This window comes from Halorubrum lipolyticum DSM 21995, from assembly GCF_000337375.1.
Taxonomy (GTDB): domain Archaea; phylum Halobacteriota; class Halobacteria; order Halobacteriales; family Haloferacaceae; genus Halorubrum; species Halorubrum lipolyticum.
Genome location: NZ_AOJG01000009.1, coordinates 1 through 115,343 on the forward strand (window position 1 = coordinate 1; position 115,343 = coordinate 115,343).

The 115,343-nt window shown below is 63.7% G+C and carries 96 protein-coding genes and 4 pseudogenes (1 of these 100 running past the window's edge); 51 read left to right on the plus strand and 49 right to left on the minus strand.

The genetic code is table 11. The features are described 5' to 3' along the window. On the plus strand, positions 1-862 hold an 862-nt coding region (locus tag C469_RS03205; protein WP_008003832.1), incomplete at its 5' end, for a transcriptional regulator TbsP domain-containing protein. Between the two features lie 17 nt (positions 863-879). Here the strand turns inward: C469_RS03205 and C469_RS03210 are convergent. Further along, positions 880-2,400 (minus strand): aldehyde dehydrogenase family protein, encoded by a 1,521-nt coding sequence (locus C469_RS03210; protein WP_008003833.1) that lies wholly within the window; start codon positions 2,398-2,400, stop codon positions 880-882. 89 nt (positions 2,401-2,489) lie between these two features. Between C469_RS03210 and C469_RS03215 the strand changes: the two genes are divergently transcribed. Next, positions 2,490-3,227: a helix-turn-helix domain-containing protein gene (locus tag C469_RS03215; RefSeq protein ID WP_008003834.1), complete on the plus strand. Its 738-nt coding sequence runs from the start codon at positions 2,490-2,492 to the stop codon at positions 3,225-3,227. Between the two features lie 422 nt (positions 3,228-3,649). Here C469_RS03215 and C469_RS03220 read toward each other — a convergent pair whose 3' ends face one another. Then, a complete protein-coding gene (locus C469_RS03220) occupies positions 3,650-4,522 on the minus strand; it encodes a proline dehydrogenase family protein (protein ID WP_008003835.1) in 873 nt (290 codons plus the stop codon). Between the two features lie 182 nt (positions 4,523-4,704). Here C469_RS03220 and C469_RS03225 point away from each other — a divergent pair, with 182 nt between their 5' ends. From C469_RS03225 to C469_RS03250, 6 genes are read left to right on the plus strand one after another with little or no spacing between them, the layout of a single operon-like run. Further along, positions 4,705-6,033 carry an ABC transporter substrate-binding protein gene (locus tag C469_RS03225; RefSeq protein WP_049910980.1) on the plus strand — a complete coding sequence of 443 codons (1,329 nt, stop codon included), beginning with the start codon at positions 4,705-4,707 and terminating at the stop codon, positions 6,031-6,033. Between the two features lie 9 nt (positions 6,034-6,042). Further along, positions 6,043-7,002 (plus strand): branched-chain amino acid ABC transporter permease, encoded by a 960-nt coding sequence (locus tag C469_RS03230; protein ID WP_008003837.1) that lies wholly within the window; start codon positions 6,043-6,045, stop codon positions 7,000-7,002. After that, complete coding sequence (locus tag C469_RS03235; RefSeq protein WP_008003838.1) at positions 6,999-8,180, plus strand: branched-chain amino acid ABC transporter permease; 1,182 nt, start codon at positions 6,999-7,001, stop codon at positions 8,178-8,180. The genes C469_RS03230 and C469_RS03235 overlap by 4 nt, the downstream gene beginning before the upstream one ends. Next, positions 8,173-8,961 (plus strand): ABC transporter ATP-binding protein, encoded by a 789-nt coding sequence (locus C469_RS03240; protein WP_008003840.1) that lies wholly within the window; start codon positions 8,173-8,175, stop codon positions 8,959-8,961. The genes C469_RS03235 and C469_RS03240 overlap by 8 nt, the downstream gene beginning before the upstream one ends. Continuing rightward, positions 8,958-9,707: an ABC transporter ATP-binding protein gene (locus C469_RS03245; protein ID WP_008003841.1), complete on the plus strand. Its 750-nt coding sequence runs from the start codon at positions 8,958-8,960 to the stop codon at positions 9,705-9,707. The genes C469_RS03240 and C469_RS03245 overlap by 4 nt, the downstream gene beginning before the upstream one ends. A gap of 34 nt (positions 9,708-9,741) precedes the next feature. Further along, complete coding sequence (locus C469_RS03250; protein ID WP_008003844.1) at positions 9,742-10,677, plus strand: DMT family transporter; 936 nt, start codon at positions 9,742-9,744, stop codon at positions 10,675-10,677. 31 nt (positions 10,678-10,708) lie between these two features. Here the strand turns inward: C469_RS03250 and C469_RS03255 are convergent, their stop codons facing one another. Continuing rightward, entirely contained in the window at positions 10,709-11,506 is a 798-nt protein-coding gene (locus C469_RS03255; RefSeq protein ID WP_008003846.1) for an RIO1 family regulatory kinase/ATPase domain-containing protein, read from the minus strand. A 137-nt stretch (positions 11,507-11,643) separates the two neighbouring features. Here C469_RS03255 and C469_RS03260 point away from each other — a divergent pair, with 137 nt between their 5' ends. Further along, a complete protein-coding gene (locus tag C469_RS03260) occupies positions 11,644-12,789 on the plus strand; it encodes an acyl-CoA dehydrogenase family protein (protein WP_008003847.1) in 1,146 nt (381 codons plus the stop codon). A gap of 871 nt (positions 12,790-13,660) precedes the next feature. Here the strand turns inward: C469_RS03260 and C469_RS03265 are convergent. From C469_RS03265 to glpA, 4 genes and pseudogenes are all read right to left on the minus strand, one after another. Then, positions 13,661-14,713, minus strand: coding sequence for a hypothetical protein (locus C469_RS03265; protein WP_008003848.1), 1,053 nt, complete (start codon positions 14,711-14,713; stop codon positions 13,661-13,663). 104 nt (positions 14,714-14,817) lie between these two features. After that, positions 14,818-16,230, minus strand: a complete 1,413-nt coding sequence (locus C469_RS03270) for an anaerobic glycerol-3-phosphate dehydrogenase subunit C (protein WP_008003849.1) — start codon at positions 16,228-16,230, stop codon at positions 14,818-14,820. Next, positions 16,227-17,602, minus strand: a pseudogene (glpB, locus tag C469_RS03275) (glycerol-3-phosphate dehydrogenase subunit GlpB). The gene C469_RS03270 and the pseudogene glpB overlap by 4 nt, the downstream one beginning before the upstream one ends. Continuing rightward, on the minus strand, positions 17,602-19,410 hold the full coding sequence (glpA, locus tag C469_RS03280) for an anaerobic glycerol-3-phosphate dehydrogenase subunit GlpA (RefSeq protein WP_008003850.1): 1,809 nt from the start codon (positions 19,408-19,410) through the stop codon (positions 17,602-17,604). Before glpA ends, glpB begins: the two are co-directional and overlap by 1 nt. A gap of 467 nt (positions 19,411-19,877) precedes the next feature. Here glpA and glpK point away from each other — a divergent pair, with 467 nt between their 5' ends. From glpK to C469_RS03305, 5 genes are all read left to right on the plus strand, one after another. Further along, the gene (gene glpK / locus C469_RS03285; protein WP_049911009.1) at positions 19,878-21,410 is read left to right on the plus strand and encodes a glycerol kinase GlpK; all 1,533 of its coding nucleotides are present in this window, start codon (positions 19,878-19,880) and stop codon (positions 21,408-21,410) included. After that, the gene (locus tag C469_RS03290; protein ID WP_008003852.1) at positions 21,411-22,499 is read left to right on the plus strand and encodes a hypothetical protein; all 1,089 of its coding nucleotides are present in this window, start codon (positions 21,411-21,413) and stop codon (positions 22,497-22,499) included. 264 nt (positions 22,500-22,763) lie between these two features. Further along, complete coding sequence (locus tag C469_RS03295) at positions 22,764-23,936, plus strand: Cdc6/Cdc18 family protein (RefSeq protein ID WP_008003854.1); 1,173 nt, start codon at positions 22,764-22,766, stop codon at positions 23,934-23,936. Between the two features lie 99 nt (positions 23,937-24,035). After that, positions 24,036-24,719 (plus strand): phosphoglycolate phosphatase, encoded by a 684-nt coding sequence (locus tag C469_RS03300; RefSeq protein ID WP_008003856.1) that lies wholly within the window; start codon positions 24,036-24,038, stop codon positions 24,717-24,719. Between the two features lie 369 nt (positions 24,720-25,088). Further along, positions 25,089-26,333, plus strand: coding sequence for a DUF4352 domain-containing protein (locus C469_RS03305; protein ID WP_082230100.1), 1,245 nt, complete (start codon positions 25,089-25,091; stop codon positions 26,331-26,333). A gap of 207 nt (positions 26,334-26,540) precedes the next feature. Here the strand turns inward: C469_RS03305 and hpt are convergent, their stop codons facing one another. The 3 genes from hpt to C469_RS03320 form a co-directional block, all read right to left on the minus strand. Next, positions 26,541-27,110 (minus strand): hypoxanthine/guanine phosphoribosyltransferase, encoded by a 570-nt coding sequence (gene hpt / locus C469_RS03310; protein WP_008003860.1) that lies wholly within the window; start codon positions 27,108-27,110, stop codon positions 26,541-26,543. 419 nt (positions 27,111-27,529) lie between these two features. Continuing rightward, positions 27,530-28,309, minus strand: a complete 780-nt coding sequence (locus C469_RS03315) for an enoyl-CoA hydratase/isomerase family protein (RefSeq protein WP_008003861.1) — start codon at positions 28,307-28,309, stop codon at positions 27,530-27,532. A 59-nt stretch (positions 28,310-28,368) separates the two neighbouring features. Further along, positions 28,369-28,590, minus strand: a complete 222-nt coding sequence (locus tag C469_RS03320; RefSeq protein ID WP_049910983.1) for a hypothetical protein — start codon at positions 28,588-28,590, stop codon at positions 28,369-28,371. A gap of 147 nt (positions 28,591-28,737) precedes the next feature. On the opposite strand from C469_RS03320, the gene aroC reads away from it, so the two are divergent. Further along, positions 28,738-29,925: a chorismate synthase gene (aroC, locus tag C469_RS03325; RefSeq protein WP_008003864.1), complete on the plus strand. Its 1,188-nt coding sequence runs from the start codon at positions 28,738-28,740 to the stop codon at positions 29,923-29,925. Between the two features lie 27 nt (positions 29,926-29,952). Here aroC and C469_RS03330 read toward each other — a convergent pair whose 3' ends face one another. From C469_RS03330 to C469_RS03340, 3 genes are all read right to left on the minus strand, one after another. After that, positions 29,953-30,162, minus strand: a complete 210-nt coding sequence (locus C469_RS03330) for a hypothetical protein (protein WP_008003865.1) — start codon at positions 30,160-30,162, stop codon at positions 29,953-29,955. Between the two features lie 51 nt (positions 30,163-30,213). Continuing rightward, positions 30,214-31,131, minus strand: coding sequence for a ZIP family metal transporter (locus tag C469_RS03335; protein ID WP_008003866.1), 918 nt, complete (start codon positions 31,129-31,131; stop codon positions 30,214-30,216). A 67-nt stretch (positions 31,132-31,198) separates the two neighbouring features. Further along, complete coding sequence (locus tag C469_RS03340) at positions 31,199-31,747, minus strand: TIGR04206 family protein (RefSeq protein WP_008003867.1); 549 nt, start codon at positions 31,745-31,747, stop codon at positions 31,199-31,201. Positions 31,748-31,844: 97 nt separating this feature from the next. Here C469_RS03340 and C469_RS03345 point away from each other — a divergent pair, with 97 nt between their 5' ends. The 6 genes from C469_RS03345 (at position 31,845) to C469_RS03370 (ending at position 38,584) form a co-directional block, all read left to right on the plus strand. After that, positions 31,845-33,215 carry a UDP-glucose dehydrogenase family protein gene (locus C469_RS03345; RefSeq protein ID WP_008003868.1) on the plus strand — a complete coding sequence of 457 codons (1,371 nt, stop codon included), beginning with the start codon at positions 31,845-31,847 and terminating at the stop codon, positions 33,213-33,215. A 174-nt stretch (positions 33,216-33,389) separates the two neighbouring features. Next, positions 33,390-34,793 (plus strand): selenium-binding protein SBP56-related protein, encoded by a 1,404-nt coding sequence (locus C469_RS03350; RefSeq protein WP_008003869.1) that lies wholly within the window; start codon positions 33,390-33,392, stop codon positions 34,791-34,793. 9 nt (positions 34,794-34,802) lie between these two features. Then, positions 34,803-35,129 (plus strand): 2Fe-2S iron-sulfur cluster-binding protein, encoded by a 327-nt coding sequence (locus tag C469_RS03355; RefSeq protein WP_008003870.1) that lies wholly within the window; start codon positions 34,803-34,805, stop codon positions 35,127-35,129. A 128-nt stretch (positions 35,130-35,257) separates the two neighbouring features. Then, a complete protein-coding gene (locus C469_RS03360; protein WP_008003871.1) occupies positions 35,258-36,115 on the plus strand; it encodes a DUF7847 domain-containing protein in 858 nt (285 codons plus the stop codon). A 73-nt stretch (positions 36,116-36,188) separates the two neighbouring features. Beyond that, positions 36,189-37,277, plus strand: a complete 1,089-nt coding sequence (locus C469_RS03365; protein ID WP_008003872.1) for a M48 family metalloprotease — start codon at positions 36,189-36,191, stop codon at positions 37,275-37,277. Between the two features lie 29 nt (positions 37,278-37,306). Then, complete coding sequence (locus tag C469_RS03370; RefSeq protein WP_008003874.1) at positions 37,307-38,584, plus strand: PQQ-binding-like beta-propeller repeat protein; 1,278 nt, start codon at positions 37,307-37,309, stop codon at positions 38,582-38,584. 101 nt (positions 38,585-38,685) lie between these two features. Here C469_RS03370 and C469_RS03375 read toward each other — a convergent pair whose 3' ends face one another. After that, entirely contained in the window at positions 38,686-39,546 is an 861-nt protein-coding gene (locus tag C469_RS03375) for a DUF7344 domain-containing protein (RefSeq protein WP_082230101.1), read from the minus strand. 183 nt (positions 39,547-39,729) lie between these two features. Then, positions 39,730-41,076: an alkaline phosphatase family protein gene (locus C469_RS03380; protein ID WP_008003876.1), complete on the minus strand. Its 1,347-nt coding sequence runs from the start codon at positions 41,074-41,076 to the stop codon at positions 39,730-39,732. A gap of 183 nt (positions 41,077-41,259) precedes the next feature. Here C469_RS03380 and C469_RS03385 point away from each other — a divergent pair, with 183 nt between their 5' ends. After that, entirely contained in the window at positions 41,260-42,231 is a 972-nt protein-coding gene (locus C469_RS03385) for a phosphoadenosine phosphosulfate reductase family protein (RefSeq protein ID WP_008003877.1), read from the plus strand. A 12-nt stretch (positions 42,232-42,243) separates the two neighbouring features. Here the strand turns inward: C469_RS03385 and C469_RS03390 are convergent, their stop codons facing one another. The 3 genes and pseudogenes from C469_RS03390 to C469_RS17445 form a co-directional block, all read right to left on the minus strand. Then, positions 42,244-43,230: an NAD-dependent epimerase/dehydratase family protein gene (locus C469_RS03390; RefSeq protein ID WP_008003878.1), complete on the minus strand. Its 987-nt coding sequence runs from the start codon at positions 43,228-43,230 to the stop codon at positions 42,244-42,246. A 13-nt stretch (positions 43,231-43,243) separates the two neighbouring features. Beyond that, positions 43,244-43,615 (minus strand): hypothetical protein, encoded by a 372-nt coding sequence (locus C469_RS03395; protein WP_008003879.1) that lies wholly within the window; start codon positions 43,613-43,615, stop codon positions 43,244-43,246. A 265-nt stretch (positions 43,616-43,880) separates the two neighbouring features. Then, positions 43,881-44,041 (minus strand): annotated as a pseudogene (locus tag C469_RS17445) (NAD-dependent epimerase/dehydratase family protein); the annotation flags it as partial. Between the two features lie 51 nt (positions 44,042-44,092). Here C469_RS17445 and glmU point away from each other — a divergent pair. Continuing rightward, positions 44,093-45,301, plus strand: coding sequence for a bifunctional sugar-1-phosphate nucleotidylyltransferase/acetyltransferase (gene glmU / locus C469_RS03400; RefSeq protein ID WP_008003880.1), 1,209 nt, complete (start codon positions 44,093-44,095; stop codon positions 45,299-45,301). A 22-nt stretch (positions 45,302-45,323) separates the two neighbouring features. Here the strand turns inward: glmU and C469_RS03405 are convergent, their stop codons facing one another. After that, the gene (locus tag C469_RS03405; RefSeq protein ID WP_008003881.1) at positions 45,324-47,576 is read right to left on the minus strand and encodes a hypothetical protein; all 2,253 of its coding nucleotides are present in this window, start codon (positions 47,574-47,576) and stop codon (positions 45,324-45,326) included. Between the two features lie 177 nt (positions 47,577-47,753). On the opposite strand from C469_RS03405, the gene C469_RS03410 reads away from it, so the two are divergent. Next, a complete protein-coding gene (locus C469_RS03410; protein WP_008003882.1) occupies positions 47,754-48,914 on the plus strand; it encodes a sensor histidine kinase in 1,161 nt (386 codons plus the stop codon). A gap of 90 nt (positions 48,915-49,004) precedes the next feature. Here the strand turns inward: C469_RS03410 and C469_RS03415 are convergent, their stop codons facing one another. From C469_RS03415 to C469_RS03425, 3 genes are read right to left on the minus strand one after another with little or no spacing between them, the layout of a single operon-like run. Further along, positions 49,005-50,540 (minus strand): glycosyltransferase family 2 protein, encoded by a 1,536-nt coding sequence (locus tag C469_RS03415; RefSeq protein ID WP_008003883.1) that lies wholly within the window; start codon positions 50,538-50,540, stop codon positions 49,005-49,007. After that, complete coding sequence (locus C469_RS03420) at positions 50,537-51,850, minus strand: HEAT repeat domain-containing protein (protein ID WP_008003885.1); 1,314 nt, start codon at positions 51,848-51,850, stop codon at positions 50,537-50,539. The genes C469_RS03415 and C469_RS03420 overlap by 4 nt, the downstream gene beginning before the upstream one ends. Beyond that, complete coding sequence (locus C469_RS03425; RefSeq protein ID WP_008003886.1) at positions 51,847-52,227, minus strand: response regulator transcription factor; 381 nt, start codon at positions 52,225-52,227, stop codon at positions 51,847-51,849. Before C469_RS03425 ends, C469_RS03420 begins: the two co-directional genes overlap by 4 nt. Positions 52,228-52,326: 99 nt before the next feature. Between C469_RS03425 and C469_RS03430 the strand changes: the two genes are divergently transcribed. Both C469_RS03430 and glmS read left to right on the plus strand, forming a co-directional pair. Further along, the gene (locus C469_RS03430) at positions 52,327-53,511 is read left to right on the plus strand and encodes a sugar phosphate nucleotidyltransferase (RefSeq protein ID WP_082230102.1); all 1,185 of its coding nucleotides are present in this window, start codon (positions 52,327-52,329) and stop codon (positions 53,509-53,511) included. 2 nt (positions 53,512-53,513) lie between these two features. Next, entirely contained in the window at positions 53,514-55,403 is a 1,890-nt protein-coding gene (gene glmS / locus C469_RS03435; RefSeq protein ID WP_008003890.1) for a glutamine--fructose-6-phosphate transaminase (isomerizing), read from the plus strand. A 280-nt stretch (positions 55,404-55,683) separates the two neighbouring features. Here glmS and C469_RS03440 read toward each other — a convergent pair whose 3' ends face one another. Then, positions 55,684-56,880 carry an orc1/cdc6 family replication initiation protein gene (locus tag C469_RS03440; RefSeq protein ID WP_008003892.1) on the minus strand — a complete coding sequence of 399 codons (1,197 nt, stop codon included), beginning with the start codon at positions 56,878-56,880 and terminating at the stop codon, positions 55,684-55,686. A 342-nt stretch (positions 56,881-57,222) separates the two neighbouring features. Continuing rightward, positions 57,223-57,411, minus strand: coding sequence for a homing endonuclease associated repeat-containing protein (locus tag C469_RS03445; RefSeq protein WP_008003895.1), 189 nt, complete (start codon positions 57,409-57,411; stop codon positions 57,223-57,225). 149 nt (positions 57,412-57,560) lie between these two features. Between C469_RS03445 and C469_RS03450 the strand changes: the two genes are divergently transcribed. Continuing rightward, positions 57,561-58,976, plus strand: a complete 1,416-nt coding sequence (locus tag C469_RS03450) for a sugar transferase (protein ID WP_049910984.1) — start codon at positions 57,561-57,563, stop codon at positions 58,974-58,976. A 121-nt stretch (positions 58,977-59,097) separates the two neighbouring features. Here C469_RS03450 and C469_RS03455 read toward each other — a convergent pair. After that, positions 59,098-59,316: pseudogene (locus tag C469_RS03455) on the minus strand (UTP--glucose-1-phosphate uridylyltransferase); the annotation flags it as partial. Positions 59,317-59,390: 74 nt separating this feature from the next. On the opposite strand from C469_RS03455, the gene C469_RS03460 reads away from it, so the two are divergent. Together C469_RS03460 and C469_RS03465 are read left to right on the plus strand one after the other, a co-directional pair. Continuing rightward, positions 59,391-59,909 (plus strand): DUF7342 family protein, encoded by a 519-nt coding sequence (locus C469_RS03460; RefSeq protein WP_008003900.1) that lies wholly within the window; start codon positions 59,391-59,393, stop codon positions 59,907-59,909. Further along, the gene (locus C469_RS03465; protein ID WP_008003901.1) at positions 59,906-60,346 is read left to right on the plus strand and encodes a hypothetical protein; all 441 of its coding nucleotides are present in this window, start codon (positions 59,906-59,908) and stop codon (positions 60,344-60,346) included. Before C469_RS03460 ends, C469_RS03465 begins: the two co-directional genes overlap by 4 nt. Before the next feature lie 100 nt (positions 60,347-60,446). On the opposite strand, the gene aglF is transcribed toward C469_RS03465, so the two are convergent. Further along, a complete protein-coding gene (gene aglF / locus C469_RS03470) occupies positions 60,447-61,220 on the minus strand; it encodes a UTP--glucose-1-phosphate uridylyltransferase AglF (protein ID WP_008003903.1) in 774 nt (257 codons plus the stop codon). 268 nt (positions 61,221-61,488) lie between these two features. Here aglF and C469_RS03475 point away from each other — a divergent pair, with 268 nt between their 5' ends. Then, positions 61,489-61,740 (plus strand): hypothetical protein, encoded by a 252-nt coding sequence (locus C469_RS03475; RefSeq protein ID WP_008003904.1) that lies wholly within the window; start codon positions 61,489-61,491, stop codon positions 61,738-61,740. A 91-nt stretch (positions 61,741-61,831) separates the two neighbouring features. Here C469_RS03475 and C469_RS03480 read toward each other — a convergent pair whose 3' ends face one another. Together C469_RS03480 and C469_RS03485 are read right to left on the minus strand one after the other, a co-directional pair. Further along, positions 61,832-62,764 (minus strand): SDR family oxidoreductase, encoded by a 933-nt coding sequence (locus C469_RS03480; protein WP_008003905.1) that lies wholly within the window; start codon positions 62,762-62,764, stop codon positions 61,832-61,834. A gap of 210 nt (positions 62,765-62,974) precedes the next feature. After that, complete coding sequence (locus C469_RS03485; RefSeq protein WP_049911014.1) at positions 62,975-64,249, minus strand: nucleotide sugar dehydrogenase; 1,275 nt, start codon at positions 64,247-64,249, stop codon at positions 62,975-62,977. Positions 64,250-64,368: 119 nt separating this feature from the next. On the opposite strand from C469_RS03485, the gene C469_RS03490 reads away from it, so the two are divergent. Further along, positions 64,369-65,517, plus strand: coding sequence for a glycosyltransferase family 4 protein (locus C469_RS03490; protein WP_008003907.1), 1,149 nt, complete (start codon positions 64,369-64,371; stop codon positions 65,515-65,517). A 9-nt stretch (positions 65,518-65,526) separates the two neighbouring features. On the opposite strand, the gene C469_RS03495 is transcribed toward C469_RS03490, so the two are convergent. Then, complete coding sequence (locus C469_RS03495; RefSeq protein WP_160163056.1) at positions 65,527-66,669, minus strand: glycosyltransferase family 39 protein; 1,143 nt, start codon at positions 66,667-66,669, stop codon at positions 65,527-65,529. 191 nt (positions 66,670-66,860) lie between these two features. Further along, a complete protein-coding gene (locus tag C469_RS16225) occupies positions 66,861-67,757 on the minus strand; it encodes a glycosyltransferase family 2 protein (protein ID WP_008003909.1) in 897 nt (298 codons plus the stop codon). A 66-nt stretch (positions 67,758-67,823) separates the two neighbouring features. Here C469_RS16225 and C469_RS17820 point away from each other — a divergent pair. Beyond that, positions 67,824-68,007 (plus strand): annotated as a pseudogene (locus C469_RS17820) (hypothetical protein); the annotation flags it as partial. 86 nt (positions 68,008-68,093) lie between these two features. Here the strand turns inward: C469_RS17820 and C469_RS17450 are convergent. Next, positions 68,094-69,500, minus strand: coding sequence for a hypothetical protein (locus C469_RS17450; RefSeq protein ID WP_082230104.1), 1,407 nt, complete (start codon positions 69,498-69,500; stop codon positions 68,094-68,096). Between the two features lie 189 nt (positions 69,501-69,689). Here C469_RS17450 and C469_RS16235 point away from each other — a divergent pair, with 189 nt between their 5' ends. From C469_RS16235 to C469_RS16245, 3 genes are all read left to right on the plus strand, one after another. After that, on the plus strand, positions 69,690-70,745 hold the full coding sequence (locus C469_RS16235; protein WP_008003911.1) for a polysaccharide pyruvyl transferase family protein: 1,056 nt from the start codon (positions 69,690-69,692) through the stop codon (positions 70,743-70,745). A 114-nt stretch (positions 70,746-70,859) separates the two neighbouring features. Next, positions 70,860-71,789, plus strand: coding sequence for a UDP-glucuronic acid decarboxylase family protein (locus tag C469_RS16240; protein ID WP_008003913.1), 930 nt, complete (start codon positions 70,860-70,862; stop codon positions 71,787-71,789). A 20-nt stretch (positions 71,790-71,809) separates the two neighbouring features. After that, a complete protein-coding gene (locus C469_RS16245) occupies positions 71,810-73,063 on the plus strand; it encodes a glycosyltransferase family 61 protein (RefSeq protein WP_082230109.1) in 1,254 nt (417 codons plus the stop codon). A 155-nt stretch (positions 73,064-73,218) separates the two neighbouring features. On the opposite strand, the gene C469_RS16250 is transcribed toward C469_RS16245, so the two are convergent. The 3 genes from C469_RS16250 to C469_RS03515 all read right to left on the minus strand — a co-directional run bounded on the left by C469_RS16250 (position 73,219) and on the right by C469_RS03515 (position 77,830). Continuing rightward, positions 73,219-74,295, minus strand: a complete 1,077-nt coding sequence (locus C469_RS16250; RefSeq protein ID WP_008003914.1) for an N-acetylneuraminate synthase family protein — start codon at positions 74,293-74,295, stop codon at positions 73,219-73,221. Next, a complete protein-coding gene (locus C469_RS16255) occupies positions 74,285-75,922 on the minus strand; it encodes a cytidylyltransferase domain-containing protein (protein WP_008003915.1) in 1,638 nt (545 codons plus the stop codon). Before C469_RS16255 ends, C469_RS16250 begins: the two co-directional genes overlap by 11 nt. A gap of 102 nt (positions 75,923-76,024) precedes the next feature. Continuing rightward, complete coding sequence (locus tag C469_RS03515) at positions 76,025-77,830, minus strand: ABC transporter ATP-binding protein (protein ID WP_049910989.1); 1,806 nt, start codon at positions 77,828-77,830, stop codon at positions 76,025-76,027. Between the two features lie 236 nt (positions 77,831-78,066). Here C469_RS03515 and C469_RS03520 point away from each other — a divergent pair, with 236 nt between their 5' ends. From C469_RS03520 to C469_RS03535, 4 genes are all read left to right on the plus strand, one after another. Beyond that, a complete protein-coding gene (locus C469_RS03520) occupies positions 78,067-79,167 on the plus strand; it encodes a DUF4330 domain-containing protein (protein WP_049910990.1) in 1,101 nt (366 codons plus the stop codon). A 67-nt stretch (positions 79,168-79,234) separates the two neighbouring features. After that, positions 79,235-79,900 (plus strand): hypothetical protein, encoded by a 666-nt coding sequence (locus C469_RS03525; protein ID WP_008003918.1) that lies wholly within the window; start codon positions 79,235-79,237, stop codon positions 79,898-79,900. Positions 79,901-80,059: 159 nt separating this feature from the next. Next, positions 80,060-81,238, plus strand: a complete 1,179-nt coding sequence (locus tag C469_RS03530) for a tubulin/FtsZ family protein (protein WP_008003919.1) — start codon at positions 80,060-80,062, stop codon at positions 81,236-81,238. Between the two features lie 78 nt (positions 81,239-81,316). Beyond that, the gene (locus C469_RS03535) at positions 81,317-82,144 is read left to right on the plus strand and encodes an undecaprenyl-diphosphate phosphatase (protein WP_008003921.1); all 828 of its coding nucleotides are present in this window, start codon (positions 81,317-81,319) and stop codon (positions 82,142-82,144) included. Positions 82,145-82,155: 11 nt separating this feature from the next. Here C469_RS03535 and C469_RS03540 read toward each other — a convergent pair whose 3' ends face one another. The 3 genes from C469_RS03540 to C469_RS16670 all read right to left on the minus strand — a co-directional run bounded on the left by C469_RS03540 (position 82,156) and on the right by C469_RS16670 (position 88,577). Then, positions 82,156-85,317, minus strand: a complete 3,162-nt coding sequence (locus C469_RS03540) for a CARDB domain-containing protein (RefSeq protein WP_008003923.1) — start codon at positions 85,315-85,317, stop codon at positions 82,156-82,158. 332 nt (positions 85,318-85,649) lie between these two features. After that, a complete protein-coding gene (locus tag C469_RS03545; RefSeq protein ID WP_008003924.1) occupies positions 85,650-86,096 on the minus strand; it encodes a VanZ family protein in 447 nt (148 codons plus the stop codon). A 60-nt stretch (positions 86,097-86,156) separates the two neighbouring features. Next, a complete protein-coding gene (locus C469_RS16670) occupies positions 86,157-88,577 on the minus strand; it encodes an STT3 domain-containing protein (RefSeq protein ID WP_008003925.1) in 2,421 nt (806 codons plus the stop codon). A gap of 353 nt (positions 88,578-88,930) precedes the next feature. Here C469_RS16670 and C469_RS03550 point away from each other — a divergent pair, with 353 nt between their 5' ends. The 3 genes from C469_RS03550 (at position 88,931) to C469_RS16680 (ending at position 94,521) form a co-directional block, all read left to right on the plus strand. Further along, positions 88,931-91,567, plus strand: coding sequence for a BGTF surface domain-containing protein (locus tag C469_RS03550; protein ID WP_160163057.1), 2,637 nt, complete (start codon positions 88,931-88,933; stop codon positions 91,565-91,567). Positions 91,568-92,338: 771 nt separating this feature from the next. After that, complete coding sequence (locus C469_RS16260) at positions 92,339-93,247, plus strand: glycosyltransferase family 2 protein (RefSeq protein ID WP_008003927.1); 909 nt, start codon at positions 92,339-92,341, stop codon at positions 93,245-93,247. Beyond that, positions 93,244-94,521 (plus strand): hypothetical protein, encoded by a 1,278-nt coding sequence (locus C469_RS16680; protein ID WP_147587245.1) that lies wholly within the window; start codon positions 93,244-93,246, stop codon positions 94,519-94,521. The genes C469_RS16260 and C469_RS16680 overlap by 4 nt, the downstream gene beginning before the upstream one ends. 69 nt (positions 94,522-94,590) lie before the next feature. On the opposite strand, the gene C469_RS16265 is transcribed toward C469_RS16680, so the two are convergent. Beyond that, entirely contained in the window at positions 94,591-95,754 is a 1,164-nt protein-coding gene (locus C469_RS16265) for a glycosyltransferase (protein WP_008003928.1), read from the minus strand. A gap of 113 nt (positions 95,755-95,867) precedes the next feature. Next, positions 95,868-96,806: a glucosyl-dolichyl phosphate glucuronosyltransferase gene (aglG, locus tag C469_RS03555; RefSeq protein WP_049910992.1), complete on the minus strand. Its 939-nt coding sequence runs from the start codon at positions 96,804-96,806 to the stop codon at positions 95,868-95,870. Between the two features lie 98 nt (positions 96,807-96,904). Between aglG and C469_RS03560 the strand changes: the two genes are divergently transcribed. The 7 genes from C469_RS03560 (at position 96,905) to C469_RS03590 (ending at position 106,491) form a co-directional block, all read left to right on the plus strand. Then, the gene (locus C469_RS03560) at positions 96,905-100,030 is read left to right on the plus strand and encodes an oligosaccharyl transferase, archaeosortase A system-associated (protein ID WP_049910993.1); all 3,126 of its coding nucleotides are present in this window, start codon (positions 96,905-96,907) and stop codon (positions 100,028-100,030) included. A 6-nt stretch (positions 100,031-100,036) separates the two neighbouring features. Then, positions 100,037-100,981, plus strand: a complete 945-nt coding sequence (locus C469_RS03565; protein WP_008003932.1) for a DUF368 domain-containing protein — start codon at positions 100,037-100,039, stop codon at positions 100,979-100,981. A 95-nt stretch (positions 100,982-101,076) separates the two neighbouring features. Further along, positions 101,077-102,228, plus strand: coding sequence for a CapA family protein (locus tag C469_RS03570; RefSeq protein ID WP_008003933.1), 1,152 nt, complete (start codon positions 101,077-101,079; stop codon positions 102,226-102,228). Between the two features lie 165 nt (positions 102,229-102,393). Further along, the gene (locus C469_RS03575) at positions 102,394-102,951 is read left to right on the plus strand and encodes a DUF7342 family protein (RefSeq protein ID WP_008003935.1); all 558 of its coding nucleotides are present in this window, start codon (positions 102,394-102,396) and stop codon (positions 102,949-102,951) included. 7 nt (positions 102,952-102,958) lie between these two features. Next, the gene (locus C469_RS03580; protein WP_008003937.1) at positions 102,959-103,465 is read left to right on the plus strand and encodes a hypothetical protein; all 507 of its coding nucleotides are present in this window, start codon (positions 102,959-102,961) and stop codon (positions 103,463-103,465) included. A gap of 69 nt (positions 103,466-103,534) precedes the next feature. Then, positions 103,535-104,557, plus strand: coding sequence for an NADP-dependent oxidoreductase (locus C469_RS03585; protein ID WP_008003939.1), 1,023 nt, complete (start codon positions 103,535-103,537; stop codon positions 104,555-104,557). A 266-nt stretch (positions 104,558-104,823) separates the two neighbouring features. Next, entirely contained in the window at positions 104,824-106,491 is a 1,668-nt protein-coding gene (locus tag C469_RS03590; protein WP_008003941.1) for an aldehyde ferredoxin oxidoreductase family protein, read from the plus strand. Positions 106,492-107,210: 719 nt separating this feature from the next. Here C469_RS03590 and C469_RS03600 read toward each other — a convergent pair. The 5 genes from C469_RS03600 to C469_RS03620 form a co-directional block, all read right to left on the minus strand. After that, positions 107,211-107,798 carry a response regulator gene (locus C469_RS03600; protein ID WP_049910994.1) on the minus strand — a complete coding sequence of 196 codons (588 nt, stop codon included), beginning with the start codon at positions 107,796-107,798 and terminating at the stop codon, positions 107,211-107,213. 216 nt (positions 107,799-108,014) lie between these two features. Then, positions 108,015-108,815 (minus strand): archaeal proteasome endopeptidase complex subunit alpha, encoded by an 801-nt coding sequence (gene psmA, locus C469_RS03605; protein ID WP_008003946.1) that lies wholly within the window; start codon positions 108,813-108,815, stop codon positions 108,015-108,017. A gap of 4 nt (positions 108,816-108,819) precedes the next feature. Next, entirely contained in the window at positions 108,820-109,299 is a 480-nt protein-coding gene (locus C469_RS03610) for an Rpp14/Pop5 family protein (RefSeq protein ID WP_008003947.1), read from the minus strand. 7 nt (positions 109,300-109,306) lie between these two features. After that, positions 109,307-109,945, minus strand: a complete 639-nt coding sequence (locus C469_RS03615; protein ID WP_008003948.1) for a class I SAM-dependent methyltransferase — start codon at positions 109,943-109,945, stop codon at positions 109,307-109,309. Continuing rightward, the gene (locus C469_RS03620; RefSeq protein ID WP_008003949.1) at positions 109,929-110,654 is read right to left on the minus strand and encodes an RNase P subunit p30 family protein; all 726 of its coding nucleotides are present in this window, start codon (positions 110,652-110,654) and stop codon (positions 109,929-109,931) included. The genes C469_RS03615 and C469_RS03620 overlap by 17 nt, the downstream gene beginning before the upstream one ends. A 79-nt stretch (positions 110,655-110,733) precedes the next feature. Between C469_RS03620 and C469_RS03625 the strand changes: the two genes are divergently transcribed. Both C469_RS03625 and C469_RS03630 read left to right on the plus strand, forming a co-directional pair. Beyond that, positions 110,734-111,018, plus strand: coding sequence for a DUF357 domain-containing protein (locus C469_RS03625; protein WP_008003950.1), 285 nt, complete (start codon positions 110,734-110,736; stop codon positions 111,016-111,018). Positions 111,019-111,149: 131 nt separating this feature from the next. Further along, the gene (locus tag C469_RS03630) at positions 111,150-111,827 is read left to right on the plus strand and encodes a type 1 glutamine amidotransferase domain-containing protein (protein ID WP_008003951.1); all 678 of its coding nucleotides are present in this window, start codon (positions 111,150-111,152) and stop codon (positions 111,825-111,827) included. Between the two features lie 224 nt (positions 111,828-112,051). Here C469_RS03630 and C469_RS16685 read toward each other — a convergent pair whose 3' ends face one another. The 5 genes from C469_RS16685 to C469_RS03655 all read right to left on the minus strand — a co-directional run. Next, positions 112,052-112,645 (minus strand): hypothetical protein, encoded by a 594-nt coding sequence (locus C469_RS16685; protein ID WP_147587246.1) that lies wholly within the window; start codon positions 112,643-112,645, stop codon positions 112,052-112,054. A gap of 489 nt (positions 112,646-113,134) precedes the next feature. Next, the gene (locus tag C469_RS03640; RefSeq protein WP_008003952.1) at positions 113,135-113,332 is read right to left on the minus strand and encodes a hypothetical protein; all 198 of its coding nucleotides are present in this window, start codon (positions 113,330-113,332) and stop codon (positions 113,135-113,137) included. A 39-nt stretch (positions 113,333-113,371) separates the two neighbouring features. Beyond that, the gene (locus tag C469_RS03645; RefSeq protein WP_008003954.1) at positions 113,372-113,647 is read right to left on the minus strand and encodes a transcriptional regulator; all 276 of its coding nucleotides are present in this window, start codon (positions 113,645-113,647) and stop codon (positions 113,372-113,374) included. Between the two features lie 156 nt (positions 113,648-113,803). Beyond that, a complete protein-coding gene (locus tag C469_RS03650) occupies positions 113,804-114,571 on the minus strand; it encodes an alpha/beta hydrolase (protein WP_008003955.1) in 768 nt (255 codons plus the stop codon). Further along, on the minus strand, positions 114,568-115,343 hold the 3' portion of the coding sequence (locus C469_RS03655; RefSeq protein WP_008003957.1) for a VOC family protein. Its footprint extends 226 nt past the window's final position; 776 of the gene's 1,002 nt are visible here — the last part of the coding sequence; its start codon lies off the right edge, out of view; it ends in the stop codon at positions 114,568-114,570. The genes C469_RS03650 and C469_RS03655 overlap by 4 nt, the downstream gene beginning before the upstream one ends.

Here is a 115,343-nt window from a genome sequence, read left to right on the forward strand (position 1 = left end):
CCCGCCGCTTCTGGCGGCGCTCGCCGCGGCCTACCGGGACGCCGCGCCCGCGGCGGTCGACCCCGACCTCGACGCGCTGCGCGCCGCCGCGCGAGCGGACGAAGACCCGCTCTCGTCGGCCGCGGGTCTCCAGACGCTCACGGTGTTGGCGCGGGACCGGGTCGTCGACGCCCTCGCCGACCGGTTCCACCCGGCCACCCGTCTCGCGGCGCTCGCGGAGGCGGGCGTCTGGGACCTGCGGACGCTCGCGGAGCCGCAGCCGAACGCCGTCTTCGCGGGGCGGTCCGACGGCTGCGCGCTCGTGACAGTGGCAGGCGAGTGCGAGGAGGCGGCGGCCGGGCGCGACGGCGACGGAGAGGGGGGGGCGTGGTGCCGGATCGGCGCCGACGCGACGCTCCACGAGCGCTACGACGGCGTCGTCGCCGACGCGGAGCCGGTCCGGATACGCGCCCCGAGCCGCCACCGGCTGTACGGGGCGCTTCGGGAGCTGTGCGGGGACGCGGTGGCGGACGAGGCCGTGCGACTCCTGGACGCCGACATCGACGCCGACGGCCACGCCGACACCGACGCCGACGGCGATCCCCTCGACCGCGGCGGGGCTCGCGTCCGGACGTACGTCGCCGGCGCGCGCCGCGGCGCCCTCGACCGCGACCTGCGGCGCGCCTGCGAAGACGCCGGACTCGGGAGTTCGGCGACGTTCACCCGGATAAAACGCGACCTCGTCGAGGCCGACCTCCTCGGGACGGAGTCGGTCTCGCAGCCGGTGGGGCGCCCCCGCCAGCGGCTCGTCGCGCGCGGCGCGCTGGCGGACGCGTCGTCGCCGAGCGGGGCGCTCGCGGCGCTTCGAAAAACGGGCTTATAAACGGACGGTCGCGGCGCCTAGTCGTCCTTCGTCTTGATGTCCGCGGAGAGCCCCTGCGCCATCTCGATCTCCTTCGAGTTGTTCAGGGTCCACGCGGTGCGGTCCGTGACCGCCTCGATGGCCTCCCGCGCGGAGGGGTAGCCGTTCCCGGACTTCTTGACGCCGCCGAACGGGAGCTGGACCTCCGCGCCGATACAGGGGAGGTTGCCGTACGCCAGCCCGAGTTCGGCGTGGTCGCGGTAGTAGTTGATCTGGCGGTAGTTCTCGGAGACGACGGCGCCGGCGAGCCCGTACTCGGTGTCGTTCTGGAGCTCGACCGCGCGCTCGATGTCGCCGTCGTACTCCAGGAGCGCGACGTGCGGCCCGAACACCTCCTCGTGGGTACAGCGGAGGTCGGCGTCGGGGTCGGCCTCGTAGACGAAGGGACCGATCCAGTGGCCGTCCTCGTGGCCGTCCGGGATCTCGTCGGCGTCGAGCTCGGTCCGGTCGACGAGCACGTTCACGCCCTCCTCGCGGGCGAGCTCGTTGTACTCCGAGACCTTCTCGAAGTGTTCGGCCTCGATGAGCGGGCCCATGAACGTGTCCTCTCGAAGCGGGTCGCCGACGGCGACGTCTTCGGCCACCTCGACGAACCGCTCTTTGAACTCGTCGTACACGTCCGTGTGGACGATGAGGCGCTCGGAGGAGACGCAGCGCTGTCCCGTCGTCTTGAACGAGGACATCACGGCCGAGTGGACCGCCGTGTCGAGGTCCGCCTCCTCGGTGACGACGATCGCGTTCTTGCCGCCCATCTCGCAGGCGACGCGCTTGCCGGGGACGCCGCCGAGCTTGTCCTGGATGTGGTGGCCGACCTCGGCCGAGCCGGTGAAGACGACGGTCTCGACGTCCTCGTGCTCGACGATCGCGTTGCCGGCGTCGCCGAACCCCTGCACCATGTTGAACACGCCGTCGGGGATCCCCGCGTCGTCGAACATCTCCGCGATGATCTGCGCGCACCACGGGGTCTGCTCGGCGGGCTTGAAGACGACGGTGTTGCCCTCGACCAGCGCGATGGCCATGTGCCAGTAGGGGATCGCGACCGGGAAGTTCCACGGAGTGATACAGCCGGTGACGCCGCGCGGCTTCCGGCGCATGTACGCGTCCTTCGCCGGGATCTCCGAGGGAACGATGTCGCCCTTCGGGTGGCGGGCGTCGCCCGCGGCCCACTCGACCATGTGCGCGGCCTCGACCACGTCGGCCTTCCCCTCCGAGATCTCCTTGCCGCACTCCTTCGTCACGATCTCGCCGAGCTCGTCGGTCCGCTCGCGCAGCTCGTGGTACACGTCCCAGAGGTACTCCGCGCGCTGAATCCGGGAGAGCTCGCGCCACTCCTCGAACGCCGCGTCGGCGGCGTCGACCGCCGCCTCGACGTCTTCCGGGGTCCCGCGCTCGAACGTGCCGAGCGTCTCGCCGGTCGCCGGGTTCTCGCTCTCGAAGGTCTCCGAGCCCGTGCCCGAGACCCACTCGCCGTCGATGTAGTGTTGATACGCGTCCGACATAGGCGGTGGTTTCCGCCGCCACGCCCAAATATCCCACCCGACCATGGTCGGCAGGCTCTTTGTGATGTAGTGCCATAGGAAGGGTAACGATGGCAATCACCGACCCGGGCGGTGCCGAGGAGTGGTCCGGCACCCGGCTCACGCTCGACCTGTGGCACCCGAACTGCTGGGCGATCGAAGCGACGGGACAGACCGACGGCGGCGTCCTCGCCCACGCGATCTACAACTCACCGAAGGCGAACGGCGACGCGCCGAACTCGGTGAACGGGCTGTTCACCGCCTTCGCGGACACGAACGAGGACGTCGAGGAGCTGCTCGACGCGATCCGCGCGTCCGACCGCGCGGGCGACCTCCTCGAACTGCAGGAGCGGTTCGGGCGCGCCCGCGACGCCCCCGGCAACGTCGTGCGCGAGTTCTTCTTGGAGTACGACCCCGCGGACATGATGTGTCCGACGCTGCTTGAACACGGCTTCGTCCACAGCGCTCCCGTCCGGATCGAGGACGGCCGCGAGGAGTGGCAGGTGTGTTTCGTCGGCGAGCGCACGGAGATCCGGGAGTCGCTCGACGCGGTGCAGGAGCGCGCGGGCGCGGAGGTGACCGTCCAGTCGATGTCGTCGTCGGGGCAGCCGGGGCAGTCCCCCCGCGAACAGCGGCTCGACACGCTCACCACGACCCAGCGGGAGGTGTACGAGCACGCCCGCGAGGCGGGGTACTACGAGTGGCCCCGTGAGGCGTCGACGCGCGACCTGGCCGACGACCTCGACGTCTCGAAGACGACGCTGCTCGAACACCTCCGGAAGGCGGAGGCGAAGCTACTGGACCCGTGACCGGCGATCGCCGGCGGCCGACCCCGTCGAACCGCTCGACGGGAGAGACGTTCCGAGCCCGACGCGATCGACAGCGGGAGTGAGTGCTGCAGATCGTCGGTAGCGATGAGATATTTAAATAGTCACGGGCGACGGCGTCGATCGCTTATAAATAGTCGTGCGGTGCGCGAGCCGGTGAGCGGCCGTCAGCCCGCGAAGCGCCTCGCCGCTGGGGCGTTGGAGGTCTTCAGCGCGTAGTCGACAGATAAATAGCCGCCAGCAACACCACCCGATCGCTTATAAACAGCCGATCAACCGAACTGACACACATACTCCCGCAATCGATCACGGGTCATGTCGCGTGATCGGCCGCCGTCGAAGCGAGTCTCTCTGAAGGCCAAGCGCCCGACGGCGCCTGATCACCGATCACCGACCGAAATCCCTCAGCGCCCGACGATCGCCCGCAGCGCGAACAGCGCGTTCGACTTCCGCTCCCGGATCCGCCGGTAGAAGTACGAGAACCACTTGGAGCCGTACGGGATGTACTGGTACACCTCGGCGTCGACGTCGGGGTCGGCGGCGAGGTCGAACTGCGCCGACTCCCGGACCCCGGTCAGCATCTGGACCTCGTAGGGCGTCCCGTGCTCGGCGTGGAGCTCGCTCGCGTACTCGATCATCGCGGGGTCGTGGCTCCCGACGGCGACGCCGTCGTCGAACGCCTCGAACATGTACGCGAGGCAGTCGCGGTACGACTCGTCGACGCGGGCCTTCTCCGTGTACGATATCGACGGAGGCTCGTCGTACGCCCCCTTGACGAGCCGGACCTTCCCGGGGAGGTCGGCGAGGCGTTCGAGGTCCTCGCGCGTGCGCTTCAGGTTCGCCTGCACGCAGACGCCGACGTTGCCGTCGGTCTCGACCGCGTGGCGCTCGAACGCGTCGAGCGTCACGTCGGTGGTCTCGTGGTCCTCCATGTCGATCCAGACGAACGTGCCGGTTCCGTCCGGCCCGGTCGCCGCGGGGGCGTTGGCCGCCTCGACGATGCGCGCGAGGTTCGCTTCGAACACGTCGTCGCCGATGTCGAGGCCGATCTGGCTCGACTTCACGGAGACGCAGGCGTCGACCCCCCGGTCGGCGATCGCCTCCACGAGGTCGACGTACGCGTCCGCGTCCGCGTCGGCGGGGGCCCGGTCCTCGTAGTGCTCGCCGAGGAGGTTCAGGATGCCAGCCACGCCCCGATCGTTGAGGGATTCGACGTGCGCGAGCGCCGCCTCCGGCGTCTCGCCGGCGACGAAGTTGCTCGCGATGGGCGGTATCATACGAACAAGGGAGTACCCGACCGGGATATAACGCCACCCGACCAATTATTTCGTAGTATAATTAAAGATAAAAATCCGATATCGCAAATATTGCGCCACCTGTGGGGTGATATCCGTCTTCACCGACCATGGACGGGTAGGGTTTCAGATACCCGTACGTCCACGGACACTACAGGTAACATATGTCACGAGATAGCATGGACCTGACCGACCGGAGAACGCTACTGAAACTGACGGGCGGAGCGGGCCTCGTCGGCCTCGCGGGCTGTCTCAGCACCACCGACGACGGCGGGGACGGCGACGACGGGAGCGACGGAAGCGACGGAAGCGATGGCAGCGACGGTTCCGACGGCGACGACGGGAGCGACGGTTCCGACGGCGACGACGACTCGACCGAAGCGTACGAGATCGGCATGGTCGACTCGCAGACCGGGTCGCTGTCGTCGTTCGGCGAGCGGAACCAGCGCGGCGTCAACCTCGCCTTACAGCACGTCAACGAGATCGGGATCAACGATCGTGAACTCGATATCAGCGTCGAGGACTCCGAGAGCGAGAACCAGGGCGGCATCGCCGCCGCGCAGAAGCTCGTCAATCAGGACGGCGTCCCGTTCCTCATCGGCGCGGTCGGCTCGGGCGTCTCGCTGGCCATCTACGAGAGCGTCGTCGAGGGGACCGACGTCGTCCAGCTCAGTCAGAACTCCACGGGGCTCGAGCTCACGGACTTCCCGGGGCTGCTCCGGATGTCGCCGTCGGGCCTCAGCCAGGCGAACGCGCTCGCGGACCTCATCGCCGAGGACGGCTACGACGAGGTCGCGCTCACCTACGTGAACAACGACTACGGGCAGAGCCTCGCCGACGCGTTCGTCGACGCGTGGGAGGGCGAGATCGCGTACGAGAACTCACACGACGGGGACCAGTCGTCGTACTCCGGCGTCATCTCGGAGATGGACAGCTCCGACGCGGAGGCGTGGCTGTTCATCACCTATCAAGCGGAGTTCGCGACTATGGTCAACGAAGTGTTCTCGTCCGGGTACGAGGCGCAGTTCTACGGCGCCGACTCCGTCTCCGGCGACGACGTGCTGGAGAACACTCCCGAGGGGAGCATGGACGGCATGAAGATCGTCGTGCCGTCCGCGCCGGTCGAAGAGGAAAACTATCAGACGTTCGCGTCCGCCTTCGAGGACGAGTACGACCGGCAGCCGACCTCCTGGGCGGCGTACGCCTACGACTGCGTCATCAACGCCGCGCTCGCGATCCAGGCGGCCGACGAGTTCACCGGGGAGGCGCTCCAGGACACCGTGCGGCGCGTTTCCGGTCCCGACGGCGAGGAGGTGACCTCCTTCGAGGCCGCCAGTGAAATCCTCGCGGACGGCGGCGGCCCGGACGACGTCGACTACCAGGGCGTCAGCGGCCCCATCGACTTCGACGAGAACGGGGACCCGATCGGGTTCCTCCAAGTGCAAGAGGTCCAAGATCACGACTACGAAGGCATCGACTTCATCGAAGGCTGATCCCGACAGATGACCGTCCTCGGATACCTAGCGAACGGGCTCGTCTTCAGTAGCATCATCGTCCTCGGGAGCATCGGGCTGTCGCTGGTGTACAGCATCGCCGACTTCGCGAACTTCGCGCACGGCGACACGATGACCATCGGCGCGTACACGGCGCTCGTGACGTTCGGCGCCGTCGGCGGGCTCGGCGGCGCGGTGTTGGGGCTGCCGTACGGTTTCTTCCTCGCCTTAGTCGTGGGGATCGCCGTCGCGGCGATCGTCGCAGTCGGCACCGAGAAGCTCATTTATGAGCCGCTTGACGTCGACTCGATCGGGCTGTTGATCACGTCGATCGGGATCGCGTTCATCTACCGCGCGGTGATCCAGATCCGGTTCGGCTCCGACTTTACCCGGTTCGGGATCCAGTCGCTGCGCCCGATCGAGACGCTCCTCCCGTACGGTGTCCGAGTGACGCTCCACGACGTGGCGATCGTCGCCTCGGCGGTCGTCCTCGTCGCCGGACTACACGTCCTGTTGCAGTACACCGACCTCGGCCGGAAGATGCGCGCGATGGCCGACAACCCGGACCTCGCGCGAGTCAGCGGCATCCGAACGAAACGGGTCAAGCTGTGGACGTGGGTCATCGGCGCCGGGCTCGCCGGCGCGGGGGGCGTGTTCCTCGGACTCTTTAACCAGCTCTCGCCGCGGATGGGATTCAACCTCCTGTTGGTCATCTTCGCGGCGGTGATCCTCGGCGGGATCGGCTCCGTCTACGGCGCGATGGCGGGCGGCTTCCTCATCGGCATGATAACCCAGTTAACGCCGTTCTTCTCCAACGTCGTCGAGGCGCTACCGATCGGGCCGGGGTGGCTCGCGACCCTGCTCGAGAATCTGATAACCATCGAGTACGCGAACGCGATCGCGTTCGTGATCATGGTCGTCGTGCTGTTGATCCGTCCCAACGGGATCGCCGGGGAGGGGGCGACATGAGCTTCCTCGATGACCCGAAAGGGGCGTTCGCCGACCTGACTCGTCCGGAAAGATGGGTGCTCGGTGTCAGCGTCGCGTTCATGCTGTTCCTCCTCGGGGCGCTGCTCACCGGCGCGCTCGGCCCGACGTACTTCCTGTTCCTCGTCGGGCTCGCCGGGATGTACGCGCTGCTGTCGTTCGGACTCAACGCCCAGTGGGGGTTCACCGGCCTGATCAACTTCAGTGTCGCCGCGTTCTTCGGGATCGGCGCGTACGGCTCCGCGCTGATGACCGCCGAGAGCTCGCCGATTGCGGGCGGGTTCAACCCGCTCGTCGGGCTCGTCGTCGCGCTCGTCGTCGCGCTCGTGTTAGCGCTGCTCATCGGCATCCCGACGCTCCGGCTCCGGGCCGACTACCTCGCCATCGCCTCGCTCGGACTGGCGGAGGTCGTCCGGCTGGTCGTGCTCAACGAGCGCTGGCTGACGAACGGGAGCGCGGGGGTGCGCGGCATTCCGAGCTTCTTCCAGGGGTGGCCGGTGCTCTCGACGTTCCCGGAGACGATGCCGGGGCTCCGGCTGGTTGTGATCCCCGGCTCGCCGATCATCCTCGGGACGTCGTTCTGGCAGTCGCTGCTGAACGTCCTGCTCGTGCTCACGTTCGCCGGCGTGACGTTCTTTGTCCTCCGACGCGCGCACCAGTCGCCGTGGGGCCGGGTGCTGCGCACGATCCGGTCCGACGAGGACCTCGCGCGGGCGCTCGGGAAGAACACCTACTCGTTCAAGATGCAGTCGTTCATCCTCGGCAGCCTGATCATGGCGCTGGCGGGCGTGTTCTACACCCACCTGAACCTCTACGTCGGTCCGGGCGATCTGGACCCGATCACGACGTTCTACGCGTGGGTCGCGGTGATACTGGGCGGCAGCGGCTCCAACCGCGGTGCGCTGTTCGGCGGCATCGTGATCGTCACGATCCGCGAGGGGACCCGCTTCCTGAACGACGTGGCGCTCCCGATAGACCCCGCGCCGATGCGCCTGCTGTTGATCGGGGTCGTGATCGTCGCCGTCATGCGCTACCGGCCGCAGGGAATCCTCCCGCCGCAGCGGGAGCTGATCTGGCCGAGCGCCGTCGACGACCGGGGGACGCCGGAGACGCCGGACAGCGGCGTCCGCGAACAGAAAGGAGGTGGTGGCGATGAGTGAGGGCGCGCTCCCCAAGGAGGACGCCGTCCTCCGCGTCGACGACCTCCAGAAGTCGTTCGGCGGGCTCGCGGCGACCGATCACGCGACGTTCGCGGTCGAGCGCGGCACCATCACCGGGCTCATCGGGCCGAACGGCGCCGGGAAATCGACGCTGTTCAACCTCATCTCCGGCTTCTACGAGCCGGACGGCGGGACCGTCGAGGTGAACGGGACCGACGTGACTGGGATGGAGCCGTACGAGGTCGCCGAGCACGGGCTCATCCGGACGTTCCAGACCCCCCGCAAGCTTGAGGGGATGACGGTGCGCGAGGCGATGCTCGTCGGGCCGCGGAACCAGCCCGGCGAGTCCTTTATCAAGCTGTTCGCCACGCCCGGGTCGGTTTCAGAGAGCGAGTCGGCGAACCTCGCCGACGCGGAGCGGATCTTGGAGGACTTCGAGATCGACCACCTCGCGACCCAGCCCGCGACGGACATCTCCGGCGGCCAGATGAAGCTCGTCGAGCTCGCGCGGGCGATGCTCGCCGAGCCGGAGGTGCTGCTGCTCGACGAGCCGGTCGCGGGGGTGAACCCGACGCTGGCGAAGAAGCTCAAAGAGCAGATCCGACGGCTCAACGAGCAGGGGACGACGTTCCTGCTGATCGAACACGACATGGAGTTCGTGATGGACCTGGCGGACCCGATCGTCGTCTTGGACCAGGGGCACGTCCTGACGGAAGGGACCCCGGAGGGGGTCAGAAACGACGATCGCGTCATCGACGCGTACCTCGGAGGCGGCACATGAGCGACGACACCACTCGGCCCGCAGGGGCCACCGACGGAGCCGGTCCCGTGCTCTCGCTGTCGGGCGTCGACAGCGGGTACGGCGAGGTACAGGTGCTCGACGACTGCTCGGTCCGGCTCGACCCCGGCGAGATCGTCTGTCTCGTCGGTCCGAACGGGGCCGGGAAGTCGACGGTCCTCAAGACGGCGTTCGGGATGTTGACGCCGTGGACGGGGGCCGTCGAGTACCACGGCCGCGACATCGGCGGGATGGCGCCCGAGGAGATCGTCCGCGAGGGGATCGGGTACGTCCCCCAGACCGACAACGTGTTCGGCTCGCTGACGATCGACGAGAACCTCCGGATGGGCGGCGTCGCCCGCGACGGCGGGCTCGACGAGGTGATCGAGACGCTGTACGACCGGTTCCCGATCATCGACCGGAAGCGGACCGCGAAGGCGAAGACGCTCTCCGGCGGCCAGCGGCAGGTGCTGGCGTTCGCCCGCGCGCTCGTGATGGAGCCCGACGTGCTCCTCATCGACGAGCCGTCTGCGGGGCTCGCGCCCAACACGGCCGACGACGTGTTCGAGGACGTCCAAGAGGTCAACGACATGGACACGGCGATCCTGATGGTCGAACAGAACGTGACGAAGGGGCTCGGCATCTCCGACCGGGGGTACGTCCTCGATCAGGGGACGGTCCGCTTCGAGGGCACGCCGGAGGAGCTGCTCAACGACGAGGAGGTCTCCCAGCTGTACCTCGGCGGCTGAGTCTCCGCGCCTTCCTTTCGCGACTCACCCCCGAATGTCATCCGGTATCGGTCGATACGCGTTCGCGCTCGCACCCCTCGCAGCCGCGGCGCTGTGGGGCGGGATGTACGTCGTCAGCAAGTGGGGGTTCGCGCTGATCCCGCCGGTGACACTCGGCTTCCTCCGGGTCGCGCTCGGGGCCGGCGCGCTCTGGCTCGTCGTCGCCGGCCGCGGCGGGCCGGCGCCGTCCCGCGACGAGTGGCCGGCGTTCGTCGTGTTGGGCGGCTGGGTGACGCTGACGGTCGCGACCCAGTTCGTCGGGACGGAGCTGACCAACGCCAGTCAGGGATCGTTATTAACGGTTCTCACGCCAGTGTTCACGGTTCTGCTCGGCGCGGCCGTGCTCGGCGAGCGCGTCACGGCGGCGAAGGCCGGCGGGATGACCGTCGCCGGCGTCGGGACCGCGGTCGTCCTCGCCGGGCAGTACGACCTCGCGTCGACGGCCGCGGGCAACGCCCTCGGCGTGGCGCTGCTCTTAGTCGGCAGCGCGGCGTGGGCGGGCTACACCGTCTGGGGGCTCCGCGCGGTCAGGCGTCACGGGGCGCTGCGAGCGGCGACGTACTCCTCGCTGGCGAGCGTCCCGATGCTCGGTCTCCTCGCCGCCGGCGAGCTGTGGCGCCTCGGGATCTCGCCGACCGACATCCCGCTGACGGCGGAGTCGGTCGCGGCCGTGCTGTACCTCGGACTGGCGTCGACGGCGGCGGCGTGGTACCTCTGGTACAAAGGCCTCGAGTACGTGCCCGCGGGAACGGTCGCCGTCTTCTTCTTCGCGCAGCCCGCGGTCGGGGCGGCGCTCGGGGCCGCGCTGCTCGGCGAGTCGCTCGGGTCGGGGTTCCTCGCCGGCGGCGCGCTGATGACCGTCGGGATCTGGGTCGTGAGCCGTGAGCGCGCGGGGACGACGGAGGGCACAGCGGACGCGGCCGCGGAGTGATCGGCGGGCGACCGCGCGGCGACGCCGGGCCTCACGTCGCCCGCTTCTCCAGTTCGCCGGTGAGCCCGGCGGCGTCGAACTCGTGGTCGGGACGGATCGCGACGAAGTCGAGGAACTGCCGGGCGGCCAGAATCTCGTCGGTCGAGTAGCTGCCGAGCGCGGCGTCGACCGCGTCGGCGGCGCCGATGAGGGGTTCCAGCGCGGCGAGGGCGCTCGCGAGGTCGTACGACCGCGCCGACTCGCGCCCCTCCTCGCTCACGTTCGTCGCGTCGATGACGTAGAGGTCGCCGTCGCGCACGAGGACGTTCTCGGCGCGGAGGTCGCCGTGGGCGAGCCCGGCGTCGTGGATCGTCCGGAGGGTGGCGAAGAGCGACGGGGCGAGCGCCGCCACATCCTCGGCGTCGAGCTCGTCGAGCGTCCGGAACTCGGGGAGGTACTCCAGCACGAGGACGCCGAGGTCGCCGACCTCGATCGCCTCGATCGGCTCCGGGGCGTTGACGCCGATCTCGCGGACCTTCCGCGTGGCCTCCAGCTCGTGGCGCGCCATCTCGTAGGGGGTCTCGTAGCGCTCGAAGAAGCCCTCGGTGCCCGCGGAGAAGGCGCCGAGGTTCCGCCCGGTCGTGAACAGCGCGTGGACGAGCGTGTTCTGGCGAGTGATCACCTTCACGAACAGGTCGTCGTCGATCACCATCGGGGTCGACAGCCAGTTGTCGGCGTCGAGGAAGCGCACCCGCATCTCGTCGCGGTCGTACCGGTCCGCCAGCTCGCGGACGACCCGCTCGATGTCGGGCCAGTCCACGCGACCGCGCACGAGCCGGCGGAGCTCCATGGACGGTCCGAGGCGACCCCGACGCATAAATGGTCACGTCGGACCGGCGCGGACGACGCGATTGTGCTCGTCGGCGTCCAGCGAGATCGATCACGGTCGTTCGTATCGTTTATGCCGCCGCGTCGCAATTCTTGCCCATGGACTTCGAGCTGCCCGCGGAACACCGAATGATCCGCGACACCGTCCGGGACTTCTGCGAGTCCGAGATCCGGCCGATCGCCCAGGAGATCGAGGACGAGCACCGGTTCCCCGACGAGGTGTTCGCCGACCTGAACGACCTCGACGTGATGGGCGTTCCGGTGAGCGAGGAGTACGGCGGGCTCGGCGGCGACCAGCTCATGTACGCGCTCGTCACGGAGGAGCTGGGCCGCGTCTCCGGCGGGATCGGGCTCTCGTACGCCGCTCACACCTCGCTGGGCGCGAAGCCGATCGAGCTGTTCGGGACGCCGGCGCAGAAGGAGGAGTGGCTCCGGCCGCTGGCCGAGGGCGGCGAAATCGGCGCGTGGGCGCTCACGGAGCCCGGTAGCGGCTCGGACGCCTCGAACATGGACACGACCGCCGAGCGCGACGCGGACGCCGGCGAGTACGTGCTGAACGGGACGAAGCAGTTCATCACGAACGCGAGCGTCGCCAACAGCGTCCTCGTGAAGGCCGTCACCGACCCCGACGCGGGCTACGACGGCATCTCGACGTTCATCGTCGACCCCGACGACGACGGGTTCGAGGTGACGACGGTCTGGGACAAGATGGGGCTCAACTGCTCGCCCACCTGCGAGATATCGCTGGACGACGTGCGGATCCCCGAGGACCGCCTGCTCGGCGAGGAGGGCGACGGGTGGACGCAGACGATGAAGACGCTCGACGGCGGGCGGATCTCCATCGCCGCGCTCTCGGTGGGGCTCGCGCAGGGCGCCTACGAGGCCGCGAAGGAGTACGCCGGCGAGCGCGAGCAGTTCGGCAGGCCGATCGCGAAGTTCGACGCGATCCGCGACAAGGTGGTCCACATGCACCGGCAGACGGAGCGCGCGCGCCTGCTCACGCACAAGGCGGCGACGAGATACGACGCCGGCGAGTCGGTCACCCGGGAGTCCGCGCTGGCGAAGCTCGACGCCAGCGAGGCCGCCCGCGAGGTGGCCGAGGAGGCGGTCCAGACGCTCGGCGGCTACGGCTACACCACCGACTTCGCCCCGCAGCGCTTCTACCGCGACGCGAAGCTGATGGAGATCGGCGAGGGGACGAGCGAGATCCAACACGTCGTGTTGGGGCGCGAGTTGGGCCTTTAAACCGGAGAGTCGACGTTTATAAACGAGCCCGCTCGTCGCCTCGTGTGACCCCGTCTCCTGCGCGGGGCGTCTGTCCGGCGACGTAGACGACACGGAGTCGGTCGTTTCGGGAACTGCGTGGGCTTCTCGATCAATTGCGGGAGTAGGTATAGCACGTCGCGAGTGAGACCATTTATAACCGATCGAGTGGTGTCGCCAGCGGTGGTTTCTGAACAATCGACGACGCGGTGAACACCTGCAAAGCCCCAGTCGCGAGGACCTCCGAACGTCGTTCCTGCTCGCTTCGCTGCGCGGGCTGCGACGTTCGTGGTCCCGCTCGCGTTGCTCGCGGGACTCGCGCGGCNGGACCTCCGAACGTCGTTCCTGCTCGCTTCGCTGCGCGGGCTGCGACGTTCGTGGTCCCGCTCGCGTTGCTCGCGGGACTCGCGCGGCTCGCTGCGCTCCTCGTTCAGTCGCTACCGCTCCTTCACTGCGGTGCTTACGTCGCCGGACTTCGCCCTCGCAACTGCCCCTTTGAGTCCCACCCCGTACCGCACAGCAACCGCACCTCACACCTCCCCAGCCTCGTCGGACCGGCGCGACTGCGCCGGTCCGACTCCCTCGTGCGGGCTGTCGCCGGCGGCTTTGCCGCCGGCTGCCAGAGGGACCTCCGGTCCCTCGCTGCTCGCGCCCGGTGGGCGCTCGCAGGCGCACGCCACCGCGTCGCTTTTATAAGCGATCGTCGCTGTGGCTCACAGCTATTTACATATCGTATTGTCACCACCGACCTGCAATACCTACTTCCACTATCGCGCACCGCTGTTCCGGAATACCCGCGAATTTTGCGCGCCGTCACCGAGAGATCGCCAGCGGAGTGCGGTCGACGCCCGCCCTACAGGTTCCGCTCGATGTACCGATTCATCGACCGGACCCGGTCGGCCTCGAAGGTCCAGAGCCCGCGCCAGATCCGCGGTTCGGTCTCGACCGCGAGCAGTCCCACGCCACCTTCGATCCCCCGCTTGAGGTCGTTTCCGGGGTCGACATCGACCGAATGAGGGCCCTCCAGCGGGCGGTACACCACGAACCAGCTGTCGGTGAAGTCCCGGGTGTCGCCCCCGTGGATCACCGCGTCGAGGTCGCGCGGGAGGTCGTCCGGGACGCCGTAGAGGTGGGTGTCGACGCCGGCCGTCGACACGCGCTCGTACACGCTTCGCGTGCCGACCTCGTCGTCGATGCGCGAGAGGCGCTGAAACGACGAGCGGAGCGTCCCGTCGCCGGCCTGCCACGCGGCTCGCTCGATGAACCGCGAGATGGTGATGAGCAGGAGCTTCTGTCGGTTCGACTCGGGATACCCGCGCAGCGTGAAGGTCGTGTCGGTGAGCCCGCTGATCACCGACGGCAGGTCGACGTCATCGAGCGTCCGAGCCCCGGTGACGTACAGGTCCGAGTTCACGAGCAGCACCGCGTTGCCGAGCTCGTCCAAGGTCGACCCCGCGATTACCCGGTCGCCCTCGACGAGCAGCGCGAGGTTTTCCAGTTCCCCGAGCCTGTCACCGTCGAATGGCACGTCCTCGTGCCGCCGGAGCGCGTCGACGTTAATCGCAGGGCAGTCGTCTCCGGGCTCGGGTCGGTCAGCGGGCTGTCGCGTCGCGCTCGCTCCGTTCCGGTCGGTGATCCGATCCGTCGTGAACTCCCGGGTCGTGAGCTCTTCGCCGGGGTCGGAACGACCGCCATCGGTTTCGCGCTCGTCGGACTCGCCGCCGATCAGTCCGCCCGTGTCGCCTGGTCGTTCGATACCTCCCATGGTCTCGTCGACCACGTTCACCGCGTCTTCCCCGAACGTGTCGACGAGCATGTTCAACACGGGGTCCGGGTCGGTGCGGTTGACGACGACGATGGACCGATCGGCGCCGTCGAATTGGTCGAGGAACTGTGCGAGCGTCACGTGCTTTGGCTATCAGATATCCAGAAATAAACGTTCCTTCGCGGTTATCTCGTCTGAAAATCGGGACGGGAGAACGAACGGGGACGAGCCGCAGTCGGGCGGTTCTACGCGACGACGGCGTCCTCGAGCAGCTGAAGCGGGTGTTTGATCTCGTAGCCGGTGCCGTGTTCCATCTGCATCGCGCAGGTCGGGCACTCGGTCATCCCCACGTCGCCCTCGGCGTCCTCCATGTGCTCGAACATCTCCGCGCCGATCTCCATCGACTTCTCGTACTTCTCCTCCTTCCAGCCGTAGGTGCCGGAGATCCCCGAACAGGAGTCGCCCACGTCCTCCATGGTGACGCCGTCGACGTCGCGGAACGTCTCGACCGCCTGCCGGGAGAGCCCCTGATTGCGGGCGTGACACGGCGCGTGGTAGGCGAACGACTGCTCGTCGGCGAGTTCGCTCTCGGCCAACTCGCCCTCGAGGTCCTCGTTGATCCGGAGGTACTCCAGCGCCTCGTAGGTGTGTTCGGAGACGTCTTCGATCCCGTGGATGTCGAACAGCTCGGGGTACTCCTGCCGCAGCGACAGCGAACAGGAGGTACAGGAGGCGATCACGTCGGCGCCGTCGCCGATCGCCTCGACGAGGCTCTCGACGTTCGTCTCCGCGTGCCGACGCGCGTCCTTCAGCATCCCGTTCGCGAACATCGGGGTCCCGGAGCACTTCTGCGGGGGCACCAATACCTCGTAGCCGAAGTGCTCGTACACCCGCACCATCGCCTTGCCGACCTCCGGCGTGTTGAAGTTGGAGTAACAGCCGTGGAAGTACGCGACCCGCTTGTCGGGGTTCTGAACCTGCGCGCCGCCGCGGGCCTTCCACCACTCGCGGAACGTCTCGGTGGCGAACTCGGGGAAGTCGCGCTCCTTCGGGATGCCCATCGCCTTCTCCATCGCCCAGCGGGCCGGACCGAAGTTCATCGCGAACGAGGCCGTCCGCGGGAAGACGCTCGCCAGCCGCGCCGAGGTGCGGTAGTTCGCCAATATCCGGTTGCGGACGTACTCCACCGACAGCTTCTCCATCTGCTCTTCGACGAACTGACCGCGCGCCTCGTTGTGCATCTGCGAGAGCGGCACCGAAGAGGGGCAGGCGTCGTCACAGCGCATGCAGTTCGAACAGGACGTGATCGACTCGTCGATGTCGTGGTCCTCCTTGCGCTTGAGCCGCCACTGCTCCGGGCCCTGGAACTTCGGTCCCGGGAACTCCTCGTCGACCTCGGCGACCGGACAGGAGGTGTCACAGCTGGTGCACTTGTAACAGGAGTCGGCGCCCTCCCGGAGGTCGAGATCGCCGCCCGGGAACACGTCGACCGGATCGTACGCGTCCGGATCGAGCTCGGGCGAGCTGCTCCCGCCGGTCGCGCTCTCGACGCCGCCGTCGGTGGCGGCGCGGTCCGTTTCGAGGCCGTCAGCGCGGTCGCCGCCGTCCGTTCCGTTCGCGCCCGTCGCGTCTCCGTCGTCGTCCGTGTGTCGTGTCATTGGGTTGCCTCCGTCGCCGCCTGCCGCCCCGCCACTATCCCGGTCGCGAGCGACACTCCGCTCGCGGACTTCTCCCGCGCCACGTCCGCGCCGCCGACGACCCCGCCGGCCGCGAAGACGTTGTTGTACGCCGCGTTACCGTCCGCGTCCAGCGCGCGCCCGTCCTCGCCGATCCGCACGCCGAAGCGCGCGTACGGCTGGTCGCCGAACGCGTCGTCGACGAACCACTCGTAGCGGTCCGCCGGCTGCTCGACGTGGAGGCCGAACGCGGGCTCGCGGACCCCCTCGCGGTCAGAGTCGAGCCCCTTGCCGACGAGCCCGCCGGTCGCCAACACGAACGCGTCGGCGCCGTAGGGCGTCTGTCGGCCCTTCCGATCGACCGAGACCGNATCGCGCCGTCCGCCTCGGTCTCGATGCCGACGACCGGATTGCCGGTCTCGAACCGAACGCCCTCCGCGTCGAGCGCGTCGTACAGCCGGTCCTCCAGTCTGAGCCCCGGGAGGCTCGGCGGCCCCATCGGGATCTCGAACGCGTCGGCGCCGAGCCGGTCGGACATCTCGGCGCGCACCGCGTCGCCCTCTTGATCGCCGAGGAACGCCGGGAACCCGACGCGCTCGACGCGGTCGACGCCGCCCGCCTCGTCGACCACGTCGTGGAGGTGCGGCGCGACCGCCTTCGCCAGCGCCTCCCGAGCGGGGACGCCGCCGATCTCCTCGTCGTGGTCGAGCGCCTTCGCGAGCCGGGTGACCTTCGTGTCGGCCCGGAACGCCTCGGCGAACTCCACCTCGGCGCCGGCGACGTCGAAGGGCACTCCGGCCGCTTCCAGCCGCCCGGCGAACGCCCGCGCGTCGTACTCGGTCAGCGACCGGAAGCCGACGATCAGCGCGGGTCGGTCGTCGCTCGCGATCCCCGCCTCGGCGGCGGCCGGGTAGCGCGCGGTCGGCTTCACGCTCCCGCCGAACGTCGGGAGAAGCGCGTTGCTGTCAGTGTGGCCCCCGCGGTACGCGTCGCCCGCGAGGTCGTCGAACAGGTCGAACCCCTCGCGGAGCGCGTCGGCGCCGAGGATTTGGTAGGGGTGCGTCTCGGGGAGCCGGCCGATAGCCTCGAAGGGGTCGGCGAGCGGCCCCTCGGGGTCGGGCCACTCGTCGCGGTCCAGCTCGCGGCCCGCGGTCGGCGGCCCCTCGCGTAAGGGCTTCGCGGGCTCGGTGGCCGGCACGTACCCGAGCGCGTCGATCAGCCCGGAGGCCTGCCGGAGCGTGCTCGACTTGTGGGAGACTAAGCGCACGTCGGCGCCCTCGCGGGCCGCCGCGACAGCCGAGGTGATCGCCGCCAGCCCGCCGCCGACGACGAGCACGTCGCTCTCGATCGCCATCAGATCCCCCCGTCGGTCGCCGCGTCGTCATCTGCGCGGCCCCCGTCGGTCGCCGCGTCGTCATCTGCGCGGCCCCCGTCGGTTGCGGCGGCTCCGGATTCGCCGCCTCTGCTCCCGTCGGACCCGACCGGTTCGGTTTCGGCACCCGCGTCGAAGGCGCCGAAGTCGACCTCGTCGTCGAGGCTCGCCGGGTCGCCGTCGCGGTTCATCGTCGTCGCGTGCAGCAGGTGGTTCAACATCGCCTGCGAGAGCTGCCGCCCCCAGAGCGCGTGGCGCTGGCCCTTCCAACGCTCCTGGTACAGCTCGTCTTCCGCGTCGCGGACGACCGGCTCCGGGTACTCCTGAGCCAGTTCCGCGGCGATCCGGTGCGAGCAGAACCCGCCCTGACAGTTACCCATCGAGGCGCGGGTGCGCAGGCGGACCGCGTTGAGGTCGCTGCCCGCGTCGCCGATGGCGTCCTGCACCTCGGCGCGCGTGACGCCCTCGCACTCGCAGACGACCGGGTTGGGGTCGTACTCGTCGAGCACGTCGTCGGCGCGCGAGCCGAGCCGCTGGCCCGATCGCCGCGCGACGGGCGACCGGAGCCCGAACTCGTCCATCAGCTCCTCCATGCGCGCCTCGCTCTCCGACCCCGGCAGCGGCGCCTCGGCGGTGTCGCAGGTCGCGTCGTGGCCGAGCGCGTCGCAGACGTGATCCGAGATGGACTCGGCCATCATGCGGTAGGTGGTGAGCTTCCCGCCGACGATGGTCGTCATCCCCGGGAGGTCGTCGCGGTCGCCGTGGTCCAAGAGGAAGTAGTCGCGCGTGATGTCGGTCGGGTCCTCGGTGCCGGTTCCCGGCGGTTCGTACAGGGGACGGACGCCCCAGAAGGAGCGGAGCGTCCGGGCGTCTTCGAGCGCCGGGACCAACTCCGAGAGCGTCTCGATCATCAGGTCGACCTCCCACTCCTCCTCGGGGTAGTCCTCGGGGTCGTCCACCTCCTCGTCGGTCGTGCCGAGGATGCAGGCGGTCTCGTGGGGAACGATGATGTCGGCGTCGCCCTTGGGACGGCAGCGGTTGATCACCGTGTCGACCTGCCGGGTGTTCATCACCGTCATCACGCCCTTCGAGGGGCGCACCTCCACGTCGACGCCGGCCATCTCGCCGACGTTGCCCGCCCACGCGCCGGTCGCGTTGACGACGTGGCGCGCGCGGATCTCCTCGGTCGTCCCGGGCTCGCGGTGGACGCGCTTCCCGGGCCCCGTCTCGTGTTCGATCTCGACGCCGACGATCTCGCCGTCCTCGACGAGCACGTCGGTCACCGGGGCGTGGGTCTCGACGCGCGCGCCGTGCTCGCGGGCGTCCGCCGCGTTCGCGACGCAGAGCCGGAAGGGGTCGACCGCGCCGTCCGGCAGCGCGATCGCCTTCTCCACGTCGCGCGCGAGGTACGGCTCGCGTCGCCGGGCCTCCTCGCCGTCGATAACCTCGGCCGGGATGTCGCACGCGCGACAGCCCTCGAGCTTCTCCTGGAAGTACTCCTCGGAGTCCTCGGGGCGCTTGACGAACATCCCGCCCGTCTCCTCGACGCAGTGGCCCGCGATGTCGCGGAGCACCCGGTTCTCTTCGATACACTCGCGCGCGCTCTTCTGGTCGGAGACCGCGTACCGACCTCCGCTGTGTAAGAGCCCGTGCATTCGCCCCGTCGTGCCGTGCGTCAGGTTCCCCTTCTCGACGAGCACCGCGTCGAGCCCCCGCCGCGCGAGGTCCCTGACGACGCCGCACCCCGTCGATCCCCCACCGACGACGACGACGTCCACCTGTTGGTCCATGTCGATCCGGTCGGACCCCGCCCACTTTACTTTACCTCCTACGCGGAGTCACTCATAACAATCAGGGACGTTCAAGTAGTACAATCGTTGTCGGCGCCGGATTATTTATATAGTGTATTTTTCATTCGCGACGAAATTCGGATTTTAACAGGAAGATTATTATGGTAGTACATTATGTTCACGAGTGGCGTGGTAGCTTCCGTGAAGATATGTCGCGGCGGCGGCGACACCGCCACTCCGTCTGCGTCCGCTTCGTCGGCGTTCCGGCCGACTGCGGCGCCGTCGGAGGCTCCCGGCGTCGCCGGGAGACCGTCGGTCGAGGCGCGGACGGCGACTCGATCGGCGGACGGGCGGAGACGGCGTCGCGCTCGACGGTCCGGGGGACGAACCGAGCCCCCGGTCGGCGCTCGCCGTGCGGTCTGCGCCGACGCCGCGAGCGGACCAGCGCCACAGGAGGGATCCAACACATGACACAGTATGTCGGTGCGATAGACCAAGGGACGACCGGCACCCGGTTCATGGTTTTCGACCATGAGGGCCAGGTCGTCGCGAACGCGTACGAACAGCACGAACAGATCTACCCGAACCCGGGTTGGGTCGAGCACGACCCCATCGAGATCTGGGAGAACACGCAACAGGTCGTCCTCGACGGCCTCGCCGACGCGGGGCTGGAGGCGGACCAGCTCGACGCGATCGGGATCACGAACCAGCGCGAGACGACGATCGTCTGGGACAAGGACTCCGGGAAGCCGGTCCACAACGCGCTCGTCTGGCAGGACCGCCGGACGACCGACCGCGTCGAGGAGTTGCAGGAGGCGGGCAAGGTCGAGGAGATCCGCGAGAAGACCGGCCTCGAGGCCGACGCGTACTTCTCCGCGACCAAGACCGAGTGGATCCTCGACAACGCCGAGCCGCTCAAGATGCAGAGCTCGCGCGGCGGCGACCTCCGCGACCGGGCCCGCGAGGGCGAGCTCGTCATGGGGACGATCGACTCGTGGCTCATCTACAACCTGACGGGCAACCACATCACCGACGTCACCAACGCCTCCCGGACGATGCTGTACAACATCCGGGATCTGGAGTGGGACGACGAGCTTCTCGATGAGTTCGACGTGCCGAAGGAGATGGTGCCCGAGGTACGACCCTCCTCCGACGAGGACTACTACGGTCACACCGACGCGGACGGCTTCCTCGGCGAGGAGGTCCCCGTCGCCGGCGCCCTGGGCGACCAGCAGGCCGCGCTGTTCGGCCAGACCTGCTTCGACGAGGGCGACGCGAAGAACACCTACGGCACCGGTTCGTTCTACCTGATGAACACGGGCAATGAGGCCGTCAAGTCCGACCACGGGCTCCTGACGACCATCGGGTTCCAGATGTCCGGCGAGCCCGTCCAGTACGCGCTGGAGGGGTCCATCTTCATCACCGGCGCCGCCATCGAGTGGCTCGAGGACGTCGACCTGATCAACAACGCGGCCCAGACCGCGGAGCTGGCGCGGTCGGTCGACTCGACCGACGGCGTCTACATGGTCCCGGCGTTCACCGGGCTCGGCGCACCCCACTGGGACGGTCGCGCTCGCGGGACCATCGTCGGGATGACCCGCGGCACCGGCAAAGAGCACATCGTGCGGGCGACGCTCGAGAGCATCGCCTACCAGACCCGCGACGTGGCCGAGGCCATGGAAGCCGACTCCGGCGTGGAGACGACGAGCCTCCGGGTCGACGGCGGCGCGGTCAAGAACAACTTCCTCTGTCAGCTCCAGTCGGACATCATCCAGACGGAGATCGCCCGGCCGGAGGTCGACGAGACCACGGCGCTCGGCTCGGCGTACGCCGCCGGCCTCGCCGTCGGCTACTGGGACAACGTCGACGAGCTGCGCGACAACTGGCAGATCGACCGGGAGTTCACGCCCGAGAAGGACCAGGCGGAGGTCGACAAGCTGTACAGCCGGTGGGACGACGCGGTCGAGAAGTCCCTCGACTGGGCACAGGAGGACGAGTAAATGAACGAGCTGCTGCTCCAGGTCCCGGTCATCGGGATGGAGGTCGAGCAGTTCCTCCTGCTCCTCATCACCGCGCTGGCGGGCGGGGCGTTCGGCGCCGCCATCGGCGCGCTGCCGGCGTTCATCTTCACCGGGTTCGTCGTCTTCCTCGGTGAGGGGATCAATATCCTCCAGAGCCAGATCTCCGAACTAGACGCGATCCCCGCCGGCGAACTGGCCGCGGGCATCACCGGCGTCATCGGGTTCGGGGCGATCACCGGTCCGCACATCGCGTTCGCGGGCGGCGTGGCCGCCTCGGCGTACGCGGGCAAAAAGTACCCCGAGATGAATCCCGCCGACGGCGGGTACCACTTCGGGAAGGACATCACGTACGCGTTCGGGACGAAGCCCGACATCCTCGCGGTGGGTGCGATCTTCGGCGTGATCGGTATGCTGTTCACGCAGGTCGCGAACGGCCTCTTCATCAACGTGCTCGAGATGACGCCGCCGACCGACTTCATCGCGGTGTCGGTGTTCGCGACGGCGTTCCTCGCCCGCCCCGTGTTCGGCTACCCGATCGTCGGGAAGCCGGCGGGCGACGGGCTCCTCGACATGTCGCCGTTCGAGCGCGGCGAGGACCACCCGAAGGCTGACAGCGACGAGGAACACGCCGGCCGGCCGGCGACCGAGCCGTGGCTCCCGCACCAGTACAAGTGGTCGGGCGTCACCGTCATCGGGCTCGTCGGCGGTATCCTCGGCGGTTACATCTGGCTGCAGACGGGGAGTATCTTCCTCGGCTACGCCATCTCCGCGATCAGCCTGCTGTTCCTCAACCTCGGCGTCGAGAAGATCCCGGTGACCCACCACATCACCCTTCTCGGTGCCGTCGGCGCGGTCGTCATCGATCCCGTCGCGGGGAGCGTCGTCGCGCTCCTGGCTGGCGGTGTGCTCGGTGCTCTCAGCGGCCTCGTGGGTGAGGTCACGCAGCGGATGTTCTACTCGCACTCCGGGACTCACGTGGACCCGCCGGCGATGGCCATCGCGATCATGATGCTCGCCGTCGGAATCCTCGGGATCCTCGGCGTACTGCCGAACGCCGGGTACCTCTAACCCCGACCGCGGGGGGTGACCCGAATCGATCCCGCGGCGGCCCCGGAATTATTCCGGGGCGGTCCCGGAGCGATTCTGTGACACGTCGAACCGATTCGGCCGCGCGGCCCTCTCCGCCCGGTCGCAACGCACGCCGTACGCGCACATGACCGAGTCGCTGGACCCACCAATGAAACGCCACACGAGACGCGGCCGACGACCGGACCGAACCGGGAGCGACCGCGCTTCGCATCGGACTTACCCGAGCACTGCGGAGGCCCGACCGTGAACATCGACGACCGGATCGAGCGGCGGCTCGGCTACGACGTCGGGGCCGGCGTCCTCGTCGATATCGACGCCGTCTCGCCGGTGTCGCACGTCGAGCCGCCGATCGGACGCGGGCCGGCGATCGAGCGGCTCCTCGACGTGCTCGAGCCGGCCTTCGCCGGGTCGCTCCCGCCGAGCGCCTACGTTCACGGGCCGAAGGGGAGCGGGAAGTCGGCGATTCTCTCCGCGCTGTTTCGGCGGCTCGCGTCCCACAGCGGTCCGCGTCGGGCGATACAGACGTCGACGCGCGCGGTCGAGCCGACCCTCCCCGGATTCGTCTACGTCGACGCGCGGGAGGCGTCGACGCGGTTCGCGCTCTACCACGCCGGGCTCGACGCGGTCAGCGACGAGTCGGTCCCCGAACACGGGATCGGCACGGACGAGCTGGTCGAGGCGCTGCGGGACGCCGTCGACACCGGACCTGACCTGGTCGTCGCGGTCGACCACACCAACGAGCCGGAGACGCCGAGTGCGGCGACCGTCGTCGAGTGGCTCACGGCCGTCAGCGACCGGGTCGTCCCGGTGTGTCTCGGCCGCGACGAGCCGGCGGCGATCGAGTGGGACCCGGAGGAGGCGGTGGGGTTCGAGCCGTACCGCCGGCACGTGCTCGTCGAGCTGTTGACGAGCCGGTGTTCCACCGGGCTCGGGCGCGACGCGCTCACCCACGACCAGATCCGCGAGGTCAGCGAGTGGGCCGACGGGGACGCGCACGACGCGCTCGCCGCGGTCGCCGGCGCGGCGATCACCGCGGAGCGCGCGGGCGCTTCGACGGTTCGACCGGAGGACCTCGACGCGGGGATCGAGGCGGTCCCGCGCCCGGGCGTCGCGCTCGGGCGAGTCCTCGCGCTCTCGGAGAGCCGGCGTCGGCTGCTCTACGAGCTCGTGAGCCTGTCGGACGATGACCGGGCGTCGGTGAGCGCCGCGACGGAGACGATCGCCTCGCGGGAGGCGGTCGACCTGTCTCCCTCGACGGTGCGACGCGTCCTCTACGAGCTCGCGGACGCGGGCCTGCTCGACCGGGTGACTGCCCGGCGGAGCGGCGGGAAGGGACGACCGCCGAGCCGGCTCGTCCCGCGGTTCCCGACGCTCGTGTTCCGCGAGCTGTTCGACCGTCCCTCGTGGTCGGTCTGAGCGGACCCCACAGAGCCCGTCTCGTCCTCACTTTTCACCGTCATCTCCGCGGTCGACCGCGAACGCAAGACAGTTGCGCGTCGTCGCCTCACGTCCGGTATGGTTCCGCCCCTCGCGCTGGACATCGACGGGACGCTGACGACGGCGAGCGGCCGGATCGACGCGCGAGCCTTCGAGCTGTTGCCGGAGTGGGACGCCCCGGTCGTGCTCGCGACCGGGAAGTCGTTCCCGTACCCGGTCGCGCTGGCGCACTTCCTCGGGCGCGCGGAGACCGTCGTCGCCGAGAACGGCGGCGTCGTGCACGTCGACGGCGAGACGGCGGTCCTCGGCGACCCCGACGCTCCGCGAGCCGTCGTCGAGGCGTTCCGCGAGCGCGGCGGCGACCCCGGCTGGGGCGCCCGCGACACGGTGAACCGCTGGCGCGAGACGGAGGTGGCGCTGTCGCTCGACGCCGACGAGGCGCTGTTGCGCGAGGTCGCCGCGGCCGCCGGCGGCGACGTGGAGGTCGTCGACACCGGCTACGCGTACCACGTCAAATCGACCGGCGTGAGCAAAGGTCGCGGACTCGAACGGGTCGGCGACGCCCTCGGGATCGACCCCGGCGAGTTCGTCGCGGTCGGCGACAGCGAGAACGACGTGTCCACCTTCGCGGTCGCCGGCGAGTCGTACGCGGTCGCCAACGCCGACGCCGCCGCCCGCGACGCCGCGGATGTCGTGGTGGAGGAGTCGTACATGGACGGCACCGCGGGCGTGCTCGCCGAGCTCCGGGCGCGGGGCGAGTGACTGAGGACAGCGAGATCTCGGGCTCTGTCGAAACATCGTCTTTTTAAATACGATCTCCAATGAAACATGCAGTCGATCGGAGTTGCGAACTGAACGTGGCAAATATGTAATCATACATAAGCTTGGAGAGGTACGGCTAGCATTTCACGAGGCGACACCCCACAGATACCGAAGGGGTACGACGGGTTATACATCGATTTGAGACGAGATATACGAACGAATAATTGGTTTAGAGGCCGTGTAAAATGGATATTCGAGCAGTACGAGATATGCGAACTTGCGCAGATCTTCCGGGCTCACGCGCCGTTGTTGTGCTCTTTTGAAATACAAGTCCAAATACTTATAATACAACTCGAAAAACACTAGGTGATGCCTGAACGACGACATTTTATTGCAACAACCGGAGCGACTCTACTTACTGCAACCGCTGGTTGTACGGGAGCTTTACCCGGCGGGGACAGCTCACCCGACATCGAAACGACGGACGGTCCCGCCGAATTTGCGGTGTACGGCGCCACCTGGAGCGACAGCACCGACGTTACCGTCGATACGGACGCCACACTCGACATCACCATCGGAAACCGCGGTGGTGAACCAGGTGAACTAGAGTTTTCGGCGGCCGTCGAAAGCCTCCAAAGCGAAACGGCACCGCTCGTCACGGCCGAGACCTCTACGATCGAAGACGAAATCGCAAGCGGTGACACTGTCACGGTCACAACTGAAACGATTAATTTCGACTACGCCGGCCGATACGAAGTGACGGGCTCGGACGAAACCGGCAGCCGAATCCCGGTTGCCGACACCGCAGAAGCTGACTCCGAAATTGAAATTCTCCCGCGGCGCGCCTCAGGAGAAACGACACAGCAACTTGGTACCGATCTCAGGCTCGCCGTTGACCGGGTCACGTTCGAACAACACCTCCACTACGACACGAGCCGAAGCGTGCTCTTTGGAAGCGTTGACCGAGTCGGTGCTCACAGCGCGCTCGACGACCATACACTGGCACTCGTCCACGTGACCGTCGAAAACGCCGGTAATAACGGAACGAGTCTCGATACGAGCAACTTCACGTTTGCCGGCGAGACCCCGCTCACAGACCTCGGTGGGTCGTCCCTCGACAGTGTCCGAGACATCGATGGCTCTTCGGTCCACGACGAGTCCGTGAACCCGGGCAGTTCAGTCACCGGCTGGATCCTGTTTAACGTCCCCCGAGACGCCATCGATGACACCCCCCTCGCATTCCACCGTGACTCCACAGCCGCCCCTGAAGACGTCATCTGGGACGTGGAGATCGGATCGGTTGATTTCCCCACCTTCGAACTCGTGGACATGACTGTCCCCACCGAACGCGCGGAGGGAACCCAAGAGTTCGAATTCACGATCGGTAACACGGGAGACGATAGCGGAACGTTCCGTGGTGAAATCGAATGGCGCGAGGGCACGTCTGGAGACTGGGACGGGCTTCTGGAAGGGAACGCCGATCTGTCCGCCCGCATCCCCGCCGGCTCAGAGACCACCATCGCAACCAGCAGCGATAACGACGAGATGAGCAGCACGTACGAGTACCGATTGAACCCGTTCGGCGCGACGTTCGTCATCGAACCGAGCGAGTAGCGGGTTCTGTACCGGGTCCAGCCCGCGACACGCTTTCTGTCTTTATTTGTACAGAGTACTGTAGGGTGCGTATCCGGTCAGCACACGGCTGTGTTCGTATTAATAAGCCTCACTGTCGACCGGACGCAGGTACCACACGCGAGCGGGGCCCCACTCGACCCACTGTCGCGCACGTTCAAACCGTCGACAAAACCGCGGTCGGTTCCCTCACTCGTCGCCTTGCGCGTCGACGATGACGACTTCGCCGTCCTCGACGGTGACGTTGATGAGGGTCTTCACGTTGTAGTCGGTGTCGTCGAGCTCGTTCTCGCCGGCCTTCTTGATCACGGCGACGACGTCGACGACCTCGGCGCCGACCTCGTTCGTCAGCGCGTCTAAGATCGCCTTCATCGTCCCGCCCGTCGAGAGCACGTCGTCGAGGACGAGCACGCGGTCGCCCTCCTCGACGTCGTTGATGTACATCTCCGACTCGGAGTAGCCGGTCTCCTGGAACAGCGGGACCTCGCCGTCGAGGCCGTACTGGCGCTTGCGGATGACGACGAGGGGGATGTCGGTCATCAAAGAGAGCGCGGTGGAGATGTGGATCCCCATCGCCGCGGGGGTGACGATCTTGTCGACGTTCTCGAGCTCCGCCTTCCGGATGATCCGGATGACGATCTCCCGGAGCAGCTCCGGTTTGAGCATGGGAACGCCGTCGCTGATCGGGTGGACGAAGTACTGGTACTCGCCTTTCTCGATGATCGGCGCGTCGAGGAGCGACTGCCGCAACTGGTCCATGTCGCCGGTACTCGGGCGGATTAATAAAGCGTGGCGGTTGCGTCGCCCGGTGCGGGCCGATACCACGCAGCGGTCGGATGCGCGCGCCGTCGCGATTCGTCTCGAAACGACGAGTGAACGAGTGCGGCTACCGCCGAAGTCCGTGCCGTTCATCAATCGCTAGTTGATTGCGGATCGACAGAGAATACCTCCAAGGTCCCAGCCTCGTCGCCGGCGGCTCCGCCGCCGCCGGCTGCCCGTGGCGCGTGGCGCCACGCTGTCACCGGACTACGTCCGGCTGCAAGCGAGAGCTTCGCTCTCGCCCTGTCGGTGGTCCTCCGCGTTGCTCCGGACCGCCGACCCCCTCGCGCTGATCGGCCGCACCGCGGCCTCGCAGGCCCGCCACCGAACTAACATGCCGATCTGGTTCCCAGCCGCGCCTACTCGAACTCCGGCTCGCGCTTCTCTAAGAACGCCCGCATCCCCTCCTGCTGGTCGTGGGTGCCGAACAGCCCGGACCACGCCCGGCGCTCCAAGGCGAGCCCGCCGCGCTGCGTCCCGTCGTGGACCGCGTTGAGCGCCTCCTTCGCGGCGCGGGTGGCGAAGGCGGGCTTCGCGGCCAGCTCCGCCGTCAGCTCGTCGATCCGGTCGTCGAAGGCGTCGTCGTCGACGACCTCGCCCACGAAGCCGATCTCGGCCGCCTCGGTCGCGTCGATGCGCTCGCCGAGGAAGACGAGCCGCTTGGCCGTCTCGTCGCCGACGAGTCGCGAGAGCCGCTGGGTGCCGCCCCACCCCGGGATGATCCCGAGGTCGATCTCCGTCTGCCCGAGCACGGCGCTCTCGGCGGCGACCCGGAGGTCACACGCCAGGGCCAGCTCGCAGCCGCCGCCGAACGCGTAGCCGTCGATCGCGGCGACCGTCGGCGCCGGGAACGACTCGATCGCGTCCGCGACGCGGTGCCCCAGCTCCGCGTACGCCTGCGCCTCCGGCGTCGACAGCTCGACCATGTAGGAGATGTCCGCGCCCGCGACGAACGCCTCGTCGCCCGCGCCGGCGAGCACGAGCGCGCGGGCGCCGGCCGCCTCGGCCTCCGCGAGCGCCGCCTCGATCGCTTCGAGCGTGTCGACGGTGAGGGCGTTGAGCTGGTCGGGGCGGTCGACGGTGATCGTCGCGGCGTCGCTGTCGTCGTCGATGTCGAGCGTGATCGTGTCCCACGTCATACCGGCCCCTCGCTCGCCGGCGTGAAAGTCGTTCGGCAGGCGGAAGCCGAGGGGGTCTCCTAGATCTCTTCGCGGCTGTCGATCTCGGTGTAGATGTACCACGCGACGCTGTAGACGCCGAGGAACAGTAGGTAGCCGAACACGAGCCCGACGAGCTGGCGGGAGCCGAGCCCGTCCGGGAGCGTCCGCGAGAGGATCCCCAGCGCCACGACGAAGACGACCAGCGAGAACAGGCCCGACAGGGCGTACACGCCCAGATCGGAGGTGAGACGATCGCGCACGGCCACACTAACGGGATCGGCTTATAAACTCCCGTCGGTCGCGGCGAGGCGGCGGCGGGACAGTGACCGGTCCGGGCGCGACCGACCGGCCGACCGGTCCGTTGCGCGGATTGCAACCCCTATATGCCCCCGGCCACACGTGCGAGTATGAACGGGAACCGGTTCGGTCGGCTCTTCCAGGTGACGACGTACGGCGAGAGCCACGGCGACGCGATGGGCGTGACGGTCTCGGGCGTCCCCGCCGGCGTCGAGCTCGACGAGGAGGCGATCCAGGCGCAGCTCGACCGGCGCAAGCCGGGTCAGTCGATGATCACCACCTCGCGGGGCGAGCCCGACGAGGTCGTCGTCAACTCCGGCGTGCAGGACGGTTACACCACCGGGACGCCGATCGGCATGGTGATCCAGAACAAGGACGCGCGCTCGGGCAAGTACGAGCCGTACGTCACCGCGCCGCGCCCCTCCCACGGCGACTACACCTACTCCGCGAAGTTCGGCACGCGCAACTGGGGCGGCGGCGGGCGCTCCTCCGCGCGAGAGACGGTGAACTGGGTCGCGGCCGGCGCCGTCGCCGAGCAGGTGCTCGACGCCTCCGACTACGACGTGGAGATCAAGGCGCACGTCAACCGGATCGGCGACGTCGAGGCCGGCGACGTGAGCTTCGAGCAGATCCTCGAACACTCGGAGGCGAACGACGTGCGCTGTGCCGACCCCGATGCGGCCGCCGAGATGCAGGAGCTGATCGAGCGGTATCAAGAGGAGGGCGACTCCATCGGCGGTTCCATCTACTTCGAGTGCCGCGGCGTCCCGCGCGGGCTCGGCGCCCCGCGCTTCGACGGCTTCCCCTCCCGGCTCGGACAGGCCATGTTCTCCATCCCGGCGACGACCGGCGTCGAGTTCGGGCTCGGCAAGGACGCCGTCGACGTGGCGGGCAGCGAGCGCAACGAGGACTGGACGTTCGACGACGGCGAGTCGTTCGACCACGTCGCAAGCGAGGAGGGCGACCCCGTCCCGGTCGGCAACGACCACGGCGGCCTGCAGGGCGGGATCACGACCGGCGAGCCGATCTACGGCGAGGCGACGTGGCACGCGCCAACCTCGATCCCGAAGAAGCAGCGCTCCGCCGACTGGGAGACGGGCGAGGAGAAGGACGTGCAGGTCGTCGGGCGCCACGACCCCGTGCTCCCGCCGCGGGCCGTCCCCGTCGTCGAGGCGATGCTGTACTGCACCGTCCTCGACTTCATGCTGCTCGCCGGCCGGATCAACCCCGACCGCGTCGACGGCAACCCGGGGCAGTACGACACCGACTACCACCCGAGCAGCCCGGACAACGAGTAGCGGGCGACGGTCGTCCGACCCCTCGCGTCACTCCTCCGGCGACCACTCGCACGCGTCGCCCGCGGTGAGGTCCTTCTCGTCGACGCGCGCGGAGAGGCAGGCGTAGTTACAGAAGAAGGCGGGTGAGCCGCAGTCGTCGTCGCAGTCGCGCACGCAGATCGGGTCGTGGTCGAAGATCCGCGAGCCGCAGTAGGCGCAGGTCTGCTCGCTGTCGGGCGTCGAGACGGTCGTGGACATGTCCGAACGCAGGGCGCGTCGCGTTGAAAAGGCGTCGCGGTCCTGCGCCCGTCACACCACGATGACCGCGTCGACGACGACGAGCAACACGAAACCGACGAGGAACGCCCCGGTCGCGGCGTCGGCGTGACCGTGACCGTGCGAGGAGGGGATCAGCTCGCGGAAGACGACTGCGAGCATCGCGCCCGCGGCGAACCCGGAGGCGACGGGGAACAGCCCGGCCGCGACGGAGACGAGCAGGAAGCCGAACACCGAGGCGACGACTTGGGGGACGAGCCCGGAGAGCGTGGTGTACCAGATCACCCGCAGGTTCGACATCCCGGTGTCCGCCATCGGCACCGCGAAGGCGAACCCGTCGGGCACGTTCTGGAGCCCGATCACGACCGCGAGCACCAGCGCGACCTCCTCTAACCCCGACGCGAACGCGACGCCAATCGCAAGCCCCTCGGGTGCGTTGTGGAGGGTGATCGCCCCGCCGATCAGCAGCGCCTTCCGGAGGGTCACTTCCCGTTCTGCGGCCGCGTCGGCGGACTCGGACGGATCGGCGGGGTCGGCCGACGCCGCGGCGGTGCCGGGCTCGACGGGGTCGGCGAACTCCGAGAGTTCGCGGTCCGACCGCTCGGTCTCGTCGGACACCGACATCGCCGCGGCGTCGTCGCCGGTCGCGCCGCCCTCCGGGAGCCACTCGCGGTACTGCGCGTGGAGGTGCGGAACCGCGTAGTTCCCGGCGAGCAGGCCGATCCCGCCGAGGAGCAGTCCCGTCATCACCGCCGTGAGCGTCCCCTCCTCCATCCCGGGGAGGATCAGGCCGAAGACGCTGGCCGCGACCATCAGCCCGGCCGCGAGCCCCAGCGCCGCGTCGTAGACGCGATGGGTGACGCGCGTCCGGAAGAACACCGGGAGCGCGCCGAGCCCCGTCGCGATCCCCGTCACGCCGCTGACGGCGACGACGGTTGGAAGGGTCGTCATGGGACGGCGTTTCGCCCCCGCGTATATAAATGGAGCCGACGGCGGCGCGGTCCGTCCCGCGCCGCGGTCACCGCTGGAACGCGCCCCGGAGGTCGCGCCCGTAGACGCCGACGGCGACCGCGAGCGTCGCGAACGCGCCGACCGGAATCACGGCGAGCCACCCGGACGTGGTCCCGACGCCGAACCGGGTCGCGACGCCGACGGAGACCCACAGGCTCGCGGCCGCGGCGAGCGCGAGCAGGCCGCCGGTGACGCGGCGGTCCTCCCGCCCGAGCGCGACCCCCGCCGTCGCGCTGGCCGCGGCGAGCAGGTAAAACCCGATCGCGAGCGGCCACGCTCGGATGGACGGCGGGAGCGCTCCGAACGGGCGCGGCTGCTCGAGGAAGTACGCCCACACGGGGTAGCCGCCGGCGCCGAGACCCGGGCCGGACGTATTTAAAAAGCCCCAGAGGCCCACGACCGTGAGGTCGTCGCCCGGGATCACGGCCATCGGGACCGCGAGGAGGGCGAGGACGAGGAGCCAGCCGAGTCGACGAGAGACGCGGTCGGCGCGGTCGTCCGGCTCCGGTCGCCCCGCTCCCGTCGTCTCCGCTCTCGGTCCCGGTCCCTCGGACATGTCGTCGTCTCGGTGAGCCGCGGATAAGTATCGTCCGGAGCCGTCTCGGGTCCGAGGACGCGCAACGTTCTTTGAGCCGGGGGTCGCTTGCTCCGGTATGCGAGTCACCGTCGTCGGAAGCGGTTACGTCGGAACGACCCTCGCGGCCTGCCTCGCGGACGCGGGTCACGACGTGACCGCCGTCGACATCGATCCGGACGTGGTCGCGGCGATCAACGACGGGCACGCGGCCATCCACGAGCCCGGCCTCGACGACCTGTTAGCCGAGCACGCGGGCGACCGGCTCCGCGCCACGACCGAGTACGAGAGCGTCCCGGACGCCGACGTGACGTTCCTCGCGATCGGCACCCCGTCGAACGAGGACGGGAGCATCGATCTGGGGGGGCTCACCGCGGCCGCGGAGATGACCGGCGAGGCGCTGGCGGGAGCGGGCGACGGGTCGGGAGCGGGCGACGGGTCGGGAGCGGGCGACGGGTCGGGAGCGGGTGACGGGTCGGGAGCGGCTCCCGGCGACCGCCACCTCGTCGTCGTCAAGAGCACTATCACGCCGCCGGGCGTCGGGGAGGTTCGCGAGGCCCTCCTCGAGGGCGCGGGCGACGCGGCCGACCGCGTCGAGCTCGCGACCAACCCGGAGTTCCTCCGCGAGGGGACCGCCGTCGACGACTTCCAGCATCCCGACAAGCTCGTCTTCGGCACCGACTCCGACTGGGCCACCGAGCGGTTGGAGGCGCTGTACGAGCCGCTGCTCGCCGCGACCGACGCGGACGCGCCGGTGATCCGGACCGACCCCGAGACGGCCGTGATGATCAAGTACGCCAACAACGCCTTCCTCGCGTCGAAGATCTCGCTGGCGAACGACCTGGGCAACATCTGCAAGCGGTTCGGGATCGACGCCTACGAGGTGATGGACGCGGTCGGCCTCGACGACCGGATCGGGGCGCGATTCCTGCGCTCGGGGGTGGGGTGGGGGGGAAGTTGTTTTCCTAAAGACGTCGATGCAATTAGGGCGGCGGCCCGCGAGGCGGGCTACGAGCCCGCGCTCCTCGACGCCGCGGTCGCGGTGAACGACGGCCAGCCGGAGCGCATGCTCGAACTGCTCGATTCCCACGCCGACGTGGCCGGCGAGCGCGTCGCGGTCCTCGGACTCGCTTTTAAACCCGGCACCGACGACATCCGGAACTCTCGGGCGATTCCGGTCATCGAGGGGCTTCGGGCGCGGGGCGCCGAGGTCGTCGGCTACGACCCGGTCGCGACCGACAACACCCGCGAGCGGTTCCCCGACATCGAGTACGCGGACTCGGCCGAGTCCGCGCTCGACGGCGCGAGCGCGGCGCTCGTCGTCACCGACTGGGACGAGTTCGCGGCGCTCGACGACGCGTTCGACGCGATGGCGGAGCCGGTCGTGATCGACGGTCGCCGGGTGATCGAGCGCCGCGAGGGGCTCACCTACGAGGGGCTCACCTGGTAGCGCGGGCGACTACCGACGGCGGGCGAAGCGACGTACCGGTCCGTTTGTTCCGTTCTCACGGCGGAGGGAGTGGTCGCCGACGCGTGAGTTGGCCAAGAAACGCACTGTGAATGGTGAAATACACTGAAATGTACTGCATTATTAATAGTGTTGAATATTTATTGACGCTCTGGGATGAGTACTGACGACCACAGCCACGAGACGGACAGGAGCGGCCACGAACACCACGAAGTCGAGGGGCCGGGGTATCCGACGCCGGCCGCGATGCGGACCGAGAGCGGCCGTGAGGAAACGGCGTACGTGATGGCGCCGCGAGTGGGGATGGAAAAGGAGGGACCGGATATGATCGGCGTCGTCGACCTCGACCCCGCGTCGGACACCTACAGCGAACTGATCGACACGGTCGAGATGCCCAACAAGGGCGACGAGCTCCACCACTTCGGCTGGAACGCCTGTTCGTCGTCGTGTCACGCCGAGGGGCTCTCGCGACAGTATCTGGTCGTTCCGGGCCAGCGGTCCTCGCGCATTCACATCGTCGACGCCGAGGACCCGCGCGAGCCCGAGATGGTGACGGTCATCGAACCGGAGGAGGTGTTCGAACACGACCTGTCCGCGCCGCACACGGTCCACTGCGTCCCCGGCGGAAAGATCGTCATCAGCATGCTCGGCGACGCGAACGGCGAGGTCCCCGGCGGGTTCCTGCAGTTGGATCAAGAGGACTTCAGCATCGACGGCCATTGGGAGGCCGACCGCGGCGACATGGAACTGAACTACGACTACTGGTACCAGCCCCGACACGACGTCATGATCTCCAGCGAGTGGGCCGCGCCGAACACCTACTACCCGGGCTTCGACCTCGACGACGTCGAGGCGGGCGACTACGGCGACAGCATCCACATCTGGTCGTGGGACGACCGCGAGCACGTCCAGACGCTCGAATTCGGCGACCAGGGGCAGATACCCCTCGAAGTTCGGATGAGCCACAACCCCGAGGAGACGCAGGGGTACGTCGGCGCGGCGCTCTCCTCGAACATCATCCGCTTTTACGAAGAGAGCGACGGCGCGTGGGACTGGGACGTCGTCATCGACGAGGACCCGCGCGAACACGAGGAGTGGGACATGCCGGTGCCGCCGCTCATCACGGACATCCTGCTGTCGCTGGACGACCAGTACCTGTTCTTCTCGAACTGGCTCCACGGCGACGTTCGGATGTACGACGTGAGCGACGCCGGCAACCCGCGACTGGTCGATCGGGTGTGGGCCGGCGGCCTCTTCGGCGACCGGCAGACGGTGCAGGGCGAGGAGATCCGCGGCTCGCCGCAGATGCTCCAGCTCTCCCGGGACGGCAAGCGGCTCTACTGGACGACCTCGCTGTTCTCGTCGTGGGACAACCAGTTCTTCCCGGACATCGCCACGGAGGGCTCGCTGATGCTCAAAGCCGACGTCTACCCCGACGAGGGGCGGATGGAACTGGACGAGGAGTTCCTCGTCGACTTCGGGGACGCCCCCGGCGGACCGGCGCGGGCTCACGAGATCCGCTGGCCGGGGGGCGACTGCACGAGCGACGTCTGGCAGTGATCGGCCGTGATGAACGCAACGACCCACGCCGTCGAACTCGTCCGCCCGAACGGGCGGACCGAGACGATCCGAGTCGAGGACGGCGAGACGATCGTCGACGCCGCGGAGCGGGTCGGCGCGGCCGTTCCGTACGGCTGTCTGTACGGGGCGTGTGGCACCTGCGTCGCGGAGCTGCTCGACGGCGACGTGCGCCACCAGCGGTCGGCGCGGGCGCTGAAGCCGGCGTCCCTCGACGCGGGGTACGTCCTCCCCTGTATCGCCACGCCCGAGTCCGACTGTCGACTGCGCGTCGGCCACGGGATCCAAGCCGAGGTCGTCGGTACCCCGTGGAAGTGAGACCTCCCCGGTGACGACCGTCTCTGGCGGTGCCAACGGCGGGAGTCCGGGATGGGTCTCCCGCGGAGGGTTCAGCGAGACAGCCAACGAGGCAGTCGATTTATGTATGTCGGCCGAAACGTGAACCCATGACGGCCCTCCACGCCCTCCGTCCGGCAGTCGGCGGTATCGTTCGCAACCCGATCCTCCTGCTCGTCACGGCGCTGTACGGGCTCTTTCAGCTCCCGAACCTGCTCGTGCAGTCGACCAGTCCGGTGCTCGCGTCGGCGATTTCGCTCGTCACGTTCGGCGCGATGGTCCTCGTCCTCCCGTTCTTCCAGGGCGGGCTGCTCGGGATGGCCGACGAGGCGGTCGTGGGCGAGACGCGTCTCGGCACGCTGGCCGCCGTCGGGAAGGCGAACTACGTCCCGCTGCTTCTGGGTTACTTTGTCCTGCTCGCGGTGAACATGGTCTTCGGGTTCATCGCGTTCATGGGCGCGCTCATCGTGGTCATCGGCGGGGCGGTCGCCGGTGTCGGAGGGGACGGCGCGGCCGCCGGCCTCGACGCGCCGGCCCTCGGCTTCGACCCCACGCTGCTCGTGGTCGTGGCCGTCGTCGCGGTCGTGTTCGTGTTGGCGTACCTCCTCGTCACCTTCTTCGTCCAGTTTTACGCCCACGCCGTCGTCCTCGACGACACCGAACTCGTCGACGGGTTCCGCCGCAGCGCGGGACTCGTCCGGTCGAACCTCCTCAGCACGTTCGGGTACACGGTTCTGCTCCTGCTCGGCAGTCTGCTCGTGGGTACCCTCGCCGCCGCGGCGTCGTTCGCTATCGGGCCGCAGCCGCCGGGAAGCCCGATCGCCGACCTGATCCCGTTCGACCCCTCGACCGGCGTCATCGTCGCGGGTGCGATCGGCTACGTCGTTTTGATCGGGGCGGCCGGCGCGTTCTACGCGACGTACTCGGTCGCGTTCTACCGGCGGATCAGCGGGACTGTCGCGAACTGACGCGGCCGCGATCTCGCCCCGCGAGACCGACTTTTTAAGCGATCGCTGGTCGAACCCGACAGTCGAACACACAATGTGGCCCTCCATCGCCGCCGCCCTCCGGTCGGTTCCGCCGTTCGACCGGCTCGCTCGGGTCGATCAACAGCAGTGGCTCCAAATCCGGATCGCGGTCGCGACCGGGCTGGTGATCGCCCTCCCGTTCGCGTTCGCGTACACGTTCGTCTTCCTGATCAACGCGATCGGGCTCCCGCTCTTGGAGTGGGCGAACGAGCGCCCCTACACCGGCGAGTTCTACGCCGACCCCGTCGTCCTCGCGGTCGTCGTGTTCGGCGGCCTCGCGCTCCAGTACCGGTACGGCCCGCGGACCGTCGTGCGCTCCGTCGGCGGGCGCCGCGTCTCCCCGGACGAGTACCCCGAGCTCCACGCCGCGGTCACCCGGCTGGCCGCCCAGGCCGGCGTGCCGAAGCCCGACGTGGCCGTCGCGCGGACGGACCTCCCGAACGCCTTCGCTGTCGGGGGGCGCGAGCGCGGCACCGTCGTGGTCACGAGCGCGCTGCTGGAGACGCTCGACGGCGACGAGCGCGACGCCGTGTTGGCCCACGAGCTCGCGCACCTCGCGAACCGCGACGCGAGCCTGATGACGGTCGCGTGGGTGTTGCCGACGGTCACCTACTACCTCGCCGTGCTCGCATTCTACGTGTTGTACGGGTTGTTCCGGTTCCTCGGCGCGGGCGGCGGGTCGGGCGGCGACCGCGACGGCCGGGCCCTCGTGGTCGGGGTCGTCGTGATCACCGTGAGCGCGCTCGTCACGCTCACCGTCTCGGCGATGTTCTGGTTCGGCAGCGTCCTGATCCACCGCGTGCTCTCGCGGTACCGCGAGTACGCGGCCGACCGCGCGGCCGCCGAGATCACCGGGTCGCCGGCGGCGCTCGCGAGCGCGCTCGACGCCCTCGACGAGTCGATGCCCGAGGTGCCGGAGCGCGACCTCCGCGCGTTCGACGGCGGCGCGGAGGCGCTGTACGTCGCGCCCCTAGAGAGCCGCGCGTTCGGTGACAATGACCTCGTGAGCACCGACGTGTTCCCCGAGACGCACCCCCCGACCCGCGAGCGGATCGAGCGGCTCCGCGAGATGACGGCCGAGGCGACGGGTGAGCGCGCGTGACCGGGGAGCGACCGCGGCGCCCCCGGGCCTTGCGACGCCCCGGACTCTCGCGGCGCCGGCTCCTCTCGGCGACCGCGACCGGACTGGTCGGCGCGCTCGCGGGCTGCGGCTACCGCCCCGGCGGCGGCGACCTCGCGTGGGAGTCGTCGCTCGGTGACGGGGGGTTGCTCGGGGTCGAGGCGCCGCGGTTCGCGGTCGCGCCGGACCGGCTGTTCGTCGTCCGGAACCAGTCCGGACGCACGTTCGACTTCGACACCGAGACGTGGGGCAGTGTGGAGAACGCGACCGTGACCGCGGTGGACGCGGCGGGAGCGACCCGGCTCGACGCGGAGACGGAGCGCCAGGCGGTCGCTCCGCCGGCGGTTACCGGAGAGTCGGTGTTCGTCCCCGTGGTTGGGGAGGGAGTCACGGCGATCGACCGCGACGCGGCGGGGATCGACCCCGACGCGCGGGAGACGGGCGGCGGGACCGGAGGCGAAGCGACCGAAGCGGGCGACGAGATCAGGTGGCAGGTCGACGGGATCGGAGGAGACAGCGGGACCGGGGACTCCGGCGAGTCGGCGGATCCCCCGGGAATCGAGGGTGTCCGCGCGAGCGACCGACTCGTCGCCGTGGTCACGGGAACGGAACTGGCCGCCCTCGACGCCGAAACGGGCGATCGCGCCTTCGGAGTCACGGAGGCGTGGACCGGACCCGACGACGGCTCGGCGGATCGGGTCGCGGTGGAGGGCGAGAACGTGTGGGCCGCGATGGGGGGCGAGAACGCGCGGACCGCCCTCGTCCGATTCGGTCCGTCCGGCGAGCGCCGCGCGGAGCGGTCGGTCTCGGCCCCCCTCGACTGGCTCGTCCGGGCCGACGAGACGCTGGTCGCCGGGAGCGTCGAGGCGGGGACCGTGACCGGATTCGACGCGGATCTCGACCGGCGGTTCTCGCTGTCGGTACCGACGCCGAGCGACCGACCGCCGGTGGTCGCCGGGAGCGACGGGCGCGCACGGCGGCGGCTGTATCTCCACCGAGACGGGGCGGCCAGGGCGCTCGATGTCGAAGCCGGGGAGATCGCGTGGGAGCGGACCGACGCGCCGGCCCGTCGGCGGGCCGCCGTCGACGCGGACGGCATCTACGCGGTCCGATCGCGGGCGATCCTCGCTATCGGCGCCGACGGGGAGGACCGCTGGCGGGCGCCGCTCCCCGATCGCGTCACCGTCGACGAGCTGTTCGCGGTCGGCGGTCGCCTGATCGCCGTCGACGGCGAGGAGCTGTACGGGTTCCACGCGACGCCGGGAGAGCGGTGGTCGCTGGTGGGGTAGGTCCGACGGCGGGGCTCCGTCGACCCATCTCGCGGCGGAAGCCGGGACGTTTCGCCTCGCTAGTTAAAATGCGAATCCCCGGGACGCGACCCCGAGGCGGTTCATTCGGAAAATCCCCGGTTATACTCTTTCAGCAGTCGAACGAGCGGTTCCGCCTCGGCGAACTTCGGTCCCTCGGTGATGGTATCCGTACGGGTGTCCCACCTGACGTATCCGGCGTCGGCCAGTTTGGGGAGGTGGACGTGGTACAGCGCTATTCGGTCCTCCTCGGGGGTGAACCGCCGTTCGAGGGCGGCGATACTGGTCTCGGTGGTGTCCAACAGCGTCGTGAGAATCGCGCGCCGCGTGCGATTTTTGAGCGCGTCCATCATCGAGTCGATCGCCTCGGAGGAAACGGCGCGTTCCTCGACGGTATCGAGGCGCGTCTCCCGAAACGGCTGCTCGTCCCAGTGGGCCAACGTGTACTCGACCCACTGGCTGTGCAGCTCGACGAGGGCCTTCTCTTCGTCGCTGACCGGCTCCTCACGGGCGTCGGTGCCCGCGAAACAGAGCGTTCCGTACAGTTCGTCGCCGACCGAGACGGTGGTCCCCAGATAGCTCCCTAACTCGAACGTGTCGTACGCCGGATCGTCCTCCCACCCTTCGGCGGCGGCGTCGGTGACGGCCATCGTCCCTTCCGGGTCCGTGATCGTCTTCCGACAGTAGGTCTCGGAGAGCGGGACGGTGGTTCCCGGTTCGAGAATACCGTGGGGACCGTACGCGAGTTCGAAGCGTTCCGTCTCCCGGTCGAGGTCGATGGACGACAGAAACGCGCAGTTCATGTCGAACTCTTCGGTCTCGGCTTCGAACAGGCGTTCGAGTCTGGTCCGCGGTTCGATATCGGGCGCTAACAACGCCCGCCAGAGGCGCTGGAAATAGGCCAACTCCCCGTCCGCTTCCCATGTGCAGATGCGATGTGCCATTTGAGTGTCAGCGGGCGTGTCGGGTGGCCCGCTCTCCGCGACTGGTTCGACCGTGACTATGCCCAATGATGACATTTAACTAAGGGTTGATTAATCGGCACTGAGGGCGCCGCTCCGCGAGTGATTCGCCCGCGAACCCGGTGCGGTATATAAAACGCCGGTGCGACCACGGGGAACGACCGGCTACGCGTTCAGGAGGCTGTCGCCGTCGAAGTCGCCGTCGTGATCGACGTCCATCAGGTCGAGGATCGTCGGTGTCACGTCGAAGAGGTTCGACCCCGCGACGTCGAGGTCGGGGTCGGTCGAGTACAGAAGCGAGTTCTCGAATTTGTGCATCCCGTTGCGCGGCCCCTCGGTGAAGACGGCCTCCTTGCCGCCGAAGCCCGACTTCAGGTCGAAGCCGTCCGCGGGGATGACCACGAGGTCGGGCGCGATCTCGTCGTGGTCGCCGTCGAAGGCGTCCTCGCCTTTCACGATCCGCTTGCACACCTGCCGGCCGTCGGGACCGGTGAGCGATTCGAGGTCGCCGATGAGCTCCTCGCGGACCGCCTCGTACTCCGACTCGGGGACGACTCCCTCCGGCTCGCGACCCTCCAGATTGAGGTAGAAGCGGCCGGGGATGAGCGAGTACGCTCGGGTCTCGTCGTCGATGTCGGTGAGCGAGTCGTGGTCGTCGCCGTCGTACGAGAGCCACCCCTCGTCGGCGAGGAACTGGTTGCAGTTCACCTCCCACGTCAGCTCGGTGAACCCGTGGTCGGAGGCGACGATCAGGGTCGTGTCGTCGTCGAGCCGATCGCGGATCTCGCCGATGTACTCGTCGAGGGTCCGGTAGAACTCGAGGAACTCCTCGGCGTACTCCCCGTCGTTCTCGTAGTCGCCGAACAGGAAGTGGTTGACTCGGTCGGTGCTCATGAAGACGCCGAAGAAGAGGTCCCAGTCGTCCTGGTCGAGGTAGTGGGTGAACACGTCGTAGCGGGCGTCGAGCGTCGCGTGCGCGTTCTCGACGAAGTCGGTCTTGTCGTCGTCGTGACCGAGCTTCGCGTTCACGTCGATCTTGTAGTCGCGGTCCTCGAGCACCTTCCGGACCGCGTCGTCGCTCGCGGCCGCGTCGAGCGATGGCGAGAGGAACCCTGAGACCTGGCGCTGGATCCGGCTCGAGGGCGGGAACGTGACCGGGACGTTGAGCACGGTCGCGTCGCGGCCGTCGTCGGTGACGCGGTCCCAGAGCCGCGTCGCCGACACGTGTTTGCCCATCGGGACGTACGTCTCGTAGGAGTCGATCTCGCGGTCCTGGAATCCGTACACGCCGGTCTCGCCGGGGTTCACGCCGGTCGTGAGGCTCGGCCAGCACGCGCTCGACTCGGGCGGCACGATGCTCTCCAGCCGGCCCGCCGAGCCCGACTCGGCGATGTCGGTCAAGTTCTCGAAGACGTCGGGGTGCTCCTGAACCAGGTCGTACGGTACGCCGTCGATGCCGAGGAAGACCACGCGCTCGTCGTCGCCGCCGCGCAGCCGATCGAACAGTCCCATGGGCGAGAGTGACTTCGAGCCGACAAATTCCTTGTGTTCTGGCGAGTGACGCCGCGATCCGCGGGTCGCGGCGAGTCATGCCGCCGTCCGTCGCTCTCGGCGAGTCCGGCCGCGACTCCCGCGCGCTGGCAAGTCGCGCCGATTCAGAAGGCCTATTGATCTCCGCGGAGACATATCCGGCGTATGACCGACGACTTCCCGGCGAGCGTCGACGTCGACTACGCCGACGGCGAGGGCGAGGATCCGGCGGACTACCCGTCGCTGCAACACAAGATCGAGAAGGCCATCGAGGTCACCAAAACCGGACTCGAGCAGTACGAGAACCCGGCCGTGATGTGGACGGGCGGGAAGGACTCCACGCTGACGCTGTACTTCATCAACCAGGTCGCCGAAAAGTACGGCTACGAGAAGCCGACCGCCGTCTTCATCGACCACTTCCAGCACTTCGACGACATCACCGACTTCGTCGAGCGCTGGGCCGACGAGTGGGAGATCGACCTCGTGTACGCCCGCAACGAGGACGTGGGCGCGTACGTCGAGGAACACGGCCTCGAACCGGGCGACGACATCCCGGTCTCGGCGCTGAACGAGCAGAACCAGCACCACATCCGCGACATCCTCGAGTTCGAGGAGGACTCTTTCCCCTTCCTGCTCGACACCTACGTCGGGAACCACCTCCTGAAGACGGTCGCGCTCAACAACGCCCTCGAAGAACACGACATCGACGGCGTCATCTCGGGCGTCCGGTGGGACGAGCAGGAGGCGCGCGCCGACGAGACGTTCTTCTCGCCGCGTCACGATCCCGACCTGTTCCCGCCGCACGACCGCATCCAGCCCATCCTGCAGTTCGCCGAGGCCGACGTGTGGGACGCCTTCTGGAACTACGTCGTCCCCGACACGGTCGAGGCGTTCCCCGACGAGGGATACGTCCCGCAGGCCGACGACGACCTCCCCGAGGGCGTCACCCAAGAGGACGTACCGATCTCGCCGAAGTACTTCGCCGGGTTCCGCTCGCTCGGCAGCGAGGTCAGCACGGAGAAGACGACCGAGGAGCCCGCGTGGCTGCAGGACCTCGAGGACACGACCGAGCGCGCCGGCCGCGCCCAGGACAAGGAGGACCTGATGGAGCGCCTGCGCGACCTCGGCTACATGTAACGCTCGGTCCGACTACGACGAGCGCACCAGCGGCTCGTACCACTCCCGGTTCGCGCGGTACCACTCGATGAACTCCTCCACGCCCTCCAGAATCGTCCGCGAGGGCTCGTACCCGATCAGCGCTCCGGCCTTCTCGACCGACGCGTGCGTGTGTTCCGCGTCGGCCTCCTGTGCGGACTCGTACGTGATATCGAGCTCGGGCGCGAGCCGATCGCGGACCGTCTCGGCCAACTCCCGAATCGACACGTTGTCCGAGCTCCCGACGTTCAGCACTTCGCCGTCGGCCGCGCCGGAGTTCAACAGCGTCCGATTCGCGTCGACCACGTCTGCGACGTAGGTGAAGTCCCGCGTCTGACGGCCGTCGCCGTATATCACCGGCGGTTCGCCGTTCAGACACCGCGAGACGAAGTTCGAGATGGCCATGTTCGGCCGCATCCGTGGCCCGTACACCGTGAAGTACCGGAGGCAGACCGTCGGCAGCCCGTGGAGTTCGGCGTACACCCGCGCCAGATGCTCTTGGGCGAGCTTCGTCACGCCGTAGGGGCTCACGGGTTCGGTCGGGTGGTCCTCCGCGTAGGGTAACGACTCGGGCTTCCCGTAGACGGACGAGGAGCTCGCGAGGACCACTCGCCGCACGTCCGCCTCCTTCGACGCCTCGAGCAGGTTCACGGTCCCGTCGACGTTGATGTCGGTCACCTTTCGAGGATGATCCACGCTCGCGCGCACGCCCGCCTGTGCGGCCTGATGGAAGACGACGTCCGCGTCGGCGACCAGCGATCGCACCGTCTCCGGGTCCCGAACGTCGCCTTCGACGAACCGGTACCGCGCGTCTCGTTCGCCGGCCGCGTCGCGGTGAATATCGAGCGTGTGCCGTTTGATACCCTCCGCGTAGAAGGGTTCGAGGCTGTCGAGGACGGTCACGTCGTGGCCGTCGGCGAGGAAGGACTCGGCGAGATGGCCGCCGATGAATCCGGCCCCCCCTGTCACCAGAATCCGCATTGTTGCCCCCCGATCACCCACCGCCTGACGAGGGCGGAAGATCGATGTCTCCGTCGACGGCCTGTCCGGTGGCGGCGGACCGTTCGGCGGCCTCGAGAACCCGCACGGCGTTCAGACCGACGCGCCCAGAGGCGCGCGGCGTCTCGCCCGTGCGACGGGCGTCGAGAAACGACTCGACTTCCAGGCGGAGCGGTTCGGCCCCTGGCGGTTCGTACGTCCGAGACGACTCCTCACGGGTCTGGACCTCCGCGTCGGTGACCAGCGTGTTGTCGTAGAGTTCGACGACGAGATCGCTTATATACCGACCGCTACGAAACACGTCCGACACGCGGTCGAGAACCGGATCGTCCACGTAGATGTCGGTAAGCGAAAGAGCGTCTGACATACGACCCCCTGTTTTCGAGAGCGTCGGATTGTTATACCCCGCCTACGAGAGATATGTTCTCTATCGCACACCAGTTTCAACCGACTCGAAGACCGAACCTCGACAGTCGTAAACCGCGGGACTGGTGACGACCGTTCGCTCTCCCGAACCGAGCGCCCGCGTGACGAACTCCCGTGGACCCGGCTCCTCGATGCGGAGGTCATCCGGTCTGCGGATCGATTTTCATAATGACTGGGACCTCGCGAGACGAGGCGAGTAGCCGCGCTCACCGGTACGGCGCAGACACGAGCTCGACCCCTCTTCGAAGCCAATCTCGGGCTCCCAGCCGGTCGCCTCGCGGAACGTCGAGCAGTCGGCGATCGTGTCGTGGACGTAGCCGTCGAAGGGGGACTCGACGTACTCGGGGTCGATGTCGGTGCCGAGCGCTCCCGGCGACGACCGCAGCCGATAAACCCTGTCCCGCCGTCGACCACGGACATGTACGGAGTCGTGCTCGCGGCCGGCCGCGGAACCCGCATGCGACCGCTGACGGACCGACTGCCGAAACCCCTCCTCCCGGTCGGGGACCGCTCGCTGCTCGAACGGGTGTTCGACACCGCCGCCGATGTCGTGGACGAGTTCGTCGTCGTCACCGGCTACCGCGGCGACGCGCTCCGCGAGGCGGTCGGCGAGTCGTACCGGGACCGCCCAGTCCACTACGTCGAGCAGGCGGAGGCGCTGGGGACGGCCCACGCCGTCGCGCAGGCCGAGCCCGTCGTCGACGACGACTTCCTCGTGCTCAACGGCGACGTGGTCGTGGACGCGTCGCTCCCGCGGGCGCTCGCCGACGCGGAGGGGACCGCGGTCGCCGCCACCGAGGTCGCGGACCCGCGGGCGTACGGCGTGCTCTCGACCGCCGCCGACGGCTCGCTCACGGGGATCGTCGAGAAGCCCGACGACCCGCCGACGAACCTCGCGAACGTCGGCTGTTACGCGTTCGGACCCGGGGTGTTCGAGTACATCGACCGGACCCCGGAGAGCGAGCGCGGCGAGTACGAGATCACGACGACGATCGAGCTGCTGCTCGACGACGGCCACCGGATCGACGTGGCGCCCTACGAGGGCACGTGGCTCGACGTGGGTCGCCCGTGGGAGCTGTTAGAGGCCAGCGAGCTGGCGCTCGCGGAGCTGGACGACGAGGTCGAGACCGCCGGCACGGTCGAAGCGGGCGTTCACCTCCACGGCGCGGTCGTCGTCGAGGAGGGAGCCACCGTACGGTCGGGCGCCTACGTCGAGGGGCCGGCGCTGATCCGAGAGGGAGCGGAGGTCGGTCCGAACGCGTACGTTCGCGGGGCGACCGTGGTCGGCCCGGGCGCGCACGTCGGCCACTCGGTCGAGATCAAAAACAGCGTGCTCATGGCCGACGCGTCCGTCGGCCATCTCTCGTACGTCGGGGATTCGGTGCTCGGGCGCGGCGTGAACTTCGGCGCCGGGACGAACGTCGCGAACCTCCGGCACGACGACGCGAACGTCCGGCTGCAGGTGAAAGGCGAGTCCGTCGACACCGGTCGCCGGAAGCTCGGCGTGATCGTCGGCGACGGGGCGAAGACGGGGATCAACACGTCGCTGAACGCCGGCGTCAAACTGGGTGCGGGAGAGACGACCGGTCCCGGCGAGGTGCTGACGCGCGATCGGCTCTCCGAGTGACGCCGCGTGGGCTCGTCCGACACTACGCCCCTCGTCGAGCGTACCGTTCGAAGACCGCCCCGACTTCCCGGCCGGACTCCTTGAGCCGCTCCGTGTACGCCGGCCGGTCCCACGTCGGCGGGACGAACGACAGCGACCGTAGCCCTCCCTCAGCGGCGCGGGGGACCGCGTGCGTGACGTTCGTCGAGCCGTCGAGGGGAGTCGCCGTGCCCTCCGAATCGGTCGGGACGTACGAGGCGGCGGCGACCTCGATCCCCGCGAACGTCTCGTACGCGTCGAGTCCCTCGGTCCAGAAGTCACCGAGCCGGCGTCGTCGGCTCGGGTCGGCGACGTTGAGCAGCTGCCACGGCAGCCGGACCTCGATCGCGTCGCTCGACGGCGACACGTGAACGTCCGCGAGCGAGTCGTACTCGGGGGAGTCCGGATTCCCGTTGCCGTACCGGAGACGACCCGTCTCGACCGACTCGAACGGGACGCGCTCGCCCGTCTCCGGGACGGTGTACCCGCGGTTGATCACCATCCGGAGCGGCGCGAAGACGCCGGGGTCGGGGTCGCGGTACCGGCCGAGGTCGAGGCCGGCCTCGGCGCCGTACTCGTACGCGAATGCGTCGTATCGCGGGTCGACGGTCACGCGGGAGGCGTCGGGGCCGCCGAGCCGGACGACGAAGTCGGCCGGCGCCGTCGCCGAGAGCCCGTACGGGAGCGCCCTGCCGCCGCGGTCGGTGATGCCGAGCGCGAGGAGGTAGTTGGTCGTCGTCCAGTCGATGTCGGCGCCGAGATCCGCGAGCTCGAGGCGGACGGAGAGGTACGCCGCGTCGCTCGTGACTCGCACCGCGGTCAGCTCCCTGGCCGCGTCCGCGCCGTCGCCGAGCCGGATCGGGCCGTTTTCGGGCGACGCGGCGGTCGCGTCGGTCCACGCGTCGGCCGAGCCGTCGAGCGGGACGGCCCCCTCCGGATCGAAGCCGAGCAGACCGAACCGCTGTTCCGGCGTCTGGACGTTCGACCAGTGCGGTCGGCGGTCGGGGTCCGAGAAGTGGGCGAGGTTCCACGTCCGCTTGAACCACTCGTCGTGCCAGCTGAAGACGACCCCGCCGGCCGTCCCGGCCTCACGGATGTCCTCGTACATCGCGCCGAGGATCGCCCCCTGTTCGGCTTCGGTGTGCCGGCCCTGATCGCGGCCGTGCACGTCCCGTTGGGCGATCCCGCGCGACGAGGGCACGCCGAACTCCGCGACGAGCAGGGGGTGGTCGGTCGCGCCGACGAGGTCAGTTAAATACCCCGCGTAGCTGTTCGGCTCGCCGCGGTGGTCGGTGTGGTTCGCGTAGGCCGGCGTCTCGTTCAACAGGGGCGGGTAGTACGGGTAGACGTGGTACGCCGCGAACGTCCCCGCGTCGTACGCGTCCGTCGCGGCGACCGCGTCGGGGTCGACGGAGACGGCGTCCTCAGCGACGAAGGGCTCGTAGGGGTGAGAGAGGGGGTCGGTCGTCACCCAGTTCGTGAACGCCGCCGGGCGTCGCGCGTCGTACTCGGCGGCCTCGTAGGCGACGCCCGCGTCGAGCCGCGCCGCGAGCCACCCCTCGAAGGGGGACGCGTCGCGAGCGGCGAGGTACTCGCCGTCGTATCCGCTCTGATCGTTGACTCGGTCCGTCTCGGCGACGACAGCCGGCGGCCACTCGATACCGACGATATATCCAAGCACGGAGTCGCTCACGTCGGCGTCGTACGTCCCGCTCGCGTGGCCGGGCTTCGGCTCGATCGTCGTCGCGCCGTGGACGGCGTCGATCACCCGTCGAAACGAGCGGTCGAACGCGGCCGACAGCGTGAACACGTCGCCGGCCTCGCGGAGCGTCTCCTCGCCGATCCAGTTGCCGTGGAGGACGTATATCGGGTCCGCGTGGGAGCGATTGTACGCGGCGAGAGCCCGGTAGAACGCGGGCGGATGCACGGTGTACACCCGGACGACATTGACGTGCAGGTCACCCATCGCCGCGAGCCAGCGGTCGTACTCGGCGCGGGTGATCGCGGCCTCGCCGGGGAAGCGCCCGGGCTTGGCCATCCCGAGGTTCACGCCGCGGACGGAGAGGGGAGCAAACTCGCCCCCGTCGACCGCGACTTCGAACCCGTTCTCGGCGACGCGGAACCGGCGGGACGGTCCCTCGCCCTCGTTTCGGACACCGTCCGTTCGCCCGACTGAGTCGTCGCCGCGGAAGCCGCAGCCGGCGGTACCGACCGCACCGGCGACTCCGACGCGACCGAGAAATCGGCGTCTGCGCACGTCGACATATACGGGTGAACGGAGATAAGGATATCCGTAACCGGTTTCACGGAGATTACTTCGGTCGAACGCCACACGCGGTTCGGCCCCGCCAGCCCGGGGCGATAGACCCCCGACCCGGGATCGCAGTTTTATATGCTCTCATCGATTAAGCGGATGATAACCGCTTCCCACCTCATGTCACTCGACGCTCCCCGTTCGGATCCATTTAAGAGCCTGTTACAGCTGACGGCGGGCGACCTCACCAGCGAGCAGCGGATACGACGGGCGATCGAGGTCGGCCGGGAGTACCTCGGGGTCGACAACGGCGTCCTCTCGTACACCGGCGAGGGGCGCTACGAGGTGGTCGAGACGAGCATCGAGAGCGGTCCCTACGCGGCGGGTGCCGTCGTCGACCTCGACGGGACCTGGTGCCGGCACGTCGTCGGGAGCGGGGAGACGGTCGGGTTCGCGGACGCGACCGACAGCGAGTACCGCGACGACGCGGCGTTGGAGACGACCGGCATCTACTGTTACGTCGGGGCGCCGGTGGACGTCGACGGCGAGACGTACGGAACGCTGTGTTTCTCCGACGCCGAGCCCCGGTCCGATCCGATCACCGATCGGGAGCGCGACTTCGTCTCCGTCCTCGCGGAGTGGGTCGGCGCCGAGCTCGAGCGGCAGAAACACTACACCGAGCTCCGCGAGCAGAACGAGCGGCTCGACGAGTTCACCGGGATCGTCGCCCACGACCTCCGGAACCCGCTGGCGGGCGCGATCGGCTTCACCGAGCTCGCGCAGGAGTTGGTGTCCGGACAGGCGGCCGACTTCCTCGGTCGGGTCCGTAACTCGCTGGGTCGCATGGAGTCGATGATCGCCGAGTGTCTGATCCTCGCGAAGGAGGGCGCCGACGTCGGTGAACGAACCGAGGTCGCGCTCGAAGCGCTCGTCCGGGACGCGTGGGACACGGTGCAGACGCGCGACGCCGCGCTGACGGTCGACATCGCGCCCGGCACGACGGTCGTCGCCGACCAGATGCGGCTCCGGCGGCTCCTCGAGAACCTGTTCCGCAACAGCGTCGAGCACGGCGGCCCGGGCGTCTCGGTGACGGTGACGGGAGACGAACGCGGCTTCGCCGTCGCGGACGACGGACCGGGACTCCCGCCCGCGGTCGAGAGCGCGCTCGCGGCGGCCGACACGGAGAACGTGAAGTCGTTCGGCCTCGGTCTCCTGGTGGTCCAGCGGGTCGTCTCCGGCCACGGCTGGGACCTCGCGGTCGAGAGCTCCGACGCGGGGACGCGGTTCGCGGTGACGGACGTCAACACCGCCGAGCCGATCTATCACGACTTGGACGGCTGAGCACGGCTCGGGTATCGCGGGTCAGTCGGCGCCCTCGGTGGCCGCTTCGACCACACACGAACCCGCTCGTCACCGACGCTGACCCGCTCGTCACCGACGCTGACCGCTCGTCGCGGTTTCGTCGGTCGCGGTTTCGTCGGTCGCGGTTTCGTCGGTCGCGGTTTCGTCGGTCGCGGTTTCGTCGGTCCCGGCCGCCGCCGTCTCGGCGTCGGAGCCGAACCCGCGCCGCTCCATGACGCCCCACGACCGGTCGCCGCGCAGGTACTCGATCAGGCCGTGCCACGCGACGACCGTCTTCCACTGGCGATAGCCGAAGTTCTCCAAGACGCCGTACCAGAGGAGTCGGAGCACGTCCCACGGCGACGCGTACCGGTTGTAGCTCCACACCTCGCTGAACACGCCGAACCACGAGAGGAACATGCCGGTGCCGACCGTGAGAAGCAGGAACGCCAGGAAGAACTCGATATTTAAGATCCCGAGGTACCACGCGATCGGGAGCAACACGTAGCCGACCCCCTCGATGAGTGGCCCGATCGCCTCCGCCGCGGTGAAGAAGGGGAGGATGACGGTCCCGACGCGCCCGTACGCCCGGCGGAAGAACATCCGACGGCTGGCGACGACCGTCTCCAGCATCCCCCGGTACCAGCGTCGCCGCTGGCGGCCGAGGGCTCGGAGGGTGTCCGGGACCTCCGTCCACGCGACCGGCTCCGGGACGAACTCGATACGGTAGTCCACGTCGGCGTCCGAGAGGTGCTCGTGGAGCCGGACGACAACGTCGAAGTCCTCGGTGACCGTGTCGTGTCGGTAGCCGCCGATATCGCGGACGCGGTCGGTACGGAACACGCCGAACGCCCCCGAGATAAGGATCAGCCCCTTGAGGCGGGCGAGGCCGAGCCGCCCCGAGTAGAACGCCCGCAGGTACTCCATCACCTGCACGCCGGCGAGCCCGGTCTTCGGGAGGTTGATCTCCTTGACCTGTCCGTCCTGCACCACGCAGTCGTTGGCGACCCGGATGGTGCCCCCGCTGGCGACCGTTCGCGAGGGGTCCTCCAAGAACGGCGCGACCACGTCCAGCAGCGCGTCACGGTCGATCAGGGTATCGGCGTCGACCGCGCAGAACAGCTCTTTGTCGGTGAGCCAGACGCCGGCGTTGAGCGCGTCGCTTTTGCCGCCGTTCTCCTTGTCGACGACCAGCAGGTCCTCGTGGGTCGCCGAGCGGTACACCCCGCGGATCGGCTCGGAAGGAACGTCGTACGGCACCTCGGCGTCGACCGGACGGAGCCCGAACGCCCCGACGAGCCGTTCGAGGGTGGTGTCCGACGAGCCGTCGTTGACGACGACGATCTCCTGGTCGGGGTAGTTGAGCGCTAGCATCGATCGCACGCTCTCGACGATCGTCGGCGCTTCGTTGTACGCCGGCACGACCATCGCGACGCCCGGGTAGAACGGGCTGTCGAACTCGCGGAACGACGGCGACCACGCCGACTCGCGGACGCTGTCGCGGAGCTGGAGCAGGGCGAGGACGTGGATCGCGAGGTAGCCGGCGTTGATCAGCAGGTAGTACGCGACGATGAAGACGCCCGACCCGGCGATGACGGCTGTGCCGAGGGCACCGAGCGTCGTCATCCGCGCACCTCCTCGCGGAGCCGCTCGCGTTCCGCGGAGATGTCGCGCGCGAGGCGGTCGAATCGGGCGTGTTCGGTCGCCCACGCCCACGCGACTTCGAAGGGTGCAGGCTCGTCGGCGGGGGGCGTGGCGTCGGCGGGGAGTGCGGACCCGTCGGCGGGGGGCGTAGCGCCGGCGGGGGACGTGGCGTCGGCGGTCGGGCGACTGTCCTCGTCGACGAGCGACGCGCTCCGCCCGGGAACGGGAGCGTCGGGACCGCGGTGCGAAACGAGCGTCTCGGCCGCGGCGATCCGTGCGCGTGCGTCCGGCTCCGCGGTCGCGGCGGCCTCGATCGCCCCGATCGCGTCGGCGTCGCCCCATACGCCGAGCGCCCGATACGCGCTCGCGCGGACCGTCGGGTCGGGATCGTCAGGGATCGCCTCGGGGTCGACCACGCCGCGGAGCCGTCGGTTCCAGCCGTACGCCCCGAGCGCGCGCCACGCGGCCGACCGCACCCGCGGATCGGGGCTCGACAGCGCCCCGACGACCCACGAGAGGTCGGCGTCCCCGACCACGGTGGTGAGGTGCCGAACCACGAGCAGCGCCTGTCGCTGGAGCGCCGGCTCCCAGTCGTTGAAGTCGGCGGCGGCCCGCTCGAAGAACGGCGTCGGGTCGCGCTCGGCGACGCGGTACAGCGTGTCGACGCCGAACACCGAGAACGCCGACGGATTATCGCGCAGCAACAGGTCGACGCCGGTCGTCGCGCAGTCGTCCGTCGCCGCAGCGTGCAACACCCTCGCGGCCGCGGCGCGCTCGCGGGGCGTGTCGGTACAGCGTGCTTCGAGCAGGCCGCGGTCGGGGGGATCCCGGAGCAGCGCGAGCCAGACCAGCGCGTGGATCCGGTCCCAGTAGTCGCCCTCGGCGATCTCGCGGCGCGCCCGCTCGTCGATCCCGAGCGCGGTTCCCAATCCCGCCAGCTCGGCGGCGTCGCGCCCTTCGAGCTCGCGGAGGTACACGTCGAGCAGCGACTCGAGCTCGTCGCGCTCGAGCGCCGAGAGCCCGGCGACCCACTCGTCCCACGCCGGTTCGTCGCGCCCGTAGAGCCTGTCGAGCAGTTCGGACCGGAGGCCCGCACGGGCCGGAACCCGCCGCCGGCGCCTGCGGGCCGCCCGCACCGAGTAGCCGACGGTCACGATCACCACCGCGGCGAGCAACGAGGCCAGGACGACGACGGCGAGGGTGAGCGCGACCGGCGGGATCTCGACCGCCTGGAGGACGAGGTCGCCGGTGATCCGCGGCGAGGTCGCAATCAGACCCGGAATCACGCTCATCGCCCGACCAGCCGCTCGATCCGGACGAGCAGTTCGTTCGGACTGAACGGCTTCGTGAGGTACTCGTCCGCGCCGGACTCGAGCCCTTCGAGCACGTCCGCCTCCTGCCCGCGCGAGGTGAGCATGACGACGGGAACGTCGGGGTCGACCGCGAGCTCCCCGCGTCGCACCGTTCGGAGCAGTTGGGTCCCCTTCAGCCGCGGCATCATCACGTCGAGGACGACGACGTCGGGGTCGGCGTCGGGGTCGTCCAGCGCCGCTCGGCCTTCCTCGCCGTCGTGGCATACGGTGACATCGAACCCCGCGTTCGACAGTTTGTACTCGAGGATCGACCGGATCGTCTCGTCGTCGTCCGCGATGACGGCCGATTTCGACACGGTTCGGCTACAGCTCAGATCCACTTTACGTTATCTCTCCGTCGCCCGCCGACGGCGGGCCGCGAGTCATTTAACACCGGGGCGAGCGAGGGATGAGACATGCGCGATGAGTCAGGAACTGCGGTGATCCTCGCCGCGGGCGAGGGACGCCGGTTGGAGCCGCTGACGAACCGACGCCCGAAGCCCATGGTCCCCGTGGCGAACCGCCCGCTGCTCGAACACGTCGTCGAGGCCGTGGCCGCGGCGGGGATCGATCGGGTCGTCCTCGTCGTCGGGTACAGACAGGAGCGGCTCCGGAACCACTTCGGCGACGGCGACGACTGGGACGTGACGATAGAGTACGTCGAGCAATCGACGCAGCTGGGGACGGGACACGCGGTGTTACAGGCCGAACCGGTCGTCGACGGGCCCTTCGTGGTGCTCAACGGCGACCGGATCGTCGACGCCGACGCGGTGTCGGCCGTTCGCGACCGCCTCCGCGACGGCGACGCGCCGCTTGTGACCGTCACCGCCGTCGAGCGGCCTCGCGACTACGGCGTCGTCCACCTCGACGGCGACCGCGTCACCGAGATCGACGAGAAGCCCGAGGGGCCGGTGGACACCAACCGCATCAACGCCGGCGTCTACGGCTTCACGCCCGCGATCTTCGACGCGATCCGAGCGACGAACACGGCCGGGGAGCTGGCGATCACGGCGACCCTGAACGACCTGGCCGGGAGCGGCGAGGTGACCGCCCTCGGCTACGACGGCCGGTGGCTCGACGTGTCGAACCTCTGGGACGTGCTCTCGGTCAACGCGGCGCTGATCCACGACAGCGACCACGCCAGCGACGCGCCCGCGGCGGGACAGCGCGTCGGCGACACCGTCACCGTCGCCGACGACGTGGTCCTGGCCGGGAACGTGCGCGTCGGGCCGAACGCGACGCTGAGCGGGGCGACGGCGATCGGCAGCAACGTCTCGATCGCGGCCAACGCGGTCGTGGAGAACAGCGTGGTTCTCCCCGACGCCGTCATCGGTCCGGGGGCGGTCGTCCGCGACGCCGTCGTCGGGGGGAACGCGCGGATCGGGCCGAACGCGACGGTCGTCGGCGGGAACGCGACGGTCGTCGTCGGCGACGCCGTCCACCGCGACGTGACGCTCGGCGGCGTGGTCGGCGACAACGCGTCGATCGGCGGCGGCGCGACGCTCACCGACGGCGCCGTGGTCGGCGACGACGTGCGGGCCGACGCGGGGGTCGTGATCGACGGGCGCGTCGAATCAGGTGCGGTCGTCAGGAGGGGATAATCATGTGTGGGATCATCGGCTACGTCGGCGAGCTGCACAGCGGCGGGCAGACTGACGGCGGAGACGGGAACGAGGCGACGGACGGCGGCACGCCCGGAAGCGTGGGCGCGATCGTCCACGAGGGGCTCCGCAACCTGGAGTACCGCGGGTACGACTCCGCGGGCGTCGCACTCGTGGGCCCGTCGAGCGGGCTCACCGTCGCGAAGCGGTCGGGCGAGGTCGACGGGCTTACCGTCCCGGACGTGCCGGACGCGACCCACGGGGTCGGACACACCCGCTGGTCGACGCACGGCCCGCCGACGGACGCGAACGCGCACCCACACACCGACTGCGTCGGCGACGTGGCGGTCGTCCACAACGGGATCGTCGAGAACTACGAGGCGCTTAAAACGGAACTGGCGGACCACGAGTTCACCAGCGACACGGACACGGAGGTCATCCCGCACCTGATCGAAGAGGAGCTGGCCGCCGGCGGCGAGGAGGACGGTGAGGACGCCGACCTCCTGGCCGCGGTCCGGCGCGTCGAGGACCGGCTGGAGGGGAGCTACGCGATCTGTGCGGTCCGCGAGGGCGACGACCGGATCGTCGTCGCGCGCCGCGGGAGTCCCCTCGTGTTGGGCCGCGGCGAGGACGCGGCGTTCGTCGCCAGCGACGTGACGGCCTTCTTAGAGCACACTCGCGACGTGACCTACCTCGAAGACGGCGACGTGGCGGCGCTGTCGCCCGACGGCGTCGAGATCTTCGCCGGCGGAGAGCCGGTCGAGCGCGAGGTCGAGCGGGTGACGTGGGAGGCCGACGCCGCCGAGAAGGGCGGCTACGAGCATTACATGCGCAAGGAGATCCACGAGCAGCCCGAGTCGCTCCGGCAGACGCTCGCGGGGCGGCTGGACGTCTCTGCGGGAGACGTGGATCTGGACGTGTCGTTCCCGCCGGGCTTCCTCGCCGATCTGGAGGAGATCCGGATCGTCGCCTGCGGCACCTCCTACTACGCGGGTCGATACGCCGCACAGCTGTTCGAGGAGCTCGCCGGCGTGCGCGCCACCGTCGAGATCGCCAGCGAGTACGAGTTCGGCGCAGGTCGCACGCCCGACCGGACGCTGGTGGTTGCGGTCACACAGAGCGGGGAGACCGCCGACACCCTTGGGGCAGTGCGACGCGCGAACGCCGCGGGCGCGCGGACGTTCGCCGTGACGAACACCTTGGGGAGTACGGTGACCCGAGAAGTGGACGGGACGGCGTTCATCCGCGCTGGCCCGGAGATCGGCGTGGCGGCGACGAAGACGTTCGCCTCGCAGGTGGCGACGCTCGCGATGCTCGCGGTGGCCGTGGGCCGCGATCGCGGGGCGTTGGCGGCCGCCGACGCGCGCTCCGTGCTGAAGGATCTGCAGGGGCTCCCGGGCGCGGTCCAGCAGGTGCTCGACGAGGAGGCGCAGGTGCGCGAGGCGGCCCGCGAGTACGGCGACGGCGAGGCGTTCTTCTTCGTCGGGCGCGCGCTGGGAGTCCCCGTGGCGCTCGAGGGCGCGTTGAAGCTCAAGGAGATCTCCTACGACCACGCCGAGGGGTTCGCGGCGGGCGAGTTGAAACACGGCCCGCTGGCGCTGGTGACGCCCGACACGCCCGTGCTGGCCGTGTTGACCGACGGCGCGCGAGCCGACGAGACGATGAACAACGTCACCGAGGCGCAGACGCGCGGCGCGCCGGCGTTGGGGTGCGTGTCCGCGGGCGATACGTACGACACGCTGGACGTGTCGTTCGAGGTCCCCAACGTGGGCGTCGCCGAGCCGCTGGTGGCGAACGTGTACCTGCAGCTGTTCGCCTACCACGTCGCGAACGACAAGGGACGGGCGATCGACAAGCCGCGGAACCTGGCGAAGAGCGTTACCGTGGAGTAACGCGGTTTGTCGGGGGGTCGGTCAGGGTCGAACGTGCGATAGCTCGACAGCGTTTGACGGTCGGCTCGTGGAGTGTTTGAGATCGGCTCGTGGGGTTTTGACGGTTGTTTCGTTGAGTCCGGACACCCCTCGTTTCGTCTGTTCTCGTCGCTTCAGTCTGTGGTGGATCCTTCTCGCTTGACTCACACCCCTCATTTCGTCTGTTCTTGTTCAGCCAGAGGGTCCTCTCTCTCAGTCATCGACACCCCTCGTTTCGTCTGTTCTTCCGTTTGAAAACTGACTACGGCTGATTCTCGATCGACTCGCGCGTCTCCAAGATGATTTCGGGGTCCAACGCGAGCTCGTATCGGTAGTGGACGCCGCCCGCACGCCCTTCGTTCTGTTCGGTCCGTTCGAGAAACCCGAGCATCGTGAGATCCGCGAGGTGGTTTTGGATGCTCTTTAGCGTGGTCAGTGGATCGTGACCCCACTCTCGTGCGATCCGTTCGTACACCGCCTGAATCTCTTTAGAGCGTGCGGGAACGTCTCCGTTCACTTCGATCTGTGCGAGCGATTCTAAGATGAGCTGCCCGTGCATGGTCTGGTCGCGCAACTTGTCTTGCACGCGACCTCGCTGAACGCGCGCCGCAGCCACTTCGATGTGCGCGTCGGTGATCGCCGCCGCTCCCTGTTCTTCAGCGACATCGCCTCCCTCGCGGAGGAGATCGATCGCCTGTCGTGCGCTCCCGGTGTCTTTCGCGGCCTTCGCCGCTGCGAGCCGAATCGCAGACTCTTCACACGCACCGTCAACGAGCGCCTTCTCGGCTCTGGCAGTGAGGATCGACTGGAGTTCGTCTGCGTCGTACGGCGAGAAGGCCAGTTCTTTTTCCATCAGCGTGTCCTTGACTTTCGGGCTCAACGACGAGCGAAACGTGTAGTTGTTACTGATCCCGATCACGCCGACACGTGCTGCATCGAGGTGGCCGTTGGCGCGTGCGCGAGGGAGTTCGTACAGGAGTGAATCCGGGTCAGAAAGGTGATCAATCTCGTCGAGAATGAACAGAAATGTGCCGCCGCGCGCTTCCATCTCATCGTACAACGTTTCGAGGGCGTGTGACGTCGAGAGACCGGTTTCCGGAAACGTCTCTCCCTCGTCTCCGCGGATGCTATTGATAAGCGATCGAACCGTTCTATACACGCTGTCGTCGTTGCAGTTCCGGAAGTGAACGTGGAGTTCCTCGGCGGCGTCGCGCCGTTTTACTTCCGTCTGGAGGGCACTCATCATGTACTCCGTGACGGCCGTCTTTCCGACCCCCGTTTTTCCATAAATGAACACGTTTGCCGGGTTTCGTCCGAAGAGCACGTCTTTGAGTGCGGATCGGTACGCATCGATCTCGTCGTCCCGCTCGACAATAACGTCTGGACGATACTCCTCCGAGAGAATAGATTTGTCCTCAAAGAGCGTCTCAGTCATCTCCGTGAAGAGATCGTCAGACATTGTTGATATTCCGTGGAACGCGGCTCAGTTATTTAAAAGTATGGTTCGTTTGTTTCTTTTGTTTCGTTTGCTTTGTCGTTCTGACTGAGTGGGAAGTCAGTACCCGAACTGTGCAGCCCACAACAGACGAAACGAGGGGTGTGACCGATGGCTCAGCGTGGTACCCCACCGGCCTGCTGAGAGAACAGACGAAATGAGGGGTGTGAGCTCAACGTGTTCAGAGTCTCGGTCCCAACCCAGATAACAGACGAAATAAGGGGTGCGTCTCCGTTCAGCGGGTGGCAAATCCATCGTCGAGTCGCTACTCCAGCGAGACTCATCCAGCCACACCCAACACACCAGCTAGAAACCCTTCTCGAAGGTCTCAAAGATCTGCTCTGCCCTCCGGGCGTCTGCGGGCTCGAAGCCGGCTTGGGCGACGGCATCCTGCCACGGGTCGAACCGGCGTGTGATCGTTGTCGCGGCGTATTCGCCGTGGTCGCGATACTCTTGCAGAGAAGGCGCCCGCTCGGCGACTGTCGCCGACAGCATGAGTGGTTCGGATACGCCAGGCGAGTGCGTCCCCTCTCGCTGTTTCGGGACTCTCAAACCGGACCTTGGTGACCGTGTCTCTCAGATCATCACGCTGCTGTCACCGACATCGCAGTCCATTTATATAGACTCGTCCTAACATACGGCTAATGCTTTCCGGGTGGCAGTACCGACTGCGCAGCGTTGGTGGCGTCGCAGTCATTACTGCCCTTGCGGTTGCAGTCGCGAACAGCACCGTTGTCCACACCCTGCTCACTCGGTTGCCGGTGGTCGGTCGGCTGGCCGCGGACGCGCCGATGGGCGCCGAGCTCGTGTTCGAGATGGCGACGACGGTCGTCATCGTCACGGCGGCGTTTCTGCCGTTGTACAAGCCGCGGCCGCGGCGCATCCTCGATACGGTTGCGCTCACCCAAAAGCGGGTGATGGTCGCCGTGCTGACGCTCGCCGCGATCGGCTACTTCGACTACACGTATCGACTCCCGCGGACGACGCTCATCGCGATCACGCCGCTGTTGCTCGTCATACTGCCCGCGTGGTTCGTCTGGATCCGGCGCCGACCGAGTGGTGACGCAGAGCGCGCGGTCATCGTGGGTGACGACCCGGCCGAGATCGAGCGCCTGGCGAACGACATCGAGATGCCGCTGCTCGGATACCTGTGCCCCACGAGCGTGTTTCTGACTGAGCCGAAGTCGACGCCGGTGACGGCCGTCGCGGACGGTGGGTTCACGCTCGGAGGCCTGGATCGGCTGGGTGGGCTCTCTCGGATCGAGGACGTGCTGGTCGAGTGTGATATTGACACGGTCGTGTTGGCGTTCGAGCACACAGACCGGGCCGAGTTCTTCGGCGCGCTCGATGCCTGTTACGAGCACGGTGTTGACGCGCTTGTCCACCGCGACCACGCCGACCGGGTGTTGACTGCTGACGACGACGTCGGGACGCTGACCAACGTCGACGTCGAGCCGTGGGACATCCAAGACCACATGCTCAAGCGCGGCTTCGACCTCGTGTTTGCGGCGGTTGGGTTGGTGATGTTGAGCCCCGTCATCGGTGCGATCGCGGTCGCGATCAAGCTGGATGACGGTGGGTCGATCTTGTACAGTCAAGAGCGCACGGCGGTGTTCGGCGAGACGTTCGAGGTGTTCAAGTTCCGGTCGATGGTCCCCGAGGGGGAGTCTGTCGAGCCGGTCGATGACGAGTCGAACGATCGGATTACGCGCGTTGGGGGACTGTTACGGCAGACGCATCTCGACGAGATCCCGCAGCTGTGGTCGATCCTCGTCGGCAACATGAGCGTCGTCGGGCCACGGGCCGTGTGGACTGAAGAAGAATCGTTGTTAGAGGCTCAAGAGCGGTCCTGGCGCAAGCGGTGGTTCGTCAAGCCAGGACTGACGGGGCTCGCGCAGGTGAACGGCGCAAAGAGCACGGATCCGGAAGAGAAGTTGCGCTACGATCTGCAGTACGTCAAACAGCAGTCGTTCACCTACGATCTGAAACTCGTCGTTCGCCAGATTTGGAAGGTCGGACTGGACGTGGTGGCGACGATCCGCGGGACGCCTACGGAATGAGACGTTTTGTTTCTGTGCACCCACCCCACCGTGTCGAGTGTTCTGTGAACGACACGGTGGGCCGTGGACTTGAGACCGAACGAATGAGTGGAACTGCGTAGTCACCGAGAGTGGCCGGAGCTCAGTCGTCAGATTCGGCCGTACTGTCTGTTCCCTGTTCTCCGTCGCTCTGTGTGCCTCCAGTGAGACGCTGTTCGGCCTCGTCACGGTCTTCGGGGTAGCCGACGTCGATGCGCCAGCCGTCGAGGCCGATGGCGTCGATGGTCCGACCCGACTGGATGAGGAGATCGATCGCGTCGGAGATCTCGTACTCGTCGCGGTTCGACGGCTGGACGAGGTGACGTGAATCGACATACAACAAGAATAATTCGAATCACCTCAAATTATTTCTACATAGGGGGTGTAGCGGGAGTCATGAGCGACGAACCGTCCCGAAGCTGGACTGACGGTCTGTCAGCGGCCGAGCGCGTCGAAGCGGTCGCACTCACTGTCGGCGAACCTCGAACGGCCAATTGGATCGCCGCAGAAGCCGAGGTCGCCCATGAGACGGCGACGAAGTACCTCAACCGTCTCGTAGACGGCGGTACACTACGCTCGGATACACGCGGTCAGCAGACGACGTACGAGCCAGACCCGGTCGGTCAGTACCTCGTCGAGATGCGTGAACTCTACGACGACCACTCACCTGACGAGCTCGCTGCGAGCCTCGAAGAAATAACTGAGCAAATCCGAACGTGGAAGACGAAATACGACGTCGAGACGGCCAACCAACTCCGCGCGAGCCTCAGCCAGACAGACGACGCCACAGACGAACACGACCGTCGACAAGTGGCCCGTGAGTGGGACCACCTCAAGACGCGCCGGCGTCTCGTCGAAGACGCACTCCGCCTTTACGATCGCTTCCCCGGTGAACGGCGCTCCGCGTCCGCATGAACCTCGGAGCGGAAAATCCGGCCCTCTACCGGACGCTCAAGGATGTGCTAGAACGACAAGCGGAGGTCACCTCCGTTCGATTCGAACCGGACGCGATCCAGAAGCGGTACCTCGCCGCTGCGATCGACCCACAGCGGGTCGTCCCGCCGACCGGACCAAAGTCACCGCATCTCGAGGTCCACTGGAAGCTCACGCCGCCCCACGACGAGTTCAGGATCGACTACGCCGATCCAAATTCGGGGTTCCATTGCGGTTGGCATCAAGACGACGACCACGACGACCTCGGCGCAGCGCATTTCCAGTACCAGACGGCTTCGATGGAAACCCCAGCGTACGAAGCGGTCGCGTTCGAAGCGGCGTCTCCCCCGAAACTCCTCTGGGAGTGCTGTGACGACCTCTTCAATAATGTGATTCCCAGCTACGCGGCAGAATTGTAGTGCGGGAGCCGTCCCGGCTCTACGACTCTATGGCGTGAGACTCCCCCGCGGACTGCAGCAAAGATCGCTCAAACACCGCCGTGGTCCCGTTCTCGTCGTCCTACGCGTCGGACTCGACGACCGCGTCGGCGTCTGAGTCGTCACCGTCCGCGTCGGCGTCATCGTCCCCGGTGAGGCGTCGTTCGGCCTCATCACGGTCCTCGGGGTAGCCGACGTCGATGCGCCAGCCGTCGAGGCCGATAGCATCGATGGTCCGACCAGACTGAATGAGGAGATCGATCGCGTCGGAGATCTCGTACTCGTCGCGGTTCGACGGCTGGACGAGATGGCACGCGTGGAAGATGGCGGGTGAGAAGGTGTAGAAGCCGGTCATCACCAGATTGCTCGGCGGGTCCTCCGGCTTCTCGACGACGTCCGTGATCTCGCCGTACTGGTTGGTGTCACAGACACCGTAGCGAGAGGCGTCTTCCCAGGGGACCTCCTCGACGAGGAAGGCGGCGTCCGCGCGGTCTTCACGCTGGCGACGGACCACGTCCTGGAGGTTCGCCTGAAAGATGTTGTCGCCGAGGATGAGCATGAAGTCGTCGTCGATGTGCTCCTCGACGGTGAGCAGCGCGTGGGCGAGCCCCTTCTGTTCGCGCTGGTGGGTGTAGGTAATCGGGACGCCCTCGTACTCGTCGCCGTAGTGATCGATGATCACCTCCTTCATGTAGCCGACGACGACGATGAGCTCGTCGGCGCCGAGGTCGATCAGCTGATCGAAGCAGTGGGTGATGAGCGGTTTGTCGGCGACCTCCACCATCCCCTTGGGCTTGTCGTCCGTGAGCGGGCGGAGGCGCGTGCCCTTGCCGGCCGCGAGTACGACTGCTTTCATGATCCGACAGTTCAGTTCAGCCAATCATAAGGATTCTGCCTTCGCAATTCGGGACGATGTCCACACAATTTGACGTGCACAGCTGGAGCCGGTGGGCTGTACGCTGTACTGGGACCTGTGTACTCCACAGAAAGTATTTATCGTGGCTCTTGGCACAAGCTACCATGAACTACCGAGCGTTAGTCGGAAAGCCACACACTCGGTGAGACGGTCCGTGCGACCGCCCTTTCGGGGCCGTAGCGGGCTGTACTCCGGTGTGTGCCCATCTATGAACGACGACGAACTCCTCCGCCGAGAACTGCGCGGCGCTCGTGAAGAACTCGTCCGCAAACACGCACGACAGTCGGACGACCTGCCAGCATCGACGAGTCAGCTTCCGTTGATGCCGGAGCGGGACGACGCGTTCCTTCGTCTCGCTCTGATGAGCGTCGAGGACCTCGAAACGCATATCGCTCGACTCGAACGCGATCTCACCGACCTCGAAGACGGTATCGACCGGCCGGACGTAGAGCTCGAATGAGCACGTCGAACACACATGAACCTCACTGAAAGCTTCTACCGATTAGCTTCATACAGTGATGTAAACGATAGGGTTCCGATAATTACGTCAGCTACTGACGGTAGTACGGGATTGTCTGCTCTAAGCCAGTCTCGAAGTCGACGTTTGGGTCGTAGCCAAGAAGATCTTCAGCTTTCGAAATGTCTGCGTGAGAGTGTCGGATATCGCCAGGTCGCGGATCGTCATAGATGGGATCGATATTCATATCCAGGAGGTCGTTGAGGGTATCGACAAGTTGGTTGACGGTAACGCGACCGCCACAGCCGACGTTGAACGCTTCGCCGGAAACGTCACTTTCGGCAGCGAGGATATTCGCTTGGACCGCGTTGTCGATGAACGTAAAGTCCCGAGATTGCTCACCGTCTCCGTAGATGACTGGTCGATCGCCGTCCAGCATCAGCGAAATAAACTTGGGGATCACGGCTGCGTAGTCGCCGTTGGGATCTTGGCGCGGCCCGAAGATGTTGAAGTACCGGAGCGCAGCAGTATCGATATCGTAGAGCTCGCTAGCTTGAAGTGCGAGCTTCTCCGTGTAGTGCTTCGAGAGCGCGTACGGCGACTCCGGCTGCTCGGTCATCGACTCAACTTTCGGAAGCTGCTCGGTGGTCCCGTAAACGGACGACGAAGACGCGACGACGACGGTGTCGACATCCGCGTTCCGCGCGGCATCGATAACGGTGGCAGTGCCGGTACAGTTTGCATCAGTTGTCGTGACCGGATCGTCGACACTCCTGGGTACGGAGGGGACAGCGGCTTGGTGGAAGACGTAGTCGGCATCCTCGGTAGCGTCGGCCATTGCTTCGGCGTCCCGGATATCTTCCTCTTTGAACGAGAACTGGGCGGCGTCCCGTAGCGCTTCGAGGTTCTGTTCACGGCCCGTCACGAAGTTGTCGATGCCACGAACGTCGTATCCACGACTGAGTAGCGCCTCTGCGAGATTCGATCCAATGAACCCGGCGACACCGGTAACGAGTGCGGTGGGCATACGTCAGGATACCTACGACTCGACATGGGTCTGTCGACTTCGAATGACTGATACCAGAGACAGACAGTTGGGCGGCTTCACAATGGTACCCAGTTGAGCGAATCGATGTTCTTGTTGAGTTTGTGTAGAAACATGTCACAGTAGGTGGTAATTCTACTGTGCCGGAAGCAAGACTTGGCCTCTGCAATCACACCTGAGACATTTCAGAGACTACAGCCGGACGACGTGATCGTCGTCACGATGACCAGTGACGTTTCGCGTATCAAACACCATCGATGTCTCGTCAACGATACGATCAATATCTAATGTCGAGTGGTCAGTGACCACAATAACACAGTCAGTGGCGTTGAGTCGCCCATCAGTGAGGGAGACGGACTCATAAGTCGCGTCGCCAACCTCGAGTTCCGGAACGTACGGATCGTGGTACTCTACGCCCGCACCCCAGCCGTCGAGTTCTGTGATAATATCTATGGCCGGAGACTCGCGCGTGTCGGAGACGTTCGGTTTGTAGGCAGCGCCGACGACGAGGATATCTGCGTTCGAGAGTGCGGTGCCGCGATCGTTGAGTTGTCGGACGACGCGTTGAACGACGTGTCGGGGCATTTCGCGGTTGACGGTGTCCGCGAGGTCGATGAAACGCGTATCAACGTCGTGTTCATTGGCCTTCCAAGAAAGGTAAAACGGGTCGATGGGGATACAGTGGCCGCCCAGTCCCGGTCCGGGGTAGAACGGCATGAAGCCGAACGGCTTCGTCTCGGCGGCGTCGATGGCGTCCCAGATATCGACGTCGAGTTCGTGAGCAATTTGTGCGAGTTCGTTGATCAGGCCAATGTTGACTGCGCGGAACGTGTTCTCAAGGAGTTTGACAAGCTCGGCCTCAGTCGCGGAGTCGACGCGCACGACCTCATCGAACACGGGATCGTACAGTGCTTGCGCGCGGTCGCCGCACTCGTCGGTGACGCCGCCGAGGACTTTCGGAATGTCTGTCGGGCCGTACTCCTCGTTTCCGGGATCGATGCGCTCGGGAGAAAACGCGAGATAGATATCTTCACCGACGACTGCGCCATTTTCCGCGAACACGTCCGTGAGAGCATCCTCTGTGGCGCCGGGGTAAACGGTACTCTCGAGAACGACCGTACAGCCGTCCGCAATGACGGGCGCGAGACGCTCGGCGGCATCGAGAACGAAGGACAGGTCGGGCGTGTCGGTCTTGCGGAGGGGCGTCGGCACACAGATGGAGACTCCCTCAGCGTCGCTCAGGAGGTCGTAGTCGGTCGTAAATGTGAGTCCCTCGTTCGTCGCCGCTTGGACTGTCTCGTCGGTAACGTCGTTGACGGTCGATTGGCCACTACGGAGGCGGTCAATCTTGTCACCGTCGATGTCGACGCCGACGACGTCGTAGCCGGCGTCGTGCATCGCCAGCGCCAGCGGTAGCCCCACGTAGCCGAGGCCGACGACGCCAACGCGCGTCTGCTCGTCTTCCATGTACGTCGCCAAACACGACACAGTGGTTTCAGCATGTCGTTACTCGAACAGCCAGCAGTCGGGCGAATGATAAACGGGGCTTAAGTCCCCGAGGGGTGTCGTCGGAGGTGTGAACGTCGATGACCGGTAGCGAGCGACCGCGGGTCTTCCACCTGATCACCCGACTGTTGAAGGGGGGTGCGGAGGCGAAAACAATCGCGACCGTGTGCGGCCTTGACGACTACGCGTTCACCGTCGGGTACGGGTCGGAGTACGACTCTGACCAGGTTGATCGGTTAGAACGGGAGGGAATCGCAACGAAACAGTTCCCACTGATCCGGCACTACAATCCCGTGACGACGGTGCCGGCGGTCCTGTCGCTGGCGCGATACCTCCGGCGGGAGGAGTTCGATATCGTCCACACACACAGCACGGAAGCCGGAATTATCGGACGGTTCGCTGCGGCACTCGCGGGCGTCCCGACCATCGTACACACGGTACACGGCGTCCCGTTTGCCGACGATCGGAGCGCCTTCCTAAATCGATTCGTGCTCGCGTGCGAGCGGCAGGCGGCGAGCTATACGGACCGCATCGTCACGAACGCGGACGTCATCGCCGACGACTACTTAGAGCGCGGGATTGGGCGGCGAGACCAATACACGACCGTCTACAGCGGCGTAGATCTGGATGCGTTCGCAGACGCCGAGCCCGCGGACGATCTCCCCGGGGAGCGGCCGCGCATTGTTATGGTTGGGCGGCTCGCGGACGGCAAAGGCTACGAGGTGCTGCTCGATGCCGTCGAATCACTGGATAGCTTCGAAGGGTCGGTGTGTATCGTCGGGGACGGCCCGTTGTACGAATCGCTCACGACGGAGATCGAGGACCGCGAGCTGGCCGACCAAGTGTGTCTCACAGGCTTTCGAGACGATATCCCGTGCGTACTCGCAGCGAGCGACGTACTCGTACTACCGTCGTTCCGGGAAGGGACACCTCGGGTCATCACAGAGGCGATGGCGAGTGGGCTGCCAGTCGTCGCTACCGACATTGCGGGAATCCCGGAGCAGATCGAGGACAGTGAAAACGGGTACCTGATTCAGACGGGGGATTCCGAAGCGTTAGCTAACCGGTTGGAAACGTTGCTAGCTGACGCGGAGCTACGTGAGCAGATGGGTCGTCATGGACTGGAGCGTGCTAATCGATTTTCCGTTCCGACGATGGTTGAAGAGTTGGACAGAGTGTATCGGGAATTGGTTGGCGAGCAAGTCGGCAGCACGGGCTCAAACGTCTAGTCTGGTGCTTCAGTCAGTCCCAGAGTTCAACGCTTGCGTACTGGTTGCAGAGTCGTCACTCCACCACTGAAACGGCCACGCGAATCGCACGTGTTCGCTAACACCAATGCCTCCGAACAAGAAAATCACCCAGATGAACATCTGTCGGTGGCGCATTCCTGTCCCGTAATTCACAGTACCAACACCGTACAGAACGACGGCGACGCAGAGTCCGACGAGGAGCCCGACCGTTGCGGGTGAGTTCTTCTGACCAAGCGATCGAACGCCCCACACCGCTGCAACGGTGAAGGCGATGTTGATCAAGCCCTCGATACCGACGAGCAGGTCTGGAATCGTCTCGATCATCCACGGGAACGGGGCGTACAGGAAATACACGGCACCGACCCAACTGAAGGCGGTCAGCTCGACCACCGTCTGTGGGATAACATCCGGTAGATAGACGGTTCGACCGCTAGCTCTCACTTCACGGGTGTACGCCAAGAACTCGATCCCGTCTCGAATGACGGGAAGTGAGAGTACGAACGCGACGGGAGATAGCGAGGCAGCGAGCGCGACCGAACGGCGCGATAGATACCCCGAATTCACAGCGTGGACCGCTAGCGCCGCCGCGATCGCCGCGACAATGATGATAACGTTGTCATCGCGCTGTAACAGCGAGACGTGTAACACGACGGCGGCGAGAGCGTAGGACAGTAGTCTCGAACGCCGATGGGAGGGTAGCAGTAGGAGTCGTGCCGCAGTGGTGATTCCAAACAGGACGATGGCTTCTCGGAGTAGCGTGCTCTGAACTGCGACGATGCTGGGGTAGAACGTCATCGGAAGAGCGGCGACGACGCCGGCTTGGTGAGAGTGATAGTACCGGGCGATAAGATAGACGTTGTAGACGGCGAACGCCCCGAGAAGCGCATTTCCGAGGCGGGCATAGAAGCCACTCGGGCCGGGAAGCATCCAGAACGGTGCCAAGAAGGATCCCCAGAGAGCGTAGGTATCCGAAGATGCGAGGGGAACGAGTAGTTGAGACAGATCTATCGAGCTTGATGTGTACTGGTACGGAGTGCCCTCTCTGAGGCCGCGAGCAATCGTCTCTGCGGTGTTGCCAAAGCCAACTGCGTCTCCTGTCGAATCTGGGTTGAGTGTGGTGAGCGTCGTCACGACAGATGCGATACCACGAACTACGAACGCGACAATGAAGATTGTAACTGCCTGTAATGTATTTGTTCTCATTTTCCAAAATGTCTCTTGGCTGAATTCGTATGTATAGACCACACGAACCATTCATCGTAGATAATAGATGTGGAATTCCAAAACATGATGTGGATAACTAGATCTAGACCGGTTTCTGTCTAGACATGGATGGCGGATTTTGTGAACTTAGCTATATCATAACCTAATCCGAAAACCTGTCTAAAGTTGGCTGGTTTAGATTGTCTCAAGTATTTAAATCCAGATTCAAAATCTCCCTCGGAAATGTAATACCTCGCTAAGATAAAATTATGATATTTTCGGACATCGTATCCTTCAGTTTCTAGATACTGAATTTCATCTTGAAAAGATTCAAACAACTTCTTCTTAGCCTCAGCAGTAGTATCCGCTGATGGGCGAGACGATTCATGTAACCTGACCAAGGTTTGGTCTACATAGCCGATCTTTCCTTCGCTTGCCAACCGAATAGTAAATTCAATATCCTGATTTCTTTCAAAACTCTCATCGAATCCATTAATCGATTCAACAACATCTCTCTTTGCTACAATTGTTGATCCACCATGAATAAATCCCGATAGGGTTAGTAACCCTTTGATAATTTCTTTTTGACCCTCGTGCTTTGCATCGTGACTCAGTATCTCTGAAATAAATTTTATTATCTTAGAATCTCGCTCAGTGGTCGTACGACAGTAATTTGCGACCCAGTCATCTGAACGGGACTGAAGTTGAGAAATTTGTTTCTCGAGTTTTTCCGGATACCATTCATCATCTGAATCGAGAAGTGCGATATAAGTGCCCTGAGCGGACCTGATCCCCGTATTTCTAGCTGCACTTCCATTACGATTCTCACTATGTCTTATATACTCAATTCTGTCATCGTCGTACGAATTGACCACTTCTTGAGTCGAATCAGTCGACGCATCATCCACAATAATCAGTTCAAAATTTCTGAATGTCTGATTCAGAACACTCTCTATCGAGCGCGGGAGTACTTCAGACCGATTGTAGGTGGGAATAATAACGCTAACTGCTACCATATGTTCCCATACTACGTGGAGTGATATTAAGTGCTTTCAAGTAAAGTAGTCTTAATGACTCATTACGTCCGACACGGAAATTTGAAATGCCGTCGAACGTGTCTTTTGGGAGATAAAACGGTCAACACCATCGTTCGCAAATAGTTTTAGCAATGTCGCGCTCAAGACACCTCAAAACAGGCTTGAAGCCGTCGCCGCCTACCACAATATACACAAATTTAAATCGAGCCCTGCAAGCAGACGTATGTGAGTTCGATATTTGCCCGATACGTACCTGCCTTCGTGAACTGATGGTGGTGCCACCGGTGTGTTCCGAGGATCACGACATTTACCACTTCACTTGCGGTGTTCGTCATGGATCCGCTCCAACTCTTCTAGAATATTTGCCACCGAATCTGACTTGAAGAACCTCTCGCGGTCGAACTGACTCGTGTCGACCGAGCCCATCTGTCCGGCAAGGTCGTCCACGTCTTCGATCATCGACGCTGCTCCGTCTTCTACGAGCGGCTGGAGCACGTCCGCGCCGTCCGCCTCGAACACGAACGTCTCTAGATCGAAGCAGAGCCCCTCGTAGACGGCGGTCGATCCGACCCCGACCTGCGCGCTCGACTCCGCGAAGAGCCGATAGAGCGGTGGTTCGGACTCGTCGATCACCCGCATGTCCGATTCCGCGAGCCAAGGGTATTCGTCTTCCCATCGATCGTACTCCCCAGGGTGAAGCTTGTAGACGACTTCGTGCTCGATCCGGTCGTCCTCGTGTACCTTGAGAGCGAACTGTGAGAGCTCGCGTCCGATCGTCCCCTGGGAGATGAAGAGGAGCTGTTTGGCGGGTTCGACGTCGTCGTACTGGTTGAGTCGGTCTTCCAGGTACGGATAGCCGACGGAGATAACGCGTTCGTCTGGGATCGGAAATCTGAGGTTCTCATTCCAGAACTCACCCCAAGTCAGTACGTAGTCCGGAAACATGACTTTGGTCTCGTCTTCGGGATACGCGTAACCGAAGTGAGTATCGTAGATCACGCCGTGTTGCAGCTCAACGACCGGGATCTCCTTCCGCTTACACGCCTCGATAAACGTCTCTCTTCCGTAGGAGACGACGACGATCGCGACTTCCGGATCTACTCTATCCAGCAGTCGCTCGTACAGCGGGAGGTTCGTGTTGCGGACGTGAAGATTATGCCTCACTTTGGAAACGAGATCGATGTCAGCGTCAAACCGCCGTTCGATCTCCGCTTCGGCTTCCCGGAGCCGAGAAATCACCTCGTCGGGGATCGAAGGCTGGCGCAGGCCGATCTGCCGTTGGATGGTTCCCCCGTACTCTACGAGCTCGAGATACCGGAGGTTGTTGGTCTTTGCAGGGCTCCGATGCGATAGGAGATGCGGCATCTCCATGTGGACGTAATCGAGTTCCTCCTTCTCGTGGATCGGGTCGCAGTAGATGTCCCACCAATAGCCGTCTTCTTCGAGCTTTCGTCGTGGATGGCCGGCAAAGAGATAGTCGTGTTCGCCGGCGAGATACGGGTTTCTGTGGACAGCGTTCTTCAGCCACAGTGAGAAGCCGCGGAGGTAGTCCTTCAGTCCGTCTTCGCGCTGCGTGTGAGGTTGTCCTTGTCCCTGCTGACTAGCAATCTCTCGGGCGACTTTGAAGCGTATTCGTTCCCAGATGGGTAGATGATCGACGTGAATTGAAAACAGATCTAGCTCACTTTCGAATGATTTGTATTCCTCTGGGTCTGTCAACATTGCTGGTTTGGGTTCAATCTGAACCAGATATGTATATGTATTTTGAAAATACGATCAATATAGGTATTAGATTCACGTGTGGGAGTTGTCTGCTGTTCGGGTAATCTTCTCTTGACTGAGTAGCTTGTGAATCAGATCTAGTTGATTCTTCGAAATTCCTTTGTAGAGTCCTCACACATGGGGTCATAGATGAAGTATACCTTGTTTCACGGGGCAAAAAAGAACGCCGGCGATTACCTGATTCGTAATCGAGCCAAACAGCTGCTATTCGAGTATACTGATATCGACGAAAATGAGTTACTCGAACTGGATATGGTTCGAAAGAATATTTCCGAAGAACAACTCTCTCAGGTTCGAGAAACAGATGCCGTCATAATCGCTGGAGGGCCAGCGTATGGGTCAGGGGACTTTGCGGATATTTACCCTTCACTACCAGACGTATTGGACGCGGGGATTCCCGTCTTCCCTCTTGGTCCGGGATGGAAGGGGACAGACGAAGACGAATTCCGATTCACAGATGAGTCACTCTCTCTCATAGAACGTATTCACGAACGGATCGAGTTTTCTGGAGTTCGAGATCTCCCAACGAAACGTGTACTGCAGAAACACGGGATATCGAACGTCGAATTAGTTGGGTGTCCCGCATGGTATGACCTTGGTTCGCTTGGAAAGTCGTTTGAGAAACCGTCCACAGTCGGGAGTATTGCGATCTCTACTGCAGTTCCGCGTTCACGGTACTACCGCAAGCAATTCCGCCATCTCCTTCGACGGGTGAGTGAAGAGTACCCAGATGCTGATCTGTACTGCTCGTTCCATCGAGGAATAACCTACGACGATCATACGCCCTTTATACGCTCTCTTCATCTCAAACGGTTCAAGCGAGTTGCCAGCAAACATGGGTATACAATACTCAATCCGGCATACGAACCTGAAAAATTAGAGCTGTACAGAGATGTTGATATTCACATTGGATATCGGGTTCACGGCCATATTTATTTCCTTGCGATGCGCCATCCAAGTTATCTGTTCCAAGTAGATGGTCGCGGTACCGGTGTATCTGAATCGCTTTCAGCTCCAAGCGATGTAGTTGCGTTTGGACGTGACAATTATAAAGAGCCTATTGAGGAGCTACTCAATAATGTCCAGCAGGACGTTACAGATGGATTTACTAGATTCGATAGTGTTTCTGAAGCTATTGATAATACACATGAAAATATGATGAGACTGATCGATACTCTTCCGTGATTTTTTTGCTGTACCACATATCTGTACAATTCAAATAGCGGTCATAAAAATATAAATAGAGGTACTCTATTCCACAAACCTCTACTGTATGAGGCCTTAATATAGAATTGACACATGGCAAAACGCACTATGGTTACAGGATGCGGTGGGTTTCTTGGTAGTCATCTTGTCGATGAACTTTTGCAGAGTGGAAGAGAGGTAATCGGAATTGATAATTTTAGTAGTGGACAAAAAGAGAACATCAGTGAATATACTGATCATAATAATTTCAAATTGTTAAATAGAAATGTTCGTCTACCAGATTCATTACCTACTGTGGATGAAATATATCACCTAGCTTCACAAGCTTCACCAGCTGACTTTACAGAATATCCCGTTGAGATTGCACTTGTAAACACACAAGGCACACGAAATATGCTGGACCACGCTCTAGCCTGTGATGCAAAGATGGTTTTTGCCAGCACAAGTGAAGTATACGGAGATCCTGAAGTGCACCCACAAACAGAATCATATAATGGGAATGTGAATATTCGTGGAGTTAGAGGTTGTTACGACGAATCTAAACGGTTTGGAGAAACTCTAACGGAGGCATATTACCGAAAGCATAATGTTGATGTCCGAACAGTTAGGATATTTAATACATACGGTCCTAAAATGCGCCCGGATGATGGACGTGTTGTCCCAACATTTATTGATCAGGCATTATCTGGTAATGACTTGACTGTTTATGGGGATGGTTCACAAACTCGAAGTTTTTGTTATGTTGATGATTTAATACATGGTTTGACACAAGTAATGGAGCAGTCTGAATTAGATCATCGAGTGTACAACCTTGGTAATGAGAATGAGATAACAATAAAGACATTGGCGAAAAAAATATTAGACATTGTCAATACCAATAGTAGTATTGTATATAAACCTCTGCCTGAAGACGACCCAGAGAGACGAAAGCCAAATATTACACGAATTCAAAAAGAATTGGGGTGGGAACCAAACATCTCACTTGAAAATGGTCTCAAGACTACAATCGACTCATATAAATAAATAATTGCTGACATATTATAATGTATGATATAATTAAGAGGATCTTGAAAGAGTATCAATTGAACGGGCTACGGTCATTAGTCGATAGTGGGGTTAGTGAAGTTTCAATCTTTTTTAAAAATAAAAAACACGAGATATTTTCCCGATTTTTAGTTTTCATATTGAAAGCTAGCGGTAAGACAACAACCGCAGATGAAAAATGTGAAAATAAGTATTTGTATGCGACTAGTGAGAAAATTAATGTAACAACAAATGGACAGAGTTCTCACCCTGACATTCAATCAGCGATAGGTGATTGGAGATCTGATCCGCGACACTTGTATTTCTTGAATCAAGTCCGACTTGTCGGAAGATATGGTCTCGGTTTCTCCTCAGAAGGTGAATTAATCTGGGACACTGTTGCAAACAGCCAATATATGCTCAATTCAATTTTACAACGAATGATAAGTGATATGGGTGTTATTAGAACCTACAACATTATTTATAATGCAATAGTTAGCAAACACATTGACATTCGAAATTCAGAATATGATTATTCACTTTCTATGATGAATACTAATTCAAATAATTATTATCACTGGACAGTGGAGTATTTAGCACGTCTTCGCGGCGTAGATTCGTGTCCCGAAGTCTCCAATGATGAGGTTGAATTATTACTCCTTTCATCAGCTCCACAATATGTCAAAGAGTCGCTTAGCATTCTCGGATTCAAATCTTATCAAACATGGAACGAAGATATTGAGCAAATTGACCGACTCATAGTACCAGATCATACATTTCGTTCACGGCATCATGAGTTTGGAATAGCACCATCAGATTTAGAATGGGTGAGAAAAAAGATGTTAAACAATTTGTCAACAAAGTCTAATATCAAAAATAAAAGAATATATATCTCTCGAGAAGATTCTAAAAATGGTAGGGAGGTAATAAATGATCAAGAATTAAACGCTATTTTGAACAACTTCGGGTTTCAAAAATACAGATTATCTGAATTGTCTGTTAGAGATCAAATCGAACTATTTTCCAATGCAGAAATTGTTATAGGTCCTCATGGGGCTGGATTTGGAAATCTAATATATTCAACATCATCAACAACAGTTGTTGAACTGTATGGAGAAGAGCTACCACAAGGGAAATTCTTTGTAATGCTAGCGAACGAGATCGGGTCTGATTATTATAACATACGCTGTCAAGTCGATGATAATAATATATATGTTCCAACTAATAGGGTTGAAAAGTTATTAGACAATATTCTAACAAAACAGATACGGTAGTCTTGGTTAGTCTCTAAGAGCTGTTGTTGCCATTTCTGGTAAACAGATCCTCCACCTGAGAGTGTTTATAATCCAACCACCTTATTTGGTTAAACTACTCAGTACAACCCTAATTGTGTAATCAGTCTTATAATATTGTCTTGGCATTATTATTATTATAATACTTTGTCCCAAGTTATTATTTCGTCTTTCCTAACCTTCGATTGTGTAGAGCGTCCAATAAGGATCTCAATCATTTCTGGAGAGATACCTGTTCCAGGCCGCTTAATGGAGATGTCCTCACGAGTGATTTTTTCACCCTCATCAAGTTTCTTAGCTGCCACAAGACTTCTACGGGCATGTTTGCGACTGTCATGTTCTACATTGATTGGTTTTTTTCTAAAAATACCTGTAGTTGTGTTTAAAATGCGCAAGTTTTCACAAAATATTTGTGTATCTCTCTCGTCCATCGCGTGGTAGTGATCATTTCCTTTCAATGATTTATCAAGTGTGAAGTGCTTTTCAATAACTTGTGCACCATGAAATATTGAATTTAGAAGGGTATTCATATTCTCGTCCGGTGGCACATGATCTGAATATCCGGCTGTATACTCTGGATACACCTGATCGAGATGGTGGATCATTCCCAGATTTGCGTTCTCAGGGTCTGTTGGATATTGGAGAATACAATGAAGCAAAGCTAGCTCTGGGTCAGGGGTTTCCTCTTCGATCACCTGCACCGCATCATCAATTTCACCGATCGTGCTCGCGCCTGTTGATAACAGGATGGGCTTCTCTTTTTGAGCGATATGACGAATAAGTGGATGATTCGTGATGTCTGCACTGGCAATCTTGTACGCAGGCACGAGATCCTCAAGATAATCTACGGCCTCGAAATCAAATGGTGTCGAAAGGAAATCGATATCGTGATTCTCATGTGTCCATCTAGCGATCTCCTCGAATTCGTCTCTCCCGAAGTCATCATACTGCTCAAACAGTTCGTACTGTGTCTCGGTACTCTCCTCTTCAGTGTCCCAGTATGCGGGTGACTGTTTTGATGCGAGGCGATCCGCAGAGTACGATTGGAACTTCACGGCGTCCACACCCGCCTCCGCAGCTTCTGTAACCATCTTTTTTGCGGCGTCAAGCGGAGGTATCTCGTGCTTCTCTGCGATATCAAAATGATTGACCCCGATTTCTGCGATCAGATAGGGGTCTTTCGGGTCATCAATAGTTGTACCGTTAATTTTCATTGGCTTCCTCGAACATGATTTTTTTGATGCGTTCGATACCATTTGCAATGTCGTGTGTGGAGAGTTCGTTTCTCATCATCTCTCGTTGTTCTCGATTAGAACAGTAGTCTTCTACCGCTGCCTGTAGGTTCTCTTCGGATACGTAGTTTGCGTGGCCGAGCGAAAGGACACCCCGCGAGATGTGGGCGAATGGGTGTTTTTGCTCTCGAGCATTTTGTGCGATTGATATCATCGGCAGATTCAGCGAAGCGGCCTCATAGAGCGTCCTCCCATTAGATGTGATGAGAAGGTCCGCCTGTTCCATGTGTTTCGCCATGGAGTTAATATTCTGACTAACCGAGATGCGGCCAGGTGATGAGAACTTTTCGATTATCGTATCGAGATGATCCCTTTCGGTATATCCTAACCCGAGCACCACATCAATTTCGTATTCTTCGTTAAGAGCAGAAAGTGCACGAAGAGCTTTCGCGGTCAGGTCATTTTCGTCGGTTCCACCGAAAGAGATCATGATTCTTTCGACGGACGGGATCTCTTCCAACGGGGTAGCGTACCGGAACTCGCTTCTGAGACAAAAGTACTCAGATCCGAAATAGTGGTTTTCCGGTGGTGTTGAATGTTCGTATAGAGCGTTAATGATCGCATCTGCGTACTTGGAACCGACACCGAGGTCCTCGAAGTTCACGATCCGAGAGTCCAATTCTGCGAGCGATTGCATATACTCTACGCTTGTGTCCAGAACGTCATTGACAACGACGTCTGGAACATCTGTTCTGATATATTCCAGTATGGCCTGTTCGCCCTCGAACACGCGATATGCATAATTGCTTTCTGCGAGTTTATCAATGGCAAGCTCGTCTTTTTTTTCAACGGCGAAGAGAACATCATGCTCAAAGATGTGATCTGCGAGTGTGATTCCTCGGTATACGTGACCAGTACCTGTATTACCGTTCCCAATTAATCGGTATACGAGCTGCTTCCGTTGCAGAACACTCTCTGCAATTTTCCAATCCTCGTACGTGTCAATGTCGATTCCCTCTCTCCGATCCACTTCGTAGAAAGACGGAGAATCACAGATTCGTCGGCCGTCTTCTACGATCGATCTGTGTGAGAGAAACACGCCGATCTCTTCGTAGATCGGTTCCATCATCTGACGGTTCTTCCTATCCGCAGAAACTGAATTATACTCGCCGTTTGTTTTTTTCCAATACTGATGAGTGCTGTCTCGAATGTAAATTACGCTATCTGAATCAGTTTGTAATCCTTGCTGGATCCCTTCTTCCACTGATGTATGTGTAATTAGTGGAACCGTCGGTTGGAAACAGAGTACATATTCGAAGTTCCCCTCAGATTCGGCATACGCATGCTGGATTACAGGAGCAAGAGGAACCTCATCTGTGGCGAGTTCTTTGGGTCGGTGAATAATTTCATCAGCACCGTACTCTCGTCCGATCTGGGCGATTTCGTCGCTATCCGTCGTAAGAACGGTGTGATCTATTTCAGAGGTGTTTTTGCTGGCCTCTATCGCGTGTGCAATCAGAGGTTTACCATTGAGTTCTCTGATATTTTTCCGTGGGATCCCCTTGGATCCCTTCCTCGCGGGGATAACGGATACCACGTTCTCTGCCATCACTGTCGGTCTCTCCTTACCCGGCGAGTAAAACAGTTCTTGTTTGAATATCAGTTGGAATCGATGTCGAATTAACGAACACAGAGTTGCTACCCTGCAAACCTATTGGCTCGCCTGAATTCCGTACAGCTCCGCGTACTTCCCGCCTTCCGCCACGAGTTCGTCGTGTCGTCCCGTCTCCGTGACTCGACCCTCCTCGATCGTGTAAATCCGGTCCGCATTCTTCACCGTCGACAGACGATGTGCGATGGTAACGATCGCGTAGTCTCGGTCCATTTCCTCGATCGATCGCTGGACCTGCTTTTCCAGATTGGAGTCGAGGTCGCTCGTTGCCTCGTCGAGGATCAACACGTCAGCGTCCTCGAGCAGTGCCCGCGCGAGCGCAACGCGCTGTTGTTGCCCACCGGACAATCGAACTCCATCATCACCCAACAACGAGTCGTACCCGTTCGGAAGCTCGTCGATGAACTCGTCGACCTTCGCGATCGAACACACACGATCGAGTTCTCCCCCCGAGACTTCTCGATTCCCGAGCGTCAAATTATACCGCAGCGTATCGTTGAAGATGAACGGGTCCTGTCTGACCATCGAGAGACGGTCGCGCCACTCCGCGATGTCCATCTCGTCGATCGGGATCCCGTTCGCTCTGATCTCGCCGGAATCGACAGGATACAGTCGAGCGAGGAGCGAGACGATCGTCGATTTCCCCGCCCCCGACTGTCCGACGAAGCCGACGAACTCGCCCTTCTCGACGGTAAAGTCGATCCCGCGAAGCACCTCTTCCTCGTCGTCGTACGAGAAGTGAACGTCGTCGAACTCGACCTCTCGGATTTCTTCAGGGGCTTCCCGACTCGAGCCGGTCGGTTCGTTGTACGTCGCCAGATCGTCTGTGAACTGGATAGTTCGGACGAGGTGCGGGAGGTTGTTCTCGACTTTGTAGTACAGCGTGTTCACTCTGCTCGCCTTCGGTCCGAGTCGGAACATCGCGAAGAGGAAAACCCCGAGTTCACCGACCGAGAGGTTCGCAAACGTTAGTGCAAGGTAGATGAGAACGAACACCGACACCGCGACGACGAGGTTATAGAAGTTGTCGATCGCAGCCTCGTTACGCCGAAGAACGATACGCGAACGAGTGAACTGTTCGATCGCCTCAGTAAAGTCCTCGAATAGCTCGTCAGCGAGTCCGAAGATCCGGACGTCGCGAATTCCCTGTGTTCCGGCTTGCGCGGCTTCTTGTCTCATCTCGTTCGCCTCGGCCACCTTCTCGCCGACATCGTACCCAGAATCGATAACCCGGCGGAAGAAGACCGAGAAGCCTCCGAGGACGATGCCCGTGATGATCGTCAGGAATGGCGCGATCACCAGCGCGACGGCGAAGTACACGCCGGCAAGGAATGCTTCTTGGGTAAACTGGATTGAGTATTGAATTACCCGGCTGGCGTAGTTCGTCTGCGTGACGATCGCGTTCAAAATGTCGTCGGAACCCTCTCTATCGAAATACTCCACGCGGGCGTTCAACGCGTTTCGAAACGCCCGGGTCTGGAGATCTCTAATGTAGTAGGTCCGGAGTGCCTCGCGGAACCACGCAACAGCGAAAGTGGTTGTATACCGTGCGACCATTACGCCAGATACACCGATCACGACGTATCCCAGTGTGAATGGGATCCCGATCGCTTGGTAGGCCGTAACGAACACCGCCAACAGCCCTTCGGCCTCTGCAGCGGGGTCCTGGAGCTGGACGAGTTCAACGATTGGCAGAATGAAACTCAGACCGACACCCTCGAGCACCGCTGCGACGATTCCAAGCACGACGACGGCTGCAGTGTACGTCGGATTATACTTCGCAACGTCACGGAGGGCATCAAGTTTCGCCCGTCTGGAAACCGGTTCTGAATCTGGCGATGACATTGAGTTGCGTTACTCGTATTCCAGCAGCGATCCGAATAATGCCGTCGGTCTGAATCGGATGTGCTGTGCTGGCTCGTGAACACAGACGGCGGGGGTTTATCACCCACTTTCCGTGTACTGACGTCGTCGACTGCTAATTGGTTCAGTGAGGAAACACCGTAGGTTTCTGTCGAACAAATACGCTTTTCACACAGGCACGATTTTCTCACAATAATGCGACTTTCGGGTGGTCCCCTATGGACGTAATCGATGATGACGGCAATCTCTTTGGGACCGTCAACGTTGTTGACGCACTTGTTGTGCTCGTGGTGCTTGCGGTCGGCGTCGCCGGTGCGGCGTTCGTGTTCGCCGACGAGCCAGCGCCCGAACCCGAACCAGAGACCGACACGACGTACGCGACCCTCGATATGGGTACCCAACCCGCGTATATCGTCGACGCGATCAACGAAGGCGACACATTTTCGCCCGATGACACCTCCTCGATCACGATTACGGATGTCCACCTCACCCCACGCGACGACGGTATCGGCGTCACTCTCCGCGTCGAGCTCCAAGGTGAGGCCAACGGCGACGCGATCTCGTACGCAGACGCCCCGCCACGACTGGGCCGGACACTCGCCATCGAGACGTCGCAGTATGAGGTGAGCGGGCAGATCCGCGACACTGGAGACGACGACGCACTCGCGGGCGACATCCAACAGGTGATCGTCCGAGATACGCTCGACGCGGAGACCGCCACAGCAGTCACACCGGGCGACGAGATACGGCTTGCCGGCCGCACGGTCGCGACCGTCGAAGACGTCGTGACCTACGCCACGAACAACACCGACCGGACGAGCGTCCTCGTCGAGACGAACGTGTCGGCCCATAACGAGAATGACCAGGCTCGCTTTGGTGGCGTCCCGCTCCAACGCGGGCAGCCGATCACGCTCCCGGCCGACAAGTACACGATCGACGGGCAGATCGAACGCGTGAACGGCGACCTCCAACTCGGGGGAACGTCGACGCGAGAGGTCACACTCCGGATGACCGAAGTCCGTGAGGACACTGCCGAGGCGATCGAGCCGGGCATGACTGAAGGCCCGACAGGCGACCCCGTTGCGGAGGTCACCACCGTCGACACCGAGCCCTCGCTCATCATCGCGACCGGTGAGGACGGCAGCGTCAACGTCGTCGATCACCCGATCAACCGGGACGTGACGATCACCGCCGACATTCAGGTCCGGGACACGCCGACCGGCGTCCAGTTCAAAGGCGAACCGCTCCGCGGTGGCACCACCATCACGCTCGATCTCGGGACGCGGGTCATCGAAGCCGAGGTGGTGAGCGTCGCCTGATGGCCGCGCGTGGTCGCGCTCCACAGAACCTGTTCGCCAAAGGTGCTCTAACAGAGGTGTCTCCGAGGTGAGCACGCACTCGCCCGACGAGTCCGAACGTGGCACGCCAGCGCCCTCAGAGACGGATGAGCCGGCCGCGCTGGCGGGCTCCCGGCTCGTGTCGGCACTGCACGCCGTCAGTACGCGCGGTGCGTCGTGGGTGCGCAACTCGGCACTGTATCAGTGGCTCACCGCCGAACCCGATCCGGAGGTCATCGTGATCGACCTTCGAGAGACCTGGACCGTCGGCCCGTTCCTGCGCGTGCTCGACTGGGTCGTCGATCGACTCATCGATGCGGCCGAGGACTCCCGTGTCGTCGCTCTCGCCCGGCGTGGCGTCACCGCAACGCGTGCCGCGCCGCTTCGCGTGGCCGGACTCCTGGCCGTGATGATCGGCCTCGTCGTCGCCGGCAGCGGACTCCTCGGTGGTGTCTCGACGACGCAGCTCGCTGTCGGAGTGGGCCTCGCCGTCGGAGGGCTCATCGCGATGCAAGACGACCGTGATTGGGCCACACTACGAGAGACGCGACCGGTCGCACTCACGATCGCCGCATTGGAGCCGCCGGAGCCACCAGAAACCGCAGCCGGTGACGAGACAGATCCACGAGAAGACGCCACCCCATCTTCGTCAAGTGAGTCCTCTCAGACTAACGAAGACGATACAGCAGACTCACAGCCGACCCAAACGGAGTGATCTAGAGAGACCTGCGAGAGCGCCACCGCTCTACGGTCAACCGCTCTACGGCCACGATCTGTACGCCCCGCGCGAAGAGAAATTCACACTCGCGAGACCCTCTCAGCAGAGCCGGCTTTATGGTATCTCAAATTAAACAACCTCGGAAAGGACCCTCCTATGAAACTCGCACTCATCGGCGTCGGTCAAGCGGGCGGGAAAGTCGTTGACAAGTTCATCGAATACGACAAAAAACACGGCGCGGAGATCGTCCGCGGCGCGGTCGCCGTCAACACCGCGAAGGCCGACCTGCGCGGTCTGACTCACATCCCCGAGGATCGACGGATCCTCGTCGGGCAAGCCGAAGTCAAAGGTCACGGAGTCGGTGCCGACAACGAACTCGGCGCCGAGGTCATCGAACGCGATCTCGGAGAGATACAGGGCGCGCTCGATATGGTACCCTCTCACGAGGTTGACGCGTTTCTCGTCGTGGCCGGGCTCGGCGGCGGCACGGGGTCCGGCGGCGCACCGGTGATCGCCAAGTACCTCAAACGCATCTACACGGAACCCGTCTACGGCCTCGGGATCCTCCCCGGAAGCGACGAGGGCGGGATCTACACGCTCAATGCGGCTCGATCGCTGCAGACGTTCGTCCGAGAGGTAGACAATCTCTTAGTGTTCGACAACGACGCCTGGCGGCAAACGTCCGAGTCCGTCACGGAGGGGTTCGACGCGATAAACGAGCAGATCGTCCAGCAGTTCGGGTTGTTGTTCAGCGCCGGCGAGATACAGGCCGGTAACGACGTCGCCGAAAGCGTCGTCGACTCCTCGGAGATCATCAACACGCTCTCCGGCGGTGGGATCTCGACGCTCGGCTACGCGGAATCCGCCGTCGACGAGCCAAAACGAAAGGGCCTTTTCTCGCGGCTCTCGGGCGGCGGAAACGACGCTGATGCGTTCGACAGCACGGACACCACGAATCGGATCACGAGCCTCGTCCGGAAGGCGACGCTGGGGCGACTCACCCTCCCCTGTGAGGTGGAGGGGACCGAACGTGCGCTGCTCGTGGTCGCCGGCGCCGGGCCGCTCCTCAATCGGAAGGGAATCGAGCGCAGTCGCAAGTGGCTCGAAGAACAGACCGGATCGATGGAAGTTCGAGGCGGAGACTACCCACGGAACGGGAGTGGGGTCGTCGCCACGGTCGTCTTGCTCGCCGGCGTCACGAACGTGCCCCGTGTCAAAGAGCTCCAGCAGGTCGCGATCGAAGCCCAACAGAACAGAGACGAGATCGAAGGCGAAAGCGACGACAAGCGACGGAATCTGCTCGGTGAGGACAACGACTTGGAATCGCTATTTTAGAGAAATACACGCGATCGGCGGCGACGATCGACCACGAATCTATGTCCCTTAAGTAGCCCGCCCGAGCCACTGTAGACAGTGACGCTTTCGGACCTGGGTATCGCGGTCGTCGCCGGAACTGTCCAGGGGATCGTCGAGTGGCTCCCCGTTTCGAGTCAGGGGAACCTGTCGTTAGTCTTGACGCTGCTCGGAACGGATCCCGCCGTCGCCGTGCAACTCGCGCTCTTCTTACAGGTCGGGACCACGCTCTCGGCAGCGACGTACTACCGACACGAGATCCAGACCGCGCTGAACGCGGTGCCGGGCTGGCGTCCCCGTAACGCCTACGAGGGCGACAACGCCATCGCGTCGTACGTCGTGATCGCGTCGTTCATGACGGGCGTCGTCGGAATCCCGCTCTACATCTTCGCCGTCGATCTGGCCGGCCAGCTCACGGGCGGCGTGTTCATCGCCGTGATCGGGCTCTTGCTGCTTGCGACGGGGGTCCTCCAGTTCGCCTCCGAATCGGTCTCGATGGGCGGACAGACGGCCCCAACACTCACCGATTCGCTTCTCGTCGGCGCCGTCCAGGGGCTCGCCATTTTGCCCGGGATCTCGCGGTCGGGGATGACGACCAGCGTCTTCCTGTTCCGCAGCTACGAGCCACCGGCCGCGTTCAGACTCTCGTTTCTGTTGTCCATCCCGGCGAGTCTCGGCGCCGCGGTGCTCACGCTGCTCAGCGCTGGCGGGCTCCCGGGAATCAGCCCGACAGCGGCGGTCGTCGCGCTCTCTGTCAGTGCGATCGTCGGCTACCTCACGATCGACGCGCTCATGCGCGTCGTCGAGCGCGTCCCGTTCTGGGCCGTCTGTTTCGGGCTTGGCGGACTCGCGATCGTCGGCGGCGGGGTCGTGTCGATCGTGGTGTGAATCACCGGACACTAGCGCCGGATTCGGACCATAAGCGCTGTCACGAGAAGCGCCAGCACCGCGGCGACCGCCCCGAATCCCGGGATATCCTCATCCGTCTCCGAATCCGGCGAGGTCGCGCCATCATCACCGTCACTGAACACGTCGATCGAACCAACCTCACTCCCCTCCAGTGACACCGCTCCGCTCTCTGGCGGTTCGAACCGGATCTGAACCGTCGTGTTCGCACCGGGCTCGAGCAACACTTCCCGCTCGGCGACCGTCTCCTCCCCCATCGTGACGGTGAGTGTTCGGTTCGCTGTGCGATCACCGGGGTTTTCGACCGTCGCTCGGAGCGTCGTTTCGTAGCCGGCCTGAACCCGATCCGCTGGCACGGCCCCGTCGACGACGTCGACGCGTCCGGGTTCGAGCGCGACGATCGCAACGGGCGAAGCGTGTGGCAGCGACACCGTGTGCGCGTCGCCATCGACGTCGTGAGTGACGTTGTCCGTCGTCCACGCGCCGTCAGCGTACCGAAACACGGCGACGTCTTCCGGCCCTAACCCTTGCGGGATCGACTCCTCATCGACGGTGAACTCCAGCGTCGCCGCACTCGTGTTGGCCGCCCCGAGCGTCGAATTGAACTCCATGTACCCTAACGCCACTCCGCGGGGCACGGGATCGCGGCCGTCCGGCTCGGCCGCCGGCCGTCCGACCGTCGTTTCGAAGGCGTCGAGTTCACCAGCCGGATCCAGTGCGGCCGAGGACACCGACACCGCGGGTTGGGAGTCGGACGGACCAGCAAGCTCCACCGGGATATCGTACCGCTCGCTACTCGCGCCCTCGACACGAACCGTGACTGCTTCGGACGACTCGGAGCGGACCACGGTCGGTTCGTCGTCGTCCGGAGCGGCGCCCCCTGATGGGCCCGAGGACCCCGACGAGCCCGACGGTCCACCCCCACCACCGGAGCCGCCATTATTCTGCGGTTCGACGACCGAGACGTTCGCGACGGTCGAATCGTCCACCACGACGGTGTACTCGCCGGTGGCGTTGTACGCGTGGCTGATCGTCAGCGTCGTTCCGCCTGCGGGCACGTCGGGCGTTCGCTGGTAGGTAGTGCCGTCACCGAGCGCGATATCGACGTCGCGTTGTCCGGTGGCCTCGCCGTCGTTCCGCAGCTCGACGGAGAGGTCGATCGACTCGTCGACCTCGACGGACTCGGGGGAAACCGTTGTCTCGCCAAGCGAGACGTCTGCGGGTTCGAGGACGGCAAGCGTGCCAACCGGATCGCCGTTGACGCTGAGATTGTACTCTCCCCGTTCGAACGTTCGATTGAAGCTGACGGTCTCGCTCGCGTCTGAGCCGACCGTCCGGGTGTCGGTCTCGAGCGTCCCGTTGTCGTCCTGAAGCTGCGTCGTGAACTCGCCGTCGACGTCACCGTCGTTCGCGAGTTCGACGGTCACCGCGGCGGACTCTCCGACGGTGATCTGCTCGGAAGAAAGGGTGGCGTCGCGGATCGACACGTTCGCGGGTTCGAGCACACTGAGCGTGCCGGCCGGTTCGTCGTTCACGGCGATCGCGTACTCGTCCGCCGTCTCGAACGTCTCTGAGAAGACGACGGTCTCGCTGTCGCCGGGACCGATTTCGAGCTCTCGGGTCGCAACCGACTCGTCGTCGACGACCAGCGTCGCGGTGTGTGTCCCGGACTCGGTCCCAACGTTCACCACGGTTGCAGTCGCCTCGACCGACTCGCCCTCCACTACGGTGTCCGGCTCGACACCCGCGTTTGTCGTTCGGAACGTCGCCGGTCTGACAACCGTGAGCGTCTCGGCGGCCACGCCGTTGACCGTGATCGCGTACTCGCCCGCGGCAGTCGCGGTGTACGTGAGCCGGACCGTGTCCTGCTCACCGGGCCCGAGAGTGACCTCCTCGGTGTCCTTGTCCGTCCCGTCGGCCGCGAGGGTAACCGAGAGGCTCCCCTCGCGGTCGCCGGTGTTCACAACGGTCGCGTTGACCGCCACCTCATCGTCCACAGAGACCACGTCATCTTCGAGTTCCGCGTCTGTGACACTCACGTTGGCCGGCGACTCGACCGTCAGCGTCCCGGCGTCCGTCTCATTGACCTGCACGTCGTAGTCGCCGGCTTGGTCGACGGCCCCGCTCAGCTCGACGGACTGTGACTCACCGCCTGCGAGCGTCACCGATCGCGTATCGATCGTCTGGGTGGTTCCATCTGGACCCGTCGCGCGGAACTCGGCAGTAAACGTCCCCTCCGCTTCGCCGACGTTCGTCACGTCGGCGGAGACGACGGCGTCGTCGCCCGCCAATATCGTGTCGTCAGCGAGCTGTGCGTTAGACACCTCGAACGAGGCCGGTTCTGAAACGGTGAGGGTTCCCGCCGATTCGGCGTTGACGGCAATGTCGTACGCGCCCGCCTCCTCGAAGCTCGGCGTGAACTCGACGGTCGTCTTCTCGTCGGCACCAAGCGTCCCCGTCTCCGACTCTTCCGTCGTCCCGTCGACGGTGAGGTCGGCGGTGAACTCGCCCGCACTGCCGCCGTCGTTTACGACGGTCGCCGTGACGGTTGTCGTCTCGCCCGGATCGATACGCGTCGGTGAGAGCTCCGCATCAGTGACCGAGACGTTTGCCGGCTCTGGTTCGACTGTGAGTTCCCTCGTCGGTCCGTCACCGACACCGATCGTGTAGTCGCCTGCCGTGTCGAACGACCGGGTGAAGGTGACCGTCTCCGTCTGGCCGGCAGCGATGTCGACGGATTTCGACTCCTCGACAGTGCCGTCAACGAGAAGATCGGCAGTGTACGTGCCGTCCGAATCACCGGTATTTTCGATCGCAGCGGTCACGGTGACCGTGTCTCCGACGGCGATCTCGGTCTCTGACAGCGACACGTCTGTCACCTCGAACGCAGCCGAGGGCGGTTCCACGGTCAGCGTCCCCGCAGACTCGCCGTTGACGCTGAGATCGTACGTTCCCGCGGTATCGAACGGCTCGGTGAACTCGATGTCTCGTGTCTCGCCGGGTCCGACCTCAACATCCTTCGTGTTGAGAACGGTCGATCCCTCTTCGAGTTCAGCCGTGAACGTTCCCGTCTCATTGCCGACGTTCTCGACAGTCGCGGTGACTTCGGCGTCTTCACCTTCGACAATCGTTTCTTCTGCAAGGTCGGCGCCCACCACTTGGATGTCGGCGTTGCCGGCAGCTGCTGAGACTCCGACACCGACACTTCCCGAGAGAGTTACTGCTGCAAAGATCAATATAGCACAAACCCAGATGGCAGCTCCCTTGCGACCGGACATAGACCCTCAACCCGGTCGAGGGCGATTGTAATGGATGGCAAATGTCGATTAACGCCGTCTTACTGAGGCCGACATCGAAATATACAGCCTCGACAGTGAATGTAAATATACCAATAAATCTGCAGACAGAGACCCCGACAGCGACGGTTTGGACGCCCACGCCGGTTCGATCGAAATGCTGGCTGTCGTCTTGCCACTCTTCAACAACCCTAGTCCAGGGGGGATTCGAGATCAGCCGGCCGCGCGGCGCGATAGAACCGGACGTACCGCACGAGAACCCGCCAGCAGACAACCGCCACGGCCGCCCCAGTCGCATTGACACCCATATCTCCGACCGCGAAGGTCCGAGACGGCAGTCGGGACTGTAGCAACTCGATCGTCACTCCGTAGCCAACGGCACACACAAAGACGAGGACGAACACCTGCCACTCCCGGAGGCGAGAGTCATGGAGCGCGTAGGCGAGCATCACCGCGAGACAGGCGTACGCGAGGAAATGCAGCCAATCCGAGTAGGGGAACAAGCCAAGCGGTCCCGTTTGAAAGGTCTGTGTCCCCGGGCCCGCTTGGATCGAATAATACAGAATGATCCCCGCAACTGCGAGAACAGCGCCCCATCGGAATATATTCGGAATGAGCGGAACCCGCAATCTATCCATACGGAGTGGCCTCGTTGTCGTTATAAAAATATCACGTACTCTGTTACTCTATATCACCTATCAAGCAGTGGCGACTCGAGTGCCATTTTGAACCATCGCTGCCGACACGGATATTGAGTCCGTATCAGAGGGGAGCCCCTCACCCTCAATTTCATAGTCGCCGGAGTGTGCAACCGGTATCGAGAAGGTTCCATTTGCGTCTGTCGTTGTCCTGCGCTCATACGTGAACGGGTCTTCAAGCCCATCAACCTCTGTCTCAGTTCTAACCGTCACTGTTGAATCTGGTGTCGCGTTGCCAGTGATCGTGGCGCCGTTGACGGGCCGAAACACGGCTGGGCCACCATCCGTCGTAACATACGATAGTTGGAACCGCCCGGACCCATCCGTCGCTGCGGTTGCACTCCCGTGCTCTTCATATAACCGTACATATGCTGACTCCGGTGGGAGATCAACACTCAACTCGTGGAGTACGACGTATCCGACCCGATCGCTAAACTGATCGGCATAACTATCGGGATTCGGACTCTGTGCGAAGGATTCGTAGTTGCTTTGCGCATATCCGTACGAGCGTGAATCTCCGTTTACAGCGTAATTGAACATCCGATTTTGTCCCCACTCGCTCAGAACGTAGTCGGGGCCCTCACGCTCACTAGCATCGGTGTCGATCCAGTCAATTGCATCCGCTTCTGCATCGGTGGCCGCAAGGGTGTCTGTCACTGCGGGAATCATGAAAATACTGAGACTTGAGAGCAACACAATAACGACGACGACGTATCCGGCTTGCTGCCACGATCCGCCGGGGAGCGACAGATCAAGCCGTTTGCGGTCCTCTCGGTTGCCAAAGAGTACTGGTCTATCTGCAAGTTCAATGACCGACAGGAGGTGTGCAATTCCGACTCCAGAGAACACAGCCACGACACTAGTCGCCTCTCCTGCGAACCGTACTTGGAGCACTCCGAATCCAATCAGTGTGATACCGTAGCTAATGAGGACGAGCCACCGCGGTTCGTGTGTACGAACACACTGCCATGTAATAACTCCCAGAACTGGGAGGGCTACGAACAAGAACCAGCCAAAGTGATCGACCGGCCCGATGATCACTCCAAAATCCGCGGCGAATAGCGATCGAGTTTCGGCAATCCCTTCTCGCCCGAGTAACGCACCGGAGGTACGATCGAGGAGTCGAGCGGCTGCCGCTGGGCGGATTGTTTCAAACCCAACCCACAACGGCACGATACTTACCGCAGATGTAACCAGATGGATACCTGGATGAATATCGAATCGCCTGAACACTGTCGCCGTACCCGCGACGACGACGATACCAACCGCGACGAGCGCCAGTGTATAGACCACAACCGGCTCCTGCCATCCCGCCCGCGCGTGGAGCGCGTACGCCAGCAAGAAACCAATCCCGAGCGAGCCGACGACCGGCGTCGCTGCAACGAGCGGGTTCCAGCCTGCGCGCAGATCAGATGTTGCCCGGAGTGTGCTGTACACTGCGAGTCCAACTAGCAGGATTGGCGACCCGTTCCAACTGTGGACCATTATCGCAAACACGACACCCAACGCTGCGACGACGAGCCACGTTTTTAGTGAGGTCAGATGATCGAGTTGCCCGTTCGGATGCTGCCTCTCGTGGTCACGTGCGAGCCAAAGAACGCCGGCAATTGAGAGCGTGAGCCAGACATAATCGAGAGCGTGGTGGTCAAAAAAGCCGATTCCGGAGTACAGCACATGGCCTGGCAAGAACGCAAAGACGACCACGGAGAGGATTCCAATCCGTTCGTCGTTCGTCGTCCAGACTGCGAGCAGATAGACGCCTCCCCCGACGGCGAGTGAGGCGATCACGGGAATCCACGCCACAATTTCGATCGCGTTTGTCCCGTTACCGCCGAACAGTAGCGTTGCCCACCAGCCGATGGTTGGCACGAGCGGTTCACCGAAACCCCCTCCCAGAACCTCGAGAATTGCCTCAAAATCTAGTGGATTAGGGCTAGAATCGACTAACCGCTCAACCCAATATAAATAATAGTATGGGTCATTTCCTGGAAGAAGCACCCGTTCGTCACGGAATACACGGCTGATTCCGGTTATCCGAGCTACAAAAAGCAATACAAAGCTGACTGCGAGTCCAGCGATCAAGTCTGGATTGCGTCGTGTTTTGAACTGCGTGATCCGCTCTCGAAGCTGTATTATACGTGTGTCAGCTGCTGAGGAGGGCGTGGCGTCGTATGCTTCACCTGTCAGTGCCGCCTTGACTGCCTCTGGCTCGGACACACGGTAGGTCTGATTCGTCTCGTCGCTCGGCGCCTTCTCTACGATCCCCCGTGAGACAAGTTCGCCGAATGTACCGGAATCGACGTCGATATCGTCGAATGACCAAGGCGCACTTTCATCGACGGCGAGGATTGATTCGAGCGCTGGTTCGATATCTGGTCGCTCCTCGAGTAGCGCCCGCGTCTCTGCGTACGGATCCGCCATTATCAGACACCTCGTTGGCGACCTGATAAAATCCAGTGTTCGTCACTCGTACTCTGTTTTTAACGAATTGCACTCTTATCGGCTGCTTCGATAAAATCGGCATAATCTGAAAACCGGCGTCTCACACCGCTGAGAGGCCTTTGAGACTAATTAACACACAACGCAGGCCACACAAAGCATTTATACTGACCGCATTAACGTACGTTCGCAGCCCCTACCCCAACATGCGACACGAAGGCGAGTAATCCCAACCGAGTCTGGCCGTATCTCGACGAGGTAGTCGACCACTGTCGAACGGGCGAATGAGGTTGAGACAAAGCACACTGTCGCGATGCAGACAACACACAACAACAATGACAAACGATACACACTATCGCACGAAGGCTAACGCAGTCTTCTTTGCGGCGGTCATGGTGCTTTCCATGGTCGCAGTCGGATTCGCGGCCGCACCGGCCGCTGCCCAAGACTTGGGCAATTCCGACGCTGAGTTCGATGGCACAGAATATGATCGCGTACTTAATGGCGGCGAGACCGTCTACCAGGGACAGCTTGCTCTGGTAGATGTCTCCGGGTTCAGCTCCCCGAGCGACGCCGAACTTCGTCGGGTTGATGACGAAGGTGACATCGGTCAGCTCGTGTCCTCACCGGATGTCGTTGAGGACTCCGCTGGCACCGAGTACGTCATCCTCGACACGACGAACCGCGACGCAGACCAGTACGTTGTCACTAACGAGTCGCGTGGCGACTCGGCAAGCGGCAACGGAACCGAGTTTGAACTGGTCGTTCAGGACGTCGATTTCTCCTTTGACGGCGACAGCGTTGACAACGCCGGTGAATCGGATATCGACCTGAATGTTGACTCGGACATCCGGAATAACTACGTCACCACGTTCACTGCTGACGGTCTTGACGAGGACGACCTCGAAAGCATCTTCAACAGTTCCAATGAGTTCGAAGATGTCTCGAGCGACTACCTGGACGATGATGACGAAGTGCTCCGTAACGAGACGTACGCTGCTGCCACCGATGGTACCCTCGAGACTGGCGATTACATCCTGACGGAGGATGCGATCCACGTCTTCAATGCTGAAGAGGTCGACTCAGTCGACTTCGAAGACATCGACACCGGCGAGTACGACTTCGAGGCGAGCGTGCTTGACACGACCGCTGAGGACACCACGACGATCGAAGTCACCGAAGGCCAGGCGGGCGACGCCAGCTTCTCGGATGACATCTACGAGACCAGCCAGGGCGATGTCGCTGACATCGACGTCGAGTTCTCCGACGGTCAGGAGGTCGCTTTCCTCCGTGTCGGTGACGACGACGAAGTCAGCTACGAACTCGACCTGAGAGTTGACTCCGATGGTGCTGACGAGGTTACCGTCGAGTTCAACACGTACACGGCTGGGAACGACAGCACCGACCTCGATCTGAACGAAACTGACGACCTGAACCAGGTCGTTGATGTTTCGACCGAGGACGACGACGCTGATCCCACCGTCGAGTACGCCGGTACGGACCAGGACCTCGCTGAGACCGGCGCCATCCTCGGACAGGGCGGCTACCCGCTCGAGCTGGCTACGGACAGCGACGACCTCGGCGACTCGGACGAAGTTGGCGAGCTCTTCATCGAGGAGCGGTCCACCACTGAAGACATCACGATGTGGACCGCACCCGACGATTCGCTCGGTGACATCGAGGATGTCGACGACATCACTGATGGCGTCGAGAACGACGAGATTACTGAGTCCAACACGATCGCTGAGGGTGACGTCGTCATCCACGAACTCAGCGCAACCGGTCTGGAAGGCCTCGTCGATGCCAACGGAGACAACCTCGCGGATACGCTGACTTCGCGCGATGACGATGTCAACGGTACGGATCTGCGGCTCCGCCAGACGGCGGACTCGACGGATACGAACCAGCCGCGGAAGACTATCAACGTCACCGGAATGGGTGAGGACGTGTCTGTCTTCGAGGACGGTGAGGGCACGTACTACATCGCGTTCGACTCCGACAACATCGAATTCGAAAACGCGGACTCTGACGCCGACGTCGACGGCGACGAATACGATGTCGAGTTCCGCGTCAAGGATCAGCGTCTCCTCGATTACGATGATGACGCTGAGCCGGAAGACGAGTACGAGACCGCGACGGGCTCCTTCAGCCTCGAAGAGGCAACCGGCACCATCGATACGGCCTCCGAGAGTGGCCTCGTCGAAGTCTCGAACACTGAAGAAGAACTCATCACCGGCACGACGAACCTTGCGCCTGGTACGGAACTCTCGTTCCGTGCGAGCTCCGCATCGGACGTCTCGCCGCGCTTCCGCCTGTCGGCTCAGAACGACGTCGTCGTTCAGCCTGACGGTACCTACGAAGCTGAGTTCGACTTCTCCGACGCGTCGGTTGACGACGAGTTCAGCGTTGAACTCCGTACGCTCGACGACGTGAGCGAAGACGGTGTCGTCGTCGAATCCACCGACGACGCTGAAGCCACGTTCGAGGTCTCGGACCTCGAGCCCGCCGAGGCAACGGCCACGGCTGGTGACGAAGTGACCGTCTCCGCGACGATCGAGAACACCGGCGACGCAGAGGGTACCCAGGACGTCGCGCTCACGCTTGACGGCGAGGAGCTCGACACCTCGGAGACCACTCTCGAAGCCGGCGGCAGCACCACGGTCGAGTTCACCGCGGACACGACCGACCTCGAAGCCGGTGACTACACGCACGGTGTGGCCACCGACGACGACGAGGCAACCGGTACGCTGACCATCGAAGCCGCCGACGACGGCGACGACGGCGACGATGGCTCGGACGGTGACGACGGCTCCGACGGTGACGACGGCACCGACGACGGTGACGACGGCTCCGACGGAGACGACGGTGACGACGGCGGCGACTCCGAAGACGGGACGCCCGGCTTCGGTGCGCTCGTCGCACTCGTCGCCCTCATCGCGGCTGCGCTCCTCGCGACGCGGCGTAACGAGTAACGCAGCAGCGATTCACCACGTCCGCTAACCACCGGCCCTCACGGGCCGACTCCTTCGCGGTTTTTCTTTATGACGCTCCGCCTCAACCGGTGAGCGACAGCTGTCGGTGTCTGCTTAGAACCACGTACTGAGCCTCTTGAGCGCTCTGACCGCAAGCGCGAGCAGTGCATCCCGAATGTTACTCTATGACATCGTACGCCTGATTCACGCACTAGTTAGTCGTATACCTCTGCAACCAGACTGGGGAACGTTCTACTCAGGACATCGGGGATGTCCTCTGAGACGCCGATCATATCGCACAACTCGCGATTGAGGCCGGAAGCGACTGCTCGCGCTGGAGCGCGTACCTGATGGCGTGTCATGCTACTTGTCGCCGTACCGATCGATGATCTGCTCGGCCTTGTAGCCGATCACGACGACGACTTACGTCGTGCCTGCGTCAATCAGGTTGTCGAGCACTTTCTGGGTCAGCGGCGTCCCGTCACCTCGACCAGCACCATCGACTTGTCGTCCGTCAGCGGTCGGATTTTGGTCCCTTCCCTGTCGCGAATACCACTGTTTACATAATTAGTTAATGCTGATGGACTCCAAAATAGAATGTGAGGACACTTATCATTTGGATATATTCTCCTTTAATTTCTGAGTTACAGGGATCATAGGGGTAATTCTGCGGCAGAGTTGCTTTATTTTATGGAACCAATCAGTAGATTCGTTAGCTTCATTCTTTCTGCTCGTGTACTTGTGTATAAGATGCATTCTGCTTCTCCAACAGTGAGCGTTGTTATCCCTCATTTTGAAGCCCCAGAACTACTCCGAGATGCACTTTCATCAGTCGAATCACAAACATACGATCATATTAAATGTATTGTAGTTGACGACTGTTCTGATTGTGACATCCGCTCTGTAGTTGATGAATACGCTAATACCCGACTGAAAATACACGAAAAGAATCAGGGGGCTGCTGCTACAAGAAACACCGGAATTAGTTTAGCAGAGGGAGAATATATTGCGTTCTTGGATGTTGATGACACTTGGGATAATAGAAAGATCGAGGCACAAGTGGCGATCTTTGAGAAGAATAATGAAAATGTGGGACTAGTCTATTCTGGATTTGAGCAAGTGTTTCCTGACAAAGTATCAATAACACATGATCCAGTATACAGGGGTAATATCTATAAAAAAGAACTTGAGAAGGATCGAATACATCCCACATCAACAGTTATGGTAAGGAATGATGTATTAGAGGAAGTTGGTGGATTTAATGAGAATCTCCCCGCTCGCCAAGACTACGAACTCTGGCTCCGAGTAACCGAAAAGTATAGTGTTGACGTTGTTGACCAAATCCTAGTCACGAAAATAGAACGAAAAGATAACATCTCAAACGACTATACTCGTCGGATTGAAGGTGACTTATTAGTGCTAGAATTTGTTCAGAAAAAAATAAACGATCACCAGATTAGTTGGATACTTCGAAGAAAGATTGTGTCATATCACCACTATCTAATCGGACGTGATTATGATCTTTTAGGTGACAGGAATAAATCACTTCGTCATATAATTCAATCGTTATTGTTGTATCCATTGAGAGTTGAAACTTGGGGGATGGTTCTAATTTTGTTACTCGGCATCAACCGAAAGGGGAGGGTATTTAGGCAAATAAAACGACTAATTGGTCAATGAACAACTCTATCTCTGCTATGGAGTTATATCTCAAGTACAAGCCAAGCTCTGTAGTTACTACTACAGAACTCACAGACACAACGTGCGGTATATATCCTTGCTACTATCGTATTACAGAAAGTGGTCTTAAAGTATCAACATCAGCGGTATCCCTCATCATTGAATCTGAGAAGTACAGTCGGAATGCCAATTATGAGGTTCAGCCATTTATTGAAAATTTCGGTGGAAAAAACATGGCATCTCGGATTGAAGATCTAGGAACTAGTCTTCCACAGTGCTTGAAGTCTCAGATTCCAGAGTCAATCATAAAGTTATTAAAACAAAAGTCGATCCTTCCCGAACAACATTGGGATGAACAAAGACAGACGTTTGCTGACGACGTATACCGGCTACAGCCGTTTGAAACAGTTACTCAAGAGGGAGACCGCTTCCAGAATATCGAGTTTAAGCGAACACTTTCTGAGAAAGACGAGTTTATACGTCTTAGTTCTCAGTATCTAACAGAATATGTTCACCAGATAGAAAAGCAGTATCCAAATCATGAACATATCGTGCTAACCGGTGGAAAGGATAGTTTACTCATTCATTTAGTTCCAAAGTTAACCGAAAATTGGAGTGCCTTCAGTGCGTATCCGAACTACAAAAACACCCAAAATTTTTTTGATGTGAACGGAATACATGTAAATAAGCTCTTCACTCACAACAATACGAATCAAGAAAGTCCCGGTGAAACAGTGAAGAAAGCTATCTGTTCAGATCTTCGGGCAGACCCCCGACATATCCGGTGGCGTACAGAGCTCGCGAAAATAAGTAAGGAATTGGATCACAAATGTATCTTCTGGGCTGGAACAGAAGGTGATACAATAAATAGTTACTATTCAGCGTTCCATAGCGAAAATGAGCAGGGGTATTTTGACCTACAGATGTCGAGAGCTGCTAACTGGCAAGGAACAACACACCAGACGACCGCAAATTTCACCGGGTCACCGATGCTCTCTCTGTACCACTCACCAAAACTCTGGAGAGATGTCTACCGGAAGTACGACCCCGCAATGATTAAAGAAGGCGATGATCTACGGGATGAAATCGGGCAGCAGTTGGCTGGTGGCCCTATTACATGGCCGCAGACTAATCCCGGACCATCGCCGTATCAGTACAATAATGAGATCGATCTAGAACAGGCTTATGAGTCTTTTATTCAACAGTATCGATGCCGTGAATATCAGCCGCTATTGTATGAAATTGAGTCCACCGACGTAGAAGCACTCACCTAAATAAACCGTTCTAAGTAACATTGTCAATCTAGCGTCAGAACAAGGATATAGAATATTGTTCTTGATTCATCATTGCGTATTATAATTAGTATACCAGTTGGGTGTAATATCCGATTTTTCGATAGCGTAATTAACAGACTCTCGAATTTGTTCATGGAAAGCACCCACTGAGAACCGCTCTGCAAATGAGGATATCTCATTTTCTCCCCATTTAACACCGTCTTTTTCAAATTTTTTAACCATGTTGCGAATACTTTGGCCGCTATGATCACGTTCGAATGTGTACCCGTTCTTTCCACAAACGGTCTGGTACTGAGTCATACCCTCATTTACCCCAATTAATGGTGTTCCTGCTGCAAAGGCTTCAACAGGAGAAATTCCGAAGTCCTCATCTTGACCGTTGAACACAAATGCTTTTGCACCGGCCAACAACTTTTTTTTCGTAGATTCACTCACGTAGCCAGCGAATTCAATATTCTCACCGGCGATCGCTTCCAAGTTGTCTCGTTCAGGCCCGTCTCCGGCGACAACCAATTTAGCGTCAATCTCATCAAATGCACGGATAATGTCATCAACACTCTTGTGCCAGTCTAACCGGGAAAGAGTGAGATAATAATCTTCGGTCATCTTATCGTCTGGTGAGTAGTTATGAGTGTCTACGGGTGGGTACACAACATCGATTTTTTGCCCCGGAATGCCCCAGTATCGAGTCATCCGGCGTTTCACTTGCTCAGAGTTGGCTATGAATAGATCTGGTTTGTGAGTGTTGTGATCGAATAGAACACGAACCACATAATAGAAGAGAAGCTTCAGTGATGGAATTTTATCATTTCTCACCTCGGATATTTGATCCGACTGACGACGATTGGTATGATGGATATATGCGACCCAAACCTGTTCCGTGGGTGGAACATAAAACAATGGTTCGTTCCCACTGGTCACCAGCACATCGTGATCTCTAAGAGGTTCAGCTACTTGCCACCCAAGAAGATGAGATAGCATTCGTGTGACACCACCTCGTCGAAGTGCCCACTGGTTAACTCGGCCGTCGATCAATTGTTCTACATCTAAGTCATCCGGTTCAATTGATTCGTCACGCCAACCCACGTAGAGGGGTGAATTTTCAAAAACACGTGAAAGCTCCCATGCGACGCGATCTCCCCCACCATTCACATGTTCCCCCCAATGCGCTACGGCGATATTATTATTCACAGAGAGTGAGTCGTTGTTCATTGGTAGTCGATCGTATTTTGCGTGTTATAGATTTCACGAACGTATATTGTCTGTGGAGGTATAATAAAAAGAAACATTGATCTTGAAATTCGTGACTAAATATATCGATTGTTTTATTTATTCGCCTTTTTTACCAAACCTGGGGTCACAATCGCGTACAGGTACCCCAGCACAACTGCCATAGTAAACGCACCGATCGCGACTAATTGCTTGATTGCAGCTCCAGACGGTGACCGGACAAGTCCCCGAAGCCGACGAGGCAGTCGATCGGCAAACAACCACTTGAGGTAATCTCCTTTGGCGTCGGGCGCATCCGGATACAGGAGATCCATTACACGCTTTGAGTACCCTTGCCAGAACGATCGGAACAGCAACCACCGGAAGTCCCCCCGGTAGTCGAATAAAGTGTGATACACAACCGAGTCTTCGGTGTACACCATTCCCTGTCCAAACTGCTCCAAAAGCCGAATCCCCACAGGTGCTTCATGTGCCTGCAGGTGCTTGTCGCCTTTTCGACCCGTGTTCGGATCATATCCACCAACCTCCAGAAACGCCTCGCGCCGGTACGAGATATTCGACCCGTACGTGTTCCGGACTTCTTCACCGTCATCCGCGAATCCCGGCTCGACGCACCCAACGAGCCAGTAGAACTCTTCGGGGAAAAATTCCGGCCGCTCTCCCTGCCAGTTCGGACGTACATCGCCTCCTACTGCGATAGCGTCCGTCTCCTCGTACACGTCGACGAGCCTCGCGATCCAGTCCTTTTCGGCGACGCCGTCGTCGTCGATGAACGCGACGATCTCCCCAGACGCCAGCTCCGCGCCTCGTGTCCGGCTGTAGGAGATCCCCTGATTTTCGTCGTTATCAGAAACAATGAGGTTCTCGCGGTCACCGAAGTCCTCGACTGCGCGTTCGTACACCTCGGGATTGCCGTCAATCACGAGCACGATCTCAATCGGATCGTAGGTCTGGGCGATGGCGCTCTCAACTGCCTCCGTGAAGACATCGTAGCGGTCAATCGTGTAGGTGCAGACGACGACGGAGACCTTCATTATCATCAACTTTGCTGTGCGGATCAATAAGGATTCTGAACCGGTTTCCGGGCGGTATATAACAAGCCTTATGGACGTTTTGGTAGTGCAATCGTGTAATGAGTCAGCAAACCGACGCCGTTGGAAACGAGGGGGAATCCTCCCTCGACACGCTCCGACGGTGGTATCACGTCCCTGTCCTCCTCGGGACGCTTGCGTTCATGTTGTGGACCCGCCTTCGGTCGTACGGTAATTTCATTCAAAATGGTGAAGTCTACTTCCGCGGTAACGATCCGTGGTACCACCTCCGCGAAACAAACTACCTCCTCGAAAACTGGCCGAATACGCTTCCATTCGATGTCTGGACTGGTTTCCCAATCGGCAATCAAGTTGGCCAGTTCGGCACTCTTTGGGACCACATCTTAGCAATTAGCATCTGGATCGCTCGCCCGATCATGGGGAGCACCGAAGAGGTCATGCTCATCATGGCGCCAATCGCTGGGACCCTCGTCGCGATTCCGACCTACTTCATCGCGCGCCGGTTCGTCGATCGGTTCGCAGCGCTCGCCGCGGTCATCGTACTCGCACTCTTATCAGGTACCTTCTTCAGCTACAGCCTCGTCGGCTTCCCGGATCATAGCGCGGCCGAGGTCCTCTTTCAGAGTCTGGCCGTCCTCGCGTTCCTCGTCGCCTTCGCAGTCGCCGACCGCGAAGCACCCGTCTGGGAGCTGGTAATCGACCGCGACTGGACCGCACTCAAGCGTCCGGCCGCGTACGCAGCCGCTGCCGGCGTCGCCCTCGGCCTCTACATGTGGACGTGGCAGCCGGGCGTCCTCATGGTCGGGTTTACTGGCGTCTTCCTAGCGGTCAAGATCACGAGCGACGTGTCCCACGGAACAAGCCCCGAACCGACCGTCTTTGTGGGTGCGATCGCAATGGCTGTCTCCGGCCTCATGCAAGTGATCCCCCTCAATCAGTTCGCATTCTCACCCACCGGCTACTCTTTACTCCAGATCGTCCTCCCACTTGGTGTCGCGGTCGGCAGCGTCTTCCTCGCGTGGCTCGCCCGACAGTGGGAGTCGCGAGATCTCGACACCGCAAGTTATCCGCCCGCAGTCGGCGGACTCATCCTCGCGTCCGCAGGCGTCGTCTGGCTCGCGATCCCGTCACTGTGGTCAACCCTCGTAAGTAACCTCCTGAATTTCGTCGGCTTCAGTGCGAGCGCCTCGTTCCAAACGATCGGTGAAGGCCAACCCCCCCTCCAAGAGGCCGCCTTCTCTGATTTCGTCCTCTCTCAGTACGGCCTCGCGTTCTTCCTCGCGCTCGCCGCAGTCCTCTATATCGTCGCCCGCCCCCTCTACCGCTCTGACGACACCAACCACACGCTCTACATCCCGGCCGCGCTCGCCGTGGTCGGCTCCGTCTACGCGGTCCCCCAACTGTACGACGCCATCGGCGGCGTCGTCGGCGTGAGCTGGCAGGTGGTCGGACTCGTCATCGCCGCGGCGTTCCTCGTCGGTACCACGTTCCTCGTCGAGTACGACACCGAAGAACTCTACTTCGTCGTGTGGGCGGCGTTCATCGGGAGCGCCGCGTTCACCCAGACCCGCTTCAACTACTACCTCGCGGTGATCGTCGCGGTCGGGACCGCGTACTTCCTGCAGGTGAGCTTCGACGCGCTCGATCTCTCCTCACTCGACGCGCTCCGAAATGTCGAGGGGTGGCAGGTTCTCACCATCGCCGCGGTGCTCGCGATCCTCATCGTCCCGCTCGTCGGCGTCGCCACGCCCGTCTGGACCGCCGGCAACTCCACGCAGCCCGGGAGCGTCACGGAGTGGGACGAGGGGCTCCAGTGGATGAACGACGAGACGCCCACGCCGGGCGAACTCGAGGGCGCCGACAACCCGATGGAGCTGTACGGCACCTACGAGCGCCCCGCTGACGGCGACTTCGACTACCCCGAAGGCGCGTACGGCGTGCAGTCGTGGTGGGACTACGGCCACTGGATCACCACGCGCGCCGAGCGCATCCCGAACGCGAACCCGTTCCAGCAGAACGCGGGCGCGGCCGCTGACTACCTCCTCGCGCCGAGCGAGGCGGAGTCGACCGAGGTCCTCGCGAGCCAGAGCGACGAGGGCGCAAACACCCGCTACGTGATGGTCGACTGGCAGATGGCCTCGCCGAACTCGAAGTTCAACGCACCGGTCACCTTCTACTCGGGGAACGAGACGGTGCAGGACTTCAACGAACGGCTCTACCAGCAGACGGAGCAGGGCGGCTTCCAACCGGTCCTCCAAACGCGGACCCAGCGCTACCACGAGAGCCAGATGATCCGGCTGTACCAGCACTACGGGAGCGCGGTCGACCCCGAGCCGGTCGTCGTCGACTGGGAGTCGCAGACCGCCCAGACCAGCGACGGCGGACAGGTCGAGATCGGCGTCGTGTCGGGCGACGGCGGGGCCATCCAACAGTTCGACAACATGTCCGCGGCGCGGTCGTACGTCGAGGAGGACGGCTCCGCGCAGGTCGGTGGCGTCATGGGCCTCCCCAGCGAGCGCGTCGAGGCGCTCGAACACCACCGGCTCGTCCACGCCACGCAGTCGCCGGGGCAGTCGCCGTACGCCCAGCAGGCCGCCGTCCTCGCCCAGCGGTTCGGCGTCGACCTGCAGTCGGTGTTCGGCGAGACCCTCTTCGGGGCGTATCAAGACAACTTCGTGAAGACGTTCGAGCGAGTCCCCGGCGGGACGATCGAGGGCTCGGGCGCGACGCCCGGCGAGGAGGTCGAAGCGACCGTCGAGATGGAAAAGCCCACGGGACAGACGTTCGAGTACACCCAGTACGCCGAGGCCGACGAGAACGGGAACTTCGAGCTGACGGTCCCGTACTCGACGACGGGCTACGACGAGTTCGGCCCCGAGAACGGCTACACGAACACGAGCGTCCGCGCCACCGGCCCCTATAACGTCACCACCGAACAGACCACCGACGACGACCTCTACACGACCCAGCGCGTCGGGCAGGTCGAGGTGACCGAGGGCCAGGTCGTCGGCGAAGACGACGCGGCGGCGACGGTCGAACTCGAAGAGGAGGTCGTCGACTGCCCGAGCGGCGACCCCGAGTGTCCGGTTGACCAGAGCGACGACGGCGGGAACAACGACGGCAACACCACCAACGAGACCGCCTCGGTGGCCGCCGGTGACTCGGTCACCAGCGAGTCGATCGGCCTCGACAGCGCGAGCGCGTAACTCACCATGGCCGGCCTCCGAGACTGGGTGACGCTGTATCTGAAGGGCGTCGCGATGGGGAGCGCGGACGCGGTCCCCGGCGTCTCCGGCGGCACCATCGCGCTGATCGTCGGGATCTACGAGCGGCTGATCGCGGCGGTCACCGCCGTCGACCCCTCGCGGATCCGGCGGCTGCTCGCGGGCCTCCACCCGGACAACATCCCGGACGCGCGCGCCGCGTTCCACGAGATCGACGGCGCCTTCCTGGTCGTGCTGCTCGCGGGCATCGGCACCGCGGTCATCGCCGTGCTCAGCGGTGTCGACTACCTGCTCGACACGCGCCCGGTCGCGACGTACGGCTTCTTCTTCGGGCTGATCGCCGCGAGCGCGGCGGTCCTGCTCGGCGACGTCGAGCTCGACACGCCGCGCCGGAAGGCGGCCGCGATCGGCGGATTCTCGCTCGCATTCCTCGCGTCGGGGTACGCCTCGACCGCGCTCGCCAGCTCGCTGCCGGTCGTGTTCGTCGCCGGCGCGGTCGCGGTCAGCGCGATGATCCTCCCGGGCGTCTCCGGGTCGCTCCTCCTGGTCGTGCTCGGCCAGTACGAGTACATGTCCGGCACGGTGAGCCGCTTCGTCGACGGGATCGCGGGATTCGCACTCGGGAACGGGAGCGACGCGCTCACCGAGACGCTCCCGCCGGTCGCGGCGTTTCTCTTGGGCGGCGTCGTCGGCGTGTTCACGATCGCTCACGCCGTGAAGTACGCGCTCTCCCGGGCGCGCGCCGCGACGCTCGCGTTCCTCGTCAGCCTGATCGTCGGCGCGCTCCGGGCGCCCGTCGTCGAGGTGTCGATCCGGCTGTCCGAGAGCGGGGAACCGTGGTCGGCGGCGGCGCCGCGGTTCGCGCTCGCGGCCGTCGGCGGCGCCGCGCTCGTGCTCGTGTTGGACCGGTACTCCGCGGCGATCGAGTACTGACCGTCGCCGGCACACGGTCAGTGGTTCTCTTCGCGACTTCGACTCGCTCTCCGGGGACCGCACATTAAAGTCGGGACTCATCGAAGCCGAGACTGATGCGAACGCGCCGGACCCTGCTGGCATCGGGTATCGCCGGGCTCGCGGGAGTCGCCGGGTGTGCCGCCACGCCGCCGACTGCAGATGGCGAGAGCCGCGAAGCGGCCGGTGACACCGCCGACGCGAGCGACGACTCTGACACCGCAGACCCCGACGCGACCCGGATCGGGTTCGTCGGCGACCTGATGCTCGGCCGGAGCGTCAACGAGCGGTGGGCCGACGACGACCCCGAGAACGTCTGGGGAACGACGCTCTCGCGACTCCGCGACCTCGACGGTCTCGTCGGCAACCTGGAGTGTTGCGTCTCCGATCGCGGGACGCGCTGGCCGGACAAGGGATACTACTTCCGGTCGGATCCCGCCTTCGCCGTACCCGCGCTGGAGGCCGCGGGCGCCTCGTTCGTCTCGCTCGCGAACAACCACGTCCTCGACTACGGCGAGCCCGCGCTCCGCGACACCGACGCGCATCTGACCGAGGCCGGAATCGCCCACGCCGGTTCCGGCACCGACCGCGAGTCCGCGCTCGAACCCGCGCTGTTCGAGGCTGGCGACCTCACCGTCGCCGCCTTCGGCCTCACCGATCAGTCTCGGGAGTTCGCGGCGGGGGCGTCGACGGCGGGGACCTCCTTCGCGACGCTCGACCCCGCCAGATCCGCGACGCGCTCGCTCGTCGAGGCGATCCTCGACCGCGCGGCGGCCCGCGACCCCGACCTCGTCGTCGCCTCGCTCCACTGGGGACCGAACTGGGAGACGGAGCCGCGGGCCGTCCACGAGCGGTTCGGCCGGTGGCTGATCGAGCGCGGCGTCGACGTCGTCCACGGCCACAGCGCGCACGTGCTGCAGGGCGTCGAGGTGTATCTGGGGCGCCCGATCATCTACGACGCGGGCGACTTCGTCGACGACTACGTCAGCTATCAGGACCGCCAGGGCGTCCGCAACAAGCGGAGCGCCCTCTTCGAGCTGGTCGCGCGCGACGGCGGACTCGACGAGCTGGTCGTCGAGCCGATCGAAATCGTCGACGAGGCGGCGACGCTGGCGGACGACGAGGTCTCCGAGTGGGTGCGGGACACCCTCGCAGAGCGTTCTGCGGTGTTCGAGACTGAAATTGAGCAGAGCGACGACCAGTTGGTGTTTCCGCTGGGCGAGGAGTAAGGCACAGTTGCCGTCAGAAACCGACACCGCAGGAGGTTCTCCACAGTTTTCTCCGTTAGCCCAACGAACAGACTGTTTCATTCAAACACCCTGCAAACGAAGAGCAATCTCGTATATGTGTGATCTGTCCAAAGAAATAATAGATCACAACGCGTACCGTCACTCATGACTGACCGTGGCCTCGGGTCTTGGACCGACGACCTCTCTGCCCGTGAACGAGTCAGAGAGATTGCGACGACGCTCACCGAGGCGCGCTCTGTCGAGTGGGTGCGAAAGGAAGCGCAGGTGTCCGCGTGGCAAACCGCGAAAGACGAACTCGAGATGCTCGTCGAATTCGGGCAACTACAGGCCGTCGACGGCGACGACGGACACACCAAGTACGCACCGAACTACCAGCTGCGCTACTTCAGCGAAGTGACCGAGCTGATCAACACGCATACGCGGGAGGAACTCCGCGAGGAGATCGCGAACATTCAGTCGGAGATCGACGAGTGGAAGACCGAGTACGAGGTCGAATCACGCGATGAGTTAGAATCGACGCTCGCAGATGACGGTCTTGACAGCACGGCGATCCGAGAACGCAACCGTATCCTTCGCCGGTGGGAACGCTACGAGGATAATAAACGCCTGCTCAAACACGCACTCGAGCTCTACGACGACGCCCGAGAACTCTACCCGGGCCAGAACGGACCGTCGAATTCGTCGATTCCACTCTCACAGTAGCCGACGGATGATATTTCTCGCAAATCGGACGAACCTCGATAAGCGAACGCTGCTCTCCAGGATTTTCAATCGGTTGCAGACACAGATCTCCTCAGGTGATTCTCCAGTTGAGCAGGTCTGGTATCACACGTCGGCCGGAAACAAGGTCGGCGTCCGGGCCACGATCGCACCCGCGATGTTCCTCGGAACGGCGTACCCCGTCGACGAGGCGGAACTGCAAGTCACATTCGACTTCCCGCAGTCCCATTCGTACGACTTCTACCGGATTCAGTGGGTCGAATCCGACCGGGACCTCATGGTGGGGTGGCATCAGGACGAAACGCATACCGACCTCGGAGCGTGCCACTTCCAGATCGATTCCCGAGGAGAAACGGTGCTGCGCAAGGAAGCGGCGTTTCTCGATGCGCATCCACTCAACGTGTTCGATCGTCGAATAGACGATCTCGTGGACGTACTCGACGCGCTGACGTGGGACGATGGGGTCCCGAGCCTTCCAGCGGGAGGAGTGAAATAACCCGCTCATTTCGACCCCGCTCCCTGCTGGCGTCCAAACGCTATTGGGTCACTGCCGTCAAGGCCGACCGTGACGAACACCAACCGCGAGTGGCTGCTCGCCGAGCGACCCGACGGCGAGCCCGACATGGACAGCTTCGAACTGCGCGAGACGGACGTTCCGTCGCCTGCCCCCGGCGAACTCCTCGTCCGAACGCGATTCCTCTCGGTCGACCCGTACATGCGCGGCCGGATGCGCGACGCGGAGTCGTACGCGGAGCCGTGGGACGTCGGCGACGCGCTCAAAGGCGGGGTCGTCGGCGAAGTGGTCGAGAGCGCGAGCGACGCCTACGACGCGGGCGACCTCGTGACCGGCGAGGGACGGTGGGCCGACTACGCGACGCTCGACGCCGACGAGGTCGCCCCGGTCGACCCGTCGGTCGCCGACCCGGAGGCGTACCTCGGCGTGCTCGGCATGCCGGGACGGACCGCCTACTTCGGTCTGCTGGAGGTCGGCGAGCCCAAGCCCGGCGACACGGTCGTCGTCTCCGGCGCCGCGGGCGCGGTCGGGTCGGTCGTCGGTCAGATCGCCAAGCGCAACGGTTGTCGCGTGGTCGGCTTCGCCGGATCCGACGAGAAGACGGCGTGGCTCACGGACGACCTCGGCTTCGACGCCGCGATCAACTACAAGACGACCGACGACTACCGCGCCGCGCTCGCTGAGGCCGCGCCCGACGGCGTCGACGTCTACTACGACAACGTCGGCGGTCCCATCACGGACGCCGTGTTCACGCAGCTGAACCTCGACGCGCGGGTCGCGGTCTGCGGGCAGATCGCCCACTACAACGACGAGGAGGTCCCGACCGGGCCGCGGAAGCTCCCGGGGCTCATCGCGGTGCGAGCCAAGGTCGAGGGACTGCTCATCGGCGATTTCGCGACCCGATTCGGCGAGGCGAGCGAGCGGCTCGGGCGCTGGGTCGCGAGCGGCGAGCTCGAACACCGCGAGACCGTCGTGGAGGGGTTGGAAAACGCTCCCGACGCCTTCCTCGGGCTCTTCTCTGGCGACAACATCGGCAAGCAGGTGGTGCGGGTGTCGGCCGGGGACGAGGAGTAGCGAGGCACCGATACGCTGACGCTCGTCTCGACGCCACAGAGCGCAGATATCTGATCGACATAAGGGTATATTGACAGTCGTGTCGTACACGACTGTATGAGCGAGTTCGAGGAGGGGCTCCGCGAGCGACGTCACCGCGGAGGAGGTGGCGATCGACGCCGAGGTGCGCGGCGATATCCCCCGCGAGACCCGTAGAGAGGGCTCAAAGCGCTCACTCCGTTCCCCTTGGATCGGTGTTTTTGTACCGCGTCCCCGGATGAAGGGACATGCTACACAGTACCGGGCCGCTGCTGTCGATCGACGTCGGCGAGCGGACGACGGCCGAGACCGACATCACGGGCGTTCAGGAGCGGTACATCGGCGGGCGAGGCGTGGCGACGCGGCTCGCGCACGAGCGGGTCCCGTTCGACGCGGACCCGCTCGGTCCCGAGAACCGCGCGGTGTTCACCACCGGGCCGATGCAGGCGTCCCGGATGAGCTTCACGGGGCGGACGAACTGCACCGCGCTCTCGCCGCTGACGGACGGGCTCCTCTCGTCGAACGCCGGCGGGTTCGTGTCGCGCCACCTCGCGGCGACGGGGTACGGGGCGATCGAGCTGGCGGGGGCGAGCGACGAGCTGGTCGTCGTTCACGTGCGCGACGACGGCGTGGAGTTCGAGGCCGTCCCGGAGCTCGTCGGGGCGACCGTCTCGGAGACGACGGGGTATCTGGAAGAGGAACGCGACATCTCCAAGGAGCAGACCGCCGTGATCGGGCCCGCCGGCGAGCACGAGGTCCGATTCGCATCGGTCATGACGACCGAGGAGCGCGCGTTCGGTCGCGGCGGGCTGGGGGCGGTCCTCGGCTCGAAGAACGTCAAGGGAGTCACGTTCGGCGGCGACTCGGCGCCCGACCTCGAGATCTCGGCGACCGCCGACGACGTCCACCGCGAGGCCGCCACCGAGGACCACATCATGAAAGAGCAGGGGACGGTGGCCGTGATGGACCTCGCCAACGAGATGGACGGGTTGCCGTCGTACTACTTCTCCGAGCGCTCCTTCGAGGGCGTCGAGGGGATCAACGGCGCCGCCGTCGCGGAGAAGAAGTACAAGAAGGGGACGTGCTCAGCGTGCGCGTTCGCCTGCAAGCTCCCGACCCGCGACGAGGCGCGCGGCGTCGAGACCGAGGGCCCGGAGTTCGAGGTGGCGATGGCGTTCGGCTCGAACTCGGGGATCGACGACGTCGTCGACGTGATGGAGTCGAACCGGCTCTGCGACGAGTACGGGCTCGACGCCATCTCCGCGGGCAACACGATCGCGGCGTACCTCGCCGCCGAGGACGAGTTCGGCAACCGCGAGCTCATCTGGGACCTCGTCGAGAAGACCGCCCACCGCGAGGGCGTGGGCGACCAACTTGCGGAGGGGATCGGTCGGATCCACGAGGAGCTCGGCGTGGGCAACTGGTCGGTGAAGAACATGGACTTCGCGGCCCACGAGGGTCGGCTCCTCCACGGGCAGGCGCTCTCGTACGCGGTCGCGAACCGCGGCGCCGACCACATGTACGCGACGTTCTACTCCGTCGAGTACCCCCTCGTCGAGGAAGACGAGGCGATGGCGCCCGCGGGGTTCGAGGGGAAGGCCGAGCGGCTCGTCGAGCGCGAGAACCTGATGGCGCTCAACGACAGCGGCGTCGTCTGCAAGTTCTCGCGCGACTTCATGACGCCCGAGCGCTACGAGCTGCTCTTCGACGCCGACTTCGAGGAGCTGCTCGCGGCGGGCGCGCGGACGGTCACCTTAGAGCGCCACTTCAACAACCGGCGCGGGATCGACGGCGACGACGACCGCCTCCCGTACGAAGCGGAGCTCCCCGGCCTCGACGACGCCATCGACTCGTACTACGAGCTCCGCGGGTGGAACGAGGACGGGACGGTTCCGGACTCGGCGCTACCCGCGTAAGGCTCACGCGTAGCGAAGGCGAGAACTCTCTCCAAGTGGACTCGCCCGGCTCGGTCACTACGCGGGACCAACGAATCGCGCAGTACGGGAACGGCTGTGCGCGGTAGCGGGAGTACGTGTTGCAGATCGGTAGTGGCGATCCGGTATTTAAAAGCCGTAAGCGATAGCGACGATCGTTTATAAAAGATGTGCGGTGGCGCGTGCCTCCGAGTGGCCGGCTGGCCACGAGGAGCGCCGCGCGAGGGAGTCGCGAGCAGAGAGGGACCTCCGGTCCCTCATGCAGCCGGCGCGCAGCGCCGGCGACGAAGCGAGCGACGAGGCTGGGGANCGAGCAGAGAGGGACCTCCGGTCCCTCATGCAGCCGGCGCGCAGCGCCGGCGACGAAGCGAGCGACGAGGCTGGGGAGGCGTGAGGCTGTGCGGGGCGGGACTCAAAGGGGCAGCCGCCTCGCCGGCTGGGGCTTTGGACGTGTTCACCGGAGAGCCGTCGATCACGTATAAATAACCGACAGCAACACCCCTCGATCACTTATAAATAACCACTCAACCAACTCGCTATACTCACTCCCGCTATCGATCGAGAAGCAATTTTCGACGCCCCTCGTTCCGTACCGCTTTGCATCCGAGGAATCGGCCTTCGAAAGCGTCGAAACACCCGAATTCCGGAGCCCCTACTCAGTCCTCGCGTCGGTTTTCGGGAGGAGGGACGAGCGCCTGTCGTCAGCCGAATACGCCGTCTATCTTTTCGGTGGAAAACTCGGAGTACAGCTCGGTGTCCGAGCCCGGCACGTCGATCTCCGCCCGGAGGTCGGCGAACCGTTCCGTCAGCGCGGTGTATCTCGAACTCGCTTCCATCTCCGAGAGCGTCATCATCGATTCGAGCGTCGCCATTTTCGAGACGATGGCGACGAGCTCTTGGATCGTGTCGTCGTAGGACGCGCGGACGAGCATCCGAGAGACGGCGTCTCGGATGTCGTCACGAGAGACCGGTTTGACCAGGTAGTCGTCGAACGGGAGGTCGAGGATGTCCGTCCCGGGGGAGATCGCGGTGACCATGACGACCCGACAGTCGATCTCGCGCTCCCGGATGGTCTCCAACACGTCGTCGCCGGAGAGCCCCGGCATGCGCCGATCAAGCAGCACGACGTCGACGTCCGGACTCACCTTCTCCAGCGCCTCCGTCCCGGAATGTGCCGTCAAAACGGTGTACTCATCCGCCAAAAATTCCGAATAGAGTTCGACTTCTTCGGGCAGATCGTCGACGATCAGTACAGTCCGGCGTTTGTGAGTATCTCTCGATTCACCCATATTGATACACCATCTCCGAGAGAAGATAAGTATTACTAGGATACTCAATTGAATTTAATGTACTCACTACTTTATCTGTTCTCGTACGTCGTACGAGTCCCCGATGACTTCGAGGAAACCCGCTGGACGACCGACCTGTGTGCCGTCTGTGCCGCCCGATTTTAGCGAAAAACGCGAGAAAACGAAGCGCGCGCCCGCGGACCGCCGACCGTCGCGTTACTCCTCGTCGTCGGTCTCGGCGTCTGCGTCCTCCGACTCGTCGGCGGCGTCCGCATCGTCCTCGTCGACTGCGAGGAGGTCTCGCTCTTCGAGGATCGCCTCGATCTCCTCGGCCGGTCGCTCCTCGTACTCCTCGTCGTCGACCGTGATCGTGGCGACGCCGACGCCGTCGGGCGACAGCTCGCCGTCGTTCGACTGCGCGAGGGTGTCGAGCGCGAGCCCGACCGCCTCGTCCGTCGAGAGGCCCTCCTCGTACTCCTCCTCGAGGTAGTCCCGGAGGTCGCTCCGGTCGGAGCCGATCGAGAGCGCCTGCCACTCGTAGGGGGTGCCGGACGGGTCGGTCTCGAACAGGCGCGGCTCGCCGTTCTCGATGCCGCCGACGATCAGCGCGACGCCGAAGGGGCGCGCGCCGCCGACCTGCGTGTACTGCTGGATGTGGTCGGTGATGTTCTTGGTGAGCGTCTCGATGCCGATCGCCTCGCCGTAGCGCAGGCGGTTCACCTGCGCCTGCCGGCGCGCGAAGTCGATGAGCTGGCGCGCGTCGGCGACGTGGCCCGCGCTGGCGACGCCGACGTGGTCGTCGGCCTTGTGGAGCTTCTCGATGCTCTCCGGCTCCATCAGCGGGGACCGGGCGCGCTTGTCCGCCGCGAGGACGACGCCGTCCTCGGCGCGGACGCCGACGCTCGCGGTCCCGCGTTTCACCGCCTCCCGGGCGTACTCGACCTGGTAGAGCCTGCCGTCGGGAGAGAAGATTGTGATTCCTCGGTCGTACGCCTGCTGTTGGGATTGTCCCTGCATGATATCACTCGGTGTCGAACGCCGCCGCGCCGACGTACCCCGACTCGGTCCGCACGTCGCGCGCGTCGCCGCGCACGACAGCGGGCCGCTCGGCGTCCTCGAACGCGACGTCTCGCTGTGTCGAACTACCGCCCGCGCGACCCATATATCTTTCCTCACAGGCACGTACCGTCCCCGAAATCCCGCGAACGCGGATCCCGACGGGGGCGTCGGCGACCTCGCTCACGCAGCCGATCACCGCGCGCGCCTCGTCGACGTGTCCGTGTCTGGCCCGGACGATCGCTTCGCCCTCGCCGTCGCCGTGCGAGAAGGCCAACAGCGTGAGGTCGGCGTCGGCGCTGCCGGCGTCGCCGAGGAGGTTGCCCGCGGCGTACCACAGCGCACGCTGGAAGCCGCGCCGCCGGATCTCGGCGTCGGGCCACGTCTCGATCCCGACCGCGAGGTACCGCCAGCGCGGTCGGAGGTGTTTGGGGAGGTGTTTCACGATGGGGTCACCGAGAGAGCGCGGTTTCGTCCCCGTCGTCGAGCCGCTCGGCGACGATCACCGCCACCTGGTCGTGGACGCGCTCGACCGCGGTCACCGCGAACCCCTCAGCCGTGAACGCCTCGACGAGGGTGCCGACGGTTGCCGGGTCGTCGACCTTGGGCCCGTAGAAGGGCGCGTCGGGGTCCGGCGATTCGAAGAAGGCCACGTCGCCGAGGACGACCCGGCGGGCGCCGGTGGCGGCCATCTCGCGGATCGCCTCGCGCTTCTCGTCGTCCGCGAGGTGGTGGAGCGCGAAGTTCGACGTGACGACGTCGACCCGCTGGTCGGGATCGACCTCGGGCTCGCGGAACTCGCCGTACGCGAACTCGACGTTGTCGAGGCCGCGCTCGTCGGCCTTGCGGCGCCCCTCGTCCATCATCCCCTCGCTGATGTCGCGGGCGAGCACGCGCTCGGCGTCGTCCGCCAGCGCGAGGGCGATGGCGCCCGTGCCGGCGCCCAGATCGAGGACCACGTCGTCGGGGTTCGGATCGGCGTAGTCGATCACGAGGCCCGCGCAGGCGTGGTACTCGTCGCTCTTCGAGTCGTCGTACTCGGCGGCCTTCTCGGAGAAGCGCGCGGCGTGCTCCTCAACCGTCCTCTTCATACCTGCCCAGTCGGACCCCCGGCTCTATGAAGGCCTCGGAGCGGCGCTCCCGGTTGCGGCCCGCGATCTCGCCCCACGCGCGGAGCCCCTCTTCGACCCACTCGGCGTCGAAGCCGACCGCCTCCGCGGCGGCGACGACCTCGCGCGGCGCCCGGAGTTCGAGGTGGGATCGGGGGTTCGCACTGACGACGTGAGGCGCGTCGTAGTAGGTCACGATCTCGCGGAGCTTCCGGAGGTCGGCCAGCGCGCGGACCCGCTTCCCGCCGGTCGCGCGGAACAGCGGACCGAGGTCGAACTCGACGTGGACCCCGTTGTCGCGGGCGGCCTTCGCGAGGACGTGATTGAAGTCGCCCGAGCCGTCCATGGGGCGGACCAGCACGTCGACGCGGGGCTCCTCGACCGCGAACCGGTTGAGGCCGTCGTCGCCGCCGACGAGACAGACGACCGTGCGGCTCGACCGGTAGTTGCCCACCGCGCCAGACGCGCTCGTGGCGTCGGCGGCGTCGATCTCGACCGCGTCGACGACGTCGATCCCGTACTCGTCGCGGAGCGCGGCCGCCTCGTCCGACGGCTCGCCGCTCTCCCCGGCCGGATCGAGTGCGTCCCGCGTCCGGACGACGACTCCGTCGTAGCCGTGCCGCGCCGCGGTGGCGGCGTGGCGGGCGGCGGTCGCGTCGCCGTCGGGGCGGGCGTGGACGGCCTCGTACATGCTCGCCCGTTTCGCCCCCGGGGGTATCGAGGTTGCGCTTCGCCGACGGGTTTTTGACCCGCTCTCCGGAACGGCTCGCATGGCCGCGGATCTCGAGGAGAAGACGGACCGCTACGAGCGGATGCTCGCCGACGCGCTGGCGGTCGCGGAGCCGCGCCCGCCCGCCGACACCCCGCTCGGCGAGGCCGCCGCCGACGTGCTGGAGATGGCCGAGTCGTATCTGGAGGACGGGCGACACTTCCGCGACGACGGCGACCCCGTCAACGCGCTCGCGTCGTACTCGTACGGCTACGGCTGGCTCGACGCCGGCGTCCGGATGGGGCTGTTCGCCGTCCCCGACGACACCGAGCTGTTCACGACGTGAGCGGGGCGCCGTCGCCGCGGGACGGCGTGCGGCGCGCTGCTTCGGTCGACGACTTATAAATCCCGCGACGCCCCTCGTCGCTTCCGGGCGCGGGCGCCTTTTACGTCGAGCGCCCCAACGAGGAGACACTCATGACTAGCGCGCTGTTCGTCGTAAGTGAGGAGGGCTACTGGGCCGAGGAGTGCATCGAACCGCTGACGACCCTCGAAGCGGAGGGCGTCGACGTGACGGTCGCGACCCCCTCGGGGTCGCCGCCGGTCGTCGACGAGCGGTCGCTCGACCCCGAGGCCGCGGGCGGCGAGGAGCGGGTCGCGGAGCTCCGCGCGGTCGACGAGGAGCACCCGAAGCTCAACGATCCGGAGCCGATCGCGACCGTCTCGGCCGACGGCTACGACGCGGTCGTGTTCCCCGGCGGCCACGGCACCGTCTGGGACGTGAATCAGGACCGACACGCCCGCCAGCTCCTGCTCGACGCGGTCGCGGGCGAGGAGAGCGTCGCGCTCGTCGTCTGCCACGCGGTCGGCATCCTAGCGTTCACCCGCGAGGCCGACGGGACCCCCCTCGTCGAGGGGCGCTCCGTCACCGGCTTCCCGAACGCGTGGGAGGCGGACATCGTCGACGGCGACGACGTGATGCCGGACGGCCGGAAGCTCCCGTACTGGGTGGAAGACGAGGTCGTCCTCGCCGGCGCCGACTGGGACGCCGAGCTCGACGCCGACACGAGCGTCGCGGTCGACGGCGACCTGATCACCGCACGCGGCCCGGGCTCGTCGGCCGACGCGGCGACGACGCTGCTGGACGAGCTGTAGGCGGACCCACGAGCGGGTGTATAAAACGAGAGATGTCGCTCCGGTTCCGATCGATATCGGGGGCTCACGAATCGCTCGGTACAGTGAACTCACGTACCGCTTCGCTGGCCGAACTGCTCAACACCTGTCAAGAGCACCTTGCGAGAGACAGAGGGTGTAGTCAGCAAACGGTTCGTCTTGATTTCATGCTGGAGCCACACCCAGTTCTGTAGTGAACCAGACTACTATTCGGGGCTGTAATTCAGTTCATCCGGTGCAGTTAGCTCGACGCGAGTGCCAGTGAGCGAACGTGCTGACAGTCGCGCTTCGAGTGTTATTAGGGCCCCTTCCGGATCGGAGCCAGGATGAACCGTGAGAGCGGTGTCGGTGCGGCCAGCAGTCGTTCCGCGCGGGTAACCATACCGTCGCCGTGGGGAAGTTGATCCATCGGCTGGTGACGCCGCTCTCCCCCACGTCGAATTGTACGCGGTTGCACGGCCGGGATTGAGCGTCGTCCCGAGATCACTCTCTGCTTCGAGTTCGATGGTGACATCCGACCAGAGCCCATCGCGTTGGATCCCCCAGACGACTTCAACAGCAACTCGTTGTACCGTCGCACGGTCAGGCATCGAGATGCCGACGATCGCGTCATCATTTTCGACTGGAGAAACAGCATTAGCGAGGGAATCGATCCGTTCGCCGTCCTTGCGGACTACGGAACCGCCGTTCGCCGGTTCGAGTGCGAGATCAGACGAGCCATACAACGCACTACCAGCAAGCATACCGCCACCGACAGCGCCCCCGCTTCCGATGGCGAACAGGGCTTCTCTCCGGTTCATACGTCCGCATACAAGTCAGAAGGTGCAAATAGCTACTGCTGGCTCAATTTCGCACGGCGATGATAACGCTTCTCTGAACTGGTAGAACACTTCGTGGTCGATACGCAAGTGCGATCTTGCCGGTGATTCAGCCGCGCATCCCCGGAAGTCTCGACCGCAGGTTGTTCAGTCCAAAGAGAGCGGGTCCCGCTCACGGTCACAGGTGCCGGAAAATCAACTGGAATACGCCTACTACTGCCGCTCCCAAGAAACAGACTGCAGCGACAACTGCCGAAGTACCACTGTCACCCTGAATGATCATCGCTAGCATTCCTCCCCCGGCGATGACCATCGCTACCGTGGTCAAGATGATTCGCGTATCCGATTCGCCCGAACTCCCCATATGTCCGTATCAGATCAACTGGTTAAAACTCTTGTTCAGTGAGCAGTCTGCATCGAGGCTGTTTCGGACGAGACCACGTCTGAAGACGCGGAGTCCAGCAGCCTCTCTCAGTCGTAGACGAGCGACGAGTGGAGAACGAGGCCCGACGTGACGCCGCCGACGGCGGCCGGGATCGCCGACCGGAGGATCCCCTGATCGAACGAGACGGTGCCGACGATCGCTCCGATCACGATCCAAACGGCGACGTTCAACAGGAGGAACAGCCGCAGGTCGTCGACGAACGGGTCCGGGAGGGCGGTCGTCATGGATCGCACCTCTCGGCCCGCTGTTTAAAAACAACGGTCCTACCGGATCACGAACGCGGGCTCCTCGATCCGCTCGCTCTTGCACTCCGGGCACCGCGAGGGCTCGTTGATCGGGTCGTCGAAGCCGTCGAAGCCGCAGTCGCGGCACTCGGGCGGCGCGACCAGCAGCTCCGCCTCGCCGTCGACCGACCGCGAGACGTGCTCCACGTGGTCGTACACGACGGGGGTCGGCAGCGACAGCGCCTCCCCGAGGTCGCTCGCGGTCGCCGGCCCCTCGCGGAGGGTGTCGGCGATGCGCTGGCGGGTCGTTTCCATACGTCGGATTCGACGGCAGTATATAAAACGTCCACGCCGAATCGGCCTCGCTCACCCCTTCCGGCTCACGCGTCCGGTCTCGGCGTCAGCACTACCAGCGCGGTGGCGCCCTCGGTCGCGGTCGGCTCGACCGCCGCCTCGCCGTCGAATCGTCTCTCACTCGCCGCCCGAGCGTTCGTCGCCTGAGCGTTCGTCGCCCGAGCGTTCGTCGCCCGAGCGTTCGCCCTCCTTGTCGTCGCCGTCGAGCAGCGCCGCGATCCGGTCGCCGATCCGCGCCATCGTCGCGTCCGAGAGGCCGTGACCGTCGCCCTCGTCGATCCGGAGCTCGACCGCCGCGCCGGCCCGGCGGAACGCCGCCGCCGTCGCGCGCACGCGCTCGACCGGGACGTACGGGTCGCCCTCGCTGCTGTCGATCGCGACCGGCGTGCCGGCGAGGTCGCTGCTCCCGGTCTCGCTCGCATCCCCATCGAACACCGATCGCTCGGTCAGGTCCTCGCCCGGAAGCGCCGCGGAGACGACGAACGCGCCGCCGTACCGTCGCGGACGACGGCGGAGGAACTCGCTCACGACGGCGCCGCCCTGCGAGACGCCGACGAGGACGACGCGCTCGGGTCCGATACCGATCTCGCCGGCGGCGTCGAGGGTCGCCGCGACGCAGTCGACCGCCGATGTCAACGCCGGCTCGTTGGCGGCGATCGGGGCGTCGTGACCGGCCGGGAACCAGTTCGAGCGGACCGCGTTCGGGGCGAGCAGCGTCGCGCCCGGCCGGGAGAACTCGTCGGCGAGGCGGAGGAGGCCCTGGGCCGTCCCGCCGCGTCCGTGGACGAGCACGACCGCGACTTCCGCGGCTGCGGCCGGGGCGCCCCCGGTCTCCAGCGCGGCGGCGGCGTGCGGCCCCTCGACGCCGGACAGCTTCCGGCTCATCGAGGTCTCGTTCGACCGTCCCCGATCTCGAAGGCGGGCAGCTGGCTCTCGATCAGCTCGCGGTCGTCCTCGAACCGCGGCGGGAGGTACAGCTCCGTCGCGTGGCCGGTCGCGTCGGGGTCCGCGAGCCCGGGAGCTCGCGGCCCGTCGGGGGTCGGCGCCTCGGTCGCGAGTTCGACGAGGAGCCCGCCCGGGCCGCGCACGTACAGCGAGTGGAAGAAGTGGCGGTCCTTCACCCGCGACACGTCGTAGTCGCGGTCGCGGAACAGGCCGTGCCAGTCGAGCAGCGCCTCGCGGTCGGGGACGCGCACGGCGGCGTGGTGGAGCGCGCCCGGCCCCTCGCGGAGGTACGGCGCGTCCCGGTCGAGCAGGTCGACGACGGTCGCGCGCTCGCCCGGCGCGCGGTACCGGATCCGGTCGCCGACCTCCGACTCGTACTCGAACCCGAGCGTTTGGAGGACGCTCGCCGTCCCGTACGGGTCGGCGGGGAGCGCGGTGACGCCGTACAGCCCGCGGATCGCGGCCGACTCGGGGACCGAGTCGGCGTCGGAAGCGCCGTCGTCGCTCTCGCCGATCCACGGGTCGCCGTCGACGTCGCTCTCGACCAGTTCGACGCGGGTGCCGGAGGGGTCGGAGACGGAGAGCGCGCGGTCGCCGAACCGGTCGGACGCCGAGACGTCCTCAACCGCGATCCCCCGGTCGGCCAGCCGCTCGCGCCAGTGGCCGAGCGAGCCCGGCGGGACCGCGAAAGCGACGGCGGCGTACCCGGGTT

Excerpts from the sequence above, each read along its gene's own strand:
- C469_RS03225 (WP_049910980.1), top strand. The coding sequence starts at position 4,705 with ATGTCACGAGATAGCATGGACCTGACCGACCGGAGAACGCTACTGAAA.
- C469_RS03625 (WP_008003950.1), top strand. The coding sequence starts at position 110,734 with ATGGCCGCGGATCTCGAGGAGAAGACGGACCGCTACGAGCGGATGCTC.
- C469_RS16225 (WP_008003909.1), bottom strand. The coding sequence starts at position 67,757 with ATGGTAGCAGTTAGCGTTATTATTCCCACCTACAATCGGTCTGAAGTA.
- psmA (WP_008003946.1), bottom strand. The coding sequence starts at position 108,815 with ATGCAGGGACAATCCCAACAGCAGGCGTACGACCGAGGAATCACAATC.
- C469_RS03575 (WP_008003935.1), top strand. The coding sequence starts at position 102,394 with ATGACTGACCGTGGCCTCGGGTCTTGGACCGACGACCTCTCTGCCCGT.
- C469_RS03270 (WP_008003849.1), bottom strand. The coding sequence starts at position 16,230 with ATGACACGACACACGGACGACGACGGAGACGCGACGGGCGCGAACGGA.
- C469_RS03315 (WP_008003861.1), bottom strand. The coding sequence starts at position 28,309 with ATGACGTGGGACACGATCACGCTCGACATCGACGACGACAGCGACGCC.
- C469_RS03380 (WP_008003876.1), bottom strand. The coding sequence starts at position 41,076 with ATGGGACTGTTCGATCGGCTGCGCGGCGGCGACGACGAGCGCGTGGTC.
- C469_RS03395 (WP_008003879.1), bottom strand. The coding sequence starts at position 43,615 with ATGTCAGACGCTCTTTCGCTTACCGACATCTACGTGGACGATCCGGTT.
- C469_RS03340 (WP_008003867.1), bottom strand. The coding sequence starts at position 31,747 with ATGTCCGAGGGACCGGGACCGAGAGCGGAGACGACGGGAGCGGGGCGA.
- C469_RS03250 (WP_008003844.1), top strand. The coding sequence starts at position 9,742 with ATGTCATCCGGTATCGGTCGATACGCGTTCGCGCTCGCACCCCTCGCA.
- C469_RS03255 (WP_008003846.1), bottom strand. The coding sequence starts at position 11,506 with ATGGAGCTCCGCCGGCTCGTGCGCGGTCGCGTGGACTGGCCCGACATC.
- C469_RS03220 (WP_008003835.1), bottom strand. The coding sequence starts at position 4,522 with ATGATACCGCCCATCGCGAGCAACTTCGTCGCCGGCGAGACGCCGGAG.
- C469_RS03520 (WP_049910990.1), top strand. The coding sequence starts at position 78,067 with ATGGACGTAATCGATGATGACGGCAATCTCTTTGGGACCGTCAACGTT.
- C469_RS03350 (WP_008003869.1), top strand. The coding sequence starts at position 33,390 with ATGAGTACTGACGACCACAGCCACGAGACGGACAGGAGCGGCCACGAA.
- C469_RS03465 (WP_008003901.1), top strand. The coding sequence starts at position 59,906 with ATGAACCTCGGAGCGGAAAATCCGGCCCTCTACCGGACGCTCAAGGAT.
- C469_RS03515 (WP_049910989.1), bottom strand. The coding sequence starts at position 77,830 with ATGTCATCGCCAGATTCAGAACCGGTTTCCAGACGGGCGAAACTTGAT.
- aglG (WP_049910992.1), bottom strand. The coding sequence starts at position 96,806 with ATGAAGGTCTCCGTCGTCGTCTGCACCTACACGATTGACCGCTACGAT.
- C469_RS03490 (WP_008003907.1), top strand. The coding sequence starts at position 64,369 with ATGACCGGTAGCGAGCGACCGCGGGTCTTCCACCTGATCACCCGACTG.
- C469_RS03570 (WP_008003933.1), top strand. The coding sequence starts at position 101,077 with ATGCGAACGCGCCGGACCCTGCTGGCATCGGGTATCGCCGGGCTCGCG.
- aglF (WP_008003903.1), bottom strand. The coding sequence starts at position 61,220 with ATGAAAGCAGTCGTACTCGCGGCCGGCAAGGGCACGCGCCTCCGCCCG.
- C469_RS03530 (WP_008003919.1), top strand. The coding sequence starts at position 80,060 with ATGAAACTCGCACTCATCGGCGTCGGTCAAGCGGGCGGGAAAGTCGTT.
- C469_RS03565 (WP_008003932.1), top strand. The coding sequence starts at position 100,037 with ATGGCCGGCCTCCGAGACTGGGTGACGCTGTATCTGAAGGGCGTCGCG.
- C469_RS03550 (WP_160163057.1), top strand. The coding sequence starts at position 88,931 with ATGACAAACGATACACACTATCGCACGAAGGCTAACGCAGTCTTCTTT.
- C469_RS16250 (WP_008003914.1), bottom strand. The coding sequence starts at position 74,295 with ATGAAAATTAACGGTACAACTATTGATGACCCGAAAGACCCCTATCTG.
- C469_RS03430 (WP_082230102.1), top strand. The coding sequence starts at position 52,327 with ATGCGCGATGAGTCAGGAACTGCGGTGATCCTCGCCGCGGGCGAGGGA.
- glmU (WP_008003880.1), top strand. The coding sequence starts at position 44,093 with ATGTACGGAGTCGTGCTCGCGGCCGGCCGCGGAACCCGCATGCGACCG.
- hpt (WP_008003860.1), bottom strand. The coding sequence starts at position 27,110 with ATGGACCAGTTGCGGCAGTCGCTCCTCGACGCGCCGATCATCGAGAAA.
- C469_RS03545 (WP_008003924.1), bottom strand. The coding sequence starts at position 86,096 with ATGGATAGATTGCGGGTTCCGCTCATTCCGAATATATTCCGATGGGGC.
- C469_RS03645 (WP_008003954.1), bottom strand. The coding sequence starts at position 113,647 with ATGGAAACGACCCGCCAGCGCATCGCCGACACCCTCCGCGAGGGGCCG.
- C469_RS03300 (WP_008003856.1), top strand. The coding sequence starts at position 24,036 with ATGGTTCCGCCCCTCGCGCTGGACATCGACGGGACGCTGACGACGGCG.
- C469_RS16680 (WP_147587245.1), top strand. The coding sequence starts at position 93,244 with ATGAACAACTCTATCTCTGCTATGGAGTTATATCTCAAGTACAAGCCA.
- C469_RS03330 (WP_008003865.1), bottom strand. The coding sequence starts at position 30,162 with ATGTCCACGACCGTCTCGACGCCCGACAGCGAGCAGACCTGCGCCTAC.
- C469_RS03600 (WP_049910994.1), bottom strand. The coding sequence starts at position 107,798 with ATGGGTGAATCGAGAGATACTCACAAACGCCGGACTGTACTGATCGTC.
- C469_RS03445 (WP_008003895.1), bottom strand. The coding sequence starts at position 57,411 with ATGCTGTCGGCGACAGTCGCCGAGCGGGCGCCTTCTCTGCAAGAGTAT.
- C469_RS03365 (WP_008003872.1), top strand. The coding sequence starts at position 36,189 with ATGTGGCCCTCCATCGCCGCCGCCCTCCGGTCGGTTCCGCCGTTCGAC.
- C469_RS03230 (WP_008003837.1), top strand. The coding sequence starts at position 6,043 with ATGACCGTCCTCGGATACCTAGCGAACGGGCTCGTCTTCAGTAGCATC.
- C469_RS03485 (WP_049911014.1), bottom strand. The coding sequence starts at position 64,249 with ATGGAAGACGAGCAGACGCGCGTTGGCGTCGTCGGCCTCGGCTACGTG.
- C469_RS03650 (WP_008003955.1), bottom strand. The coding sequence starts at position 114,571 with ATGAGCCGGAAGCTGTCCGGCGTCGAGGGGCCGCACGCCGCCGCCGCG.
- C469_RS03580 (WP_008003937.1), top strand. The coding sequence starts at position 102,959 with ATGATATTTCTCGCAAATCGGACGAACCTCGATAAGCGAACGCTGCTC.
- C469_RS03410 (WP_008003882.1), top strand. The coding sequence starts at position 47,754 with ATGTCACTCGACGCTCCCCGTTCGGATCCATTTAAGAGCCTGTTACAG.
- C469_RS16245 (WP_082230109.1), top strand. The coding sequence starts at position 71,810 with ATGTATGATATAATTAAGAGGATCTTGAAAGAGTATCAATTGAACGGG.
- C469_RS03460 (WP_008003900.1), top strand. The coding sequence starts at position 59,391 with ATGAGCGACGAACCGTCCCGAAGCTGGACTGACGGTCTGTCAGCGGCC.
- C469_RS03390 (WP_008003878.1), bottom strand. The coding sequence starts at position 43,230 with ATGCGGATTCTGGTGACAGGGGGGGCCGGATTCATCGGCGGCCATCTC.
- C469_RS03355 (WP_008003870.1), top strand. The coding sequence starts at position 34,803 with ATGAACGCAACGACCCACGCCGTCGAACTCGTCCGCCCGAACGGGCGG.
- C469_RS03375 (WP_082230101.1), bottom strand. The coding sequence starts at position 39,546 with ATGGCACATCGCATCTGCACATGGGAAGCGGACGGGGAGTTGGCCTAT.
- C469_RS03345 (WP_008003868.1), top strand. The coding sequence starts at position 31,845 with ATGCGAGTCACCGTCGTCGGAAGCGGTTACGTCGGAACGACCCTCGCG.
- C469_RS03630 (WP_008003951.1), top strand. The coding sequence starts at position 111,150 with ATGACTAGCGCGCTGTTCGTCGTAAGTGAGGAGGGCTACTGGGCCGAG.
- C469_RS03290 (WP_008003852.1), top strand. The coding sequence starts at position 21,411 with ATGAACGAGCTGCTGCTCCAGGTCCCGGTCATCGGGATGGAGGTCGAG.
- glmS (WP_008003890.1), top strand. The coding sequence starts at position 53,514 with ATGTGTGGGATCATCGGCTACGTCGGCGAGCTGCACAGCGGCGGGCAG.
- C469_RS03215 (WP_008003834.1), top strand. The coding sequence starts at position 2,490 with ATGGCAATCACCGACCCGGGCGGTGCCGAGGAGTGGTCCGGCACCCGG.
- C469_RS16255 (WP_008003915.1), bottom strand. The coding sequence starts at position 75,922 with ATGGCAGAGAACGTGGTATCCGTTATCCCCGCGAGGAAGGGATCCAAG.
- glpK (WP_049911009.1), top strand. The coding sequence starts at position 19,878 with ATGACACAGTATGTCGGTGCGATAGACCAAGGGACGACCGGCACCCGG.
- C469_RS03245 (WP_008003841.1), top strand. The coding sequence starts at position 8,958 with ATGAGCGACGACACCACTCGGCCCGCAGGGGCCACCGACGGAGCCGGT.
- C469_RS16240 (WP_008003913.1), top strand. The coding sequence starts at position 70,860 with ATGGCAAAACGCACTATGGTTACAGGATGCGGTGGGTTTCTTGGTAGT.
- C469_RS03235 (WP_008003838.1), top strand. The coding sequence starts at position 6,999 with ATGAGCTTCCTCGATGACCCGAAAGGGGCGTTCGCCGACCTGACTCGT.
- C469_RS17450 (WP_082230104.1), bottom strand. The coding sequence starts at position 69,500 with ATGTTGACAGACCCAGAGGAATACAAATCATTCGAAAGTGAGCTAGAT.
- C469_RS16265 (WP_008003928.1), bottom strand. The coding sequence starts at position 95,754 with ATGAACAACGACTCACTCTCTGTGAATAATAATATCGCCGTAGCGCAT.
- aroC (WP_008003864.1), top strand. The coding sequence starts at position 28,738 with ATGAACGGGAACCGGTTCGGTCGGCTCTTCCAGGTGACGACGTACGGC.
- C469_RS03620 (WP_008003949.1), bottom strand. The coding sequence starts at position 110,654 with ATGTACGAGGCCGTCCACGCCCGCCCCGACGGCGACGCGACCGCCGCC.
- C469_RS03415 (WP_008003883.1), bottom strand. The coding sequence starts at position 50,540 with ATGACGACGCTCGGTGCCCTCGGCACAGCCGTCATCGCCGGGTCGGGC.
- C469_RS03590 (WP_008003941.1), top strand. The coding sequence starts at position 104,824 with ATGCTACACAGTACCGGGCCGCTGCTGTCGATCGACGTCGGCGAGCGG.
- C469_RS03475 (WP_008003904.1), top strand. The coding sequence starts at position 61,489 with ATGAACGACGACGAACTCCTCCGCCGAGAACTGCGCGGCGCTCGTGAA.
- C469_RS03440 (WP_008003892.1), bottom strand. The coding sequence starts at position 56,880 with ATGTCTGACGATCTCTTCACGGAGATGACTGAGACGCTCTTTGAGGAC.
- C469_RS16685 (WP_147587246.1), bottom strand. The coding sequence starts at position 112,645 with ATGAACCGGAGAGAAGCCCTGTTCGCCATCGGAAGCGGGGGCGCTGTC.
- C469_RS03335 (WP_008003866.1), bottom strand. The coding sequence starts at position 31,131 with ATGACGACCCTTCCAACCGTCGTCGCCGTCAGCGGCGTGACGGGGATC.
- glpA (WP_008003850.1), bottom strand. The coding sequence starts at position 19,410 with ATGGACCAACAGGTGGACGTCGTCGTCGTCGGTGGGGGATCGACGGGG.
- C469_RS03420 (WP_008003885.1), bottom strand. The coding sequence starts at position 51,850 with ATGAGCGTGATTCCGGGTCTGATTGCGACCTCGCCGCGGATCACCGGC.
- C469_RS03385 (WP_008003877.1), top strand. The coding sequence starts at position 41,260 with ATGACCGACGACTTCCCGGCGAGCGTCGACGTCGACTACGCCGACGGC.
- C469_RS03260 (WP_008003847.1), top strand. The coding sequence starts at position 11,644 with ATGGACTTCGAGCTGCCCGCGGAACACCGAATGATCCGCGACACCGTC.
- C469_RS03305 (WP_082230100.1), top strand. The coding sequence starts at position 25,089 with ATGCCTGAACGACGACATTTTATTGCAACAACCGGAGCGACTCTACTT.
- C469_RS03210 (WP_008003833.1), bottom strand. The coding sequence starts at position 2,400 with ATGTCGGACGCGTATCAACACTACATCGACGGCGAGTGGGTCTCGGGC.
- C469_RS03480 (WP_008003905.1), bottom strand. The coding sequence starts at position 62,764 with ATGCCCACCGCACTCGTTACCGGTGTCGCCGGGTTCATTGGATCGAAT.
- C469_RS16670 (WP_008003925.1), bottom strand. The coding sequence starts at position 88,577 with ATGGCGGATCCGTACGCAGAGACGCGGGCGCTACTCGAGGAGCGACCA.
- C469_RS03240 (WP_008003840.1), top strand. The coding sequence starts at position 8,173 with ATGAGTGAGGGCGCGCTCCCCAAGGAGGACGCCGTCCTCCGCGTCGAC.
- C469_RS03360 (WP_008003871.1), top strand. The coding sequence starts at position 35,258 with ATGACGGCCCTCCACGCCCTCCGTCCGGCAGTCGGCGGTATCGTTCGC.
- C469_RS03560 (WP_049910993.1), top strand. The coding sequence starts at position 96,905 with ATGAGTCAGCAAACCGACGCCGTTGGAAACGAGGGGGAATCCTCCCTC.
- C469_RS03640 (WP_008003952.1), bottom strand. The coding sequence starts at position 113,332 with ATGACGACCGCCCTCCCGGACCCGTTCGTCGACGACCTGCGGCTGTTC.
- C469_RS03450 (WP_049910984.1), top strand. The coding sequence starts at position 57,561 with ATGCTTTCCGGGTGGCAGTACCGACTGCGCAGCGTTGGTGGCGTCGCA.
- C469_RS03615 (WP_008003948.1), bottom strand. The coding sequence starts at position 109,945 with ATGAAGAGGACGGTTGAGGAGCACGCCGCGCGCTTCTCCGAGAAGGCC.
- C469_RS16235 (WP_008003911.1), top strand. The coding sequence starts at position 69,690 with ATGAAGTATACCTTGTTTCACGGGGCAAAAAAGAACGCCGGCGATTAC.